The following is a 115,343-nucleotide window of genomic DNA, read 5'->3' as shown; positions in this document are numbered from 1 at the left end:
AACGATGCAATTTCAATAAGACCAGCAACGCCTAGCGATATTTCACAAATTCGCCAGTTCATCCTGGAACTAGCCATTTATGAAAAAGCTGAGCATGAAGTAGAGGCATCTGAAGAGGCGCTTCTAAAGACGCTATTTGGCGAAGGTGCCACTGCTCATTGCGTTATTTGCGAGACTAACAGTGCTCCTATTGGCTTTGCCGTGTACTTCTTTAATTATTCAACCTGGCAAGGTCGCAACGGGCTTTATCTTGAAGACCTTTATGTTTCGCCGAAATCTCGTGGCCTAGGTGCGGGTAAAGCGCTGCTGCAACATTTAGCGAAAACAGCAGTAGACAATGACTGCGGCCGTTTTGAGTGGAGTGTTTTAGATTGGAATAAGCCTGCTATCGATTTTTATGAGTCCCTTGGCGCTAAACCAAAGAGTGAATGGCTAGGCTATCGCATGGATGGACAGACACTTATCGACTTCGCAAAACAGGCTTAACGCTGACTTGCTGACTTGCTGACTTGCTGACTTGCTGACTTGCTGACTTGCTGACTTAGACAGTATGAAGGTAAAACAGTGTTAGCTGCAAATACGCTAATAACACCAACGCAGCTTGGAAAAATTTTTCTGCAAAATAAAAAAGCCATTCGCTTTCACGAATGGCTTTCAAATTCTATGGGTAATCTTTCAGTTTTTCTTAGAAAGAACCAATCAGAGATAAACGCGCGTTGATTGGTGCGCCAACTGTAACCTGATGCGTAGAATGTGCATTAGGGAAGTAAAGCGTATCAGTTAGGTTTTCAACGTTTAACTGAAGACGTGTCTTGTCGCTAAGTGTGTAGTACGCTGATGCATCAACACGGGTATAGCTTGGCAGTACAGGTGACGTAGCACTTGTCGATACCTTGCTTTCGTCTTGGTATGTTGCGCCAATGCCGAAGCCAAATACTTCATTTACTTCATAAGTTGTCCATACTGACATGGTATTTTCAGGTAGCTCACGTAGCTCCACGCCACTTGCATTCTCGCCGTCTAGGTTGCTGTAGTTAGCAGTAACGTACCACTTATCAGTGATATAACCTTGAAGCTGAAGCTCAAAACCAGATACATCTGAGTCTACTTCCACGAAGCTTTCTGCATCGTTAGGGTCGTTATCAAGTGATGTTTGCTCATTTTCAAAAATAGCAGCTGTAAAGCTCATGCTGTCATTGAAGTCCCACTTAATACCAATTTCTTGGTTAGTAAAGGTATCTGGGTCAAGCGCGTCTGCATCACCGTTGATATTCGCATACTGCTCGCCACTGCGTGGTAGAAACGACTCGCTGTAGCTCGCATAAATTGAGATATTCTCTTGCGGCTTGTAAACAAGGCCCGCTCGCGGCGATACTTCTTCGTCTTTTCTGCTGCGCGTTTCTGCTGCAACAACGTTAAACACTTCAATATCGAAGCTATCAAAACGTGCGCCTAAAACTAGGTCGAAGTTTTCTGATAGTGCAATTTCGTCTTGCACGTAGAAAGAGTAAACGTCCAAGTCTACATGGGTGTCATCGTTTAATGTGCTATCCACGCCATTGTAGAATGTAGCAGTAACTGCATTACCGGCACTGTTCACACCGCTCAGTCCTCTAAAATTAAGAGGACGAGAAACACTAAACATCTCCTGATCGTTTCGCAGTGTACCTTCAGGATCATTTGCACCTACACGAGAATCGAATTCTGGGTTATAGCGGTCTTGATTCGACTTGGTATTAATAACCTCACCACCAAAAATAACCGTATGCTCAATGCTACCCGTTGCAAACTCGCCTACTAAGTTAGAAGACAAGATAAGGTTTTCACGCTGCGTGGTATCTACATAACCGTCAAGGGTTACTACTTCAGCGTCGGCGTCGTATGCCGCTGCGTAAAAATTTGAATAAACTTTATCATAGTCACCGTAAAAGGCGTTGAAGTTACCTTTTAGGTTGTCAGAGAAGCTGTGTTCAACGTTTGCACGAAATACGTCGGCACCAAGAGTTTGATAGTTATTTTCTGGATCGCCAAATACGATTTCTTCAAATGCTTCTACTGGTTCGCCGTTTGCCGTTGGCACACCACGGTCGATGAAGCGCTCGTGATCGATGTATTCGTATGACACATCAACAATAGTATCGTCGCTTACTTCAAAGCGTGCCGTTGGGTTAAAGCCATAGCGGTCGCCGTAGTAGAAGTCACGATGGTTATCTAAGCTTTCGTACATCGCGTTGATACGAAGTGCAGACTTGTCGCCTGTATCAACGTTTGTGTCTAATTGAAGATTGTAAGCACCAAAGGTGTTAGCTGAAACGTTATAATTTACGAATTTTTCGCCCGTTTTCGCCTTTTTAGATACACGATTTAAAATACCGCCTGTACCGCCTCGGCCGAATAGCAATGCATTCGGTCCACGAAGAATTTCTACCTGCTCAACATTATAAAGTGCACGGTAGTATTGAACGTCATCGCGATTACCATCTAAGTAGAAGTCGGCTGTTGAACGTACACCACGAAATACCACTGCATCGCGGTGACCTTCACCTTGAGAAGTATTAACACCTGGCGTGTAATCAATAATTTGACCAACACTAGTGATACCGCGAGCCGTAATTTCTTCAGCGGTAATGATCGACAAGCTTTGCGGAACATCAATGATAGGTGTAGGGCTCTTGATAGAGTTCGACTGATTAACAGAAAGGTACTTACCTTCCACTGTGAGTCTCTCAATATCTTCCATATCGGCAGCAAATACAGCAGGGCTTAACATGATCGCAGTAGCAATGCTCGTAAGTTTGAATTTCAAAATTGCTCTCCAAGTGTTCTTCAAAGTGTTGTGTGTTTGTTGGCAACCAAGAACCTTATTATTCGGCAATACTTTTTTGAGTCGCTAGCATTTCCAAACCGCTTAACTTTTCATTCGTTTTGCAATTGCAAATAATAATAGTTGCTATTTGTGGTCTGGATAATATAGAAAAAATGTCAAGATGACGAGAGCAAATACATCAAAATTTAAAAACTCTTTATAAATTTTCTTAATCCTTAGTTCAAAAAAACGTCTGCCAGTACACTTTTCGAACACAAGAACTAAAAATTATCGTTTTTTTTCTCAAAATGTTTAAGAAAAAGTTATTTAGGAGAAATGTTAAAAGCCCGCTTCGTGTAGTTTACGGTTCGGCATTTTTAGCTGCTATTTGAGCTTCACTACCTTCCAGTATTTAAATCTAAGAGCAGCTGCTGTGTTACAAAAACAGGTTGTCCTTCTAACGCTTATTCAAAGTTGTTTATCTAGCCAACTAAATGACTGACATAAAATCTCTCGAGCCTGATGTACTGATGACGCCATTTAAAGGGGGCGTTGAAATAATGGAATACTGCGCACGTATAAGGATAGTGATATGACGCTTTTGAGGTACGGTCTGATTGAGTATTACGCTGTAACGGAAGTCAGTTTTACAGATATTAAAATGTGCAGGTAATAGATTGGAGACACATTCGGGTAATGTATTAAGTTCGTATTCAGAGCCCGAGCTAATTTTACTTAGTTTATAATAGAAACTAGCCGCTATGCCGTAGCATAACGGCTTAGGATTAGCGCGACTGTATTCTTCGCTACATTTTTTTTGTCATTACCGCTCAGGGTATCTTCAATTTTAAAAAGCTGTGGCCAAAAGCACTGACCTTTTACAAGGCTCTCAATTTCATCGACAACTCGACTTAGATCATCAAACTCAATTTTATTATCTGCTTTCGCGGCTTTTAACCAGCGATGCAAAGCTGTCTCTTGCGCTTTTAATTGAGCAACTTCGTCTTTCAGCTTGTCAGGATCGTAAAAAAAGTGCCCTATTGCGACCCTAGCAATATCTAAATGTTCTTCAGTAACGGTAAATTCAATGTCTTGAAGAATTAACTCACATAGCTGTTCGGATAAATCACGAGACGAGTCGTATTCCACCGTTATACTTAGTTTGGCGTCTTCAAATTGCTTGGTAACCAAGTGCATCACCAGCTCTTCCTTGGTAGAAAAGTGGTTATACACTGTGCGCTTTGACACATTCGCCAATTCAGCCAGCTTATCCATACTGGTGCCGTTTACGCCAAACTCTTGGAACGCCTGTGTAGCCGCCTGAATGATGGCTTCGCGTTTTATATCACTACGCGTTCTTGTATTGCCTACCATGTTGAAAGTCTCAAAATAAATCCCCTATGCTTTGCCCGTCATTTCGCGAACTCGCTTGGTTTCCATTTTACACCGAACAGTTTACTTTTCAATGCGACCGCACTAAAATGCACTCACCAGTTTACTTTAGGTAATAACTGCTTATTCGCTCTTGTGCTGAAGCATTATTACTTAACGTTCTCACGTCTATACTTTATTTACCCTGACAATGGATTACACACACCTATGTCCATAATGCGATTTTCTCACATTCTATTTTTAAGCGTTTTATCGGTTTCAACCCTGACTGCATGTTCTCAAGAAGAGCCCGCTGAACAACAATCTAGCGCAACTCCTCGCTACGTGAAGCTTGCTACGGTAAGCAACATTCCAGATTTTGACGAGTTTACCTTCCCCGCCGTTGTTTCGGCGGTTAAGACTGTGGATTTAAGCTTTGAAGTTTCAGGTCGACTTACTCAAACCGACTTAGTGACAGGTAGCGATATAGAAAAAGGAAAGTTGCTGGCCACTATCGACCGTAAACCATTTGAGCGTCGTGTTGAAGAATCGAAGACACGCCTAGACCAAGCAAAACGCGAACTAGATAGAATTGAGAAGATGTTCGCCCAAAAGTTAGTCGCACAAAGCTCGCTTGATAGTGCAAAAACATCTTACGAATTAGCGGTTATTGACTTAAAGAATGCCGAGCAGGATTTAAGTTACACTCAGCTCTATGCCCCGTTCGACGCAAAGGTGTCACAACGCCTTGTTGAAAACAACAGCTTTGTTGCTGCGGGCATTCCTATTGCTCGCCTTCAAGATGTTTCTAAGATTTACTTCAACATTAACGTACCCGAGCGTTTGCTTACCGCCAATATTGGCCGTGGTATCAAACAGGCAAGCGCCACGTTAGCCACTAATCGCAGTCAGTGGTATCCAGTGAATTACGTAGAGCACTCCACACAACCCGACCCGGTTTCGCAAACCTATGAAGTGGTATTTGCTATGGAGCCTCGTGAAGAACTCCCGCTTACACCCGGTGCCCGCGCTGTGGTTAAAGTAAGCTTACAAGGAAGCATGTATCCTGAAGGCTTTGTTGTGCCAGTAAAATCCCTTGTTGGTAACAAAAGCTCAGGGTTTGCGGTATGGGTATATAACGACGAAACGAGTTCGGTGACAAAAACACCTGTTGACGTAAAGCATATTGAAAACGAGCTAGCAATTATCGAGAGTAATAGCCAAAGCGAAATCACACTTGGCCAGCAAGTAGTTGCTGCTGGAGCAACACAAATGCGTGCAGACATGAAAGTGCTTCCTTACGAAGGAGAGAAGTAATTTATGGATATCGCACGCTATTCAATTGATAAGCCCGTCAACATTTGGCTAATGGTAGTCATCCTGCTTTTAGGCGGCATGTTGGCTATGAGCAAAATTGGTCGCTTGGAAGACCCTGCGTTTACTATTAAACAGGTTAAGGTATACACAAACTATCCTGGAGCTAGCGCTGAAAAAGTGGAGCGTGAAGTTACCGAGCGCTTGGAAATTGCTATTCAGCAAATGCCACAATTAAAAAAAGTAACGTCAGTTTCATCGCCGGGATTGTCTGAAATTACGGTTGAAGTGAAAAGCACGTACGATAGTAACCTGCTGCCACAAATTTGGGATGAATTAAGAAAGCGCCTTCGGGACACTGCCAGTTCACTGCCCACCGGCGCACAAGACCCCATCGTGTTCGACGATTTTGGCGATGTATACGGTCTTTACTATGCGCTAAGCGCACCGGACTTTGATACACGAGAACTTCGCGAGTTTGCCCGCATTATACGCCGCGACCTGCTTACGACAGAGGGCGTAGCAAAAGTAAACGTCACTGGCGTTCAAAAAGAACAAATTGTGGCGTATATCAACCCCTACCAACTAGCAGGCTTAGGCATTTCCTTTCCTGATCTCGCCGCCCTTTTTGAAGATAACTTAAGGCCCTTTAACGGTGGCCGTATTAAAGTAGACGAAAAGAATGTGCGTCTAATTGTAGAGCGTGCACCAGATAGGCTTGAAGAAATCTCAAACCTTTCTGTGGTAGTGCCGGGCACTAACCGTTCACTTAGAGTAGCCGATATTGCCACATTGAAATTAGAGCCCGCTGACATACAGCCAGTTCATGTGCGCTACAATGGCGAAGAAGCGTTAACACTTTCTGTCTCAGCCCTCACTGACGTAAATATTGTTGACGTAGGCGAGCGCGTTAACGCAAAAGTGGAGAAGCTACTCCAAGAGTTGCCTGTTGGTATTACGCTTACGCCCATATACGACCAAGCTTCGGTGGTTGATGAGTCGGTAACAGGTTTTATTAATAACCTAGTCATGTCAGTCGCCGTGGTTACTTTAACTCTGTGTTTGTTCATGGGATGGCGCTCAGGTGTAGTCGTTGGCTCAGTGCTTCTTGTTACCGTGCTAGGTACTATTCTTGTTATGTGGCTCATGGATATTCAGCTTCAGCGAATTTCGCTAGGTGCTATGGTTATCGCCATGGGTATGCTAGTAGATAACGCTATTGTGGTTGCTGAAGGTATGATGCTTCGCATGGCCACTGGCTCAACCGCTAAAGAGTCTGCCAGCTTTATTGTTAAGCGCACACAGTGGCCGCTACTTGGCGCAACCGTTATTGGAATTGCGGCGTTTTCAGGCATAGGCCTTTCAAACGATGCCACCGGCGAGTTTCTTTACTCGTTATTTGCCGTAGTCTTGGTTTCACTAATGATCAGCTGGGTATTAGCAGTAACGTTAGTGCCTGTTCTCGGCGCTTATTTCTACCGCAAAGGTATGGGTCAGACTGCAGGCAACGAACTCTCAGCATCGCAGCGCTGGTTCAAGCGCACGTTGTTAGGCGCACTTAAACTCCGTTGGGTAACTATTGGTGCATTGTTTGTTATTACTATCGTGGCTTATGGAAGCTTTGGTATGGTAAAGCAAGGTTTCTTCCCACCATCAAATGCCCCGCTATTCTTTGTGCACTATTGGGGCCCGCAAGACAGAGATATTCGTGCAACTGAAATCGTTGCAAAAGAAGCTGAATCGCGCATTTTAGCAATGGAAAACGTGACGGCTGTAACTACTTTTATTGGCCAAGGTGCAGATCGCTTTACCCTTACTTATGCACCTAAAAGCGCTAACGAAAACTATGCTTTTTTCATGGTTCGGGCGAATGAACTGGATAACATCCCTGCTATTCAAGAGGAGCTTAGAAGTAAGCTCACGGACTTAGATTTCGACGCCAATTTCTACATGGAACGTATGCAGTTTGGACCCGGTTCTGGCGCAAAGCTGGAAGCAAGGTTTTCTGGCCCAGATACTGAAGTGCTTCGTGAATTAGCGGAAAAAGCTAAGGCTTTGCTCTTTGCTGACGGAAAAGTAAAAGACGTGCGCCATAATTGGCGTGAAAAAGGCTTTGCCATCAACACGCAGTTTGATAACTACAACGCAGGTATTGCTGGCGTGTCACACAATGATTTTAGCCAAACCATACAATATGCAAGTAGTGGCGTTCAGCTGGGTACAGTGCAAGATGGCGACTATGCCTACAACATTGTTGCGAAAATGGGCAAAGCAGAAGATACCGAGCTGCAGTCGATACGCGAATCGCAGGTATGGTCTACGCAGCAGCGACAGTACGTGCCTTTCACACAGGTATCGCAAGGCTTAGAGCTAATGACCGAAGAAATGCGTATTCACCGTCGCGACCGTGTGCGCACCATTACGGTAGAAGCAGAGCCGGGTGACCACGAAACTGCGGCCAAAGCTTTGGCTAGAATTCGCCCTCTTATTGAAGACATTGAGCTTCCAGCTGGATATTCATTAGAATGGGGCGGCGAATTTGAAAGCTCTAGCGATGCACAAAAAGCTTTAGGCGCAGGCTTACCTGCAGGCTTTTTAGTCATGTTTATTATTTCAGTATTGCTATTTGGTCATGCACGCCAGCCACTAATCATTTGGCTTGTGGTACCTATGGCCGTGGTCGGTGTTGTTACAGGCCTTCTTAGTACTGATATGCCTTTTGGATTTATGTCACTACTCGGCTTCTTAAGCTTGTTTGGAATGCTTATTAAGAATGCCATAGTGCTTATTGAAGAAATTGACCTTCAGATAGAAGAAGGGTTGGCCATTCGACAAGCTATAGTCGATGCCACAATAAGCCGTGTACGTCCTGTGTCATTGGCGGCAGTTACTACCATACTAGGTATGGCACCGCTGCTATTCGACGCCTTCTTTGCTGACATGGCTGTGACGATTATGGGCGGATTGGCGTTCGCCACAGTGCTTACGCTTATCGCTGTGCCCGTGCTTTATAGCTTGCTGTTTAAAGTTAGCTATCGCAAAAGCTAACAAATCATCGTTGGCCTTTCTACCGAAAAGCGTTTCTTGCTCTGGTGGAAGGGCCTCTATGCCTAAAGGTTGCAGGGCATCGTTAAATTAATACAACTAACCCAAGTAAAACAATTAGTACAAAGTAGAGCTAAATAGAGCCGAGCTAGCGCTTAGCCTCCACCCTACTTTGCATAAACTTCATCACATCGCGCCACGACACCATGCCAACTGGCTGCGTATCTTTATCGATAATGGGGATACAGGAAATCTTATGTGTATTGAAAAGCTCAATGGCCGCGAATACTGAGTCAGTAGGATTCAGCGTTATCACTTCACGGGTCATAATTTGATGGGCACGTTTATCCAGCGTTGCGCGATCTAGCATACGCTCGCTTAACGTGTCGACGAAAGGGCTAACCGATTTCATTAAGTCTCTATCAGATATAATGCCCTGAAGTTTATTGTCGTGAACCACAACCAAATGATGAAACCCCGTTGCCGCAAATAGCTCTCTTAATGACTGCAAGCTGTCGTCCATATGCACACTGACTACACGAGTAGACATAATTTTAGCAATGCTCATCAATACTCCTTATTCACTTAACATCTTTCACTTTAACCGCTATATCGCCGTATTAGCGGCACTACAATTATAGACGTTCCCTAAGATCAAGGCATAAGTACTACCCATAAGGATTCTCTCCCATCGCAACGGCTACGCAGAATAACCGCAAGTCTAGCTCAAGCTGATGGTAATCCGGCTCCATGTAGCAACAAAGTTTATAGAAAGCTTTGTTGTGGTCTTTTTCTTTAAAGTGCGCCAACTCATGTACTACTAAGGCCTTTAATAAAGGCTCAGGTGCACGCAGCAAATCACTATTAATGGCTAAGTCGTGTTTGCGCGTTTTACCTTGCATACGGTAGGTATGCGTACCTAACGCATTGGTAACCATATCTCCCTGTTTCTTAAACGCGGCGCGCCCAAATGGGGGCGCATTTTTTAAGTACTGCTTTTTAAAATCCGTCGCGTACTGGTAAAGCAGCTTATCTGTAGTTATATCATGGGCTTTAGGATATTTTTTCAACAAGTAGCTTTTTAGCCGATTGTCTGAAATTAGCTGTAGGGCTTGTTCTACAATAGTTGAAGGGTAGCCATTAAAATACCGAGCATATTCGTTCACGTATGTTTCTCCTTTTCAGGAAGAATTATAAAGCATTTAAACTATGTAGATAGCACTGACCTTTGCCAAACGGCGCTTTTAGATAAAAGATAAAAATAAAAAAGCCGCAGGAAAGATTACTGCGGCGAAGGGTGTGCTAAGGGAAGCACTACGGGAAGTTTGTTTACCTAAACTTCAAAGGAAAAAACGAGTCTACGGTAACGACAACTTTGCCTACTGCTTTACCGCTTGCCAAACGATCGTGAGCCTGTGCGATTTGCTCGAATGTATAGTCTTCGGCATCAATAATCGGTTTTAGTGCGCCTGCATCTACAATACTCGCCAACTGTTTAAGTATTTCGCCATGCGCTTCGCGGCCCACGTTGTGGATCATAGGCAATAACATAAACACGACGTTCAGGCTTAGTCCTCTAAAGTGAACAGGCGACAAGTCGGTTTCTAGTAAAGATAAAGTAGTCGAAACCTGACCGTTTAATTTTGCAGCAGCGAATGAATTTTGAAGGTTATTACCGCCAACCGTATCGAAAATCACGTCAAAGCCGTTACCATCAGTGTATTTACTTACGTAGTCTTCAACTGATTCACTACGGAAATCGATGTAGGTTGCACCTAAAGATTCAATAATCTCTTTTTGCTCATCAGAGCCACCCGTCGCAAATACGGTAGCCTTCATATGCTTGGCAAGTTGTACTGCTATATGCCCTACTCCACCAGCACCTCCGTGAATTAGTACGTTTTGGCCTTCACTGGTGAGTGCGCGAGTAAGCCCCTCAAACGCGGTAATACCTACAAGAGGAATGGCTGCCGCTTCTTTCATAGAAAGAGACGAAGGTTTGTGAGCGATAAGGCGAACATCGGCCAGCATTTTTTCTGCAAGTGAGCCTTGTAAATCGCCAAGACCACCGGCACAGCCGTAAACTTCATCACCTACTTTATAGTCTGTAACGCCTTCACCAACAGCTTCCACAGTGCCTGCGAAGTCCATACCTAACACGCCTGGTAGTTGTGGAGCAAAGGGTAAGTCGGCACCCGATTCGCGAATCATCATGTCGATTGTGTTAACGCTGCTTGCTGCAATGCGCACAACAACATGCCCGGCCTTTGCGGTTGGCTCTGGAATATCGTTTTGTGTAAATTGTTCAGAACCGCCAAATTCGTTTATTACCATCGCTTTCATGATTAAGCTCCTTTAAAGCCTGTTGTTTGGGTACGGGACTAATCATAAGTACTAGAACTTCTGATGATAATTAGTGTATAAAGACAAACAGTTTTTAGATTTTATTGATAATTCAAATGAACATAGAACACCTCAAGCTTTTTGTGCGTATTGCGAGCACAGCAAATATCAGCTTAGCGGGGCGTGAACTTAACATTTCACCTGCCGTGGCGAGCGCGCATATTGGTAAACTGGAAGAAGCATTAGGTGTTCGGCTTATTCATCGAACCACCCGAAAAGTGTCGCTTACCGATGATGGAAAGCTTTTTTTGCCCCATGCGCAAGAAGTGTTAGACAGTATTGAAACTGCGCAAGCAGCCGTGGGTAGCGGTGCGCAGACTCCACAAGGTACATTGCGCGTCACCGCCCCTGCTTCATTTGGTCGAATGCATTTAGTCCCAGCGATCCCTGACTTTTTAGAACAATACCCACAGCTAAATATCGATTTCAGGTTCAGCGACAGTATTTTAGATGTAGTAGAAGGTGGGTTCGATGTCGCCATTCGCGACGCAGAATTAAAAGACAGTAATTTACACGCGAAAAAACTCGCTGATGACAAACGTATTATTGTGGCGTCAAAAAACTATATTGAAAAATACGGTAAGCCAGATACGCCAGCAGATCTCAAAAATCACAAAATAGTTAACCTTACCGGCTTAGAAGTGTGGGACTTTAAAGCCAGCCAAGGTGTCACTTCAATTAAAACGCCTAATCACTTACGTATGGACAATGGCGAAGCGGTGCGCGACGCCTGTATTCAAGGCTGTGGTATTACCCTTACTGCTACGTGGTGCAGCTACACTTATTTAGAAAGTAGCGAGTTAGTTCAAATACTGCAGGATTACCCTCTCGCTAACGATTGTGCACTATGGGCAGTTTATCCTAGTAACCGTTTATTAGCGCCCAAGGTCCGCGCGTTCATTGATTTCTTAGCTGAACGCTTTAGCGGCACCCCGTATTGGGACGAAAAGCTAAACGGCATAGTTACTTAGGTCTATCTCATTTTAAGAGAACTGTTTTTTGTCACTTTGTTAGTCTTCAAAACAAAACACCAACTTTTCAGTAGCTTCGTGGTTTCTCTACTATGCTTGTACTAAAGTAAAATTTTCAAAACAATGCTTTTTCGGCAACATTTAACGTAGATTTCAAATTGGGTAATACAATGATAAAAAAGCCGTACTTGTTCTTCACGGCCATCTTAAGCCTGCTGCTAGCTAACGTAGCGGCAGCAGAACAGAGCAAACTTAACATTAGCGGTTTTGGTACGCTTGCAACGGCCACTGCAGATACACGCACTTACCAATTCCGCACCGACCGTTCACAAGCAGAATCTGCAAAAAAGGATGGCTTTGCGTTTAAACCTTTAAGCCTTATTGGCGTGCAGCTTGATTACAGCCTGTCAAACAATCTCGACTTCGTAGGGCAATTTGTTTATAGAGAGCAAGATGAGCAGGACATAGACTCAATAACGCAAATGGCTTTTTTGCGCTATAACCTAACGCCTTCGTGGCAGGTTAGAGCCGGAAGACTTGCAGCCGATATATTCCATTTTAGTGATACGAGGGATGTATCTATTGCCTACCCTTGGGTGAAAGTGCCTACAGAAGTTTACGGCATTGTCCCGGCTAGAAGCCTTGATGGCGCTGATATCAGTTACTTGAAACGTTATGAAAAGTTTAACCTATCGGTAAAAGGGTTTTGGGGTAAAGGAGAAAGCGACTTTTCAAGTAGGGATTTCGAACCTATCACCTTTGAAAATTTACGCACGCTGGGCATTGAATTAACCGCTTTTGATTGGAGCGTAGCGTTAAAACACACACGCACCGAAGCTGATAACGATAATTTCGATATAGCACAAGTCACCTCCGCAGTAGAGTTATTACAACCTTTTTGGAGCGGCGCGGCTGACTTTTCGGATTCACTGCGACTACGCGACGCGACTATTCAATATACTTCTCTTTATGCCAACCGTTATTTAGGCGACTGGGAAGTATCCGGTGAACTTTCGCATATTGATTCAGAATCTGTTGCATTGAGGCCCTCTTTTAACGGTTTTCTAAATATTAGTTACCTTTATGGTGCGCATACCTTTTACGGTCTATTTTCTTTTGCAGAAACCGATACCTACTTTCTTAGCGAAGAGCAGCCTGAATTTCCCATCATTCCTGCTACAGCTGAACTCGCTGTGTATGTAGAAGAGGTGGCCAGCACACTGGCTCACCGGCAGAAGACATTCTCTGTGGGCTGGCGCTGGGACCTACGAGAAAACCTAGCGTTTAAGGCACAAGTTGAACGAACCAACGTTAAAGCAAGAGGTACCGGCCTTCGTGCCCGCGATGGTTTAGTCGTTGACGATGAAGGTGGTATAGCACACACCCTATTCCTCGCCTTAAGTTTTAGCTTTTAAGGGGGGAGTATGTATTTATTAAAACCCACCCCCTTGATAACTGTTATAACACTACTAATGCTAAGCATGTTTTCTATGGCGCAAGCGCAAGAAAAAATTGTCGTTGTCACTAACTTTAATAACGATGTACAGGTATTGGATAAAAAAGGCCTAATCGATTTATTTATGGGTAAATACTCGGCATTCCCAAATGGAAAAGAAGCAACGCCTATTGATGTAGAACTAGATTCCGAATTGAAAAGTCAGTTTTACAAGTCTTTAGTGGGTCTTCCTCTTGCAAGGGTTAATGCCTATTGGTCGCGACTAAAATTCTCAGGTCGCGTTAAACCTCCTGCGGTAGAGCAAACCCTCGAAGACATCAAGCAACGGCTTGAAGAAGACGAATCGGCACTGGCCTATGTTTATGAGTCGACGGTCACCAGCAACATGAAGGTAGTTTATCGTTTTGATTAACGTACAAGGTCTAGGTTTTCGTTTTTCACTGTTTTTAGTCGCAGCGGCAATGTTAGTGGTACTTACTACCGCTGAATTCTTTTATCGCGTGACTTATGAAAACGAAATAAACGAAGCTAACAGGGATATCGAAGAGCTTTATCAAACCGTTGGTGCAACGGCATCCATCGCAGCTTTTTTAGAAGATGAAGACTTAGCAAAAGAAGCCATTAATGGTTTGGTAAAAACTGACAAAATCCTAGCGGCCTCTATAAAAAGCGAGGCCCTTTACTACCAGACAAATGTAACTGAAGCTATCAATAAAAGCATTGAACCTCGAGTGTTTGTGGTTAGGCACCCTTTTATGCCAGAAGAATCGCTTGCTGAGGTGAATGTCTACCCCAATTTCGAATACATTATTCACCAAGCAGAAAAAACCAGTATCGACAACAGCTACTCACTGTACGCTGAAGCCTTGGTAGTTGGTATAGTGGCGTTGATAATTACCTACTACATTATTATTTCCCCGATGTTACGAGTAGGCCGCTCTTTACACCAAATCACGCCTGGAACATCTCAAAGGATCCCAACGCCTAAATATCACTCGCGCAGTGAAATAGGCAAACTCGTTTACGACACTAACCAACTGCTGAACAAAGTCGAAGAGCAATTTACCCAAGAACGACAATTAAGGGAAGAAATCGAGTTTCTTGAAAAACGCTTCAGGATGTTGTTTGAAAACGCCAAAACAGCAACCGTGTTAATGGCTGAAAACGGCATTATAGAGCTTCGTAATAAAGCGTTTAATGACTTAGTGGAAAAGACCGGGCTTGGAATAAAGCAAGACTATGGTGAATTGTTGGATGAGCTATTCGACACCCCTGAGGCAATGAAGTCAGCACTTCAAGAAGCCTTTGCCAGAAACGAGTTTGCGACAGGTGAATACAAATTAAAAAGCAGTGCCGATGAAAGCGCCATTTGGGTTCAACTTATTGCTAGCCCATTATTGACAGAAGAAGGTGAACGTTACTACCAGCTTACGTTAAATGACATTTCGAGTCGTAGACAAGAGTTACAAAAGCTTGCGCTACAAGCAGATTTTGACGCTTTAACGGGTATCTACAATCGAAATGGCGGTGAAAAGCTTATAGCCAAACTCATGAGAAAGGAACACCAGTTCGCGTTGGCACTGATTGACCTTAACGGTTTTAAAGCGGTAAATGATATTTACGGTCACGATGCGGGTGACGAGGTTCTCATTTTTGTTGCTGAGCAATTGAAAGAAAAAATACGCAAAAACGATGTCGCGATACGATGGGGCGGCGATGAATTTATGTTGTTACTGCAAGCGGATGATGAAGCGTCGGTTCAGAAAGTAGTAGATAAAGTGAATGCTGGCGTTAAACAACCTTTTTATTTTAACAACGATAGTAAGCCAACGGTGGTTTCTATGAGCGTCGGCGTTGCCTTTTATCCTCAAACAAGTCGTAATTTGCATGCACTGATTAAGCTGGCCGATATTGCTATGTATAAAGCGAAACAAAATAAAGTATCGGCGCCAGACGACTACCTTATCTTTGCTAACCAGTGCAGGCTAGATGATGAAGATATGAGTTAGCGCTCTTCACGCCATCCTAATATTTTACCAGCATCCTACTTTCAATACTCTTACGCGTTGTACTGTTAGTGTCTTCTTCGCTCATGTCTAATGCACTGTGCGCTAAGTGGGGGATCCCACTGTTATCGTAAATATTAAAAATAATACCTTCATCCACGCGCATTTTAGATTTATAGAACCAGCGATGTTGAGGGTTAGGTGCTACGCCTAAAATCTCCCCTTTGCGGTCTGGATACCAAAGCTCAATGCTTATCCAGTCTTCGACATCCATGGAGTCAGGGCAGATAAAACCTAAGGGAGAAGACATGATGGTGTTTTCAACGGGTCTCCACAGGTTTACGAAACCAAAGTGCCCTTTGTGATATTCAGCGGCTTTTTGTTCTCCAACTAAATCAATAAGACGCGTTTGAATGCCTTTTTCACTGTAATCATTGTGCACGTTTCTCGCAGGTCTGCGCGACGCATTTTCATCATCGATACGTACAGTATGATCAAATACCAAGACTTCTTCCGCACCAATTTGTGATTGAAGCAGTTCCACTATTTTACGATTATATAGTGCTTCCTCATCTTCATTGAATGGGTAAGGAACCGCCTTTAGCCCTTCTAAAAAAGTAATTCCATGGGTTTTGAAACCAATATTCACGTCGCTATTTCGTATGTCGAAGACATTAACATTGGTCATTAAAAGTTCGGGCGATATCAAGTTGCCATCAATACCATCTACATCAAACTCAAATGCCTGTGTAAAAGGCTTTCTTACGTGGTAATTAACTGAAGCATTCATTTTATCTCCCCCCATTAAAAAGTTGCACGCTATTCGTTTTTTAAGACGAAGCGTTAAATAGGTCGAGAACTATACCTACAGCAATTTGAATGAAAAACCCCATAAGTACTGAATCAGTATTTAGTTTTTATTGATAATTTAGTGGCACACTTCAATTTTCAACAAAATCTATATTCTGACTCTATAAATAACGCATTTTTAAATTTTAAAAAGTGCAATATTCTTTTGCCATCGACGCACTGTCATCAATGCAAACGAGTAACCTGCGCCGATACAGTGTATTTAAACGGAGAATATTTATGACCCTTTCAAAAACGCAAACAGCAACTATAGATAACATTGAAGCAACAAACGGGGCCTTGCAACAAGCACGCTCGCTAGTCCTTCCTAGTCGCGATGAAATGTTAAAACGAGCGCCGTCTGTTCAGCGCTTTTGGGACAGCAGCCGCTTATTACTAGAGAGCGCATGGCAGGAATGGGATGAGCAAAACGAACAATTAGCTGAATGGGTAACAGAAAACTTGATAAGCGAACCGCTTCGCAATGCTGTTACGCTAACATGGGAAGACCCAGCTAAAGAACAAGCTGTAGCAAATTTATGGGAAGAGGTTCTGCCAGGTGTATATCAAGCACAGCTATTTGATGTTGAAAAACTTCATCTTCTGCGCGCTTATTTAGACGGTGTAGCCGATGCCGGCATACCCCTTCGCCCTCCTTACGGTATTGCGCTAAATCGCAACGGCGGTATGTTGGATGCACGTTCTGAAGGTTACTTGGCCGCACCTACGTTCCAAACGTTTTATAACCTAATCATGGACAAGTACATGCGCCCTATTTCGCGTTTGCTATTTCCTGAAGTAATGGGATTCGATAGCCAGACGTTTGGGTTTTCAATTCAATATCAGGAAGGCATGGACACATCGCTTAGACCGCACACTGACGCGTCTGCTGCGACAATGAATATCAACCTAAATGTGCCAGGGGAAACCTTTAAAGGGTCGGAAGTTGACTTCTTTAATCAGGCAACGGGTAAAGTAACACGTACAGTGTTTGCACCTGGTGTTGCTATGCTTCACAGAGGCAGTGTACCTCACGCCGCGCAGCCAATTACGGGTGGCAGCAGAACTAACATGGTGCTATGGCTATATGGCGATAGCATGCAAATTCCTCGGGGCGTTTTACCACCGTCAAAAGCTGATGCCAAATCGAGATGGACAGTTCCCAACGCGCCAAAAGATAGTTTTGCGCCTTTCTAATATACAAAAGCCGAGTTATTAGATAACTCGGCTTTCTTTTTCATCTTCGTGCTATTACTCACTCAATGGTACATCTAGATAGATGTATTTAAGTGCTTCACACTTTATTCACTAATTGTTTTACCCAGCATGCGCTTTAACGTACCGTCCTTATCAATGATGTGATGCTTAAGCGCGCCAGCAATGTGTAGCGATAAAGCGACAATTACGGTGTATCCTAAATAGAAGTGAATCGCTCCACCCAGCTTAGACAGCTCGTAATTGATAGGCAGTGTTTTTTCTGGGTCTTCTACACTAAAGTTTTGGGCAAATACTTCCAACCCGAAAACGGATAGGCCGTGCCCTCCAAGTACCGAGGCCATTAAACCTGATATAGGCATCATTAATGTTGCAATAATCAGAACCCAGTGCACCACTGTGGCTAACTTGTGTTCAATGGGTTTGTAGTTAGCAGCTGCACTGGGCCAGCCGTTCTTCATACGCCATATCACGCGGGCTAACGCGACAAATAAGATGATAAAACCAATGGCCTTGTGCCATGGATAAAGCGCATAAACACCATTTTCTGACATGTAAATGCCGGTAGCGAGTAACCCGATAATGGTTAACCCCACCAGCCAGTGTAAAAATACGGTTGTCGTAGCAAATTTGTTGTGGCTATCGTACTGCATGCTTTCCTCACTTTTTGTCCATGTTAAGAACTACATTATTCGTCTAACGTATCTCAACATTTTATAATCCCTCACACATTGTGAGGGATTACTAATAAGGTTTAAAGCAATTTGTAGGCCTATTTTTCACTAGCAAGGTGTTTGAAGTCTTGCCTAGTTAATCTTAGCGTAAAATAGAGAAGCTAATTTTACAGCGCATCAAAAACGTTAATGCGCCGCGATGATGGCGTCCAATTCGGCAATTAACATTTTAATATGAGAAGGATCATTAGCAAACGGATGTGGTGCTGCAAAGGTATTGTGGTCATTATCAAAGTAATCTCCTGCAACATCGGCAAAACGGTCAGAGAAAGCGGCATCCATAAAAATTTGTGCGCCAAGCTTCAGGTCGCCCCCAGCAATACCGTAAGCGCTTTTCACCATTTTACTGCCCAAAAGCGACTTCGGATTTACCGATACCATTTTAGGGCCATTATTTTTGTATTTACTGCCCAAGTTCATGGTCCACATGGTAATCGCCAGTTTGCTTTGCGCGTAGGCAGCACCATCTGACAGCTGAATTTCACCGCGTAACGCGCTCCAATTAATAGGAGCCTGTGCAGCCGATGACACATTTATCACCCTACTTTGTGCATCCATTACATCGATTAACCCTAAAGTGAGCATATAAGGCGCTATGGTGTTCACCATAAATCTGGCATCTAGGCCTGCGTTTGTAACAGGGTTTTCCATCGTAAATACACCGGCATTGTTTATTAATACATCTAGATGTTTGTTTTTGGCTTTTACTGCAATTGCGAGTTGCCTTACATCATCGAACGAAGATAAATCGGCTTGAACAGTATCAAACGTACTTCCTGGAAATTGAGCCTCTAGCGCACCTTTTATATTCTCCAGTTTCGCGTTATTTCTACCGTGTAAAATTACGTTGTGACCTTCTTTGCCCAACATTTTTACCGTCTCTAGACCAATGCCGTCAGTGGCACCTGTAATCAATACTGTTTTCATTATTGCTCTCTACCCGTTAGTTTTCTTAAAAATTTTGGCTCAATCTTTCTTTTAATTAATTGCCTAACATTAAGTTATCAATAATGCCTAAACTCGATAAGCGCAGGTTTCGTTAAAGCAGTTTCAAGGTAATCTATATAATAAACAGCTTACATTTTCATCGTGTTTAAAATGCTTATATCAGCGATAGATTATTTATAAAAACCATCTAGCCAGCGCGCCAAATAACACTTAGACTGCGAGGATAAAAATAAAAACGACAGGTATTGCGCCAGTGCGCTAGGCACGCGGCGTTCGACATCACTTTTATGTTTTTCCAATACACGCCAATTTATAAAAAGGCTAGGGTATTGGCCAATCGCTACAAACATAAGTGATGAAGTACTTTTCATTTTAGTAACAAGGGTTCTCAGTTTAATGTCACAACAAAAAGTAGGTTTAGTGGGCTGGCGCGGTATGGTTGGCTCAGTTTTAATGCAGCGAATGCAAGAAGAGCAAGATTTCGCGCACATTGAGCCCACCTTTTTTACCACCTCTCAAAAGGGTATTGCAGCGCCAAACTTTGCTGGCAAAGATGCAGGTGTTTTAGAAGATGCGCACGACATCGAGGCGCTATCAAAACAAGATATTATTATTACCTGTCAGGGCGGTGACTATACGAAAGCCGTTTATGATGACCTTCGTGCAACAGGCTGGAACGGCTATTGGATTGACGCAGCGTCAGCCCTTCGCATGAAAGATGATGCGGTCATTGTACTAGACCCAGTAAACCGTAAAGAAATTGATAATGGTATTGAAAAAGGCATTCGCACTTACGTTGGCGGGAACTGCACAGTGTCACTTATGCTGCTTGCGCTAGGAGGTCTATTTGAAAAAGACCTTGTTGAGTGGGCATCACCAATGACGTACCAAGCGGCTTCAGGCTCAGGCGCTAAGCATATGCGTGAACTTATTAGCCAAATGGGCGCTATTCACAGCAATGTTAAAGATAAAGTAGCAGATCCTGCTACCGCAATTTTAGATATCGATCAACAAGTGTCTGAGTTTATTCGAAGCGCAGACTACCCAAGTGAGCAATTCGGCGTTCCTCTTGCTGGAAGCCTGATCCCGTATATCGACTCACAGCTACCTTCAGGTCAAAGCCGTGAAGAGTGGAAAGCCCAAGCCGAAGCAAACAAAATTCTAGGCATAAAAGGCAGCGAAGTACCTATCGACGGTATTTGCGTACGGGTAGGTGCCATGCGCTGTCACAGCCAAGCGATTACGCTTAAATTGAAGAAAGATCTGCCGGTTAGCGAGATTGAAGAAATCTTAGCGAAACACAATGACTGGGTAAAAGTCGTGCCTGATGATCGTGAAGTGACTATGCAGGAACTCACGCCAGCCAAGGTAACCGGTACGCTATCTATTCCAGTAGGTCGTATCCGCAAGCTTAACATGGGCCCTGAGTATATCTCAGCGTTCACCGTTGGCGATCAGCTATTGTGGGGCGCTGCAGAGCCGCTTCGCAGAATGCTGCGTATTGTGCTTGAGCAAAACTAAAACTTAATTTTACTCAGTAAAACCTAAAACGCCTTACCATTAACTGGTAAGGCGTTTTTTATTTCTAGTATTCCTCGTAATGTACGTAAAGTATTAGAAAAGAGTATGATACTAGTTAGCCGACTCAGACCAAACAGCAAGCTCATTACCGCCAGGCTCTACAAAATGAAAACGGCACCCACCGGGAAAATCAAATAACGGTTTGGTAATTGTTCCGCCCGCGCTTTCTACATTAAGTTGTGCTTTAGCAATGTTACTAGCATAAAGTACTAACAAGGGCGCCCCGCTCTCTGCTTTTGAAACCCGTTCCGCTGCGAATATCCCACCATCCAAACCGGCATTGCTAAACGCGCTGTATTCATTACCGTAGTCAGTAAAGCACCAGCCTAACGCAGACTCAAAAAACGTTTTAGATGCATTTAAATTTAATGACCCAAACTCAACGTAATTGAGTTTAATGCTTTCATTCATTTCCGCTTCACCTCGAAATGTTGTCTTATCTTCGAACAGTTTAGACTTATTGACTAAGTTATAAACTGCCTTAATCGTTTAATATAGAAGTGCACCGGCATGGGAGGCTCCTGACTTTGACCCGTTTTTTTTGTTCCACAATATTATGCGTGTTTGTAATAAGTTTTTCTGCGTTTCATGTCCACGCGTCGATAGCTGACCGGGTCAACGAAATCAGTCTGCAAGTAGAAACAGACTCGCCCACGCCAATAGGCGCTGCAATTGATGAATTAGAAACGTTTTTGCTATCGGATACTGTGAAAGTAGACGATAAAAGAGCGGTCGCCGCCTTATACACGCGCTACCAATTGTTAATTCATCAGCGACCGAATGACAATATTCTACGCAAATTACAAGAGTTAGAAGGTAAGACCAGAGATGGTTTCATTATCGCAGTAGGAATAGCGAGAATGTATGGCATAAGTGCAGACTACACTGAAGCGTACAAACGTTTCGACGCTTTAATTGCTACCCCTTCCCTTCCTGCTGATGTCAAAGCCTATGCCCTAATCTACCAAATTCTTACTTACAGTGAGGGGCAGGTTTTTGCTCCTAATGCAGAGCTTATTAATACGGTTAATGATTTGCTTGTCACTCATGATCTTTCTTACCTCAGGCCTCTCTACGATTCTATCGTGGCAGATTACTATCAGTCGGTAAGTGCTTACGAGCTTGCCTTGCGCTATTACGAGAAGTCACTAGCTGGCGCGCAAGCGGCCAATCAACGAATTTTAGAAAGCGACAACCTTTATGCCATTGGTATTTTATACCGAAATTTAGGTGATTATGATAACGCTATTGGCTACTTCGAACGCGCCGTTGAGCACGATAAAAATATTGATATTAACTATTCAGAATTTTTAGCAACATACGGGATAGCAACCACTTACTATCGTGCTGGAAAATTAAAAGCTGCAATAGCGCTATCTGAAAAAGTAATAGCCCATCCCCTTTCTTCATCTTTTTACAATAGTGAAATTTATCGTTTGAAAGCAGAAGCACATCTTACTTTAGGTGAGTTAGATGAGGCCTATCAATCGTTAGCACTTGCACGCGAACTTTATGATGAAAATCGGGAGGATGAACAAACGACATGGCGTGCGCAGCTAGACAAAACTGCGGCTTATATCACCGCAGCAAAAGGTGATTATAAATTAGCGTTCGAACAGTTTGAGGTGTTTCACGAAGCATATTTACAAGCGAAAAAGTACGAAGATTTAGAACTAATTGAAAGCGCTAACTTGGTTCAACAAATTACCCAAGAAAAAGAGAGAGCGAACTTACTTGAGAATGAGAACAAAGCTTTTGAAGAAGCGTTAAAGTTGAAAAACGAAGCGCAACAGACACAAGAGTTATTCTCAATGCTACTTTCTGTGTTGGTCGCATTAACGATGGTTACCATTGTAATCATTTTAATTCTGCTAAAAAAATCAAAACAGGCGAATGCACTGTACTCGACTGCAAAAGACAAAGCCGAACTACACAGCCGCATCAAGTCAGAATTTATATCAAATATTAGCCATGAGATCCGCACGCCCTTGAATGCCATAATTGGCTTTGGTCAAACCGTAGCTAAACGTTCATCTGATTTAGAAACGAAAGATTTAACAAAGAAAATCGTCACTGCATCGGAAATGCTTCTACAGCTTATTAATGACCTATTGGACTTTTCGAAAATAGAAGCCGGCAAACTAACGTTAGCGATAGGACCGCATCACGTAAAATCGAGTATTAGTGCATTAATTGACATTTTTTCTGACCAAGCGCAGCGCAAAGCTCTGAACCTAGTGCTAAATGTTGATGAAAACCTCAAAAATGAGCTGATGTTCGATGAACTCAGATTTAAGCAAATTATGGCTAATTTGCTCAGTAACGCCATCAAGTTTTCTAAAGATGGCATCGTCGAGATAGGTGTTCGCGTTACTGAGGTTTGCGATAGTCATTGCACCCTTCATTGCTGGGTCAAGGACAACGGTATTGGTATATCTAAAGAAAACCAGGCAAAGCTGTTTACGCCTTTTACGCAAGCGGAAAGTTCTATCGCACGAAAATACGGCGGTACAGGATTGGGGCTTAATATTACCAACAACCTGCTTAAATTAATGGGCTCTTCTTTAACCGTAGAAAGCGAACTTGGCAAGGGAACCACATTTTCATTTGACGTAAACTTTGCTTTAGCCGCAGACGAAGACTGTATGCCTCCTGCAGCTAATGAGGAGGATTCTCACTGTTTATTGGCTGGAAAGCGGGTGTTATTAGCCGAGGACAATGATATTAATGTAGAGGTAATGAAGGCGTTATTGGAAGAGTTTAAATTGGATCTGCATTATGCATCTAACGGACAAGAGGCCATTGATGCAATGGCAAAACAAGAATTCGACTTAGTTCTTATGGATGTCCAGATGCCGCAGGTGGACGGCATAAGCGCGACACGACACATCCGCCAAACCCTTAAGAAAAATACGCCGATCGTGGCGTTGACTGCAAATGCAATGCAGCAAGATATCGACGAATGCCTAGCCGCAGGCATGAATGCTCACGTTGGTAAACCGGTTGATAAAGTGCACTTGGTGAATACACTTCAAAAATTCCTTTTACACAATTAATCGCTATTAATTTTGCTGCGCAAAAATAAATAGCTAATCAGTTTTTGCAGACAGTAAGTTTTACTGATGCTTTTCAGTAGGTAGCAAAGCGCCTGCCGACAGACACGGGCTTCCTTTTTGTTTTTGCTCATTCTGTTTAACTAGTTCAACAATATGGCTATTTACTGGTGTAGCAATATGATGTTTATTGCCTAACCTAACTATCTCACCGTTTAAGTAATCTATTTCAGTACGCCTTCCTAGTACCAAATCTTCATACATGGAGGAGCGTGCTTCGGGGTCGATTTTAAGCGTTGATGCAGCAACCGCCTTGAACAAAAAGTTAGGTAGTTTCATAATTTTTGGCATCAGCTTGGGAATGACCTTACCGGTTCTTGCTGGAGTAATTCCTTCCGCTTCTAATACCCTCAATGCTTCAGACAATACTTTAGCCATAACCAACCTGTATTGCCTATCCCCTAGTTGAGATTTAAGCGGTATACCAGACAATGCATTGACCGCGTTATTCAAGTTCATAATGAGCTTGCCATACTGCACCGCTGCCATATCTCTATAAACCGTCACCGGCAAGGAAGCGTTTTCAAGCGCCTTCACCAACTCGGCACACTGATTATTGGGGTCTTCTATGGCGATGTTGCCTTCTGTACCACAATGGAAGTGTCCTTTTCCTTTGTAAAAAACGTTGAATGGCACCATGCCCGCAATAATGACCTGTGTTAAATGTTGTCGTAATAAGTCAGCGTTACCCACACCGTTTTGCAGACTAATAACAAGCGCGTTAGGCTTTGCACACTGGTTAATGATGCTGGCAGCACTCTTGGTATCTTGGCTTTTAACACAAAGTAGAATGATCTCTGCATTAGCTAAGCTATCGTTATTTAATGAAAAATTGACGTGGTGAGCGTCGGTCATTTGATTGCGGCCCTGCCAGTCAGTCACTTTCAAGCCATTTGCTACGATGTCGTTGTGTAATCGCTGGCGCCCAACAAGCGTAAGCGTATTTGAACTGTTGAATGCACGGCCGGACGCCAACAAACAACCTGCAACATAACAACCAATACTACCCGCGCCTAACACCACGATATTCATTGATGCTTTTCCTATCATGTCTAACTTTCTGCTATTTGTTCAGACTGCTTCGTAATGATCGAAATGTAAACATAAAAATCACACAGTAATAACAAAAAACGTTTTGTATCAGTTATTTCCTATTAATGTGATTCAATCTTTCAATTTTCCCCTAATACGTGATCTCCTTACAATTAGACCAAGTAGTCAACTTATATATGGTCAAATAGAGGGTCATCATGTTCGCTCAACAACTTGCGTCAACTAATGCTCGTAACGCTGAAAATTCTGCCAATAGCAAAGTTGCTTTGGTTGCAGAAGGTGGCGGTCAGCGCGGTATTTTCACAGCAGGTGTACTTGATACATGGTTAGATGCTGGGCATGACCCCTTCGATATCCTTATTGGCACATCGGCAGGCTCGCAAAACTTAACAAGCTTTGTTGCACGTCAAAAAGGCTATGCAAAACGTCTTATTCGAGGTTTAACACGACACAAGCGTTTCTTTCAGATGGGCCGCGGTTTGATGGGCAAGCATATTGTCGATTTAGATTGGTATTTCGACAAAACCCAAGAAGCGAACCGTTTATTAGATTTAGATACGGCTAAAAGCAATGTGACAGATAGAGAAATACTGTTTACAGCCACGAACTCTAGAGACAGAAAAGCATATTTTCTAAACCCAATGAAAAGCCAAAACAACTGGGTTGAATTGATTAAAGCATCGAGCGCACTGCCTTTGTTATACAAACAAGGTGTTCCGCTTCATACTGAAATAGAAACCCAAAAGGCCGCAAATACTGATTTTTATTTAGATGGAGGATTAGCTGCGCCATTACCCGTAACCGAAGCTTATAACCGTGGCGCTACAAAAATAGTAGTGATAAGAACCGTAGATAAAGGTTTTCAGGCACAGTCACCTTGGCTACAAAAACTAAGCGCAGTGATGTGCGCAACAGGCACCTGCCCAAAAACCATCGACTATTTACTGCAACACGAACACGCGTATCAAAAAGAATTAGCGTTTATTGAAAATCCACCTGACGGTGTTGAAATTATTGAAATATTTGCGTCAGATAAGCTACAAAGTAAGCTTTTAGGTAGCACCGACGCGCAGCTACGTCATGACTACAAACTGGGAATAATGGCGGGGTCTTCATTTTTGAAAAAGATTGAAATACCTTCAATCGCTTATGACAGAAACATGCGCTTTACATCGCCAGCGGTTCAACGTCCAGCGCAACCCAAGCCTGCTAGACCAGTTGCCGCATCACAGTGTCTAAGTGCCTAAAAAAACGGGTACAAAGGTTATCAACACGATTAAAGCAGTAAAATAATAAAAAGCCAGCTACTTTCTGGCCATAGCTGGCTTTGCGTTGTGAAATTACGAGTTACTAGTCAAACATGTAAGATACTGTTGCGCCAAAAGTTCTTGGCTGACTTGGGTAAGCATTGAAGCTGCCAGCCTGTATGGGCGGTGGAAATGCTGACAAATAGTATTCATCATTGTTTAAATTCCTCACCCATAGTTGAACACTTATTCCGTTAGTAAAGGTTAATCCTGCACTGGCATTTAGCATATTAACTTCACGAGTGAGTTCAGGTGGAACATTCTCTACAAGTTGTGTCTCACTCTCATGTAGATAATCACTTCGAATAAAGCCAGTAGTGCCATTTTCGAATTCTAAGTGATAAGTGAGGCCTGCAACGAAGCTTCGTTCATGTATGCCTGCGGGCTGCGTACCTGAAAGATCGATTGGCCCATTCACGCCATTTGCACCAACAAAAGAGTCGTAAACTGGGTCTAAAATTGTCCCAGCAAAGCTAAATACTAAATTCTCTGTTACATCTAGAGTTGAATCAAATTCAAGACCCTGCGTTGACTGTTTCCCGGCGTTCGCCAACACGTACCCCGTACCTACAAATGTACTCGATTGAAAGCCTTCGATTGTTTGGTCGAACAGCGTGACGTTAAATGCTCCCCGTTTGAACCTTGCTTTTACCCCCAATTCATAAACCGTTGACTCTTCCGGCCCAGCATAGCGGGTTCCATACGTCTGATTAACACGCGCCAAATTGCCAGATTCCAGTGCCGATTGGTCAGAAGCAAACGGCCGTGTGTCGCGGGAAAGGTTCCATGAAGAGGCTTTGAAGCCTGTAGCAGCAGTAGCGAATACATTAAAGTTTTGATTAATCTCGTATGCGATACGCGCACTCCATGTCACTTTATCATCGTTAGTATTACCGTCTTCTACAGTATTAGGAAAAACGAGTTGCGGAGGCAAAAACTGAACGCCTTGAAGCGTGGGAATAAAACCAGCTAAAGCCGGTACCGCTGTTGATAACGGCACACCGAAAACTGTGGGATCATTTATGATGTCGATAGAGGACAACACTTCGTTATTGTTTTGTTCTACTGATACGTCTTTCTCGTCTTCTGTGTAACTGACGCCCACTGTTGTAGTGAGCCTATCTGAAATATGATAATCAAGATTAAAGAACACAGATAATGCATCATTTTTTTGTAGAAACTCGCTGTTCACGAACTGGTTTTCATTAAAAAAAGTGCCCGCCGGCTGACCATACAAAGGTTCAAACGCGCCAAGAAATCCATCTGGGAAAACTGCATCAAATGGCAACGGTGTGGGTAACGAAGCGAGTGCTTGTGCAACCCCCGAATTCAACAGAACATCAAAATATGGCCGAATGTTTTGTCCGTAGAATAAGGTATCACCTGTATCTACCTCTTCTGAGAAGTAGAACATCCCGAACATCCAATCTAATGTATTGTCACCAAGGGAAGTAAGGCGAAGTTCCTGAGTGAAGGTATCTATCTCTGTGTGCCCTTCCTCTGACAAAATATCGAGTGTTGTATAATCTACATCCGCGAAATAGTCAGATTTATTGTTTCTGTAAGCGGTGATAGAGGTTAACGCGAATGTATCAAAATCAACGTCGATTTGCAGAGAAACCCCGCCATCCTCTACAGTGTTACTGGGATTAAAATTCAGCGCAGATTTAAAAGCAAAGGGATCATCAGTCTCTAACACGGTACCGCCTAATGCACGTACGACAGCTGTTGTAGGTCCATTAATAACGTCCGCGACAGTGCAACAGCGTTCGTCTATCTCACTATAGTCAGCAATAAATCTAAACTTAACGTCAGTGCTAGGTTCGTATAAAGCCTGCCCTCTGATATTCCACCTATCACGATTATTTAGCGTATCTACACCATCAACAACGCTTTCAGTATAACCATCACGTTTGTTCACTCCACCAGACAAACTAAATGCAAGCTCATCGGTTATACCATTTGTATAGTACCCTTTTAGCAATCGCTGATCATAATTGCCTACTCCTAGCGTCAATTTACCCTCTTCGGTAAAAGAGGGCCCTTGCGTTCGTACACTTATTACCCCAGCCGATGCGTTTTTCCCAAAGAGTGTGCTTTGCGGGCCACTTAATACTTCAACCTGCTGGACGCGCGGTAAGTCACCAATTTGTGCGGCGGCTCTTGAACGGTATACACCGTCAATAAAAACCCCAACAGAAGGTTCAATTCCCGTGTTGTTCGCACCATTGCCAAAACCGCGAATCGAGAAATTGGTATTTGCTGAACGTTGTAAAGGGTTCACTCTTAATGTTGGCACTAACGCCTGTAAATCCTGAATATCTAGTACTTGAGTTTGCTCGATAGCTTCTCCGCTAGTAACAGACACAGCGATAGGCGTTTCCTGAAGCCCCGTACTTCGCTTAGAAGCGGTGATTAGTATTTGTTCATACAACTCGTCTTCAGCCTGTTCGTTAATTTCCTGCGACATAGCGGCGTGGCAATGCAAGCCTAAGCACAACGCAATTAATTTAGTAGTGCGGTTTAAGTTAAAGCGGGCGGGTAAGCGTTTACTCATCTTTTACGATTCTCTTGCTAATTATTGTTGTAAAGAGCCTTTGCTTGCGCGGCGAATTCAACATGGCTCAAAATTTAGTCGTAATTACAATAACTACGCATCATTCGAAATGTAAACAGAATGTATATAACATGATAATAAGAGTGATGACGGGTAAAACGATTACAATTTAGTCTAAAGCAAGAAAACAGAGGGATGTAGAGGAACCAAGTAGGAATTAAAAGGTGATATTTAATATTTTAATATATTGAAATCATTGAAATCGATTAGGTAACGCCGATTTCGTTAAAGAAAGTGAATATTGCTAAATGTTTACCTTCGTTTTGCGGCTTACCAATATCAACAATAAAAATACAAACACTTGATTATAAAATACTTTTTATCAACTAACTTGACAGAAGATATTAAAAAAATTATAAAGCGCGTTTTTAGTATAAAGCGAAGTCAAACATGTCAGAATTATCAACACCTGTAAAACAAACTGAAGCACACAAACTTATTGAAGGTTTATTGAAATCTAGCGATCCAACTGCCGAGCTAGATAAAATTTCTGAAGAGTACAATATCGCAAATTGGGGCCAAACTAATGCTGTTTCTGCCGACCTTTACGATGCCGTACGCGACTTACTTGGCAAAGGTGTAGTGACAGGTAACGACCTTGTTGCAGGAAAAGACACCATGGATCCAATTGTACATAAAGTACAGGAAGAAACAGAAAAGCTTATCGCCAATCCAAGCGAAGCAGACGCTGACCGTGTACAAACCTTTGTACTTGGCTTCCTACGCACTTTCGTGAGCCAACTACTTCACCCGGGTACAAAGAAAGCGATTTACGCGAAAAAGCTTCCTGACCTAATAAAAGTTTACCAGCAGGTTGCTAAGTAATCAGCGCTAATTTATACGCACAAAAAAACCGGCCTAAAGCCGGTTTTTTGTATTTGGCGGAGAGAGAGGGATTCGAACCCTCGATACGCTATAAACGTATACACACTTTCCAGGCGTGCGCCTTCAGCCACTCAGCCATCTCTCCAAATTTTGTATCAAGAAGATTTCAACTACGAAAACCTTTGAGCGCGCGTATAGTAGGTAAAGCCGCGCGCTTAATCAAGAACTTGCTGGAAAATATTCAACAAGTGCTTATAAAACGTGCGCTTATAGCCCGCCTTTCGCTTTTAACTCGGCTGAGAAGTTAAGCATGCGATCAAGTGGAATAAGTGCACCTTTACGCAATTCATCATCAACAAAGATTTCGTGCCCATCAGTTTCGCCTGTTAAAGAGGCCTTAATCGCTTCTAAGCCGTTCATTGCCATCCAAGGGCAGTGAGCACAGCTTTTACAAGTAGCGCCGTTACCGCCCGTTGGAGCCTCTATAAACGTCTTCTCTGGCGTAAGCTGTTGCATCTTGTAAAAGATGCCTTTGTCAGTGGCAACAATGAAGGTGTCGTTACCCATGGTTTGCGATGCTTTTATCAATTGACTGGTTGAGCCAACTGCATCCGCCATCTCTACCACGCTGGCTGGTGATTCAGGGTGAACCAGTACTGCAGCGTTAGGGTATAGCGCCTTCATGTCTGCAAGCTTCTGCGCAGAGAACTCATCGTGAACAATACACTCGCCCTGCCACATTAGCATGTCGGCACCGGTTTGCTTGGCAATGTAAGAGCCTAAGTGTCTGTCAGGGCCCCAAATGATCTTTTTGCCCTGGCTGTCTAAGTGCTCAACGATTTCAAGCGCGATGCTTGAGGTCACTACCCAATCAGCGCGCGCTTTCACAGCGGCCGAAGTATTAGCGTAAACCACAACGGTGTGGTCAGGGTGCTGATCACAAAACTCGCTGAACTCTTTTACCGGGCAACCAATATCAAGCGAACAGGTCGCTTCAAGGGTAGGCATTAGTACGGTTTTTTCAGGGCTAAGAATTTTTGCCGTTTCACCCATGAAGCGAACGCCAGCAACAATTAATGTTTGCTCTTCTACATCTCTACCAAATCGCGCCATTTCTAAAGAGTCAGCTACACAACCGCCAGTTTCTTCAGCAAGCGCCTGAATTTCATGGTCGGTGTAATAGTGTGCGACAAGCACAGCGTTGCGAGCCTTTAGTAAGGCTTTGATCTCTGCCTTTAACTCAGCTTTACGTGCTTCTGATAATGGCTGTGGTTTTGCTGGGAACGGGTACTCTACCTGATCCACTCGAAATGCTACTGACATTAACCTACATCTCTGTTGCGACAAGGGTGCGGATTATACCCAACTGTCATAAAAATTACATACTACCTATTCAACATAAGCGTAATTAAATAGTCGTATTTGTACTTACCTTTCTACTACATGGGGTTAAGTTAACCAGATCAAAGTAAAAATGAGATAAGTGACAGTGCAAAAAGAAATATAAGTTGGATTTCAGAAAGTGTGATTTGAGTAGCGTTGTTTGAACATTAAGAAGACTTGATGGTGGGTCGTGCTGGATTCGAACCAGCGACCAATTGATTAAAAGTCAACTGCTCTACCAACTGAGCTAACGACCCATCAAGTGACACAAAGATAAGTTTAGCAATTCAAATGATGGTGGGTCGTGCTGGATTCGAACCAGCGACCAATTGATTAAAAGTCAACTGCTCTACCAACTGAGCTAACGACCCATCATTTGATGCTAGGAGAGAAAGTGGTGGGTCGTGCTGGATTCGAACCAGCGACCAATTGATTAAAAGTCAACTGCTCTACCAACTGAGCTAACGACCCTTTCTTTCCTGTTGTTACCTGTGTCTCGGCAACGGCGGCATATAATACTCAGATTTTTATTCGACGCAACCCATAACGTCCTTTTATTTTCATTTTTCTGTCAAATTACGACTAAACGGTCAAAATGAAAACAAATCGCTGAGTATTTATACCAGTACTAAATGAGTTTAGTCAGGTTTCTACGAAATACAGTGAAATTTAGTGCAGAAGTTTTATGCACTCTAAATGGAATTTTTTGAAACAAACTTTTCTCTAACTCATAAAAAAGCCTCTTTAAAAGAGGCTTTGTTCATTACAAGTTATTTAACCGAGATTCAGCGAGGCGCTTTGCTGAAGAATCTGGATATTCATTTACAACTTGTTGAAATAGCTGGCGAGCTGTTGAACTGTCTCCCGTTCGCTCAGCAATGACACCTAGTTTTAATAAGGCGTCAGGACGCTTAGCAGAATCGGTAAAGCGATTAGCTACAATATTAAATTGCTCACTTGCTTCGCTCCACTGCTGCTTATTAAACAACAGTTGCCCTAACCAATAGTGCGCATTTGGCGCGTAACCACTGTTGGGAAAGCGTGAAATGAACGATTGAAACGCAGGAATCGCTTTATCGTACTCACGAGACTTAAGGATCAAATTCACCGCATTCTCGTAGGCTTCATCTTCACCTGCTTGCGGTGCTTGCGTTGGTGTAGGTGCTGTAGGAGAGCTTACAGAGCCCGAATCAACACCGGCACTAGGCATGGCACTACCTTGTAGCGCGCCACTTTGCTTAAGTGCTTCTACGCGTTTATCTATTTCAAGGTAAAGCTCACGCTGACGCTCAAGTACTTTTTGCAGTTCATTGGTATTAACCTCAACCGCACCACGCAGCTGGTCGACCTCCATTTGCATGTTATCTAACTGCGTTTGCAACCTGTGCTGCATTTCAGTTCGACTCTTAACAATACGCTCAAGCACTACAATACGCTGCTCTAATTCACTGCCGCCATTGGCGTCTACCACAGGCGCTTGCGCAAATGCGGTAGAAACAGCAAGGGCGGCACATAAAGTGACGCCCATTTTTAATGTCTTATTCGTAAGAATAGTCATTAGCGGTAAACAACCACTCCGCGACGGTTTTGAGCAAATGCATACTCAGTAGAACCCATCACTGCTGGTTTTTCTTCGCCGTATGAAACTACTGTTACTTGGCTGCTGCTTACGCCAGCATTAAGTAGGTAAGTTTCAACAGACTGTGCACGACGTTCGCCTAGCGCAATGTTGTACTCTGGCGTACCACGGCTGTCAGTGTGACCTTCAATAGTCACTTTAGTGCTTGGGTTTTTCACCAAGAACGCCGCGTGCTTGTCTAGAATACGCTGAAACTCTGGCTTAATGCTTGAGCGGTCAAAGTCAAAGTAAACGGTTTGTTCGTTCTTCAGCGCTTCCATTTCTTGCTGAACCATTTCTTCCTGACGCTTCATACGCTGTGCAGCTTCTGCTTTAACGCGCTGTGCTTCTGCTTCACGTGCTTCCGCTTCCGCAGCCGCTTGTTCTTGAGCAAGACGGTTACGCTCTGCTGCCAATTCTTCTTCGCTAGGGCCTGAAGAACATGCCATCATTGTCACTACTGGCAATGCGATAATGAAGCTCTTCATCACTTTATTCATTTGCATCCTACTAATCCTTAAATTTTATTGTTTAGTCGTTAAATTGTTAGAACAAAAATGGTGACCAACTTGGCGATTTAACTTGCCCATTGGCTGCTGGTAACCTAGCTTTAAAACGCCCATCTAAAGAAACCAGTGACAACACTTGGGTCCCCTCGTGAAGGGTGCTGTATATAATCATGCTTCCGTTCGGCGCTACGCTTGGTGATTCATCTAAGTACGTCCGTGTCAGTACTTGAGGTGATCCACCATCCAAAGACTGCTTCGCAATGTGATAGTTCCCATTAGTTTGGTTAACCATGATCATTTGCTTGCCGTCAGGGGTTAGCGTACCGCCAAGGTTCTGTTCACCTACAAAGGTAACGCGCCTTACTTTCCCAGAATTTAAATTTACGCTATATATCTGGGGTTTACCACCCCGTTCCGAGCTAAATATTAAACCGCTGCCATCGGGTAGCCATGCAGGCTCCGTATCAATCGCTCTATTGCGTGTAACTCGGCGAAGATTTTTTGTCGCTAAGTCCATCACATAGAGTTCAGGGTTTCCATCTTTCGACAAAACCATAGCAAGTTGCTTGCCATCTGGTGAAAACGTAGGACTACTGTTTATTCCTGGAAAATCAGTAATACGTGTACGTTCACTGGTGTAAATATCTTGAATGAATATTTGCGGTCTACGGTTTTCAAAGCTTACATAGGCTAGCTTCTCACCGTCAGGTGACCATACTGGCGACATAAGTGGCTCAGGAGACGACAGCAGACGGGTTTCGTTCTCGCCATCATAATCTGCAATCACTAATTGATAAGGCTTATCCACGGTGTCGCGGTCGCGAACAATGACATAAGCAATTTTCGTTAAAAATGCACCGCGAACACCGGTTAATTTTTCATAGACAATGTCGCTAATTCGATGCGCATACTGGCGAAAATCTCGGCCGTTGATCACTGCCTGACGGGCAGCTAGTACGTGATCATTACTCGATACCAAATTGCCGTCTTTGAGTACTTTAGCTTGCCCATTGTCAACTTGCCCTTTAAGTACATCAATCAACTCATAGGATACAAGGTAACGGTCGCCTCCTTGTGGCTCAATACTTCCCACTAATACAGTATCGACTCCAAGTGTCGCCCATGCTGTGTAAGACACTTGCTCAGCGGTTTCTGGGTACTGTGGCATTTTATCGACAGATACCGGATTAAACTTACCACTACGCATTAAGTCGGCCATCACCACTTTAGAAATATCGCCAGGCATACTGCCCTGACCTTTCCATTTAAATGGCACAACCCCGATTGGACGTGCACTATCTACGCCCTCGGTTATCACAATTTCTAAGGATGCAAATACTTTGACACTAAAGGCCATCGTAATAAGCGCTATCCATAAACCTAGTTTTTTCATACCACTATAATTCCACTTTTAAAGTAATGTCTTTTAACTGCTCGTAAACGTCTGGCGCTTCAGATACCGGTAACTTTTCAGCCCTGCGAACCGCGCTTTCAGCCGCTCTACACAGCGCGTCATTGCCGCCGAGTACGCGAATACTGGTCACAAACCCTGTCGTTGCTAACCGAATATTCAATCGACAGGTTTTACCTTGATAGCTGTCGTCTGAATACAAGTTGCGTTTAATAGTTTGCTGAATAAGTGCGGTATAACGCTCTACTTCAGTAAGTACCTGTTTTCGCCTACGTTCTTGCTGAGCGGCTTGTTCTTGCGCTAACTGCTCTTGCATGATCCTTTCCATTTCAGCGCGTTCAGCCGCTTCTTTTTTCTTCCGCTCAGCCTCAGCTTTCGCTTTTGCTTCGCGTTCCTTACGCTCTTGTTCCTTCTGCGCCGCTAAGCGCTCCAAGTCTTTTTGACGTTTCGCTTCAGCAGCTTCTGCTTCACGCTTCTCTTTCGCACGCTTGGCTGCTAGCTGTTGCTGACGCTTTTTCTCTGCTGCCGCCTGTGCTTTTCTTTGCTTTTCTTGCTCTTCGGCTCTTGCTTGAGCTTCAGCTTGTGCCTGCTCCCTTTTTTGATCCGCAATCGCTTGCGCATCAATAAAGGTTGCTTCTATTACAGGCGCATTTGACGGCATACTCGGCAGAGGTTCAGGAGAAAAACTGACGCTAATTAGCAACAGTGCAGCAATAAAAAGATGCAAACCTATAGATTTGTAAAGCCCGATTTGTTCTAGGCTTATCCCACTGGCTTGCTTGGCACTTTTGCCGTTCTTTTTATCGCCACTTACACCGTTACTCGCGTTGTTTGAGTGGATAGCGGTTGACGTGCTTTTCGACACTTCAGGTTTCGACATATCTATATTACTCAACCGGATCCGTCATTAACCCCACTGAAGGCACACCCGCTTGCTGTAATAACACCATTAGCTGTATCACTTCGTTATACGCTACTTGTCCATCGCCTTTAACCACTACGGGCGTGTTGGGCTCTTTGGTCAATTGTGCTTTTACAATAGCGCCAAGCTCATCTTCGCTAATTGGCGATTCCTGGTCTTCTCCTACATTAAGGAAGTAGCGACCTTTAACATCCACTGACGCAATAATAGGTGGTGTATCTTCCTGCTCTATCGGGTTGGCACTGGCTTTAGGCAAATCTACCTTTACCCCTTGAGAAATAAGCGGCGCCGTTACCATAAAGATAATAAGCAATACCAACATCACGTCGATGTAAGGCACTACGTTTATCTCTGATACGGGCCTGCGGCGTTTTCTTACATACATAACAAGTCCTCCGTTTGGAATGTAAACGCTTAGGCTTGTTGTTGTGCTTGCGCAGCAACGGCTTGGCGGTGAAGAATTGCAGAGAACTCTTCCATAAAGTTGCCGTAGCTATTTTCTAGCTTCTCAACTTGGTGGCTGAAACGGTTGTATGCGATTACAGCTGGGATAGCTGCGAATAGACCAATAGCGGTTGCAATAAGCGCTTCTGCAATACCAGGTGCAACCATTGCAAGGGTAGCTTGCTGCACTTCACCTAGTGCGATGAAGGCATTCATGATCCCCCACACAGTGCCGAATAGACCGATGTAAGGGCTAATTGAGCCCGCCGTGGCTAAAAAGGGTAAACGACTTTCTAATTCTTCGACTTGGCGAGACATAGAAACACGCATGGCACGATATGTACCGTCAACAATGCCGTTGGTGGCAGTGTTAGATTTGCGTAGGCGAACAAACTCTTTAAAGCCTGAGCAAAAGATGCTGCCCATGCCTGTTAGGTTAGTTCTGGCGGAAAGTTCTTGATAAAGACGATTCAGGTCAGCACCCGACCAAAACTTGTCTTCAAACTGACGCATTTCATTACGTGCAGCTGAAAGCGCCTTGCTTCGTTGAAATATAAATGTCCAAGACGCGACTGAAACGCTTAATAGTAGAAGCATAACAAGTTGAACAATAAAGCTTGCTTGTAAGAACAAGCCAATAAAAGTGAGATCAGATGACACGCGAAATTTCCCCTAACAAAGTACGTGGTAATCTTTTTGGCTTCATTACAGCCAAATCGACGCAGGCAACCTTAATATTTCCAGATACTAAGGTAACGCCTTGTTCATTTTTAATATTTTGTTGAAACGTCATACTAGCGCCTTTTAATTCTACAACGCGAGTTTCAATACTCAACAGTTGATTGAACCGTGCAGGCGCATAGTTATGCATTTCAACGTGTTTGACGACGAAAGCGATGGATTGTTCCATTAGCGTGTCTTGTTCAAAACCTAGCTCGCGAAGCCACTCTGTACGGGCTCGTTCCATAAACTTTAGGTAATTCGCATAATAGACGATACCGCCTGCGTCGGTATCTTCGTAATACACTCTTACCTGATGTAAATGCATAACTATTCCTTCACCAAAAAATATAATAATCCAAACCAAAGTTAAACTAACGAATTAGCACGATAAGATGCAGAACAAAACCACGCCACAGAGCCCATAAAAGCTAACATTTAATCAAAATTAAACCAACCCGAAACACCTAGTTAACACATTAGTTTTTCTAATCCAAACTAACAATTTTACTCAATTGTAGTTTTCTCTGCTCTACCTATAATGCACAGCATCAGTCGTACAGAGCGTGATGGTGCTTAGCACGGTCATGCAAGAGTTATTCTCCTGTTAGACATGAGTTCCCTGGATTTATTTCCTTCAACACTTGTTGTTTTAGCCCGCTCAATGAGCGGGCTTTTTTTTGCCTGTAATTTAGCATCTGTACAAAACAAAATATTAGCGGCTCATGCTTAACTTGCACTACGCAATAATTCGCTATCAACTTTCAATGCTCTGAACTGACGGCTTCCCCCATACGAGCATTTTCTTGTAGCGTTTGAAACGGCTTCTGTATTTTCTGTGTTGCCAAAAAAAGCCCAGCAATCCTGCTAGGCCTTTAAAACGAATCTGAACCTTCTTACAAAGGGACGGTAAATTATTCAGACGGAGCGAAGCCAAAGTGAAGATAGGCTCGCTGAGACACAATACGGCCTCGAGGCGTGCGCTGTAAAAAGCCCTGTTGAATAAGGAAGGGTTCAATCACGTCTTCTATGGTTTCTTTCTCTTCACCAATGGCCGCAGCCAAATTGTCTAAGCCTACTGGCCCACCATCAAACTTTTCGATAATAGCTGTAAGCAATTTGCGGTCCATGTAATCGAAACCTTCTTTATCAACGTCAAGCATATCCAGTGCCTTCGCTGCCGTATCGGCTCCCACCGTGCCGTCTGCTTTAATTTCTGCGTAGTCTCGAACACGGCGTAACAAACGATTAGCAATACGCGGCGTGCCACGCGAGCGACGTGCAACTTCTTGCGCACCTTCATCGTTCATGTCTAAATTCAGATAGCTCGCACTTCTTGCCACAATACTGGTAAGGTCTTTTACGTTGTAAAACTCAAGGCGTTGAACAATGCCGAAACGGTCGCGTAATGGCGACGTTAGCGAGCCTGCGCGGGTGGTAGCGCCTACCAGCGTAAAAGGAGGAAGGTCTAGCTTAATCGAACGGGCGGCAGGCCCCTCGCCTATCATAATATCAAGCTGGTAGTCTTCCATGGCAGGATAAAGAATTTCTTCTACCACTGGACTTAAGCGATGTATTTCGTCTATGAACAAAACATCATTGCGCTCAAGATTGGTAAGCAGTGCAGCCAAGTCGCCAGCTTTCTCAAGCACAGGGCCTGACGTGGTTTTAATGTTCACGCCCATTTCATTTGCGACAATATTGGCAAGCGTGGTTTTGCCCAGTCCTGGCGGACCAAAAATAAGTAGATGGTCTAGCGCATCGTCGCGATTACGCGCAGCTTGAATAAAAATTTCCATTTGCTCACATACGTGAGGCTGCCCCGTATAATCTTCCAGCATTTTAGGGCGAATGGCGCGGTCGATGACCTCGTCTTCGGTTCTTGCTTCAGGCGTAATCAGTCTGTCGGCTTCAATCATGATAGTTCTACTTTAAACGGTGACGTGAAGACAGGCAGACTAATAACCGCTGTCTTCGTTGAGCGCCATTATATGGCCGCTTTTAATGATTCGCGAATAAGGGCTTCGCTTTCCATGCCCTCTTTATATACGCTGTCGACTAACTTGCTCGCTTGAGCAGGTTTATAGCCCAGTGCAATAAGCGCGCTTTGTGCTTCTTCCCGAGCGTCGTTTACAGCAACAATAGTGTTGGTGGATAGCAAGTCGCCACTTGGAGGTGGTACAGCAATACTCTGCGCCTTACCAAATTTTGCTAAGCGGTCTTTAAGCTCTACCACTAAACGCTCTGCGGTTTTCTTACCTATACCCGGTAAGCTGACGAGCGCAGAAACGTCTTCATTTTGTACGCTCGCCAAGAACTGGCTTGCCGACATTCCAGATAAAATAGCGAGGCCTAACTTCGGGCCTACACCATTGGCTTTGATCAATTCTCTAAAAAGCCCTCTTTCCATTTTATCAGCAAAACCAAACAGTAACTGGGCGTCTTCACGAACCACAAAGTGTGTGTACACCACCACTTCTTCACCCACCGCGGGAAGCTGGTAGAAACTGGTCATAGGCATGTGAATTTCGTAGCCAACGCCGGCTACATCTACAAGAATTTCTGGAGGCTGTTTCTCAGCCAACGTACCGCGAATTCGTCCAATCATGAATTATCTCTGTAAAAGCGTGAGCTTCGAGCAGTGTTAGCGCAAACGACCACGAACGGTTTTTCGGGCTTGCCCTGCCATGTTTATCAGGCTCTGTTCGGTGTGTGCATGACACAAGGCAACGGCTAATGCATCGGCAGCATCGGCCTGTGGCGTGCCGCTTAAATTCAGCAGGTGTTTTACCATGTGCTGAACTTGCGTTTTATCTGCACCACCTTTTCCAACTACCGACTGCTTAATTTGCCTTGCGCTGTATTCAGCAACAGGAAGTTGCGCTTGAGTGGCTGCAACGATAGCTGCACCTCTCGCTTGACCAAGCTTTAACGCTGAATCAGGGTTTTTCGCCATGAATACTTGCTCAATAGCAAACTGTTCAGGTTTATATTGGCGAATAATATCGCCAACCCCGGTAAAAATGTTAGCAAGACGTGAAGGCAAATCGGTTGTACCAACGCGAATACATCCGCTTGCTACATACACTAGCTTACCTTGCTTTCGCGCTATTATGCCGTAGCCTGTAATCCGAGAACCTGGATCTATACCCAGTATAACCATTAAGGCACACTCGGTACAAACAAAGATACCGCTTCTTTATTAGAGGGAGACCATAAACGCGTTAACGCTTCATCTTTTGACACCCATTCGTACTGCAAATGCTCTGTCAAAACAATAGGTAAATCGCTGTTTATTTGGAGGGAAAATACGTGCTCTGTATTGTGCACAGTACCTGGGGGATAACGGTGTAGCCAGCGGCTACGAATTTCATATTGGTTTTGCTTATCGTGGTCGTTAACCACAAAGCCGTGTGCTTTGGCATCGATGCCAATTTCTTCACACACTTCACGATATGCCGTTTCTAAGGGTAACTCCCCCTCTTCTAGCGCGCCGGTTACCGACTGCCAAAAGGTGGGGTCGTCTTGTCGTTGCAAAAGCAGCACTCGGTAGTGTTGGTCATACAACACTACCAGTGCAGATTCAGGCTTCTTATACGCCATAAATTACGATTGCTTTTTCACCGTTGCAATAGCTAACTCTTCAAGCTGCTGTGGGTTTGCAGGGCTAGGCGCCGATGTTAACGGACATGCCGCTGTGGTCGTTTTCGGGAATGCCATTACATCGCGAATCGAGGTTGCGCCCGTCATTAGCATTACTAAACGGTCTAGACCAAACGCAAGACCTGCATGCGGTGGCGCACCAAAGCGAAGTGCATCAAGCAAGAAGCCAAACTTGTTCTTCGCTTCTTCATCGTCAATGCCAAGAATGTTGAATACCGTAGACTGCATGTCTTCATTGTGAATACGTACAGAACCACCGCCTAATTCAACGCCGTTCAATACCATATCGTAAGCGTCAGATAAGGCTTCAGCTGGGTTAGCTTTAAGTTCTTCTGGCGTTAGACCACGTGGTGCAGTAAACGGGTGATGGATAGCGTGAAGCTGACCGTCAAATTCTTCGAACATTGGGAAGTCAACAACCCAAAGTGGTTTCCACTCGCCTTCAAGAAGCTCAAAGTCTTCACCAAGCTTAAGACGAAGTGCGCCCATCGCTTCGGTAACCACAGTGTAGCTGTCTGCACCGAACAATAGAATATCGCCACTTTGTGCGCCAGTGCGCTCTAGCATGGCGTTAGTGATGTCTTCAGTTAGGAATTTAAGGATTGGCGACTGTAGGCCTTCAAGACCAGCGCCAGCATCGTTAACTTTAATCCATGCTAGGCCTTTCGCGCCGTAAATACCTACGAACTTGGTGTATTCGTCAATTTGCTTGCGCGAAAGTGACGCACCGCCAGGTACACGGATAGCCGCGACGCGACCTTTAGGGTCGTTTGCTGGGCCGCTGAATACTTTAAAGTCAACGTTAGCAAGCAAGTCTGCAACGTCTGTTAACTCTAGCGGGTTACGTAGGTCTGGCTTGTCGCTACCAAAGCGCTTCATGGCTTCTGCGTAAGTCATACGCGGGAAGTCGCCAAGGTCAACATCTAGCATTTTGTTGAACAAGTCGCGGATCATACGTTCTGTGATAGACATTACGCCATCGGCATCTAAGAACGTGGTCTCAATATCGATTTGGGTAAATTCTGGCTGACGGTCGGCACGTAAGTCTTCGTCGCGGAAGCACTTAACAATTTGATAGTAACGGTCCATGCCCGACATCATCAGAAGCTGTTTGAAAAGCTGAGGCGATTGGGGAAGTGCGAAGAATTCACCTTTGTGCGTGCGGCTTGGCACTAGGTAGTCACGTGCACCTTCTGGCGTTGCCTTAGTAAGAATAGGCGTTTCAATATCAAGGAAACCTTCTTCTTCTAGGAAGCGACGTACAGCACCGGTTACTTTTGCACGGAACTGTAAACGCTGGCTCATTACAGGACGGCGAAGGTCTAGATAACGATAACGAAGGCGCTGTTCTTCTGAGTTTTCTTGGTTCCAGTCCAGTGGAAGTACGTCAGACTTGTTGATCACTTCAAGGCCTGTGCCTAGGATCTCAATCTCACCTGTGCGCATGTCTTTATTAACTTGACCTTCAGGGCGCGCACGTACTTTACCCGTTAGCTTTACGCAGAATTCACTACGTAGGGTATTAGCTACCGATAGCACGTCTGGTAAATCTGGGTCGAACACCACTTGTACGATACCTTCGCGGTCGCGTAAGTCGATGAAAATTACACCGCCTAAATCGCGACGCTTATTAACCCACCCGCAAAGGGTAACTTCTTGTCCAATGTATGATGAATCGATATTCCCACAGTAATCTGTGCGCATGGTCCTTGACCCCTGATGTTTTTTCTTGCTTCGCATGCAGTGAATTGGCGTTCAAAACCGCTTATTTTTGGGCTTAAGACTTTGCCAAAAATCGCGTAAACTTGCTGGCCAATTAGCTGGCCCGCCCACAACATGCATAATGTAATGATTTAAAGGCCGCATAGTATAAACAAATGCTTGATAAAGCCCAATGACAAATATGCACAAATCAGCCATATCACAAGGAAATCTCTATATTGGATTGCCAATGTGGCAACACAGCCATTGGCCAAGCACGTGGTTCGCTAATTATCCCAAGTCTGATAATGGATTGTCGCTGTATGCCAAGGAGTGTAATACGGTTGAAGGGAATACCACATTTTACTCTCTTCCCCACCAAGACGCTGTAGCGAGATGGTGCGATTCAGTACCCGACCACTTCAGGTTTACTTTCAAGTTTCACCAAAACATTACGCATGTACATCAATTACAGCATTGTGATGAAGAGGTTGCCCAGCAGCTTTCTTTGTTAAGCCCGCTAAAAGAAAAACTAGGAGTAATGATGCTGCAACTGCCTGCTTCTTTCGGGCCAGAAAAGCTGCCCGTTCTGGATACTTTTTTAGCGAGGTTACCCCAAGAATTAAACGTAGCGGTTGAAGTGCGCCACTTGGCATTTTTTGCAAAGGGGGATGAGGAAAAGGCGCTTAACCAACTTTTGATCCGCCACGGTGCGAATAGAATCATTATGGACACCCGAGCGCTTTTCACTGGCTCTTTAGACGCAGGGGGAAACAATAGACGAGCGATGCTGAAGGAAGTGCGAGAGAAAAAGCCCCGTGTACCGGTAAACGTTATCGCTACAGGCCATACTCCCATTGTGCGTTTTGTAGGCAATGATGTTGATGATGATAACATGCGCTGTTTGTTACCTTGGGTGAAAAAAGTGAGGATTTGGCAAAGAGAAGGAAAGGACGTGTACTTTTTTTGTCACCGCCCAGACAACAAAGATGCTCCCTGGTTAGCGCAGCAGTTTATCGATTTGTATAACAACACTACTCCATCACTCGCGCTAAATAACCTGTCTATTAAAACCCAACCAGAGCAGAATTCACTGTTTTGATGACGAGCAACTGACATTGAGCCTATCAATATTTTTTAATAGATAGCGTTTTTCTAATTCAACGGTAAACTACTGCTCTTATCTATTTTGGTACTACACCATTATTTACCGTGAAATAACCGCAATGAACCATGAATATGAGAAAGCGCGTATTGCTGCGCTTGAATCGCTAGATATATTAGATACTTCCCCAAGTGAACAACTTGACGAACTTACCAAAACTGTACAAGAAGAATTTAGTGCAAAAACTTGCTTGGTAAGCCTTGTTGCAGAAGATCGCCAATGGTTTAAGTCTCGCCAGTGTATGGATGCTACCGAAACACCGCGTAATATCTCGTTTTGCACCTACGCGATAGCCGAAGAAGAGTACTTAATTGTTCCCGACGCAAAAGCCGATAAGCTATTTGCTAATAACCCGCTAGTCACTGGAAACCCTTTTATTAGAGCGTATGCAGGTGTCATTTTGCGCAATAAAGACGGATATGAGTTGGGAACGTTATGCCTTCTGTTTGATGAACCACGTAACTTTACGGTACCTGAGATAGAAAGCTTAAAAAACCACGCCCGCACAGTTGAAGCCATTATTTTTTCAGAGCTCCTTCCGACATAACCACAGATTAACGTTTACCGTATAGCAAAACAAAAACGCATCACTTTTTAGTGATGCGTTTAATACCTCTCTAAACTCGACTATGTCTATCTGAAATCAGCCGCGTCTAGCTCGTGCTTTTTCATAAGTTTATGCATGTCTGTACGGTTTCTTCCTGCAAGCTCTGCCGCCCGCGTTACGTTGCCGTCGGTCATTTTAAGCAGCTTGTGCAAGTATTGCTGTTCAAACGCGTCTCTAGCCTCTGTAAGCGTTGGCCAGCTTTGTTTAGTAGCAGACAAGGCCTGTTCTACTAGGTGGAGCGGAATCACAGGCGTTTGCGTTAACGCAACACACTGCTCGACCACATTCACAAGCTGACGTACGTTACCTGGCCAAGATGAGGTTACTAGCTGTTGCATAGCGTCATCAGAAAATTGGCTTACATTCACGCCATGACGCTGCGCGCTTTGCTGGAGCAGCGAGCGAGCCAAAAGTGGAATATCTTCACTTCGCGATTTCAGCGACGGAAGTTTTAGATTCACCACGTTTAGACGGTAATATAAATCTTCGCGGAAGGTGCCTTCTTCCATTTCTTTGTGCAAGTCTTTATGCGTTGCAGAAATGATACGCACATCGATGTCTACGTGCTTGCTGCTACCTACTGGACGAATTTGGCGCTCTTGTAATGCACGCAACAGTTTTACCTGTAGCGTCATCGGCATATCGCCAATCTCATCCAAGAACAAGGTACCGCCGTCGGCTTCTCTAAACAGACCTGGGTGAGCAGCTACAGCACCGGTAAACGCACCTTTAGCATGCCCAAATAGCTCCGACTCAAGTAAGTTTTCTGGCAATGCTCCGCAGTTAATCGCTACAAATGGCTTGTCGCTACGGTTACTGGCCTTATGAATTGCATTAGCGAGCAACTCTTTACCGGTTCCGCTTGCGCCGCTAATAAGTACCGATACTTCTCTCTGCGCAATACGAAACGCTTGGTCTAGTACGTTTAGCATTTCCGGTGAGCGAGTAATGATGTCTTTCGCCCAATCCCCCGGCTGTGCAGCCTGAGATTGACTTAACGCTTTTTGCAAGAGCGCACGCAGCTCATCGTGATCCACTGGTTTCGGTAAGAAACCAAATACCCCGCGCTGCGTGGCCGCTACTGCATCAGCAATGGTTCCGTGGGCCGTCATTAAAATTACAGGAATGTCTTTTCTGATCCCCATTATTTCTTCGAACAAGCTTAAGCCATCTAGACCCGGCATGCGCAGGTCACTTAAAACAACGTCATAATTGTCGTTTTGAAGCTTTCTTAACGCCGATTGACCGTCTTCCACTGCGGTCACCTCATAACCTTCGCCTTCCAGACGAATGGTTAATAAGCGCAATAAGCTTTTATCATCATCAACCAACAATAAGTTAGGGTTACTACTCGCCTTCTCGCTCACTGTTGTGTACTCCTGTTTTTGTCCATCAATGTTGCTTCTATTTGCAACAGTTCTTCTAATTTTTTACGCAGATTAACGGCTTCTTGCTCTAGTGCCTTAACTTTCTCTCCACGAGATGTATTTTCTTGTTCCAACACAACCATTGCAGACTCAAGCTCCATTATCTGGTTGTTTTGCGAAGCTGCAATAACATTAACTACTTCTTGGGCTTCTACCGTGAATGCGCCCGCGATATCATTTAATGCTAGTTGTGCGCGCAACCTATCTTGATAAGGGGTGTCAGTGGGCAGTGTTAAAATATAAGCATGGATGGTATCAAACGCTGAATCCCCTAATGCTTTTAAAGCCTGCTTACGCTCCATCCAAGGTTGGTTGGCTGCAGCAATCCACGTATTAAGCCAATAAGCCGCATCACAATTGTGTTCGAAAACAGGGGGCGGCTCGTTAAACAAACAGATACCACGTTCTATTTTTGTTACAGGTGTCACTTCTTCTGGCTCACCCGTGTTGCTGCTGTTTCTGGTTAAACTCTGACATCCTGTCAGTACCAGTAAGGCAACAATTAAACCACTTATTCTCATTTTATTTTTCCTGTTGCGGAATGGTCACTCTAAAGCAAACATCGGCATAGTCTACATCTACCACTTTTACATCACCATGCATTAGTCGAGCGCAATCGGCAACAATTGATAATCCTAACCCCGTTCCGATAACATTGTCGTTTCTTGGCTCGGTCCCGCGGATAAAAGGTTCAAACAGCGTGTGTACTGATTCCGGCGCTATGCGTTTTCCTCTGTTGGCGACGTCCAGTACAAGATTATCACTTTCAGTATAAAGGCTAATATTTATCGGCCGTCCAACTGCTCCATGTGCTACAGCATTGGACACTAGGTTATCAAGTATTCTTCTAAATAATTCCTCGTCTACATTTATTGAAGATGAGGAGATATTCACGTCTACCTCTCTATCTTGAATGGCAAGTGCGTAATCCTCTAAACAGGCTTCAACTAATTTATTTGCATTACTTTCAACAATTTTAGGCTGCGCTTGTTGTAGTAGCAGATTGTAGTCGAGTAGTTTCTCAACCAGAGTATTAAGACGCTGGGTACTTGCAGTAAGTAATGACAGTACCTCTCGTTGAGCGTTATTTAATTCGCCTACCACGTTTTCTGATAACAAACTGCACCCTTCTTTAATGCTTGCTAGGGGTGTTTTTAGTTCGTGTGCGGCATGCCTTAATAGTGCGGTTCTGATGTGTTCTAACTGCTGTAGGCGATCATAAAGCCAATGTAAATCCTTCTCGACATCAATAAGCTCTCTCGGTGCCTGCTTAGACAACGGAGGAAGCTCACCATCGCTGCGCGCCATAATCCGAATAATCTTTTTGAGGTTATTAACGGGGTTTACAATCAGCTGGCTTCCCAGCAAGATAAGAAGAAATGACACACTAACCAGCATTGCAGTAGACCATGCTTGTTTTGCCTGCATGGCATTGAGGTCGTCCTGTTGGACCTTTACCCGCTCTGTAATAGCCGATTCTACATCGTCCCGTAACTGTTCAACACTATCTCCCACCGAAGCTAAATACGCATTGAGCAGAAGTTGATCTTCAATGGCGCGATATTCAGCGAGTTGATTGAGTTGCTCGGATAGGCGAGAACAAGTTGCAGGCACGGTAAGCGTTTGGCATAAGTTATCTGCCGCAACAGCAAACTGGTCTATTGCATTGTCAGAAAGTTGAGCAACCCTATCATTACGTAAAACGGCAAACTGCCTAATGCTGCGCTCCACATCAACTACAGCATTGTCTAGGCGCTGCATGTCACTTACAACATCAACCACAAAGCGCGTTTCGAGGGTGGTCATTTGACCTACTTTGGCTAAGTCACTTTGACTCTGCCAAAGAAGCGCAATAAGAGGAATAAGGGCCAGTACAAAACTACCTAGCGTCAACTGCCTTAGTGAACCAAGTTGTACCAAGCGTTCACCAAACGAAACCTTGTTTATCAGAACCTTACCCTCTTAAATATATTATTTTATCTACTCACTTGTGGTGAGATTTTCATTTCCTGGCGTCAGCTTGCTTTTTGCCATCTCTGTTTCAGAAAGCTTGCCGTCTTCGTTGTCGTCAATCAGCCCAAAGTTACGCAGTAGCCCTGTATGTCTAACTGCTTCTTTAAGTGAAATTAGACCATCTTTATCTACGTCTAATTTATGTATAAGCGAACGCGCTGGTGTAGCATGCGCATCGGCTACTGAAATAGCCTGTACGGCTGCAACAGCACAAAGTGCTAAGAAAACTTTTTCGAGACGTTTCATCATGAATCCTCCGCTAAACGCTTTTTAAATTCCTTCTCAATTCGACAATCGCTAATCTCCGTTGGTTACCAGCAATCAGTCATATGGATGTTACCATTAGTCTTCAATTAACCACTATATTTAATGAACTCAAACTTGTTATGCGATTTTCAGACCAAAATAAAAACCAACAATAAAAACAGAAGGTTAAAAGCATACATATTAGATTCTAGTCTGTAATCAAAAGACAGGTGTTGCAATAAAGAAACACTGAGCGTGAACATATGTCGGCATCAATCCGCCATCTTATTGCTAGCTTCAATAGAATTGCTCAGCCTTGTATTGGCAAGGGGAAGCGATGAGATCATTGATAGGAATAGGTTTGCTGAACATGAACCCCTGAACATTGTCACAACCGTGTTCAATCAAATAGCGCCATTGTTCAAGATTTTCTATCCCTTCCGCACAAACAGAAAGTGATAGGCGTTTTGCTAAGTCAATGATAGCACCTGTCACCAGTCGACTGCGCTCTGAAGATTGGATTTCCGTTACAAACTGTCTGTCGACTTTAAGGGTATCTATATTAATTTGAGTAAGATAACTCAAAGAGGAATAGCCCGTACCAAAGTCATCAAGCGCAATCGCACATCCCATATTGCTTATGCGTCTGAAAAACTTATTGGAGAGCGAAAAGTTTTCAAGGTACGCACTTTCGGTAACTTCAAATTCGATATTCTCTGGGTTTACGTCATAAAGCATAAAGGTATTGTAGATATGATCAAACAGTTGATTACTTCTCAAATCATGGCCGGATAAATTAATAGAAGCCCTGAAAGCGCCTGTAGCCCAGCGTTTAAGATCGGGCATATCCATACACACACGATTGATGACCCATCGTGTTATGCCAGTAATCTTTCCGCCTTGTTCCGCGATTGGGATAAACTCATTAGGCATTACAAGGCCAAACTCAGGGTGCTGCCAACGAATCAATGCTTCAGCGCCAATTACATCGCCGTTGTTGTTTACTTTAACTTGGTAATAAACGACAAACTCATCGTTCGTTATGCCTTGTTCTATACCATTAGCTAGGTGCAGTTTACGCTTGTGAGATTCCACCATATCTGGCGTGAATAGCGTGTAGCTCCCCCTTCCCTTTGCTTTTGAACGATACATGGCAAGATCAGCGTTGCTCATAAGTTCGCTTAAATCATAACCGGCATCTGAAGCTGTAGCCACACCTACACTCAAGCCCACAGTAAGCGAAAGTCCTCTGAGCTCAAAGGGCTCGTCGAAGGATGTGATTAATCGCGTAGCTAAACTCTTTGCTTGATCTGCTGTCGCATCTCTATCTGGGAGTACTAGAAACTCATCGCCCCCTAAACGAGCAAACAAGTCACCGTCTCTGAGTAAGCATTGCACCCTATCTGCAACTTCTATCAAAATAAGGTCGCCGGTCTCATGTCCTAGTGAATCATTTATTCCTTTAAAGCCATCAAGGTCGAAAAACAGCAGTAATAAATCTTCGTCGTTTCTCTTTGCTCTGGCTAATTCCAACCTAAGATTATCAAGAACAAACTGCCTATTAGGTAACCCTGTCAAACTATCAAAATTTGCAAGCCGAGACATTGTCTCTTGCTGATCGACCAAGGTTTGCCTTTGTTCAAAATTCACCAGTAATTCAACTTCAATAGCATCTAGTAGGCTATTAATATTGGTGGCAATTCTGCCAATTTCATTGGATGAATCTAGCGAGCTTCTAAGCGCGTAATCTTTGGTTTCAAATACATCTTGTGTGAACCGACCTAGAGAGGCTAGAGGCGAGATTAACCTGTACAAAACAAAGATACATACGCCAGTACACAATAGCCACAATGCGAGAAACACAGGTAACTGCTCAAGGAGCTGTCGAGCGCTATTCATTGTTTGAACGCGGCTAGCGTCGATATAAATAACAATGTGCCCCATAGGATAAAGGCTGCTACCAACAATTTGGTGGGCGACGATAACATCTTCGTAATGCGTTATGCCAAAGGGAATACTGATTGGCGACTTAGGTACTAGAGCGTTGCTTATTTCAAGCAACCTCTCGGGCTGAACGGTAGAAATAACGTTATAATTATTGTCGTAAAGAGTCGCTGATAAAAGGTACTCGTGTTCTTTTATTGGCTGAAAAAGCGCAGAAAGTAAAGTGACGTTACCAGGGTTTCTTTCCATCATCACAGATAGCTGTAGCGCAAGGGAATTACTTAAATCGGCGGTGTTGTTTTTCACTACCTCTATTACATACTCGCTGTTATCTAATCTATTAATAATAGCGATAGATATGATTAAGACAGCCGAAGATAAGGCAACGGCAAATCCAATGGGGACTTTCAATGTTTTAAACACAAGTGTGTCCTTGCTTACTACCTTGATTCAAGCGATACATGCAAGGTTGACGATTCCCTTAGCACAGCCACTTTTTTTATTATTTTGACTGCAATAGTATGTCACGGACTACAAAATTAAAAATGGATTTTTAAAGGTACTCATTTAATTGGAGCCAATGTTGATTATTTGGTACCTTCAACGACTTCAAGTTTCGTTTTAATGAACTGGCTGTGAGGAACATACAACAAATCTGCGATTTGTCTAATTGTACTTTCTTCCAGTGGCGCTAGCGACTTATCTGCGTATGCTATAACCCAAAGACTTTTAATGACGCTCACTTTTTCCTCTGCGGAGTAATGTTTATTAAGAACTTGAGTAAAGTGAACGAGGTCGACTGCATCATCCGCCGTTTGCTGCCCTCGTTTTAATAAAAGCACCATTGCCTCATCTTCGACATTAACCAGATGTTTAAGCTGCTTTTCATATTCTTCTTTTTCAGTTTCGGTCACCTGATTATCTGCGTTAACCAGTTCGCTAAGCAGTGCAGCGGTGGCGAGTTCTATAGAATAAGCAGGTTCCGCTTTTTTGTGGGACTCTTCAAAGAGTTTTAGAAAAGATTTCAGCATACGTCCTCGGGTCTAACGTTATAGTAATACAGTTTTCAACTAAGGAAACTGAGTATTCAGATAATTCTTACTGAGAGGAAGGAGATTTCGATTAGCTGTCGTAATAATTGGATAACTATGGGTAATAAAGCTAAAACATACTGACTGGCTAATGGCTAACTTCGGGTGTTTAACAGACAGGTGACTTTACTTCCGTTCTTATCAAACCACACTCGCTCACATAGTGTATTAACAAGGGGTATACCGCGACCGTAACACTCATCATTAGATGAGCGAGCCCCAGCTAAATGGGTTTTATTGTCCCACTTAAATCCTTGCCCGCTATCTTCAACCGAGAGTAACACTTCATTTTGTTCAGGCAACGATTCTACTCTTATGATGATTCGGCCATGGTTTAATTGTTCTAATGACGCTTCTCGCATCTCATAATATTGCTGGAACCCCATGCTGTCTTGTTTTAGCCTGGACTCGAGTTTCAAGAGACCGTGCTCAAGTGCGTTGTTAAAAAGCTCTGACAACACGGTATATAAGATCGAACGGATATTTTGTATACCCTCACACTGCCCTACTAACTGAAGAACGCGTTGAAGAACATCGGGCTCCTTCAGGTGGGGTGCATCGAGAACAATTTCATGCACCGATGGAAATGCTTTTGCTGCTTGGCTATTCAAGGCCATTTCAATCGGTTTTGAAGTAAATATAACTACGGTCACATCATCGTAGAATGCCGAAGTTTCACAGCACTCTTTCGCCCTTTTAAACAAAGACTTAGCATTAATAGCACTACTCTTTGTCATTTGCTCTTTTATTATGTCGACTAACCCATCCTCCAGCAACATATCACCATCGTCATTGGCAATCTCTATCAGCCCGTCGCTGCATACAATTAATTGTTCATTATGGCCCAAATGAATCGTGTCAGTATCCGTGTTTAGCTCATGTTCTTGCAAAATACCCAAAGCCATATGACGAGAGATGAATTTACGCAACCCCGCATTCGATGCAGCAGGAACAATGACCGCAGGCATGCCCCCTTGCCATAAAGTTATGCGATTTCCTCCCGCATTAATCTCACCAACAACAGCTGCCATAAACATATCACCAGGCAAAAACTTAATGAGGATTTGATTTAGTTCACTAACAATCTCAGATATTGATACGCCCTGTTGACTTAGCTCTTGAAACACACGAGTAACGGGTAACGCACCAATAGCCGAAGCAAGACCGTGTCCAGTAAAGTCCCCCACAATGAAATAAATGCCCCCACTAGGGCTTGCTTCGCACAAGAATAAATCGCCGTTAAAGGTTTCGGCAGGTTGAAGAAAGCAATCGAAATGCGCCTGCACTTCCGGGTGGTTAACTATGGCATGACTGAAAATATGCTCAACAATGGCGTGTTCCCGTGCCACCCTTTGATTAAAAAGCCGCAGGCTCTTGTTCTGTTGTTCTACGTGCTCACTTAACACACGTATTTTTAGGTGCGCCCGGATTTTTGCAATTAAGATATGACGGTCAAAAGGTTTTGTAGCAAAATCGTTCCCCCCTACTTCTAAACAGCGCACTAAACTGTCTTTGTCCTCTAGGGCAGTGATAAACAAAATAGGAAGATAAGGTCCTTTTGCAAGTTTACGGATTTTTGGAGCAACATCAAAACCAGACAATCCAGGCATAACAACATCTAGCAAAACCAAATCTGGCTGCTCTTCAATAAATGTTTCAATCGCCTCTTTACCATCCACTGCTTCAACACATTCTGTATAGCCGGCGTTATACAGCATGTTGGTCAAAAGAGTACGGTTGATAGCCTCGTCATCAACAATGAGGATTTTCAACAGAAAAAGTCCTATTCAGGCTACTTAATTTCGAACTTTTTATCGAACCGGGATATTTTGAGAATTTTTGCCACCTGAGGTCTGGCGTTCTCAATACTGTAGGAGAGTTCTTTGTCTGCCAATGTTTTCTGCATATTCAATAGCATGCCTAGTGCTGAGCTATCCATATACTCGGTACGAGACAAGTCTACAGCGATATGAGTTGCACCGTCATTTAGTTCGCTGTATGCGTTTCTAAAATCTTCAACTTTACTGAAGTCAAATTTTGTTCCTACATCGATTACCAATACTTTCCCTTGATTCTGGTAGCTTGACGTTATTTCCATATGCTTTCCTTAAAATGTCAGCAGAAATGCTTCAATACATGCTTTTAACTTTGCTATCCTTATCTTAGTTGAACTTTATTACATCGCCATTAAGAAGTGCTTAAACTTTCGTATGATGAAGTTTTAACAAGCATAATAAGGGTGGTTTTACGGATTTTATTGAGGTATCTATGCAAGATTGGCAAGACGCTCTTTTGGTCTACAGTACAGAGAGCGGCAAAATAAAGCCTGAGCAAAAATCAGAGCAACGTTCAGTTTCTTCAGACGGCGTAGTTCGTATTCACAGAGAAACGAAAGGTCGCAAAGGAAAAGGCGTGTCGTTAATTAAGGGGCTAGACCTTCCTTCTGACGAACTAAAGAAACTTGGCTCAGAATTAAAAAAGAAATGTGGTTGCGGCGGAGCAGTAAAAGACGGCGTCATTGAAGTACAAACTGATGACAGAGAAAAACTGCGCTCGCTGCTAACTGACAAAGGGTACAAAGTTAAGCTTGCGGGTGGTTAGTGATTGAAGACCACTTGTACGCTCTCACTTTTTCATAAACATATAACAAAAAGAGTCTGAAATGGAAAAGCTGTCAATTTCTGATTTACACATTATTTTGGTTGAACCATCTGACACACAACGAAAAATTATCACTACGTTGCTGTTGAAAGAAAACGTTAAGGAAATTGACCCAGTCAGTACCCTTTCCGAAGCCCGTTCAGCGGTTAAAGCCCATGGCGCCGACTTAATAGTTAGTGCTATGTATTATGAAGATGGAACTGCGCTGGAACTTCTAAAATTTATCAAAGAGGATGACGCATTTAAAAGCATTCCATTTATGCTCGTCTCTAGTGAAAATCGATTGAGTAAATTGGAAGAATTCAAACAGGCGGGTGTCGCAGCAATTCTTCCTAAACCTTTCGAGCCTCTTCATTTATCACGTGCCTTAAATGCGAGTCTCGACCTTATCAACCACGATGAGTTAGAACTTGAATTGTTTGATGTGCAAGACGTTCGCGTTCTGCTTGTTGATGACAGTAAACTTGCTCGGAATCATATTAGACGAGTACTCGAAGGAATGGGACTACAGCGAATCCAAGAAGCTGAAAATGGCGCAGCTGCGCTTACTTTGATAAAAGACCAAGCTTTCGACCTAGTGGTTACCGACTACAACATGCCTGAAATGGACGGTCGAGAACTGTCTGAATTCATTCGCTTTAATCCAGAGACCACACATATCCCTATTATTATGGTGACATCTGAATCGGCAGACAGTGCCCATATGGCCAACATTCAGCAAACCGGTGTAAATGCATTGTGTGACAAGCCTTTTGAGCCAAATGAAGTACGCCAAATGCTGTCAGCGCTGTTAGGTAATTAGCCTTCACAGCATGCTTATTTAAATGAATGCTACATATCGTGAAACTGCGCGATGTGTAGCAAACTCATTTTTAGTTCTTTTTCAAGATCCTCATATCAAAAACAACTATACATTTTGTAAAAATGGGTTGACACACATAGGGGTTCGACATACATTCAGATTCATGAAACAGATAATAAAGCACGTAGTATTTTTCTTTTTTGCGTTTACATCCTTTTATTAGGGAGGCGCAGCTACATGCATGAAAACCTCCCACTTGGGAGGTTTTTTTTTAGCAACATTTATTTATAAGATACGCACGGGAATGATATGTCAGACAATGCATTAGATACTGTTAGAGAGCGCATTACCGCTCTTGACAGTGAATTACTTACACTACTCTCAGAACGCAGAAAGTTAACCAACGAAGTGGCTGAGACGAAAATAAAGCACCACATTCCTGTAAGAGATCAAAAGCGTGAAGAACAGCTATTAGTGCGGTTAATAAAAGAAGGGCAAAGCATTGGTTTAGATCCTCATTACGTAACACAGATTTTTCACGTTATTATTGAAGATTCAGTTTTGAACCAGCAGGCCATGCTTGCCGAGCGCGCAAACCCTGGCAGCACACTACCGTTAAACCGAGTAGCGTTCCTAGGCGACAAAGGCTCTTACTCATACCTTGCTACACAGAAATATTTTTCACGTAGACCTGGAGAGCTGTTAGAAATTGGCTGCCAAAGCTTCGCTGAAATTATTCATAAAGTAGAGAGTACAGAAGCCGATTACGCGGTGCTGCCCATTGAAAATACAACCTCTGGCAGTATCAATGAAGTGTACGACCAACTTCAGCACACACAGCTAAGCATTATTGGTGAGCTTACCCACCCTATCCGCCATACTTTATTAGTGGGAACCAATACCAGCATCGATAAAATTAAGACGCTATATGCACACCCTCAGGTGTTTACCCAATGCAGCCATTTCTTAGCCGAGCTAGGTAACGTTGAAGTAAAGACTATGGACAGCACAAGCTCTGCCATGTTGACGGTTAGCGAACTTCAGCGCGACGACGTAGCGGCGATTGGAAGTGAAGCAGGCGGTAATCTTTACGGACTAATGGCGATTAAGAGTAACTTAGCTAATCAGAAAGAAAATCACAGCCGCTTTATTGTTGTTGCTCGTAATCCAGTGGTGGTTCCGCTTCAAGTACCAGCTAAAACAACCCTTGTTATGTCAACCATTCAGAAGCCAGGTGCACTTGTTGAAGCGCTACTTGTGCTTAGAGAAAACAGCATTAATATGACTAAGCTTGAATCGCGGCCAATACCCGGTAATCCTTGGGAAGAAATGTTCTATATTGATGTGGAAGGCAACGTAGAAGACGGCCCCGTACAAAACGCCCTTGATTCATTGCGCGGTATTACGCGCTACATCAAAGTGCTGGGATGTTACCCAAGTGAGGAAATTAGCCCAACTAAAGTAGCGGCGGCAAGTGCATTGACTGAATAATACAAGAAAGGCGAGCTCTGAAGTGGCCTTATAAAGTTGGACTCACTAGCTCGCCTTTTTACTCATTCATTGAGTTTACTTATCCCTTAAGAGCTGACCGTCATCTGCTTTTAACAACATCTGTTTGCTGTCTACTAAGCACTTCTTCGCATAGTCCCCGAACCACGCGCCGACTTTCATAAACTGTTCTACAAACTCTTTTTTATCGCCATTTTCAAGTAATGATAATGCAATTCCGAAGCGTTCATAAAAGCGGCGTAGCAACGCAAAGTTATCAGGGTTATTGAAGATAATATCGGCATACAGTTGTGGCGATTGGGCAAACAGTCTTCCAACCATTGCCAGCTCTAAACGATATATTGGAGAGCTAAACATGGTAAGAGATTCAAGATTAGGATCTTCACCTTTTAGGTGTTGTCCGTACACAAAGGTGTTGAAGTGGCGCATAACCTGAATGTATGCCATGGCTTGGTCGTGTTCTTGCGCGCTGGAGTCGTGAATTGTGGCTCCCCAAATTCGCATTTGCTCGACCAGCCAGCTGTATTTTTCGCTATGGCGTCCGTTACACACTACTACGACTTGTTTAATCATTCCTGGCGCATCAGGGCCAAACATAGGGTGCAACCCAACAACAGGGCCGCTATGCACGGCAAGCATCGCTTCTAAAGGTTTAGCCTTGATACTGGTTATATCTGCAAGCACGCAATCTTTTGGCAGCATAGTTAATTTGCTAATCACGGCTTCTGTTAGATTAATAGGTACTGCAACAACAACCAGCGAAGCACAACTTAATAAAGATGTTGCTCTGCCATTTCCCCAATCGTCTTTTTCAACGACCGAAACCTTGTAATTACTTCGTTCAAACAAGCTAACAAACACGCGGCCAAGCGCCCCTGCTCCACCAATAACAACAACGTTGTCGATGTCAGGTTTTACACAGCGGTATTTGTTGTTTTGCGTGTGATAAGACTCTCGCATTACGCGGCGTAAAAGGTCTTCAGTAAGTTCGGGAGAAACCCCTAGCGCTTCAGCCTGAGCTCGACGTGACGCGATCAACGCTTTCTCGCGTTCTGGCACGTAAACAGGCATGCCTGCTTCAGCCTTGATCTGGCCTACTTGGGTTGTGATTTGATTGCGTTTTGCGAGTAATTCGACAAGCTGGGTATCCAGCTCGTCGATACCTTCACGCAGCGTATCTAACTGTTTTAAGTGCTGCGATAAATCGGCCATTCTGTCTTATCCTTGAATCAAATGGCACGGGCTTGTGGCCAAGATTACATGGCCACATTTGGCGTTACTTGGATTTACGCCACCGTGCGCTTATTTTGGCGTAAGGGTAACACAGTTATTAACTTATCTCTGGTTTGAGATATTAAGTTCTCTGTTGTTTCCCAATCGATACATCCGTCTGTAATTGAAACACCGTACTCAAGCTCTTCAGGTTTCTTGCCTTCTGCTTTTTGATTACCAGGTTTCAAATGACTTTCCAGCATAACGCCAATAATAGACTGGTTGCCTTCTAATATTTGATTGACCACGTTCTGAGCAACCAACGGCTGACGGCGATAATCTTTCGAGGAGTTTGCATGGCTGCAATCAACTACCAAACCTGCTGTCAAACCCGCACCCTGTAGCTCAATTTCACATTCTGATACGCATACAGAGTCATAATTTGGCTGTTTTCCACCGCGAAGAATGATATGACCGTCTGGATTACCGCTGGTACCGATAATACTTACCTGGCCTTGCTTGTTAATTCCCATAAAACGGTGGCCCGACGCTGCAGATTTAAGCGCGTTAATAGCAATATCCAAGCTTCCATCTGTGCCGTTTTTAAAACCTACCGGCATAGAAAGGCCGCTGGCCATCTCACGGTGAGTTTGCGATTCAGAGGTACGCGCACCAATAGCCGCCCAGCTAAATAGCTCAGCAAGGTATTGCGGACTAATAGGATCTAACGCTTCCGTCGCAACGGGTAACTCAAGTTCAGCTAACCAAATTAAAAGCTCTCTTGCTTTGCGAAGACCTGTTTCAATATCAAACGTACCGTCGATATGAGGGTCGTTGATTAAACCTTTCCAACCAGTCGTGGTACGCGGCTTTTCGAAGTAGACGCGCATTACGATAAATAATGTGTCTTTGCATGACTCGTGAAGTTCTTTGAGCTTAAGCGCATATTCTTTAGCTGCTTCAATGTCATGTATCGAGCATGGTCCACACACTACGAGTAGTCGATGGTCTCGGCGATGAATGATGTCAGATACGATTTTTCTAGACTCAGAAATAGCCTCTAACGCTTTGTCTGAAACAGGCAGTTCAGCACTAAGCGCTTCTGGGGTAATAAGTACGTCTTCTGTACTTACGTGAACATTATTAACGGTGTCCTTGATCATGGGAGCTCTCTTACTCTCTTAACTACAAATAAAAACGGAAAATTAAACGCCAAAAGAGTATGCAATCTGCATGTAAACTTTATTGTACAACCAGCTTTTTCTATATTTCTTTAACGTCATTGACTTTTTAACAATTTAAGAATAATAGCGCAAGCAATAACGAATAATACTTTAATCTAGGGTAGATTCGAAGTGAATGAACATGACTGAATGGCAATAGCGCGCACTGCTAGCCCACTTTTTAACCAGCAGTGAGGTTTATTCAACATAACCTCTTTGGCCAAGCACTTTGTATCTGTAATGTATGTTTGAGCGTCCGATCCCCCCGAAGATTTAATGAGATAATTGACCAACATAAATAAGCTAAATTTCTCATCTATCGACAGACTTCGGTATCATAGCGTCATTAGAATAAAAACGAGAAAACGATGCAAAATTTAGCCCTCACGTACACTGGTAATGTCGCTATTCTAACCATGAAAAATGGTGAAAACCGTCATAATCCTCTCTTTGCAAAAGAGATGCTTTCAGCGTTAGAAACCATCGAGCAAAATGAGAGCTGTAAAGCGCTAGTGCTCACGTCAAACGATGAGAAATGCTTTAGCCTAGGTATAGACACAGACTGGCTTATGCCGGCAATGAAAACGGGCCGTACTGAAGAAATAAAGCAGTTCATGCATGACATGGACGAGGTATTCAAAACGCTGTTACTTTACCCCCTCCCTGTTATAGCGGCTATCAATGGTCACGCTTTTGGCAATGGTGCGATTTTGGCGTGCGCTTGCGACTTCAGGTTTATGCGTTCAGATAAAGGGTTTTTCTGTTTTCCAGAAGTCGACTTATCTATTCCCTTTTTACCCGGAATGATTGAGTTTGTTAAAAAGGCGATGCCTTATTATAGGTTTAACGAAATGAAGCTTTCAGGAAGACGGGTTTCCGGTAAAGAATTAGAGCAAGATCATGTGGTAGAGAAAGCATACGATAGCCAAGAAAGTTTGCTAGAAGGGGCACTTAATTACGCTAAAACCTTCGATAAAAAGCGAAGCATATTTGGCGAACACAAAAAACGTCTGCACAGACATATTATCGATACTATCGACAGCGAAAATAAGCCTTTAATAGAAGCACTTTCACTTATGGCGTAGTTATTTATGCGGGACTGGTATTAATTTTTATAAGGCTGTGTATACCGAGAAGTAAACGCAGTCTTACGAAGTAAAATTTATACACGAACTTGCATATTACTATTTTTTCTCAATGCTTTGGCGTCCGTTTTCTGAACAAATCCACATTCACTCCCCAATGAAGTGACGCTATCCGCAATAAAACGGTTACGCCAACAGAGCCCAAAATGCACCAGATATAAGGAATATCTACTGCAAATAGCGCAGCATATGTTAGCCCTCCAGCAAAGCATGCACTCGCATAGACATCACCACGCATAACATAAGGCATTTCTCGGCACACCACGTCCCTCATCAAACCACCGAAGATGCCTGTGGTCATTCCCATAGTTAGTGCGACAATCATCCCAGTGCCGCTGATCAAGGCTTTTTCAATGCCTATGACATTAAATATGGCAAGCCCTATTGTATCAATTAGAATGAAGTAAAGGTTTGAAGGGGATGGGAAGTGACGTATTAATATCACTGTGACGAAGATCGCACTGTAAGTCGCTAGAAGGTATTCGGAGGATTCTACCCAGAATATAGGTTTCCCCAAAAGTAAATCTCTTAGCGTGCCGCCGCCGAGCGCCGTCATAACCCCCACAACTACTATTCCAAAACCATTAATATTCTTTTCGTGTCCTAGCAGTGCCCCGGAAATAGCAAAGAAGGCAACACCAATAATGCCTAGCACAATAAAATAATCTGAGCTCATTCTTTACTCTATTAAGAAACGTTAATGTTTGTATTGAGCAATGAAGAAAAAAGATCGAATTTCACGCACAAAAAAGCCCGCTTAACGCGGGCTTTTTCGAAGTTAACAATAACGCAAGGATTAGTAATCTTAGTTAAGCTTCTCTTTGATACGTGCAGATTTACCTGAACGCTCACGTAGATAGTAAAGCTTAGCACGACGAACCGCACCGCGACGTTTCACTTCAATTGAAGAAACTGCCGGGCTGTGTGTTTGGAACACACGCTCAACGCCTTCGCCGCTAGAAATTTTACGCACGGTAAAAGACGAGTGCAGACCACGGTTACGTTTAGCGATAACAACACCTTCATAAGCCTGAAGACGCTCTTTGTCACCTTCGGTAACGCGAACTTTAACAACTACTGTGTCACCTGGACCAAACGCAGGAACATCAGTCTTTAGCTGTGCTTCTTCGATTTTTTTGATGATATCTTGACTGACTTTGCTCATCATATCCTCTCGTCCTAGTTAACTGTCATCTTGCTGCAGTTGCGCTTGGAATAATTCAAGCAAACGCTGCTGCTCCTCAGTCAGAGCTAGGTGATTTAACAATTCAGGGCGACGCTGCCAGGTTCTACCTAATGATTGCATCAATCGCCACTGCCTAATTTTTTCATGGTCCCCACTTAACAACACGTCAGGTACCTTTTGACCATCGAGTATTTCGGGCCGCGTATAGTGCGGGCAATCCAAAAGACCGTCAGTGAAAGAATCTTCAACTGCTGAAGCTTTATGCCCCAACACGCCAGGAACTAATCGAGCAACCGCGTCCATAAGGACCATTGCTGGTAGCTCACCGCCGCTTAGCACGTAATCACCAATAGAGACTTCTTCATCTACATGGCTTTCAATTACTCGCTCGTCGATACCTTCATATCGGCCGCAAATTAAAATTGTGCGGTCAATGTTAGCAAGGCGCTGTACGCCTGCTTGGTCAAGGGGTTTCCCTTGTGGTGATAAGTAGATCACCTTACTTTTTTCGCCGCCAACTTTCTTGGCAGCTTGTATTGCGTCGGTTAGCGGTTTTACCATCATCAGCATACCGGGTCCGCCTCCGTAGGGGCGATCGTCTACTGTACGATGGCGATCATGTGTAAAGTCACGGGGGTTGAAGGTGTCAACCGATAACGTTCCAGACTTAACTGCTCGACCTATCACACCCTGTTGGGTAAAAGGGGCAAACATATCTGGAAACAGGCTAACAACGCCGAACCACTTTTCCGGTGTCACTTAAAACCCCGGGTCCCAGTCAACTTTAATGACCTTCGCTTCCTTATCCACCTCTTGTACGACTTCGTCGAACACAAAAGGCAATAGTCTTTCTTTTTGACCAAAAGCGTCGCCTACATTTGCTTTAACGTGAATCACGTCGTTAGCACCTGTATTAAACACTTCTTTCACCACACCCAAGTCGTAACCTTGCGTTGTTACTACTTTCATGCCGGTGAGCTCACGCCAATAAACCCCTTCGTCGCCTAAATCAGGCAGCTGTGAAGCATTTATGTTGATATCCAAGTTTTTGATGCGCTCTGCATCATCTCGACTATCAACGCCCATAATTTTTGCAACGAGGCTTTTACCGTGCGGTCGCCACTGGTCAATTTGGTACTCTTTTTCTTCGCCAAGAAACCAAGGCGTGTACTCAAAAATACCTTCTGGCGTTTCTGTATAGCTGTTGATTTTGACCCAACCTTTAACACCGTACGGTGCGCCAATTTTGCCAACAATCACTTTGTCAGACGCTAGACTCATCTATACCACCAGTTAATAACAGCTTACGCTGCAGATTTTTTCGCTTCTTTTACCAAGCTAGAAACGCGATCTGATAAGCTCGCGCCTACGCCAACCCAGTATTCAACACGCTCTAGATCTACGCGAAGACGTTCCGCTTGACCTTGTGCAGTTGGGTTGAAGAAACCGATGTTTTCAATGAAACGACCGTTTCTTGCACGACGGCTATCAGCCACCACTAGTTGATAAAATGGACGCTTTTTCGCGCCACCACGCTGTAAACGAATAGTAACCATAAATGCCTCAAACTCGTTGTAGCGTTACCGTTAACTTAAGCCTTCAAACTACGACTAAAAATTAGACGCCAATTAGAAGGCCGCCGAATTATACGGATATCGCCACCCAATGCAAGTAAAAACCTGACTTTTCCTGTGTTTAGTTAGGCTTTTATTTATAAGAGCATTACTGACGCCGAAATGAGTTTATAACTAACCTATTTCTCGTAAATTTCTGTTAAACATACGATTCTGGTGTATGGTTAATAGTGCACAGGTTTGTTGTGCTAATTGAACAGCCACATGCAGTTTTAAGGATGGCTGCTTAAGATAAGGTTAATTTTAACTAAAGCTTTTGTCTGTCGTAGACATCAGTTTTGGTTTCACGGAGAAGGATTATTCAAATGAAATTGCCATCGCTCTTACTCGCTACTGCCATTGCTCCTCTTTTCGCTTGTACATCTGTATCGGATGTCATTGACCAACAAGCTAACGTTCAACCCAATGAAGCACGTATAGATTTTTTCGCGAATCGCGGCGAAGCTTTTGACAACAAGCGAGAGTACGTAAAACTAATGTGCTTTAATCAGCGTCCAACAAATGCATCAGCGCTGCGGGACGTTGAAGAAGGAGAACATGTTCTATTTGTTCGCGCTATTGTTGTAAATACTGATCTTACTGAAGGTAACACGCGAGAGGCTATTGTTCGACTCGATGCAAATCTAGAGGGCGGTAAGCGATACTCCCTTAACCAGACCCGCGACAACCGCGATATGAAAATATGGCTCCAAGAGACGGATACTGGCGTTCCTGTTAGTGAAATTGTAACAACCCGAGTTGAATACCCAAAATCGGTGGGAGATTTACGCCTTGAACAATGCAAGGAAGGCACAGTTTAAAGAAGAGACTTCTCGCTAGCGCCCGCCTTCTATCATACTAGTCACGCCAAATGACGCAGGGTTGCGCTTGCGTCTTTACCTACCCCAAACAAGTAAATTTTTCTCTCAACTAAACGCTTCGCGTATTTTATTCACTACTTCTTTTGTTCATTTGATTCTCATCCCAGCGTAAATACTGTCGCTGTAGTCGCATTGGTTACGTCCAATGTACACGCTTTACCGTATAATCCAATCATCAAAGTCAAATAGCGCTATAGAGACAGCGCTATAAAGAAGTAACGCACGCAACGAGGTAATTTTGACGACACCGCTACCAACCGTATCAACGAAGCAAGTCTTACAGTGGATTGGCTCACATTTACTTCAATATAAAACGCGAGTTGTAGGCGCTGTCTTTGCCCTTTTTACCGCAGCTATCGCATGGCTTCTGCTTGGACAAGGCATTAAATACGCGATAGATAGCGGCTTTATCGAAAATGCTGCTGATACCTTAAACAAAGCGACGGTTATGGTGCTTGCTATAACTATCATCGCCTGCCTCGCGACCTATGCGCGCTTCTACTTAATGACCTGGCTTGGCGAGAGGGTTAGCGCTGACATTAGAAACCAAGTATATGCGCACCTTCTCTCACTGCCTCCATCATTTTTCGCGGAGCTTCGAACAGGTGAGGTAATTTCTCGATTTACCAGCGACACTACAATCATTCAAACCGTAGTGGGAATGAGTTTATCGATGACCCTACGCTCGGTTGTGACTTTTGTCGGCGCACTCGCGCTTATGACGTTTTCTAGCCCCCTACTCACATTTTGTGTGATCGTCGCCGTACCTGCGGTACTAGTTCCAATTAAGGTACTCGCCCCCCAGGTCCGTCGCTATGCAAAAGAAAGCCAAGACAAAGTGGCAGACCTAGGCGCGCGAATCGATGAAAGTCTCCATGAAATTATGACCGTACAGGCCTATACCGCTGAAAATTCCGAACGACTGCATTTCTCCAAAAAAGTAGAGCTTGCCATGGACGTAGCTAAAAAGCGTATTCACTATCGCTCACTACTTATTGGCTGCATCATGTGCATTAGTATGACGGCAATCATCTTTATTGCTTGGGTAGGCGCAAGGCAGGTACTCGACGGAACCATGACAGTAGGCGAGCTTTCTGCCTTTCTTTTCTATGCCGTTATGGCTGGCGGCAGTGTGGCTACTATTAGTGAAGTCATAGGCGAAGTACAGCGTGGTGTGGGGGCTAGCGAACGTTTATACGAACTATTTACTGAGTCAGCTATCAAACCCGTATCAGATAAGGTGAAGAAAATTACCGAGTCTGAGCGCGCAGAAGAATCTAACCCCAGAGAGGTTGAAAATAAAGTTTCAATTTCCAAGGCTGCCCCAAGAATTCAGTTGGATAAGGTCAGCTTCGCATATCCAAATAGTAAACCTCTGTTTAATAACTTAAACATTGATATACAAGCCGGTGAACGCCTTGCTTTAGTTGGCGCGAGTGGCGCAGGTAAAACCACCCTCTTTCAATTGCTAATGCGTTTTTACGACCTAAGTAGCGGGCAAATTCTGTTTAACGGGATGCCTATTAACAAAATGCCCGTTAATGTACTGAGGCAGCATATTGCGATTGTCACTCAAGAGCCCGTAGTATTTGCAGATACCGTAATGGAGAACATTCGTTATGGCAGCCCTGATGCAACCGACGAGGCCGTTGTGAATGCAGCAAAACAAGCCTTTGCACACGAGTTTATCGATAACCTTGATGAACGCTACAACACTCAGCTAGGAGAACGCGGTGTAAAGCTTTCTGGTGGACAAAAACAGCGTATCGCTATAGCACGTGCAATTTTAGCCGACCGACCAATCTTACTTCTCGATGAAGCAACCAGTGCCCTTGATGCTATGAGTGAGCGTATGGTTCAGCAAGCCATAGATAGATTAATGATAGGCAAAACAAGCATTGTCATTGCCCATCGTCTGGCCACAGTGCAGCATGCTGATCGCATTCTTGTCATGGATAAAGGTCAGGTGGTGGGAAGCGGCGACCACGCCTCTTTGATGAAAAGCGATACCCTGTACAGGGAATACGCTGAACTGCAATTGCTTAGCTGAACCGCCTGTGGTGCTATACGGTACAAATAATACGGTTATCCAATCGGCTATAAATCAACCGGTTTGGTAATACAAAAAATAAAGGGTTTACCGCTCTCCAACAGCGACGAGCAGAGTAAACTTAACTAACGCTACGGGTTTAAAATGAAAAATTCATTCTATGGTGCAATAAAGACATGGACTCGTCTTTGTGCTCTTTTCTTAATAATCTTGCCAAATGCGAACGCGCAGTTTATGGGAGATAGACAAGCGAAGCTTGTTGTGACCAAGCCCATTCAATTTATGAACGAAACACGAAAAGTTGAAGCGGTTGGCAGTGCAGAAGCCGTACGCTCTATCGTGTTATACCCTGCCGTTTCTGATGAAGTAACAGAAATTAACTTCGTACCGGGCCAATCGGTGGAGAAAGGCAAGGTATTGGTTCGCCTTGACGATAGACGGCAACAAACTGCATTAAAGCGCGCTAAGCTTACTCTAGAAGATGCCCAGCGCACGGTAGAGCGCTTGGCCTCAAGCTATAAGCAAGGTGCAGTGCCCGTTAGCGAACTAGACCTAGCACGCACTCAGCGTGATCTTGCTGAGGTCGCATTAGAAGAAGCGAAAGCAGATTTAGAAGACAGACATATTGTCGCGCCTTTTGACGGCATTGTTGGAATTACTGACGTAGAGGTAGGCGATCGGATTAACGAACAAACGGTTATCACCACGCTCGATAATAGAAGCAAGCTTTTTATCAATTTTAAAGCCCCTGAAGCCGCTCTTCCTGTTTTGCTCAATGCGCCGAACGTCACACTTGAACCTTGGAGCGATAAAGAACAACTGGTGAAAGCCGAAATAGCGCAAGTCGATTCTCGTATTAATGAAGCTGACCGCACCCTTCGTGCACGCGCACTATTAGATAACTCATCTGATAAATTCCGCCCGGGTATGAGTTTTAGGGTTAATTTGAGCATTGAAGGTGATCGCTACGCTGCCGTGCCTGAAGCCGCATTGCTATGGGGAGCAACCGGTGCGTATATTTGGCTTGCCGAAGACGGGAAAGCCAAGCGTGTGGATGTAAGTGTCCACCAGCGTTTAAGAGGAACGATCTTAGTATCCGGTGATATCGAAGAAGGTGATGCGTTAATTTCAGAAGGTGTTCAGCGCTTGCGTACAGGTCAAGAAATTACCACTGAATTGGCCGGAGGGCCTCAAGGTGAGTGATCCAAACCTATCGTCTTCAGTCAGTGACCTTCCCTCACTCTCGATACGACGCCCAGTTTTAATTGTTGTTCTCAATCTGCTTATTGCCATTGCAGGCCTTGCCGCTTTAAGCGGGCTTGAGGTTCGAGAACTCCCCGATGTTGATACCCCTCGCGTTACGGTTACAGCGCAATTTCCCGGCGCTTCCCCTGAAACCGTGGATGCGGAAGTTACTGGCCGACTGGAAGGTGCAGTTGCCCGCGTAAGCGGTGTCAAAAATATATACGCGCAAAGCGAAGAGAACTCTGCCCGCGTACGTGTAGAGTTTCGCCCTGGCGTCAACTTAGAAGATGCCGCCAATGAAGTGCGTGAATCTGTAAGTCGCGTACAGCGTCAACTTCCTGAGGACGTAGAGCAAGTGGCAATCATTCGCGCAGACAGCGATGCTCAAGCGGTAGTTAGCCTTGCTATCTCTAGTGATACCCTAGATATGGAAACACTCACCGAGCGCGTCGATACAGACGTAGCGCCTTTGTTTCTAAGCATTCCCGGTGTTGCGGATGTTACCCTAAACGGCGATAGAGAACGTGTCTTGCGCGTATCCGTTGACCCGCTTCGCCTTACCAGCTTTAGTCTTTCCATGAGTGATATAGCCGACGCCCTATCGCTCGCGCCTTTTGATGTTCCCGCAGGCAGTATACAGTCGGCAGAACAGGCGCTTATTGTGCGAGCTGATGCAACGTCAGTCTCGGCAGAAGATGTTGGCAATATTGTTGTAAGTGGTGATATTCGCATTAATGATGTCGCCAGTGTTTACTTTGGCCCCGCCGATACCACCAGCGTGGTTCGCTTAGACGGCACACCAGTAATCGGTGTGGGTGTCATTCGACAAGCTAGCTCTAATACCATAGAAATTTCTGATGAAGTGCTAGCCATGGTCAAAGACCTAGACAAGCGCTTCACCGACATGCACATCACGGTAACGGCTGACGACGCGGAGTTTATTAGAGATTCTGTGAAAGAAGTTGTGATATCGCTTAGCCTTACCGTCGCTTTAGTGGTGGTGACGTTACTGGTATTTATTGGTTCATGGCGCGCTACAATTGTTCCGGCGCTTTCTATTCCTGTATCGCTAGCAGGTGCCTTGGCAATTATTTGGGGCATGGGGTTTTCAATTAATATCCTTACCCTGCTCGCCCTTGTTTTAGCCACGGGTATGATTGTGGACGATGCGATTGTTGTTTCTGAAAATATTCAGCGCCGCAGAAGTATGGGGTTAGGTGCTCGTGCTGCAGCCGTAATCGGCACACGTGAAGTATTTTTTGCCGTAGTGGCAACCACCGCAGTACTTGCCTCTGTATTTATTCCCATTGCATTCCTTCCTTCAACCGCTGGGCGTTTGTTTAGAGAGTTTGGAGGGGTATTAGCAGGCGCTGTCGTTATCTCTTCTTTTGTTGCACTTTCCTTGGTACCTGCGCTTACCGCACGCCTAAAAGTAAAAGAAACAAAAAGCGATGGCTTGTTTAGTAAAACCTTTGGACGCTTTGGTAATGCGTGCCTTGGTGTATATCAAGCTTCACTGCTAAAAGCCCTTAAGTATGGCTGGGTAGTCGGCATACTTAGCCTAGCCGCTGGCGGTGGCGCTTATATATTGTCACAAAATATCGATAATGAGCTTTTGCCAAGCGAAGATAGAGGCACAATTCGGATATTTGCCCGCGGCCCTGATGGCGCTGGTTTGAACTTTATGGATAGACAAGCTGAAAAGATGGAAGAGCTGCTGCTACCTTATGTTGAAAACGGCACCATAGATTCAATTTATACGGTGGTTGGCTCATGGGATCCGAACATTGTATTTATTACCGCACCGCTAAAGCATTGGGATGAACGCGATAAATCACTTCAAGATGTCGTAAACGAAATTCGCCCTAAACTACAGCAAATACCCGGTGCGCCTGGTAACGCCTTTGGTGGCAATAGCCTTAATTTGCGCGGTCAAGGTGGCGGATTGGAGATTGCGCTCACCGGTGATACCTATGAAAACATTTTTCTAGCAGCGCAAAACTTTTCCCGTCAGCTTGAAGAAAAGCTGCCTGAGCTTGGCAGACCCAGAATTAGCTACGACCCTACCCAACCACAAATGCGCGTAAATATAGACCGCCGTCGTGCAGAGGAGTTAGGCGTGCCCCTTACCGACATCGCCAGTACGCTGCGCGCAGCCGTTAATGGCGATGATATCGCCGATTTAAACGTTGGCGACCAAGCTATTCCTATCATGTTGCAAACTAATAACCGCAGTACGCTTGACCCTTCCGAGCTTACCAGCCTGTATGTAAAAAGCGTTGACGGGAATCTAGTACCGCTTTCTAGTGTGGCATTTATTAGCGAAGAAGGCGTTGCTGCTGAACTAGAACGTCAAGCCCAGCGACGGGCGATAAAACTGGAAATGGAACTGCCAGAAGATGTGGCACTTAGTGAGGTGGTAGATCAAATACGTACGCTAGCACTTGATACTTTGCCCGATGGCATCGGATTGGTCTTTTTAGGTGAAGCACAAACCTTTGAAGAAACGTCCAAACAGGTCGCGCTTACCTATATTTTAGCGTTTGTCATCGTTTTGCTTGTGCTAGCGGCACAGTTTGAAAGTGTGAATAGCGCCGTTGTTGTTATGCTTACCGTGCCCTTTGGTATTGCAGCTGCGGTCTACGCGCTGTTTTTAACCGGCACTAGTATTAACATATACTCGCAAATCGGACTAGTTATGTTAATTGGCCTACTTGCCAAAAATGCTATTCTATTGATTGAGTTTGCCGATCAGCTTCGCGATAAAGGTTTTGATATATATGATGCTATTGTGGAAGCAGGCAAAGTGCGTTTACGCCCCATTATGATGACCTTAGTTTCTACAATTCTAGGTGGTCTACCGTTGATACTATCAACAGGAGCAGGTGCTGAAGCACGCAATGCGATTGGCTGGGTTGTGTTTGGAGGGCTGGGTATCGCGGTGGTATTTACTCTTTACCTCACGCCTGTGCTTTACCTAGCGCTGGCACGCTTCACCAAACCTCGTGCAGATGAAAGCGCTAAGCTTGAAAAAGAGATGGAAGAAGCTAACGCTCAGCACTCTTAGAAGGTTCCCGCTTAGGTAGGCGCTGTGCCTATCTAAGCGGTGCTTAATGTTTGCGTCATGTTGACATGCTAAAGCTGTGCTTAAACCCTTTTTAAACCGAGAATAGATAGTCGCTTTGCCAGTCAGAGAGCGTTAGGAAATAAAAGAGACGCCTAAGCCACAGGCGTAGTAACAAACACAATTGTTACTACGCATTGGCTTAGGCGTTTTTAGTTGAAATGCTGCAGAAATACGAAAGACAAATAAATCGCGTTATGAGGACTAAACTTCTTACTAGGTCTTACAAAAAGCTTTAACTTTAGTCTTGCCTGTAAAGGCCAGCAGCTGATCTACCATCCTCTCGAAGTAAGGGTTATACGTGAGCCTTGCATACACTCTTTCTTCTTTATCACTGCTAAGCTTGTTGTTTTCGACCTCTGGTTCAAATCCCCAAGGTCCATACCATACTTCTTCCCCTGCTTTGCAGCGCGCTTCAGCATCACTTCCTTGGCCGTTGTCACAAATGCGAAACCTACTTTCCGTTCCATACAAGGAGTTATGCTTAGAAAAAAGTGTACTCATATGAGAAGCCGCACTAATTCGCTGCTCGGGTAAGTTCATGGTTTGCATAGTGAGTGTATTATCAGGCACTTCAGGTTTCTCCTCTCCCTGCCACAATAGACACTTACGCGGATGAATGAAATTATCTCTAAATTGTTCAGCAATATTTTTGGTATCAACCACGCTGTCTTTTTCGGCCACCACCATTAGCACAGGAAGGTTCAAAGTTCGCTTTCCTTCTGATTGAGAAAACAACTCTTGAAGCACGTTTACGCTTTCCTGATAGGCAGCGAAACCAGGCATAGCGGTGGAATTATAGCGACTTGGATTGTCTTCTTCTTCGACATTAGGCCAAGGAAATAATGAGTCGATATAAGGCGCTAAACGGGACACAAAGAAGCGTGACTTAAAGGCTGGTGAAAAATGCATTAGCCCTTTTATATCAAGTTCTTCAGCCATCGAAAAACTTGCTATTGTGGTCAAATTAGCCCCCGTCGAAAAGCCACCAATGTAGAGATTGTCTACTTCTTCGGAAAAAAGCCGTATGTGATGATTCGTTTCTGACTGCCACTGCTCGTAGCTTACGGATAGCATGTCTCCGGGTTTTGAGCCGTGTCCTGGCAACAGGATGGTTCTAACGTGAAGGCCTTCATTGCACATGGCGTTCGCAACATCACGAAAAAAGTAAGGTGAATCGCCCAATCCATGAACTAGCAAAACGCCAAAATCACTGTATTGCGTGCCGCATTCAAACGGCATGTTCATAAACATTTCTTGTGCTTTGTCGTCAGAAATAAACGCCCTATGTTCAAGCAGGTAGCGTTCTACTTCAATTAAGTAGTTATCAAAAGGTTTTACGCCGACTGGAAAGGCCTGTGCACTGGCGCTGAATTGAGAATTTTGTGACGAGTGGCATCCGCTTAATAAGAACAGCGCTAAACAAGCAGCATATGCGTATGCTGCTTTAGTAGTTAAGTTTGGCATGTTTACCGTGTAGGTCTATTACAATAAAACGATTATTGTAGTGTATCTTTACCCGAAACTAATGCCTTGGCGAGTAGTTTATGGGTAAGTAATGATAGAAGCTCGGTTTCTTCCTCGCTACGCTCGCCATCCACACCGGTAATCGCCATAGCAACTTCTAGTGTTTTTTCTGCGTTAAACGATAAGTCGTTTTTAAGACTTTTTAAGAAAGTAACAGTGTCGCCTGTGTCGATGGCCTTTCGAGCTTGATAAATCGTGTCGTTTAGAAAAGCTTCGCGGCAGATCGGGCTTTGCCAGTCTAAAGACTCAACCATTGCATTCAGGTAGTCTTGTTCTGTCAACGTGACCATTCCATCAACCTGATAGAGTAACACTGAAAGTTTGATTAGGGCTTGGTTAAAACTTTGTTGTTCTGATAATTGCATAACACTCTTCCTCTTCGTACTGTACGCGGCAGTACCACAACATGCTCTGCATCCTAGCAGTAGCGATAAATTTCAGTGTCTACATTGCGCTATTAAACATCGAAAACACTTTAGCCGCTGATTAACTGCAATAGGACCTGTAAACCTTTACTTTGGTTCTAAGGCTTAACAGGACCAACAATGTAGACCGCAGAATTGACGGTAGCATTACGCAGCGATGAAGCTTTTAGTTCACAATGTTAAATAAGTGTAAACACCTATTGCATTATAGGTGTTTTTTGACAGGTTCCAAGTGTCATACATCTCAAAATCTAGTGTGACTACGATGTAAACATGGATTAAAAAAGGCAGTAATTTTTTGTTTAGAGTTGAACAACTGGCATTGTAAGAAAGCCTGGCCCCCTATCAAACGTGGGCCAGACTTACCTTGATAAGCAATGGGTAAGATTAAGAAGTTACGTTAACGCAAGCCCAAGGTGATATCATTTATATAAAAATTCCCCGTATAGACTTTATCGTTATTACCGTGAGATTCTAATGCAAAAAACTGCTTATCTTCATCGTTTAGGGCTTGATAGCCCCCAATCACCTGATAGATCCACACTTCAGGATCAAAATCTAAGGCATGTTCTTCAAAATAATCCAGTGCTGTTTTAGGCTGGCCAGAATCAATGACTTCGCAGAAATATGCTTCTACCGCTTGCTGCAATGGATCTTTTTCAAGTGACAAGGTCGATTGCTCCGTCACATCAATATCGACCGGCTTCGTGTCTTCGTGCTTAGTCTGACGTTTGTGTACGTGGGTTAACGACGCCACTATATTTTGATAATCGGCTTCATGCTCAACGTTATTAACATCAGGCGCTGCATTGGTAATAATCGAATCTGATTGATTAAACAATACTGGCACATTGGTCAGGTTGGCGTAGTTACCCGGCGCAAAATCAGGCTGCTGCTCCATGTGTAGCAAAAACCCTTTAAGCAAACGTGTGCGACCTTGGAACTCTCTGAACCGGCCCAACAAGTCTAATAAGCGTGCTTGTACTACCGATAGCTCCTGCGCGGCTTTGGCAAAGCGCTGCTGGAGTGATACTACCAATAAATGGCGTAGCTCGCGGTTAGACCCAGCCAGTTCACTTAACTCATCGAAGCGGAAACACTCAAGCTGAGCGAGCAAATCCGTTACCTGCCCCTGCGCTAGCTCGTTTTCGCGAATTTTAGCATCAACCGACGACACGTAGCCAAACTCATTGTTAATACGGCCAAACATGACACGCACGCTATTACTCAATGATTCTGAAAGTTGATAGACATGCTCGGTCAAATCGCCCATGTGGGCTGCCGCTTCATTGTACTTGTTGTAGTGAAGGGCTTCTTTATAGTGCTCGGTTAGGGTTTTAAGGCTTGCCAGCGACGCACCAATATTCGCATTAATTGTTCGGTTACGTTCGTCTTGCAAGCTTCCTTCTAAAAGCGTTCTTACCGCACTTTTTAAGCGCAATTCACTTTGCGCTTCGGGGCGCCATAAGACTCCCAATTGAACGAGCTGCTCCAATACCTTTGGGCTATGGTCGCGCTCTTTCACCGAACCATTAACATACGCCTGCATAATAAGGTCGCTGTGACGCCCCAGTGCATTAAGTAGTTTGGTCCCCGCCTGAATCAAAACCTGGCTCATATTAAGCTACCTTGCGAAATAGCGGCCTCCGCCTGCTCAGATAAACTCAGCGCTTCGGTTTCGTCGATAAAGCGCAGCATTTCGTAAAGGTGCTCTATCTTGCCTGTGCCTAAATATATTTGTTTATCCGGGTTAGGTTTAATTAGGTAACCCATTTCTGTTAAGCGTTTAAAGACCTGCTTTAGCTGACCATCTAAGTTCACGCTGGTAGAGCCAAACATACGATAGCGAGAAATTTTCTCTAGCTGCTCTGCATAAGCGGGCGTGTCTTCAATGGTCGTTTGCAGCTCGTTTAAACGAATAGCGCTACCCATGGTTATTGGCATGTCAGATTCATTGGCTTGTTGAACTAGTAACAACCACTCAACCAGAGGTACCAAATTAGAAGTGGTATCTTGGAACTGTTGGGTTAGTACTTTGCGTTCGTTCTCACCAATGGTAAGAAAGCTAGCAAAGAAAACATCACCTTCTGCGGTAGTTGAGAGTGTGCGGTTCAGCAATGCTAAGTGAGGCTCTAGCTGTGCAGCGTTATCTCTTGATTTAAGAAAACGCCACGCCTCTTCATCGGTCACCTGACAAATAAACGCGCCTTGTAAAAGTGCACTTAGTACACGGCCTTGTTCTGTCATCATGCTGAAGTCTCCTTGCCTGCTACTTCACTGTTCTTTTCAGCTTCTTTTTTTAGTTTTATGCGTGCGCCTATCGAACTTGCTTTCGGTTGAACTACCTGCAATTGGCGAGTTACTTTATCTATCAAGTAGCGGTTTTCGAATAGCGTCAATACTTCCGATTCAGGGTTCGGGAATGCACCGACTACACTAATGTTATTGTTTTGACACGCTTCAAAGATTTTCTTCACGTTGTTTTGGTGAAGTGTACCTAGTTCATCGATCGGCCAATGCACGGTGGCGTCGGCATCGCCGCGCAGCAGACGGGTGAAAGCGAGTAAGAATTTACACAGAATAAGGTAGGCCATACCGTGGCTTGATGATTCATTAAGCTGGCGGTCGGTACGGATAACAAGGTCGCTGTTCCCCTCACGTAGATGAAGCTCGATATCAAGTAGCTTACTGATGCCGCCCGTAAGCGCTGCACGGCCAAGAATATCAAGAACCCGGCGCATACTTTGACCGTACTCTTCCTCTGGTAACTCGTTAGCCCCCTCTTCCATCCAGTGCTCATAGAGCTTTCTGAATTGCTCAAGTTCGGGCCAGAATTCAAGTTCACTAATACGTGAGCGAATTTTAACAGCCGAGTCTGATACACCATCAAGAGAAAGGTCGCCGTCGACCTCTTGGGTAATACGGCGGCTTTGCGACACAATGCGTTTGTCGATATCGGCAAGTACAAAGTAGTATTGCGAAAGATCGGCACCAAAGATACGGCCTTGCTCACGCAAGCCCTGTAGCTTCTGCGGAACAATCACGTTTAGAAGCTGTGCTAAATGCGACACCATGCGGCGGTGATCAAAGCTCTTCACGCCGTGGGCGTTCAGCGTTGCACACTCTTCACGGGCGCGCTCCCACGTATCCGACAAACCTGTACCTGCTTGCGCTGCTATAAGCTGATCGAATCGTTCTACATAAGCTCGTACATCGCTCAATAAGTTTTCACGTTCCTGAAGCTGGCTTTGCACTTCTGAAATACGCTGACCAATACTGACATCATCGTGCTTAATTTCAGCCGTTTCATCACCTGCTTGAAGGGTAAGCTTGGCAAGAGATTTACTTAAGGTTTTAACCTGTTCTAGGTGCTCACTGGCAGTTTTAAGCGTAGTTTCAAGCTGCCCGTGCTGCTCTTGAAGCTTTTCGCGGTTAGCTTTATAGGTAGCTTGTTTGCTGGCTAAATTACGCTCAGATTCGCCCAATAACTTGCGCGACTTAGACAAACCTTCTTGCCATACCACTTTTTGCTTGGTAAACACGTTAGTGTACCAACGTTCATAGTCGGCTACTTTATGACGGTGGGTTTCAGTGCGCGTAATGTCTTCTTTAAGCTTATTGATTTGCTTTTTAAGCTGACCTATTTCATCAACATCCACACCGCGATTGCTCAATTCGCTTTCCAGCCAATCCTGCATATCTTTTCGGTCTTGAGCAGCGCTGTCCTTCGCTTTTCGCATATCGCTATCAAGCTGAGAAATCCGCGCTTCACTATCAGCGATGAGCTGCTGCCAATGGAACTTGTGCTCAGTTTCGGCTTCACGCTGCTGATCTTTAATTTCGTCTCGGCTAAGCTCAAACTGAGCTTTTGCTTGCTTTTGCGACTGCTGATTCGCTTCTAGCTTAGTTTTGGCTTTTTGCTTACGTGCAGAAAGCGCCTGCTGATATTCGCTAAGTACCGTATCGCGGTCTTGCTGTGCACGTTTACGGCTAGCTTCCGCACTTTTAACGGCATTGTCTTTTTGGGTAACCACAAGCTCGGCATTACGCACGTCTTCGTTGGCTTTCGCTAGGCGCTGCTCACATTCGTTTTGGGCGGCTAGAGCAGCGGCCTGACGAATTTCAGCTTCTTGCAATTGCTGCTTAAGGGCTTGCTCGGTAAAGGCATAGTCTGGGGTGTCAAGTTCAGTAAGTGCTAACTTAACGCCCATAAAGGTATCGCTGTCGTCTTGTGCATCCTTTGCCATAGCAGGCGCTAAATCAGTGCGCTCTAGTAGCTCAGGGCGAACAACTTTACCTAAGGATAACTCCCAGTTATCGACGTTGGCGCGCAAGAACTCAAGTAGCGAGCCTTCGCCAGGGTAAAGAAGCGCATTAATTTTGTTAACCGCTTTTTCTTCTTGTTGAAAGGCGTTGCGTGCTTTATCTAACGCATTTGAACATTCTTTACGAAACTCAACTGATTTACTGTGCGCCTGCTGCGCTTGTCGCAGTTCACCGCGCGCTGCATCTTCATTGATAGATGCTTCTTTAATGGCCGCATCAAGAATATCGAGTTGAGATTGTTCAAACTCGTTGTAGCCTGCGTTACTCAATGAAGCTTTCAGTTCAGCTTCCGCGACTTTTAGCTCATTTAAACTATTTTGGTAGTCGTTCTGAAGCGCACTTAGCTGACTATTGTAGTCGCTCTGAATGCGGCTTAACGCCTCACGCTCGCTCTGCTGCTGCTCAGCTTTATTCTCTGCGGCTTCTTGGCGTGCGGCTGACATTTCTTCTAGAGTAATTGACAGCTTTTCACCTAGCTCAGCCAAGCGCTTGTTGAAGGCCGATTCAATATCCTGGTGTTTTTCAGTAAGCAGTACATAGCGACTATCGGCCATGGCCTTTTCATTTTGCCACTGCGACAAATTTGCGACGTCTTCTTTAAGCTGCTCAATATTTTCGTCTTGCCACTTATCGAATTCACGCTCTACCGTATCAAGTTCACTGGTGAACTTCTCAACATCAGCGCGAGCAGATGAAATTACCTGGTTTAGGTGATCACGGGTATCACCCCACTCGCTGTCCGTTTGTTTGCGCTGGAAGCTATTCTCATCCAATTCATTCTTTGTTGTTTCAACGCGCGCAGCCAAGTAGGTCTTATCAAGCTCGAAGCTATGCTTAAGGTTAGCAAGCACTTGCTCTGTTGTGGTTAGCGCCATGTCAGCTTGTTCGAGTTTAGAAAATTCAGGGCGAATTTTGTCGAACTGTTTAATTAAGTGACATTCTTTAATCCAGTCATCGACGCGGTGGCGGCTTAGGCCTGAAGTAGGTGGCGTAACGCCATCCTCTTCTAAAATGGCGGCAATCATGGCTTTAATGGTTTCCATCTTGCCTTCTTTAGAGTGAACCGCTTTAGCCAGTTTCTCGATGTGGCGCATGTGTTTCGACGGTTCGCAAAGGCTAAAGATTTTAGCGTAGCCTAATAGCTCACGGGCATTGTTACTCTGGTTAAGCACACCGTGATCGTTTTGAATGATGGCGCGGAAGTCTTTGGTATTAAGTAAGCTGGTTACCAATATGTTGTTGCGCTTCATGGCGCGTGCAAGCTCGGCGCTGCTTACACTGGCGTGTTTGCCGTTCTTTTGTTCTATTAAATAATCACTGATTTCAAACGGCTTGCCAATTAAACGGTAATTTAAACCGGTTCCGTTTGAGCTTAATACAGCTTGGCATAGGTCGCCTTCCGCGCGTGTATATTCATAGATAATAAAGCTAGATAAACGCGGTAAGTACCAGCGTTCAAAGCTGTCACGGGTTGCTGGTACCACACGACTAGGGTATTCGCCGTAAAACACGGGAATAAGTCGCTGAAGCGTGGTTTTACCCGACGCATTGGTACCACAAATATTGGTGTGTCCATCAAGCTTTAGCTCGACCACGCCTGGTAAATGCGTGTCGATAAGAATAATACGTTTTAAGCCTGCCATAGTGTTCCTGTATCAATAACTCTGCTGTGTGAATCCTCACACAGCACAAAATTGTGCCTGCTTTGATATACAAAAAAGCGGTATATCGAATAGAAGCCGCGCACATGCGCACGATGTAGCCCGTCAGTGTATTATGAATTCACGAATTTGCACAGATGCGCAATGATTTGTTGGTTACAAAGCACGCTATGGCGCCAGAATCATTTGATGTTTCTCTTTATCGAGGTTTGCGCCGCTTCGAATCAAAAATAAAATTTCAATAATTTTTCTTACTAGATTAACTTTTACACTTGCTGGTTAACCAATTTTAAAACATCTTATTAACCAATAAGAAACATTTGGTAAAAACCGTGTCTACAAACAACAAAAACGAAAACGCCCTACAAGAAACCCTAAAAGTACTTTTCTACTTCTTTTTAATTGCATTGGTGATAACAGCGGTATCGGCCTGTGGAAGTAGCTCTATGAGTGATACAACTTCTCAATCTGTGGCTGTACCTGATTCTCAAGGTGGTGGAGAAACGCCCACTGAAGAGCAAGCAGAGTTTACCCTAAAGTCTGAAGTCATGTTGAGCGCCACGGGCGCTGCCAGCGCTAGCGAAACCTACGCATCGATAGAAAGCGTGTTTGGAGAAGGCAGCATAGAAGCCCCCGACTTATTCGCTGGTGACCATACTTCTACGCCGCATATTTTAGAGGAATCCGATAGCGTTGTAGGCCCCCACTTTGTGTTTTTAGCCCACCGAGATGAGGATTTCAACAAAGGTGTTCAGTCGGACCGTCAGCGCAACGAAATAAAAACCTATGACAAAAGCGATGTCGAAGTACTCGGGTTTGAAGGAGAAACCATGCAGTTTGAATGGTATTTCTATGTCGACAGCGATATGTCTTTAACGAGCAGGTTTAGCCACTTCTTCCAGCTTAAAGCGCGAAATGACAGTGAAGACAACAGTAACGGTAACGACGATCAACCCGTCATTACCCTTTCTGCTGTTGAAAAAGACAGCTCAGGCAAAGAACTACAAGTAAGACACAGTGTAGGGTTTAACTCTGACGGTTCTCGCACCAGTGATGTTTATTTAGTTCGAGCAAACTGGAGCGATATCGCCGATGAGTGGGTTAAGGTATTTGTGCAAGCAACCTTTGCCGAAGAAGGCGACTTCATCTTGCAAATAACCCGCGTTCGTGACGACGCGACTATAGTCGACATTAACGAAACAGATATCGATATGTGGCGAGGTGTATCTGACGAGGACTTTATCCGCCCTAAGTGGGGTATCTACCGCTCTACCGCTGAAATAGATAAATTACGCCAGCAAGAAGAACGAGTGAAGTTTGCTGACTTCGTTATTAGAAAAGGTACGCTTTGATTTGTAATTGAAGCTACTCAATCGATGTTTTCACTTTAAGGGAATTTGGGAGTAGTCGAAAGACGTTTTTAAAGGTTCTTTTAAAAAAGGCGGTAAGCAATACTCAGATTTACTTACCGCACTCATTTAGCTTTGACAGTGTGTTTTTAAACTATCACGTTGGAAAGCGCTATTATGCGCCTTCCAACCACTACCTTACCTATTTAACAGCTAGTACATTCACAGACTCAGGCGCGGGATACATCATGCTGAAAGTCGGCGCAACGTCTCCCGAGGCTGAATTTAAAATGTTATCGAAGCGAAGGATCATACCGTTTGATTTTTCCGCTACATAAACATGACCATTGCTGAGCATTAGATCTACTGGGTTACCCAACATCGAACTAGGACCCGCAATATTAACCGATACATCGGTTAAACCATCTGCGTTGCCAGCACCAGGAATAACGTAAATTTTGCCGTCTGTTGCATCTGCAGCGCTACCAACGTCAGAAATAACAAGGCTATCGCTTTGGCTATCGTAGTCTATACCATGGATGTTCGTTGGCGCCTCAAATGCAGCACCGTCGCTTGCGGGTACGATTAATCTATCCTCACCGGTAATAACGGCCTCACCGCTTTGCAGTCTGCGCATTACTTCTTCAAACACGGCAACCGAACCGTTGGTTAATGCTAAATAAGCGCTGTCAGTCGATGGGTCGTAATCCACATCCCAAGGGCGAGCCCCGTTAGCAGCTTCAAGTGTTAATAGAGGCGCGACATTACCCGATGCGCATGGCGAAAAAACTCTTACAGCAGGCGTGTTTTCATTAACATCAGCCACAAATACCACACCGGCTTCAGAAGCAATGTCTAACCCCTTCGGTGCAATCAGTCCGGTTTCGCTACCCATAATCATGTGGTCGTAGCTATCGCTGTACGTCATCCCATCGCGCATAGTTTTCAAGCGATTGATGACTAGTAAGCCGCCTGTTGATGTATCCACATCATCAAAAGTGATAACACCGTCACCACTTGCCGTAAACGCGGCACTTTCAATGCTCGTACCTGCGTTAAAAGAACTCAGGTCACTAGATAATGTAGCGCTGTATTGGGCAACCTCACCTGTTGTCGCCCCTTCTGTTGAAGGGTTACTTGATACCGAGAGCCCTATAATAGGCATAGTCGTTATCCCGTCGTCAGAAGCGTCTTTCATTTCATCTAATTCTTTAAACTCAGCCAAAGACTCCGGCTTTACCGATGGCGTTGATAACGTCGGTGCAATATCACCGCTCTCTCCGTTGAAAATATTTGAGAAAACCAGAATGGCGTCGTTTGATTTTTCCGCCACGCGAAGGTCAGACCCGGTTAGGATAATGTCTACTGGGTTACCAAGCTGAGTCGACGCTCCACCGATGACTCTTGTTGGTACGACAGCCCCGTCAGCCGACGAGATATTTTCTAATACAAAAACTTGACCATCGTCTGCAACTGCTGCATCACCCACATCAGAAACTACCATGCGGTTAGACATAGGCTCATATACAATACCATGAAGGTTAACTGATATTTGATTGCCATCTGCATCAGAAGGCACCACCGAGCGCATTACTGTGGGCGCAAAGCCCGAACCAGCTACGTTGTCGTATACCGCTAACGTACCATCGGTTAGAGCCACAAATAATCTATCGTTTTGTTCGTCGTATGCCAGGTCCCATGGTTTTGCGGAAACCATAATCTCAGCTACAGGCGCAACGTCTCCCGACGCTTGCCCTCCAAAAACGCTTACCTTTTGACCGTTAAAATCAGCTACCATGACTAGGCCAGCATCTTCAGCAAACGCGATACCTTTGGGGTTAACCAGACCTGTTGCTGTACCGGTTATTTCGTTACCCGTATTCATCATGTAGTTGGTTTGGGTATCGAATTTACACAATGTCCTCAGTAAGGGTAAATCACTGTCACCAGCTTGCACCAAGGCACCGCTTCCAGTGAAAACAATGCCTTCATTAGCTCCTGTAGTAACCGTGCTGAGTGCATTGGCATTTTGATCTACTACAGTTACCGTATTGCGATTAGCATCGCCATTATTCGCAACCAAAAAAGTACCCGCAGCGAAGCCCGGAGCTCCATCTTGTCCTGGCGCGCCGTCAACACCGTCTGTACCGTCAGCTCCATTTAAACCATCTGCGCCGTCATCACCATCACAGGCACTAAGTGCGAACACCATGGCTGTAGCTAATAGTGACAGTTTTAATTTTTGTTGTGATGTTTTATTGAATTCCATCTTCATCTCCGAACTTGTTGTTTAGTGAAGTGACGCCGCTTAACCGCGCGATGCGATCAGTACTACCCACGTCCTGTTCAACAAGCCAAACGATTGATGAATGATACTGGATGCAAAAAAAATTAAAAAAACCTCAACGCATTGCTGCTATTGAGGTTTTTGGTAGTTTTTGAACTATAGCGAATTAGCGTGGGGGAAAGCCGCCGCCTCCGCCGAAGCCGCCCCCGCCAAATCCACCTGGACCGCCCGGACCACCCGGACCACCCGGGCCTCCAAAGCCGCCACCACCCGGTGGCATCATGCCTTTCATCTGGCGCATCATTTTCTTCATCCCGCCGCCAGACATCTTCTTCATCATTTTTTGCATTTGCGTAAACTGCTTAAGCAAACGGTTTACGTCTTGAATTTGCGTACCTGAGCCTGCCGCAATGCGACGCTTTCGTGAACCTTTGATCATGTCAGGGCGCGCACGCTCAGCTGGTGTCATTGAGTTGATGATGGCTTCCATTTGATTGAACTGCTTGTCGTTCGCCTGATCTTTAATTTTATCAGACATACCGCCCATGCCAGGCAGCTTATCAAGCATCCCCATCATGCCGCCCATATTCTTCATCTGCTCGAGCTGATCTTTAAAGTCTTGCAGATCAAAGCCTTTACCTTTCTGTACCTTTTTGGCTAGCTTTTCGGCTTTTGATTTATCTACTTTACGCTCAACCTCTTCGATAAGGCTAAGTACGTCACCCATTCCCAAGATACGAGAAGCGACACGCTCAGGGTGGAAAGGCTCAAGTGCATCAACCTTCTCCCCCATACCAATAAACTTGATGGGTTTACCGGTAATGTGACGAACCGACAGCGCAGCACCACCTCGTGCATCACCATCTGCTTTGGTCAGTATTACACCGGTTAGCGGTAGCGCGTCGTTAAACGCCTTTGCGGTATTCGCAGCGTCTTGACCTGTCATGGCATCAACCACGAACAGAGTTTCAATTGGCTTAACAGCAGCGTGAAGCTCTTTGATTTCGTCCATCATGTCGTTGTCGACATGCAAACGACCTGCTGTATCCACTAGTAGTACATCGAAGAAATTCTTCTTCGCTTCAACAATGGCATCGTTAACGATATCAATGGGCTTTTGTAAAATCGTTGACGGGTGAAAAGCTACATTCACTTCACCGGCAAGGGTTTCAAGCTGCTTGATAGCGGCCGGACGATAGACGTCGGCACTCACTACCATCACTTTCTTTTTCTCGCGCTCAGTTAGGTATTTCGCAAGCTTACCTACAGAGGTGGTTTTACCCGCACCTTGTAGGCCCGCCATAAGAACGACAGCCGGAGGTTGAGTTGCTAGGTTAAGCTTTTCGTTCGCCTCCCCCATCACAGACTCTAGTTCAGACTGAACGATTTTAATAAATACTTGGCCAGGCTTGAGGCTTTTGGTTACTTCGGTACCAACTGCACGCTCTTTTACCTGTGTAACAAACGCTTTTACCACGGGTAGCGCAACGTCGGCTTCAAGTAGCGCCATACGCACTTCGCGTAGCGTTTCTTTAATATTGTCTTCAGTAAGACGCCCTTTACCGCTGACATTTCGTAATGTCTGGCCTAAGCGTTCTGATAAATTCTCAAACATAGTATGAAACTTCTTTTTATTTCAGACGTAATGCCCGCATTGTAACGTAAAAGCGAACGGTAACGTACCCACAATTGCGGTTAAATTTTTAAACTTTTGCGTTAAAGGTTGTCGAAATTAGATGTACGAATTTCGAAGTAGATATGGAATACAAATTGCCTTTCCATGCTCCTATACCCACATTAAAAGTGGGTGTGAAACAAACAAAATCAAGGAGATGGTTGAATTTACTTGCAAGTTGCAGTATCAATACCGACTCAATCGGTGAAGACATCACCTACCTATTACAGGACGCATCATGAACACCCTTTTCGCCATTTCTGCTGCTTTACTCTACGCATTAGCTGCGGCAGTACTTATTGGCAAATTCGTACATCAAGACGGCCCGAATAAGCGATTAGGACTATCCATCGCTAGTGTTGGAGCAATTGCACATATCGCTTTTCTAACCAACGTAATTATTGTCGCGCCTGGGCAAGACATGAGTGTTACCAACGTGCTTTCATTAGTGTCGTGGATAATCACCGTTTCCATGCTTATATTTGCCCGCGCTATTCCTAATCTTATTTTACTTCCGGTTGTGTTCGGCTTTGCAAGTCTCACGGTACTCGCCTCACAATTTATTCCCGTGTCGTACATCATGCATATTGAACTGCAGCCGGGCTTAGTGATTCATATTAGCCTATCCTTGTTTGCATACTGTACTTTGGTCATTGCGTTTTTGTATGCACTTCAAATGTCTTACATCACCTATAGGCTAAAACAGAAAGGTGCCGCGCTGCTCCATTCATCGCTGCCCCCTCTGATGCTGGTAGAGAATATCTTGTTTAAGCTATTACTTGCGGGCACCTGCCTATTAACGGTATCGCTTATCAGCGGATTTGTTTTTTTAGAGGATATGTTTAACAAAACCTATGCGCACAAAACGGTGCTTTCCGCTGCTGCGCTTGTGGTTTTTCTTATTCTTCTGATAGGCCAAAAACTAAGAGGTTGGCGAGGACGCCAAGTCATTGTTATGACGGTATTGGGTGTCACGCTGTTATCTCTTGCCTATTTTGGTAGCAAGTTAGTGCGCGAGTTCCTTCTTTAAATAAACATATTTGTAGCCGCCGAATCTATCTACCACATTGCTAGGCGGCTCACTCTTTACACTAAACTTTCTAAGTATTTAGGTTGATATCAACAATTTCCCCTTGAAACTCCCCCCTCAAATCAATACATTTGAAGCCTTAGTTTGTACAGGAAAACCTTAATTGGACGACATATCAACGAGTACGCTGTTTATCGCGCTCGGCGTACTCATATTACTATCTGCGTATTTCTCTAGTTCAGAAACAGGCATGATGTCGATAAACCGCTATCGACTTAAGCACTTGCAGGGAGAAGGCAACCGCTCAGCTATGCGTGTTGCTAAGCTTCTAGAACGACCAGACCGCCTAATCGGCCTTATCCTCATCGGTAACAACCTTGTTAACATTGCGGCTTCTTCACTTGCCACCATACTCTGTATTCGCCTATTTGGTGACTATTGGGGGCTGTTCGCCGCAACCTTTGGCCTAACGTTAGTTCTACTCATTTTTGCAGAAGTCACCCCTAAGACCTTGGCAGCACTTTATCCTGAAAAGATAGCCTTTCCTAGTTCTATTATTCTGCTTCCATTACTCACCCTACTTTACCCTTTTGTCGCAGCTATCAACGGTATAACTAACGGCATTCTTGCACTGCTAAAAATTAGCCCGGCAAATGGCAATGATGATTCATTGAGTAGAGAAGAATTAAGAACCGTAGTGTTTGAAGCTGGTGCTATGATCCCTAAGCGTCACCAAGACATGTTGGTTAGCATTCTGGACCTAGAAAGCGTAACTGCCGAAGATATCATGGTGCCCCGCGCTGAGATTTTTGCCATCGATATTAATGATGACTGGAAGAAAATTCAAAAAGCCTTGACCCATGCTCAGCACACCCGAGTGTTGTTATACCGCGATAGTGTCGATGATGCGGTAGGTTTTGTGCACGTACGTGATGCCCTGCGACTTTTATCGAAAGATCAGTTTACCAAGTCAAGCCTGCTTCGCGCAGTGCGGGAAATTTACTACACCCCCGAATCTACGCCACTGCATACGCTTATGTATAAGTTTCAAGCGGAGAAAGAGCGCATTGCACTAGTGGTCGATGAATATGGCGATATTATGGGATTAGTCACCCTAGAGGATATTTTAGAGGAAATTATCGGTGACTTTACTACCAGTATGGTTCCCGATCACAGTAAAGAAGCCCATATACAGCAAGATGGTTCGGTACTGGTCGACGGAAGCGCTAACGTGCGTGAATTAAACCGAGAAATGGACTGGAAATTACCAACCGAAGGACCGAAAACCCTCAACGGTTTATTGCTTGAGTATCTTGAAGATATCCCTGAAAACAAAGTCAGTGTTCGTTTGGCGGGCTACCCACTTGAAATAGTCGATATATCAGAAAGCATGATAAAAACTGTCAGAGTCATGCCGGAATACTATGTTGCACCTAAAGAGTCGAACAGCGACCACTAAGCAATGTAGTGCTTATTGTACTTTCGGCTCTATCAACTAGCCTTTTACTTCATCAGCGAGACGCTGCGCCCGATTCGCCAGCGCTCTCGCTTTCGCGGCAGCGACTTTATCTGACAGTTCAGATAACTTGGCAATAATATCCTGCGTCTCCTCATCTTCACGTAAATCAGCCTCCGCCATATGCGATTGCAATGAACGCTTAAGGAGCTCAGGAATAGATTTGCTGTCCATTTCCCAACCCTTCATTAGAATAAACTTTGACACTCTCAAAGAGGCTATCGACCGGATGGAAATATACTTAACAATTATTTGTTCAATTGCTGTTTAATTTAAGGGCGATTTTAGAAACCTTGGTAATGCTCAACTAAGGTGCCCTTATGTTCGTGCAGTGAGTACTTTACAACGGCTATTGACGCTGTCGAAAATAGGCTGGTGGTATAAGACTGGCAGAGCTCGTCAACCAAATAGCTAACAAGTGGCATATGGCTAACGACAAGTAGCTTTTTAATAGGCTTTTTAGAATTTGCGGCTGCGTGAAGCAGGCCGTCAATATAGTCATTTACCAAACGCGGCGAGCCCTCTGGTACTATATCTTCATTACTTTCGATTTTACCCGCTTCAACGTCTAGCGACACCATATCAAAGGTTTGTTTTGCTCTGCGATAGGGGCTTACTAGCGCTAAATCAACAATACCCTCGGTGCAATATTGCTCTTTTAACCACAGTGCTGCAGAGTTAGCCTGTTCTCGGCCAACTGACGTTAGCTGTCTACTTTTGTCATCGAGTCGAGGTGCTTCTGCTTCACCGTGACGCATGATGAAAAGATAAATGTCGTCGTTGCTACTTTGACCTGACATAACATTGCGCATAGTATTAATGAAAGTACGCTAACGATATCAGAGAGCTGAATCTACGCCTAGCGCTAAACCGTGAATAATGAGAATTTTCGACTATTATTTAATGTTTTTTGAAGGTTATATTAATAGATGCTCCAGCAGTAAGGTGCCTTTGACAATATATGAGAAAATGTGAATAACTCTATCAATTTAGAAAACGCGCACCACATAACTTTGCCAAATGGCCTTCGTGTTATGCTGTGTCATACGCCTGAGGCAAATGAGTCGTTTGTTTCTATTGCGGTACGGGCAGGACATTTCTACGACCCCAACGATTGCCAGGGGTTAGCCCATCTTTTAGAACACATGCTTTTCATGGGGAGCCGTCACTTACCCAAACCCAATGCAATAAATGGCTTCATTGAACAGCATGGGGGCGCAATAAACGCTTGGACTGGGACCGAATACGCCAACTATCATTATAATTGTAGTAGTGACGCGATTGCGCAGACCTTGCCTGCGTTTGCAGATATGCTCAGACAACCTTTATTTGAGGAAGAAGCACTCACCAACGAGATCAAGAACATTCATGCGGAATTTGAGTTCAAGAAGAAAGATGACCTTCGTCGCCTTTATCAAATTCACAAAGAAACCTGTAATCCAAAGCATCCTTTCGCTAAGTTCTCAGTAGGTAACAGTGATACCTTTTCTCAACATGGATGCACTGCGTTAAAGCAACAACTCAAAGCACTTCATCAAACTTATTATTGTGCAAAAAACATGTGCCTATGCATTGCTAGCACTATGCCTTTACCTCAGCTTGAGGCATTAGCGCATCAATGTTTTGGCACCATGCCATCAGGACAGTTAGCGTCAGGTGACTGGCCAGCACTTTACACCGAAAATGAGTTGGGCATACAAATAAACATACACCCGCTACAGTCAGCAAAGCGGATGATAGTGACCTTTGCCCTACCCGCTTTACAAAATGACTATGAAACCAAACCGTTGAATTATATTAGTCATTTAATTGGGGATGAGGGCGAAGGTAGTTTGCTTGCCTATCTTAAAGAAAAAGACTGGGCGCTAAACCTTATTGCCGGCTCGGGCATTGAGGGAGACAGGTTTAAAGACTTTAATGTTAGTTTCCAGCTGACTCAAACCGGGCTGGATAACAAAGCCCGCGTATTGGAAGCACTATTTAGTTACATCTCAATAATCCGTGAGGCCTCTCACGAAGATTGGCGCTTTCACGAAAAATCAAAGTTAAATACGCTAGCACTTGAGTACGAAGAAAATATCAAGCCACTTAGCGTGGTAATAGAATACGCACAGCACCAGTTCATTTTCGGCCAAGACGAATTAGGTAAACTCCGTTCGACCATAGGCAGCTATGATAAATACGTCATTGAAGATGCCTTATCCTACTTTACTCCGGACAACATTCGTCTGAAAGTTATTTCGAAAGACGTAAAAACGACAAAAGTGTGTGCGTTCTACGAGGCCGAATACAGTGTAGAGAAAATTGATCCGGCGCTTTTGCAAAAGCTTGCTTCACCAAAGACTATTAGTGAATTACAGCTTCCACCACCCAACCCTTATTTAGCAAACGAATACAGCCTTATATTGCCTGAGACGGGCTTCAATATTCCTAATAAGTTGGTGGACAATGGCGGTTATCGGTTTTGGTTTGCCCAAGACCAGCAGTTCCATAGCCCAAAAGGCGATATTTATATCTCTTTTGACGTAGCGGAATTTTCTGACTCTTTACTGGCTGTTGCTGCAAAACGTATTTGGCTGGGCGCCTTAAATGATTACCTGCAGGCGAAATATTACAGGGCCGAGATAGCAGGCCTGCATTATCGTATATACGGACATCAGGCTGGGTTTACGCTTCACACACGAGGCTTCACTAATCAACAAACTTTATTAGCCAACCAGCTTCTTGCTGCCGTGCTTGATTTCATACCTGATGAAAAAGCCTTTGAACATCACAAAGCGCTGCAAATTCAGAGCCTACACAATTCGCTGTTAAATAAACCCACTAACCGCTTGTTTTCGAGGTTAAGTGTACTTATCCAACGCAACACTCAGGCACCAATAGAGCTATTAGATGTAATAGACAGTATCACCTTTGAGCAAATGCTAAATTGCAGAAGTCGCGCTTTGGGGCACTATTTTAGTGAAGCATTTATGCACGGGAACTGGACTAGCGAAGAGGCAAAAGCCTTTTCAAAGAATCTTCAAGAGCAGTGCACAAATGCCCGCGGCGGCCCGCTTTCACGAGCGGTATCTAAACTTCCCGTGGGCGGCACGCTCTACCATGAAGTGCTTTGTAAGCACGATGACTCAGCGGTAGTGCTCTATCTTCAAGCTCCCTCCCCGGGCTTAACCGACACGGCGCTTTGTATGGTACTCGAGCAAATGCTGGCCGCGCCGTTTTTCAATTCATTAAGAACAGAACAGCAATTAGGTTATATTGTTGGAACTGGCTATGTGCCGCACAACCAGCATCCCGGCATGGCGTTCTATATTCAAAGCCCGCAATGTAGCCCAAAACATTTACTAGATGCTATGACAGAATTCTTGTTTCAGCAGCTAAATGAAATTGAGTTTTATCGCTTCTACTGGCCGACTATTCAGCAAAACCTCATTAAGCAGCTGGAAGAGCGAGACCTTACGCTGTCGATGAAGTCTCAGCGATTATGGGTGAGTTTAGGTACCCAAGACTTAGGGTTTAACAGAAACGTTAAACTAGCAGAACGAGTGAAAGCGTTGAGTTTTGAAGAAATTCAAGATTTTGCACACCAACTCGCTAAGCGCGAACGCTGTGGAGAACTTGTTCTTTTTTCGAAAGGAAAGTTCGAGGCTATTCCTACTCAAGAGAAGCGTACAATAAACAGTATTTCCCATTTCAAACAAGAAATACCGTATTACTGATTATAGCGCTTTACTCTCACGCTGTTACTCGCGCCCAGCGCCGCTCGTTTTTCTCTTCACTGGCTGTTTAGTACATTGTTTAGGCGGTAATTTTACCGTCTTTTAAAAATAGTCAACTTCAATTTTTATTAGAATAATATCTTTTCTGTCAACACCTTACATATCTAAAATTCAAATCTAACATTTAGTGATAAGATAAACGTCAAGTTTTTGACTTCGATGTCGATAAATAGACACCGGATTTATTTAGTTTTGCTTAATAAGTAATCCATCATCCCTGCTATCTCTAAAAAGTCCTTGTAGAGACTCGGTTAATTCGGCATATTTATTCTTCTGGTTGTTAGGGATGCTGCCGGTAAAATTAAAAAGATAATAAATGGCGTATGCCAAAGGTGTATAGGTGCGCTCAACCCTAATCTATTCAATGCTGCTTTTTTCGTTGGCTTTGTCAGGAATCTTCTTTAATCCTGCGAAGGCGATCGAAGTCTCTGATCTTCACTTCACAGAATTAAATAAGCAACACGGCCTTTCAGACACTGCTGTTTTAGATATTGTCGAAGATCATATGGGCTTTATTTGGCTAGCCACGTCAAACGGCCTTAACCGCTATTCAGGTTATAACGTAAAGCAATACCACCCATCAGATGTCGATCCTAATTCCTTACCTTCTGGTTTCATTAAAACACTATTTGTCGATTCTGAAGGTGAATTATGGGTTGGTACCCATTCAGGGCTGGCGCTTTACCTGCCAAAGTCAGACAGTTTTAAAGTGTTCGACAAGGAAAACTCTGTAATAAAAACAGATTTGATAACCGCGATTTCAGAGGCTAAGAACGGTGATATCCTTTTCTCAGATAAGAAATTTCTTTACCGATATTCGAAGCAGACTTCACAAATCAGCGTGCTCACTCAAGTCTTTAAAGACGAAAGCTTTATCAAAGTAATTTATGAAGAGGCAAACCGCATATGGGTGGGGTCTAATGAGTTTGGCGCTGCCTTAATAGACACTGAAACGCTGGAGGTGCACAACGCAAGCAAGGTCAACCCTTGGGGTATCTCTTTAGATATTCGTGCACTGCACGATATCACAATAATTAACGGCAATTATTGGTTGGCGACAAATGAAGGTCTTATTGTTTTAGCGTCTAATGGTCGTATTTTAAAACGAATTCAGGGTGATGATTTGGGCGTAACCGAAGAGGTTAATTCTTTTTCAATCTCTGTCGTAGATAAAGATATTTGGGTGGGCACTTATATTGGACTGTTTATACTGTCAGGCGCTGCTGAAAGCTCTATATCGGCTGATTATCGACCTGATTATTTGCATTTGAATTCAGATATTTATAGTTCTACTGGCATTCCATCGGCAATCGTATTTCGAGTAATTGAGGACCGTACGGGCGTGGTCTGGGCCGCAACCTTTCACCGCGGTGCTTTTAAGTATCACCCCGAATATGCCAGTGTACATTTTCAACCTGTTTACAACTCCGAGCGCCACAGCGACGATAATTATTCTACCTTGTGGGGCTTTGCCGAAAGCAACGATAAAACACTCTACCTAATTTCTCAGCAAAAAGGGCTAGGTAAAATATCCCGAGAAACAGGCAAGGTATCCTTTTTCAAGTTTTTCGAAGAAATGGACCCCGCCATACATTACTGGGACATTGAAATTGATGAACAAGATAATATCTGGATTGCTTCGTCTGTTGGCTTACTTGTAGTCAGAGATTCTGGAGACAGTTTGGAATTAGTGCGTGAGTATTTCAAAGGTTCATTTATCGATTATATCTTTAAAAGTGACTCAGCCATTTGGGTTCAGGTAGCGGTTGGTCAAATACATTCAATAAGCACTATTTCAGGCAAGGCTCAATACACTGAAGAGTTAAATACAGCTCTGACAGAGAAACAGGGGGATATGTTAGCCATTTATGAAGATGGTCACAATAACATTTGGTTTAGGGCCGGTGAGAAACTTGTTATTTACTCGGTTAATAAGGGTGAAATAATTCGAGTGCTGGGCTCATCAAACGGCCTAAATTCAATGGTCTATGGCGTACATGAAACCCCTTCCGGTTTATGGTTGACTACACGTTCTGATGGGGTGATTCAGTTAGATAAAGATAGCTTCGCCCTAATTAATAAACAAAAAAGAGACAACCAAAGTGGTTTTATAACTTCAACAGTAGCTGTAGAAAACAGCATTTGGTATTCCGATGCAATGGGCGTGCATAAGGTTCACCTACCTTCGCTCAGAGAGGCTGATAGTATTCCCAACGCCCAGTTGGAATTTAACTCACTTGGTGAAGGCGCCGTCATTGCCATTTCTGATAAGACAATTTATTTTGGTGGTAATAAAGGCTTTGTTAAAATTTCAAAGCAAGCAATAAACGTTAATGATCAAGTAGAGAAAACCCTCCCTCCGCAACTGTATCAAGTGAGTGTGTTTGGTTCAGTTGAAAAAACTAGATATACACAAGACAAAAGTGAAGACTCTTCAAGTTATCAGTCTTTAAAAGAAAATATCACTTACGAAGAACAGTTAGCGCTAAAGCATGATGAAACCCGCTTCAGTATTTCCTTTGGTCTGGTTAACCCGGTTTATCCAGACCAAGTAACCTATCGTTACAAGCTTACCGGTTTTGAGAGTGACTGGGTTTACGTCGATAAAGAACGTACTGCTCAGTTTAACAATATTTCCTTCGGAAACTATGTATTTTCAGTGCAAGCGAAAGAGCCCGGCAAAGCCTGGTCTGAAAGTAGAAGTTTAAAAATAACCATAGAGCGCCCCCCTTGGCTTCATACCGTTGCCCTTGTTTTCTACGGTTTAATTGCATTGGCTCTTTTTGCCTTTATTTTGCGCCAATACCAAATACGAAAGGCAAATCAACTTGCGATTAAAGAATCAGAAGAACGTTTAAAACTCACGCTATGGAGCTCGGGCGATGAGCTATGGGACTGGGATGTATACAGAGGTCAGGTGTACCGTGCAAACACCTGGGGCACGCTAGACTTTCCTCAAGACGACATTCGTACCACCAGCGCCTACGATTCCAATATCCACCCTAACGACATTATCCGAGTCAAATCTGCGCTCAGAGAGCACTTAGAGGGTAATAGTGATTTTTACGAATTGGCCTACCGTGCCAAGACGTTTAAAAATCAGTGGATATGGATCCTCGATCGCGGAAAAGTGGTAGAGCGGGACCATAACGAACAACCAGTGCGAATGACGGGTACGTTAAAGAACATCCACCACTTAAAAGAAGCTGAAGAGCAGCTTAACCTGTTCAAGCGCTCGATAGAGAATATTTCCGAAGGGGTATTTATTACCAATACCCAATTTAAGTTTATCAGCGTTAATAATGCATACTGCAGCTATACCGGTGAAACTCGCGACCAGGCCCTTGCCAGCTATATGCATTTTCATTTATACCCCGATGCCTTTACCGAAGAAATTAAAAAAACCCTAAAATCTAAAGGCAACTGGTCGGGTGAAGTGGAGAGCGTGCGGGTAAACGGTGAACGCTACGAAATGGAGCTTAATATTGATGCCGTGCACGATGAAGACGGCAAAATTAGTCATTTCGTGGGTGTTTTCAGCGATATCACCTCTCGTAAGAGTACTGAAAAAGAGCTTTTAAAACTTGCCAATGTGGACCCACTAACCGAGCTACCTAACCGTTCGTTTTTCCAAGCAAGTCATCAAAACTTGGTGCGAAAGTCCAGCGCTCACTCTCTTCTGTGCTTGGATATGGATAACTTTAAAAAGATAAACGACTCGCTGGGCCACCAAACTGGCGATATTCTAATTAAGCAAATTGCTAAACGGCTACAGCGTATTACAGGCAAAAGTGCCACTTGTTATCGACTAGGCGGCGATGAGTTCAGTATTTTAATGGAAGATAACGCCGATATTCATACAGTGACCCATTATGCACAAAGCTTGTTAGATACCTTATCACGCCCCTTTATTATCAATAAACAAGAGTTTGTGCTGGGCGCGAGTATTGGTATTGCCTTTTACCCTGATGACGGTGAGTCACCCCAAGAAATGCTTAAAAACGCGGATACAGCCATGTATTTTGCGAAAAATAACGGCGGCAACAGCTATCAGTTCTTTAGTGGTGAGATGAATCAAAACGCGGTTAGGCAGCTGCAAATTGAAAACTTGATCCGTCAAGGCATTAAGGACGACCTGTTCACTGTATACTACCAGCCTAAAGTCGATATAGCCTCTGGTAAGTTAGTCAGTATGGAAGCCTTGGTGCGTTTTGAACACCCGCAGAAAGGCATAGTAAGCCCAGGGCAGTTTATTCCGTTAGCAGAGCAGACAGGTCAAATTATTGAGATTGGCGAGCAGGTGCTTCGCAAGGCCTGTGCCGATACTAAACGCTGGGTGAAGCAAGGTTTGTTTAGCGGCCGTGTTGCCGTGAATATTTCTGCTAAACAGTTTGAACTGCCTGATTTAGACGACAGGATAAATAAAATATTAAGCGATGTTGGTCTGTCACCACTGCATCTTGAGTGTGAAATTACCGAAGGCACGCTAATGGAAAGCCCTGAAAACGGCCTTCAAATGATGACTCGACTACGCGAGCGCGGTATTCACCTGGCGCTGGACGATTTTGGCACCGGCTATTCGTCGCTGGCGTATTTAAAACGTTTCCCGCTTAACACCTTAAAGATAGACAAGGCCTTTATTGATGACATTGCTAAGAGCAGTGTAGACAGACATATGGCTGCGGCCATTATTAATATTGCCCACAATTTAGGTCTTAAAGTGGTAGCCGAAGGTGTAGAAGAAGAATCTCAACTAGACATACTGCGTCGTTACGACTGCGAGATGTTACAGGGCTTCCTATACAGTCGCCCATTGAACGCAGAACGCTTTGAGAAACTGCTTACCGAAAATCAAAAGTTGCACACACTTATAGGTAACGGGCAATTTTAAAACTGCGCCCTATCTTTAAGGGGGCATGTTCTTTCCCCAAAAACACCTCTTTAACGGCAAACTAAGGCAATATACTTCCACTACAACCTTCGTATATTAGACTTTAGTGTCATTATAATGACACCAATGCTTCTAGACTTTATTGCCACCCCTCCCAAAAATCATATGGTATTGATTTTGTTGAATATAATAACCATTTCTCCATATTGGCACGTAACTAGCAAAGTCTAAGATGCCGATAACAAATATAAAAATCGGCTTTGTTTGTTCGTTCAAAAAATCAGAGGAAATTAACATGTTAAAAGAGTACGCAGTTGCACTAGTACTTTCTACCGCTACCCCAGTTGCTGCCGACAAGCAAGAAGGCGCTCAACAGGCTCCTGAGTCACAAAAAGAGACCACTTCTCAGCCAGAGTACATCAGACCTAAGACAGGTGGTAGTAATGGTGGCGTAGGCTTATAATTTGAAGCTAAAACGATTTTCAAAAAAAGAGAGTGGATACTCTCTTTTTTTATATCTGGAGATAATAGGATAGGTCTATTAAGCGTAATCGCTAACCCTACGCAGAAATATAAAGGTTATTGAACCCAACTGCATTTCGCCAATGTATATGGCGAGAGATAGAAAACATGGGTAGTAAGATTGGGCCTAACACAAAACCCGCTATCGCCCACTTTTTAGCGCTCATTCCCCATTTAAACGCTTCTACATAAAAGTACAGAGAAAAGATAACGCTTAGTACTACGAGTGAAACCATACTGCCCCCAGCTGTTTAACCTAATTATGCGAAGTTTCTTGTTTCCTTCAATTATCCAAGTTAACCCATTGATAATTGACGCCAACAATTTGACACGCTTATTTTTTAAGCACGCGAATTTTACCCAAAATAGAACAATAAACCAGCAAAAATAAACGTTAGACATAAAAAAACCGGGCAAAGCCCGGTTTCTTAACATTATATAAACTTAGCTATAAAACTTTTGATCGTTTTCTGCCATTTTCACTAACACATCGGCAGGTGCGAACTTATCACCCACCGCGGTAGCGTAATGATTTAAACGAGCAACTAGGTGCTTAATACCTAATGTATCCATATAGCGGAATGGGCCGCCTAAGAATGGAGGGAAACCAATACCGAAGATAGCGCCAATGTCGCCGTCGCGGGCATTACGGATAACGCCTTCGTCTAAACAGCGCGCTGCTTCATTAAGCATCATTAATACACAGCGTTCAGCAACTTCTTTTTCGCTTAGTTTGGCTGAAGGCGATAGCCCAAGTAATTCGTAGATTGATTCATCCACTTCTTTACCTGGTTTTTTGCCTTCATAAGAATAAAACCCTTTTTGGTTTTTCTTACCCTTTCTGCCGTCTGCAAGTACTTTATCGAAAGCACTTGGCGCAGTGAAGCGCTCGCCGAATGCCTCTACAAGAAATGGGATGATCTTGGTGCCAACGTCAATGCCCACTTCATCAAGTAGTTTCACAGGACCTACAGGGAAACCGAACTTAACTAATGATTTATCGATGTGCTCAATAGGCTCACCGTCAAGAATAAGGTTTGCCGCTTCATTCATGTAAGGTGCCAAAATACGGTTTACGTAGAAACCCGCACCGTCTTTAACAACAACCGGTGTTTTGCCTTGCTTTTTAGCAAATTCAACCGTAGATGAAATGACTTGGTCAGACGTTCTATCGTGAGCAATTACTTCGGCCAAAGGCATTTTGTCTACTGGAGAGAAGTAATGCAGACCAATCACGTTTTCAGGACGTGCCGCTTTCGCTGCAATTTGTGTAATTGGAATAGACGAAGTATTAGATGCGAAGATCGTGCTTTCTTTACAGTTCTCTTCAATATCCGCCACCATTTTTTGCTTAAGGTCTAGATCTTCGAAAACCGCTTCAACCACGATATCAGCATCTTGGTAGCCGCTGTAATCAAGCGTACCGGTAAGAAGCGCTAACTGCTTCTGCATTTCGCTGTTACGCATGAAACGCTTCTTCACCTTTTTGTTTAAGATGTCATAGCTATATTTCATTGCATTGGCTATGCCTTCAGCACGCACGTCTTTAATACGCACTGGTACACCGGCTTTGGTCGACGTTACATAGGCGATACCACCACCCATTAAGCCACCGCCAAGTACGCCAACTTTCTTCATCTTTTCAGGTTTAACACCTTCAACGCCATTTTCTTTCTTCATTTCTGTGGTAGCAAAGAAAATCTGACGTAATTGGAAAGATTCAGGCGTCATTACAAGCTTACCAAAAGCCTCAGCTTCGGCTTTAAGGCCGGCTTTCATTCCTTCGTTCATGCCCGTTTCAATTACATCAATAATGTAACCCGGCGCTGGATAATTACCTTTGGTTTTGGCAAACGTCGCTTCACGCGCTTTTTTAAACATCATGTTACGGCCTGGGCCTGTTTTTTCTAACACTTTGTCCATCGCGCTTTTTTGCGGTGCTTCACGTTCAGGCTTGCGTTTAAGGGCAAACTGCTCTGCCACTTTCAAAAGCACGCTATGCGGCACGACTTCATCTACAATGCCGTATTTTTTGGCTTGCTTGGCGCGTGCAGGTGAGCCAGTAAGCATCATTTTCATGGCTTGCTGAATACCAATTAGGCGAGGAAGACGCTGCGTACCGCCGCTGCCCGGTAATAAGCCAAGCTGCACTTCCGGTAGACCTACCTGAGTGCTAGGTGAATCGGTACATACACGGTAGTGACACGCTAATGCTAGCTCTAAACCACCGCCTAACGCTGGGCCGTGAATAGCCGCTACAAAGGTAGCCTTCATGTTCTCGATTCTATCGAAAATAGCTTGGCCGCCAGCCGCAATCGTTGTGGCGTCTTCAGCGGTTTTACACGCCGCTAGCATGGTGATATCGGCACCTGCTACGAATGAGCTTGGCTTGCCGCTTGTTAACACCACACCTTTGATGCTGCTGTCGCGTTCAATATCGTCGAGCATGGCAGATATCTCATCGCCAAACTCAGCTTTAAGCGTGTTCATGCTCTCGCCAGGTACGTCCATGCTAAGAATAGCAACGCCATTATCTTGCTTGGTTAACGTAAATGCGCCTGATGTTGGCTGAACTTCATTTGTCATTTCTTGTTCCTGACTCATATTATTCTGTCTCCACGATCATTGCGGCACCAAGACCACCCGCAGCACATGCGGTCAATAGGCCTGTACCACCTCCACGGCGATTTAGTTCGTTAAGCATTTGCGTAATCATACGAGTACCGGTTGCGGCAAACGGGTGACCATAAGCAATTGAACTACCCATCACGTTGAACTTGTCCATGTCAATTTCGCCGGTCGCTTTGTCGCGGCCGAGTTTCTCTTTGGCGAACTTGTCACTTGCAAACATTTTAACGTTTGCCAAGGTTTGCGCTGCGAACGCTTCGTGCATTTCAATTAGCGTTAAGTCGTTTAGGGTCATGCCTGCGCGGTCTAGCGCAATAGGTGTCGCGTACGACGGTCCCATTAACATGTCTTCCCAAACATCAATTGCCGAAAACGCGTAGCTCTTGATATAGCCCAACGGCGTGTAGCCTAGCTCTTTCGCTCGGCTTTCCGTCATCATAATTACTGCAGACGCACCATCTGTTAGCGGTGTTGCGTTCGCGGCCGTAACAGAGCCGTACTTTTTATCAAATACAGGGCGTAGTTTCGCGTAGCCTTCAAGCTTTGAATCGAAACGCACGTTGTTGTCGCGCTCAAGAGCGCCTTTGTACGGTTCTGCGTAAGCAGTCATTACTTCGCTAGACAGTTTACCTGCTTCCCAGCTCTCAGCGGCTAGGCTGTGCGAGCGATGTGCAAGCTTGTCTTGCTCTTCACGAGAAATTTGATGTGTTTTCGCCATTTGCTCTGCCGTTTGTCCCATCGACAGACCTGTTGAGTACTCTGCTACCGCAGGAGGAACAGGCGCTAGGTCTTTTAAGCTTAAACGCTTGAAGATGTTTAGCTTTTGGCCAAGGGTCTTGGTTTTCTGTAAATCAACCAGCGCACGCGCAAGATTCTTAGAAACCCCAATAGGTGATACCGACGTTGAATCAGCACCACCAGCAATGCCTACCTGGACCGTACCAGCCATCATGCTTTCAGCGATGTTAACCGTTGACTGGAAGCTTGTGGCACATGCACGAGATACGCTGTAAGCGTCGGTATGAATATTCATGCCCGTGCCAAGCACGATTTCGCGCGCAATGTTTGGCGCTTCAGGCATTTGTACTACTTGACCGTAGACAACCTGGTCAACCCATTCTTTTTGAACACCATGGCGAACGAGAAGTTCGTTTACGACCATTTTACCTAGATCAACAGCCGGAACACCGTGGAAATATGTAGCCATTTTCGCAAACGGAGTACGCAACCCCGCGACAATGGCGATGCGATCACCCTCTCGGGTAGTAACTGATTGTTTTGTTGCCATAATGCACCTAAATTAATGACCGACTTCCGTTTGAGCTTATTGCCCCAAAGTGGTCTGACCTGTAATAAACCCGATTTTTACAAACAATGAACAAAATAGCAAATAATGCAGGGTTAAGGGCAACATAAATGAAACTAAAGTTTACCCTGGTTATAAATTTTGACCGTTTTATGCTATCGAAATTTATAAAGCTTGCTTTGCATCCAACCACATATCGCATTTTTATTACTGTTTGACGACTTGAAGAAAGATAGAATGAACCTTATATGGAAATGAAAGTCTGTTTTGTGTCATTGTGACGGGCTAAAGCTATCTAATTAATATGTAATTTACTTTTTAGCTAAGCGATCACTTTATAAGAGATTTATAAATCTATCGTTCCGATGACACTTCCTGATAACGAGAACTCAAACGGAAATTTTGCATTATGGCAGCAGCGCAATTTCAACAGTTACACGCTTATTTAGACCAACAGATTATTGGTCAGCATGCGTTAACCAAAAGCCTTCTTATCGCTCTTTTGGCCGACGGCCACCTTCTGGTAGAAGGTCCTCCAGGGCTTGCAAAAACACGCGCAATCAATGCACTTGCTAATGGTATTGACGGAGACTTCCATCGCGTGCAATTTACCCCTGATCTTTTGCCTGCCGACTTAACTGGTACAGACATATACCGCCCAGAAACCGGTGAGTTTGTTTTTCAAAAAGGGCCGCTTTTTCATAACTTAGTGTTAGCCGACGAAATCAACCGTGCACCTGCAAAAGTGCAGTCGGCCCTGCTCGAAGCCATGGCCGAACGTCAAATTACGGTAGGCAGTAAAACCTACCCTCTTCCTCCGCTATTTTTAGTAATGGCAACGCAAAACCCGCTAGAACAGGAAGGAACTTATCCACTACCTGAAGCACAGCTAGACCGATTCTTAATGCACGTGGACATCGATTATCCTGGCGCCGAGACAGAATTAGAGATATTGCGTTTAACGCGAGGTGAAGCCCTCTCAGAACCGCCTGTTACGCCACCAACGCTAACTCAAGACGATATTTTTACGTCGCGTAAAGAAGCCTTGTCTTTGTATATGGCGCCTGAGTTAGAACAGTATTTAGTTCAATTGATTATGGCCACACGTCAGCCTGCAAATTTTGACGCGGAATTAGGCCAGTGGATAGCGATGGGAACAAGCCCTCGAGCAACCATCAGTCTAGATCGCTGTGCACGCGCTCACGCATGGCTTAGCGGCAGAGACTTTGTTGGTCCTGATGATATTCAAGCTGTGGTTCACAACGTGCTTCGCCACCGTATTATTCTGTCATATCAAGCCGAGGCTGAAGGCGTAACGATTAACGACGTACTTGATAAGATTGTTGCAACTGTCGCAGTCCCTTAAGCTATGGTGAATGTACAAGCGCAGCTAGACAAGCTGCAAAGTAACGGGGTGTCTCTGTCTACCGCGGAGCTACTTCGCTATCAACAGTTGGCTAAGCTGTTTAGCTTAGCGCCTAAACGTATGCCACAAGCTAAACTTGCTGGGAGTTATCTCACCAAGCACAAAGGCCGAGGCATGGAGTTTGATGAGGCCCGGCATTATCAGCCCGGTGATGATATTCGCGCTATCGATTGGCGCGTTACTGCGCGCACGGGTAAAACTCACACTAAAGTGTATCGGGAAGAGCGAGAGCGCCCGGTTTTTCTATTCTGTGACTACCTACCTTCAATGGCATTTGGCACGCAGCTGCTTACTAAAGCGGTGCAAGCCGCGCATGTATCTTCATTAATAAGCTGGTCTGCTGCCGCTCGTGGCGATAAAGTTGGTGCACTGGTATTTAATCAGCAACAGCACAAAGAAATTAAACCACTAACTCGCAAAAAAGCCGTGTTGCACGTGTGCCATGAACTTATGGCATTGCACGAACAGAGCGCGCAATCTAAGCCGGACAAAGTCAAAGACGAACAAGCGTTTGCTGATGCGTGCGCTAGGGCAAGACGATTAGCAAGACCTGGGAGCTTGGTTTATCTGGTATCAGACTTTCAGCATTTAAGTAGCCAAGCTATTCAACACTTGAGTCACTTAACACGACACTGTGAAGTGAGAGCCATCGTAATTAACGATCCAATAGAACACGCTTTGCCACATACCAGTTCATTACAAACCGTCAGCGTTTCTGATGGTCGAAGCCGACAGCGTTGGGTGTTAGGCGACAATACCGAGCAACAGCACTATCAAAAATGGCGCAACGAACACAACAGCGCGATTTATAGCACCTTGCGCAAAAACAATATCGCTCGATTCAGTGTTTCAGCGGGTCTTCCCCTAGACGAACAGCTTCAAAGTATGCAACAAGAACAAAGGTTGGAGCTTAATTAATGCAAAGCAGTATTTTTTCAACCCATTTTTTATCAAACTTTTTATCTAGTTACACAAGATCAGCTGCTCAATCGATGCCGCCGGCAAATCAAATACCAGTGCCCCCTCAGCAGCAAGACCCACTAGCTCAACTGCGCGATATACATGTACCTACAGAGGTCAACATTTGGCCATTAGATTGGGGGTGGTGGGTCGCTATCGCAGTACTTTTACTTGCCCTATTTTGCTTATATAAAGCTATCACTGCTCACATACGTCACAACAAGGCGCGCAAGCAAGCTTTAGCCTTACTTGAATCGATTTCGGCACAACAAAACAATTGGCCCGTGACGTTAAACTCAATTCTAAAACGAACGGCGATGAGTTATTACCCAACTCAGCAAGTAGCTGGGTTATACGGTAAACAGTGGCAAGCGTTCTTAACCTCTGCATTGAAAGTTAGTGATAGCAAACTTGAAAGTGATTTAGGTTTGTTAGTAAGCAATGTTTATCAAGCCCCCCCCAACCCTAGTGATTTTGAAACCTGCAAGGGGGCAGTAAAACACTGGCTTTCAAAAGCCAAACTGCCAAAAAACAAGGGGGCTTACGGCGGTGTGAATGATGGCGGTCTAAACGATGGCAGCCCTCATGATAAACAAGCCAAGGAGCCGCATCATGCTTAATTTTGCTTGGTGGTGGGTCTTTTTTGTACTCCCTTTACCTATTATCGTTCGCCTGCTTTCTAAGAAGGCACAAGACATACCCATGGCTGCACTGCGGGTTCCTAATTTGCGACCTGGTGATGTGTCAGAGCAAACCCAATTGAAACAAACCAAAATTCCGCTAGTGGTAAGTAGCTTGATATGGCTGCTGCTAGTAATGGCTGCCGCGCGCCCTCAATGGTTAGGAGAGCCTGTCAGCATCCCGAACGAAGGTCGAGAAATGATGTTAGCGGTGGATTTGTCTGGCAGTATGAAGATAGATGACATGCAGCTAAATGGCCGACAAGTTAACCGTTTAACCATGACTAAGTCGGTGGTTTATGACTTTATTCAGCGTCGCGTTGGCGACAGAATTGGCCTTATCTTATTTGCCGATACAGCGTACGTTCAAGCGCCGCTTACGTATGACAGAGACACCGTTTCTACACTTCTGAGTGAAGCTGTCATTGGGTTGGTTGGCGAACAGACGGCCATTGGCGATGCGATAGGTTTAGCGGTGAAGCGCTTTGACGAACGGGAAGAGTCTAATAACGTATTAATTCTTCTTACCGATGGGCAAAATACTGCAGGGAATATTACACCCGAGCAGGCGAAAGAGTTGGCAATTAGTAAGGGTGTGAAGGTTTACACTATTGGTGTGGGCGCAGATAAAATGCTGATCCAAAGCTTTTTTGGTAGTCGACAAATAAACCCGTCGCAAGAACTTGATGAAGGCATGTTGACAGACATTGCGACTAGCACTGGCGGCCAATATTTTAGGGCTCGAAATGCCCAGGAACTTCAGGCTATTTATCAACAACTTGACGCGCTTGAGCCTATTGAAGGTGAAACGCGCAAGATGCGTCCATTGAGCGCACTGTTTTACTACCCCCTTGGTGCGGCGATATTACTGTCAGCACTATGGGCATTCTTGACGGTGCTTTTATCAACATTTCGTTGGTTCGCACAAAGACGAATTAACTCGTCCCAGCAACACCCGAATTCAGTTGATTCAATACGAGCAGCACAAACAAATAGGGAGACGAAGTAATGGAATTCGACTTCTTAAACCAATTTCATTTTTTACGCCCCGAATGGTTTATCGCGCTCGCTCCCTTGATGCTGCTTGTGTTTTTAATTAGAAAAAACACGGCTAAGCAATCTGGCTGGCAATCTGTGATCCCTTCTCATCTATATCAATACATGGTGATTGGAAAAAACGAAATGGGCGCAAAACCCCCAATGTGGATGCTTGCTTTTGTGTGGATTATAAGTGTGATAGCACTTGCTGGCCCAACCTGGGAGCGCCTGCCGCAGCCGGTTTACCAGTTGAAAATGGGACACGTTATAGTCATAGATATGTCGCTTTCAATGCGTGCTACCGATATGACGCCAGACAGGCTAACTCGCGCTAAATATAAAGCGATAGACCTAGTCAACGCTATTGGTGAAGGTGAAATGGGCTTGGTTGCTTACGCTGGCGATGCGTTTGTCATTAGCCCTTTAACCGAAGACGCAGGAAATATCACAACCCTAATCCCTAGCCTGTCACCGGAAATTATGCCCGTGCCAGGCAGCGATCCTCTCCTAGGTATAGAGAGTGCGTCAGAGCTTCTCACGAATGCCGGATATAACTCAGGCATGATCTACTGGATTACTGATGGTATAGAGTTAGAACAACAACAAGAACTTCAAGAATATGTAGCCTCTATTCCTTTTACGGTAAATGCACTTACCGTTGGAACGTCTGAAGGCGCGCCTATTCGTCAGCAAAGTGGCGAGCTCTTAAAAGACTTCACCGGCAGCATCGTTATACCCAAGCTAAATGAAAGCGCGGTGGAAGGTGTAGTGAAAACAAGTGGTGGTCGCTTTGAATCCTTTACTTCTAACGACAGTGACATTGATGCTCTCGCTGCGGTATCGCTGCTAGATAAAGGCGACAGCGAAGAGAACGAAGAAGAGAGTAATTTACAAGGAGACCAGTGGAAAGAAGTTGGCCCTTACTTGCTGCTTATACTTCTTCCATTTGCCGCCTTTGCATTCAAGCGCGGCTTAGTATTCATTGTATTAGTTGGCCTACTAAGCCCTTCAATAGTAAAAGACGCCCATGCAGCGCAAAGTATTAGCTCACCTCAAGGCGTTCAATCTATTCCAAGCACGAAAATAGCGAAAGAGTCTGCGCCACCAACGGAAAATATACCTGAACCGCTTGCATGGTGGCAAAAACCATTTATGAATGATGATCAGGAAGCTTTGAATAAATATCAAAGAGGTAAATACAAAGACGCCGTTAGCCAGTTCAATAGCGAAGCGTGGAAAGCATCATCCCTTTTTAAATCAGGTGACTATGAAGGTGCTTTAAATGCTTATAAATATATTCCGGGCGCTGAAAGCCTTTACAATCAGGGCAATGCATTGGCCAAACTCGGAAAGCTTGAAGAAGCGATCGAGAAATACGAGCAGGCTTTAAACGAATCACCTGATTTTGAAGATGCGAAAACCAATAAAAAGGTTGTTGAGGATTTACTGAAACAGCAGCAACAACAAGACCAGGGCCAAAACCAGGGCGAAAATGGTAACGATGGCGAACAAAGTGACTCGCAAGATAGTGACCAGCAGCAATCAGGAGAGCAGAACAATCAGGAGGGTTCGAATGATCAGAATGGCCAGCAAAACAATACTGAAGGACAACAGTCTGACCAAAACCAAGAGCAGCGCTCTGATGACGAACAACAAAATGGCGGAGATAACTCGGCGCAGCCTGATGATACTGAGATGAATAATCAAAACGAGTCATCAGACTCTCAGCAGCAAAATGCGGAACAAGAACAGTCTGAGCAAGGTAATAAAGCACAGCAAGAAAACACTCAGCAAGCTAGTGCGCAAGCGCGAGAAAACGAACAAGAAGCACAGCGGGAAGCGCAGGCAATGCAAGGTCAAGAAGCCGAGCTTACCGATGCAGAAAAAGAAGAACTACAGCGAATGGAAGGTTTAATGCGTCGCGTGCCAGACGACCCAGCATTCTTACTAAAACGAAAAATGCAATTAGAAGCACAAAAACGTCAGCGTCAACGTATGCCTTCAAACCGGAGTGATTGGTAGATGAGAGCCTTATTACAATCTACAGGAATAATTTTTTTACTAACCCTACTTATTAGCGCGGCTGCTCATGCCGATGTAAATTCAGTTGAAGCAACCATTGACCGCAATCCGGTTATGCTAGATGAAGCTATTCGTTTAACCATTACGGCAGATGGAAGCGCCGACAGAGATGCATTTGACAGTTCTCCCCTATTGAAAGATTTTGTAGTGGGCAGGACATCGGTAAGTAGCCAAACGTCTATCGTCAATTTTGACACCAAACGCACTACAGTTTGGACCACCACGTTATTCCCTCGTAAAGAAGGTACGTTCACAATTCCTTCATTAGCTATTGAAGGGAAATCAACAAAGCCTATTCAAGTTGAAGTTATTCCTGTTCAAGAACAAAGCAATGTGGCCCGCGACTATTTTGTTACTACAGATATCGACGTGAACGAGGCCTATTTAAACCAACAACTGCTGTACACTGTTAAGCTTTTTCTCTCTAGCAATATTGAGCGGGGCAGCTTGCAAGCACCAGAAATGCAAAATGCGGAAATTACTCAGCTAGGTGAAGATAAACAGTATACCGATATAGTAAACGGCAGACGGTATCAGATTATTGAGCGTCAATTTGCTGTTGTCCCTCAAGCTTCAGGAGAGTTCACACTAAGGGGCCCCATCTTTACCGGTGAAGTTATGGCGGCTAATACTAACCAGCGTTTTGGCTTCTTTAATCGTACCCAGCAAATTAATCGTGTTGGTCCTGACATTACGGTAAACATTAAGCCTATCCCTCAAGGAATTGACTATCCTTGGCTGCCTTCTGAAATGGTTCGCGTTGACGAAGAGTGGCCGCAAGGGGATAACTTTGTCGCGGGCGAACCGGTAACACGCATAGTTACGCTAACCGCATTGGGCGTAGTAGAAGAACAGCTTCCTGATATTCCTGAGTTTTATCCGCCGAACTTTAAGTTATATCCTGATCAATCAAATACAACGACTGTTGAAAAAGACCAGAGCTTGATTTCACAGCGCCAAACGTCTTTGGCAATTATTCCAACACAGCCAGGCGACTTTGTTTTACCTGAAATTACTATTCCTTGGTTTAATACGCTTACTCAAAAGACTGAGTATGCCACAATTCCTGCTCGCTCAATTACGGTAGTACCGGCGACTGGCAGCAACAACCAGAAAAACGCCAGTGCCACATCGACAAGTACTGCGGCGGTAAACGACGCACAAAGTGATTTACCGTCAGCAACAATTAAGCCCGACGTCGATTCGGGTAAGGAAAGCAAACCGTCTAATAGCAATGCCGATAACGCTAGTACTAGTGAAAAAACGCAGTTTGATTGGATTGTGAGCAGTGTACTACTTGCACTTTTGCTGGTCGCGCTTACCGGGTGGCTATTTACCTATAGAAAACTTAAACAAGCTCAGTTCATCGGAAATGCTCATGGCCCTAAACAGCGCCTAATTCCTACAGCGGAATTTGATGAGAAAGCCCAATATCAAAAACTGATGGCAGTGATAAAAGCAAAAGATACCAGCTCAGTTACACTTGCTCTTAAGCAATGGATAAACGCACTAACTGCCGGGAAAGCGCAACTTTCACAGTTTGAAGGAGTTAACACCGCTGTGAATGAGCTTTACGCACTGCGCTTCTCGGCTAGTCAAACTGATAAACGTGCTCAATCGGAACAAGTATCTAAGACGTTAGAAAAACTTACCGAGGAAATAAAGCGCGCTCGCAGCGAATGGAAACAAACAGGTGCAAAGAATAGCCACACGCTATCTAACTTGTATCCTGCTTCATAAAACGCATTTCATTTGCTAATACATGGAAACCTGCGTAATTAAAGCCCTTGCATAGAGCTGAACGACAGCCGCAAGGGTCTTGAAAGCATTATCTGTAGTTAATATTCAGCACAAGTCTCGGTCTTTAATGCCCTTTGAGAGGCTCAAAAATCCGAACCGCTTGTAGCCTATAAAAATAATTAATTAAACGCGACGGGGAATAGAATGAAGAAAACACTACTAAAGCTAACGCCAATTGCGTTGGCAGTTACCACATTAACGGCTTGCTCGCCCGCAAGTGAAACCGCGCAAACAGCGCCAGAACCGATTAAAACCGAACAGCCTGCTGGACAGTCTGAGTCTGAACGCCTTAATGCGTTTTTTGAGCGTACTTTCGAAGAAGATCTTAAGCGCTCTCCCCTATTCCAGAGTTACCTCGGTAAAAAGTGGGATTACGACAAGTGGGACGACATCAGTGATGAGGAAGCCGATGCCCGTGTTGCTATCGCCAAAAACCGTTTAGAGAAGCTTAATAGTTTCGACACCAGCAAGTTAAGCGAGCAAGAAAAGTTAAGCTTGCGCCTGTATAAGCTTGGCATTGAACGTGACTTGGCTAACGACGAATTTAGACACCACCGCTACATTGTGCATCAGTTCCGCGCTGCGCATACACAGGTACCTAGCTTTCTTATTAATATTCACAGCGTGAAAAGCAAAGAAGATGCCCAGGCATATATTGGTCGTTTAGACAATGTACGCACCTACTTTGACCAAGTCATCGAACAGATGAAAGTTCGTGAAAAAGCCGGCGTATTCCCACCGGCATGGGCTTATGACCAAATGATTGATGCGTCGAAAAACGTGATTACCGGCGCACCATTTGATTCAAGCGAAACACCGTCGACGATCTGGGAAGACTTTCAAAACAAGGTAAACAACCTTGATATTACCGAAGCTGAAAAAACCACGCTGCTAGGTGAAGCAAAGGCCGCTTTGGTGACATCGGTCATGCCATCGTACGAAAAGTTTATTGAGGAACTCGCCCACCAGCGTGAAGTAACCCCTGAAGGCGATGGTGTATGGCGCTTACCTAACGGCGACAAGTGGTATCAAAATCGCCTTAACTGGTTTACTACTACGGACCTTACCGCTGAAGAAGTCCATCAAATTGGCCTAGACAATGTAGAGCGCATACACAACGCCATGCGCGACATTATGAAACAGGTGAAATTTGAGGGTACGCTACAAGAGTTTTTTGTTTTCATGCGTGAAGACGAACAATTCTATTTACCTTCAACAGATGAAGGCAGACAGCAATACCTTGATATGGCGAAAACCGCCATAGATGACATGCGAGAAGCTATCCCTGAATATTTTGGAATTCTTCCAGAAGCGCCAATGATCGTTAAACGCGTCGAAGCATTCCGAGAACAGTCTGCAGGCAAAGCGTTCTATCAAAGTCCAGCGCAAGACGGCAGCCGCCCAGGTATTTACTATGCAAACCTTTATGATATGAAAGCGATGCCGACGTATCAGCTAGAGGCGCTGGCATATCACGAAGGCATTCCAGGTCACCACATGCAGCGTGCCATTGCGCAAGAGCTTGATGGTGTACCACAATTCCAAAAGTTCTTGAGCTTTACTGCGTACACAGAAGGCTGGGGTCTATATACCGAAGAACTTGCCAAAGACATGGGCTTTTATGAAGACCCTTATTCTGATTTCGGCCGTCTAGCCATGGAACTATGGCGCGCATGTCGTCTTGTTGTGGATACGGGTATTCATGCGAAGAAGTGGACCCGTGAAGAGGCTGTAGATTACCTCATTGAAAATACGCCAAACCCTGAGTATGACGCGCAAAAAGCCATTGAGCGCTACATAGCTATGCCAGGTCAGGCTACCGCCTATATGATTGGCAAACTAAAAATCATGGAGCTTAGAGCGCATGCTCAAGCTGAACTTGGTGACAAGTTTGACTGGAAAGGCTTCCATGACGAGGTGCTAAAATACGGTCCAGTACCACTTTCTATACTAGAAGAAAACATCAACGCTTGGATAGCCACTCAAAAAGGTGCTTAGCATTCCTTAATAGGTGCTCTGATCACTGGAATTAAAATAAAAACGCGCCTTTCGGCTAACGAAATGGCGCGTTTTTTGTGCCATAGTGAAAATTCTTTAAGTTTTTGGATTTTTTTATGTTTGGGCGAAATAAATCCGACAGTGGTCAGGTCTTATCGGGTATGAAAGCAAAACACCAAAGATATGAAGCACTGGTAAAGGCATTCCACGCCGACATTTACCGCTATGCATTCTGGCTTATTAAAGACCAGAGCATTGCTGAAGATGTTGTACAGGAAACGTTTCTACGTGCGTGGCGATCGTTAGACGCCCTAAATGATGAAAAGGCGGCAAAGTCATGGTTAATAACCATTCTTCGTCGTGAGAATGCCCGCAGGTTCGAGCGCAAGCAATTCGACACGGTAGATATTGACGATTGTCATATACAAGATGACACCCAACATGCAGACGGCGACCTGAAAGACAGAGAGCTTCAGCGACTGTTAGGTGGGCTTAGTGTGGAATACCGCGAACCGTTAATCCTTCAATTGATTTTCGGGTTCAGTGGTGAAGAGATTGCCAACCAGTTAGGGCTTAATAAAAACACAGTAATGACGCGTTTATTTAGAGCGAGAAACCAGCTGAAAGAGGCATTAGAGAAACAAAATGAACAGAGAGGTCGTATAAATGGATGAGTTAGAATTTAGGCGTCGAATCTACGCCGATCCAGAAACGACTGACAGTGATGTTGTAGAAGCAGCGAAAGCGGATGAAAGCAAACGCAATTTCTGGAATGAACAAAAGCAGTTAGATAAGCAATTAAAGCAAGCTTTAAAAGTCGATGTGCCAGAAGACCTTGCTAGCAAGCTCATTTGGCAACAGTCGACTGACGAGTTCAATCGCTACAAACGCAGAAGTCGTTGGTATTTGGCGATGGCCGCATCTGTTGCTTTCACTATAGGTATCGGACTTACCATGTGGTACCACCAACCGCTTAGTATTGGTGGTCAAGCGCTAGCGCATATGCAGTATGCCGAAATGGAAACTGCGCATTCGCTACTTCCAGCTGATTTGAATATGGTAAATGCAAAACTAGCCAGCTTTGGCGGTAGCTTTAGTGAGATGCTTGATGGTGTTGAAGTGGTGAACTATTGTCACTTAAGTACAGTGAGAAGCCTGCACCTTATCCTTGATACGCCACAAGGGAAAATGTCGGTATTTGTTGTGCCTGAACGCGGTGACATCACCGTACCTAGCGAATTTTCTGACGACCAATACCACGGCGAAAGCATCAAAATGAGACACGCCAATGTCATGATTGTGGGCGACAAAGACGCTGACTTAAGTGAAATGAAAAAAGCAGTCTCTGAAAGGATTCAATTTTCGGCCTAGAAAAAAGCTTGCTCATTGTTCCAAAAAAGTGCTGAATTTATGCACTTCCCTTCATCGGCCCACTGTGGCCGATTTTTTTTACCTAAATTTAAGGTGAAAATACGTTCAATAAAACTTATACTTTAGGATTAAAACAACCGTTTTAATTTTCAGCAAACATTTCAGCTTATCCGCAGTATAGAGGTAGCAAATTCAATGGCCGCTTGGTGTCGTTTTACAAGGGGGAAGTTTTGTCTACTTTTCATCATTTTCTTCAGTCACTCGCTTCATGCACAGTTAGACAACAATTCTGAAAAGTTAAGGCTTAAAAAGCTAGATGCTTATAGTCGGTTAGCAGCAGTAACTATCTATAACTGGAATTATCAATCTGATATTGATAATGACCAGATAGAAGCCAAAATCGAAGACTTACAAATTCAATCTGATGATAGTAGTGAAGGCATCATCTTTAGACATTTATTGGCTACGGGGACAGCTAACGAAACGGAAGGCCCTCGAGTTCCAATATACGTTAAGTCACCTTTGCTTGAGAACCATTGGAACGAGCTAAAGTCGCTCAATACAGATTTGTACGCTGCCGCAAGGGCGTATTATATCTATGCCAGAGCAGTTAACGACTTTGACCGTTCGTCACTGCGAATCAATGTTACAGTGCCTTCGCTTAAACGCTTAAAGCGTGAAGTTTTGGAAACAGGTAGCAAATCAGCAACCGCAATAGCTAGTGTGTGGCTGTCAATGGAACTTACGCTAGCTAACCCCATTCAGGCAATCAATGAATTAGAGTACGCACTCCCCCATCTACCCGCCCGCTCGTCTACGCTTACTTTGGAAAATGCATTAGATAGCGATACTGCCCATGAATGGCTTCGCATCGCTTTTACTGAGTTATCCGTACCAAGTCGAGCTTATTTTCACTCTATGAAGATAGTAAAAGAGAGCACTCAACGTGACGATATTGTAGCGTGGGCATATTATACAGCGATTGATGCCTTGCTACTTCAAGCTAAATACGAGGAAGCTTTATTCATCTCGGAAAAAGCTATTGAGTTTGTAGAAAACAGAAATTCAAAAGCCGACATGTTTGCAATTCTGTATCAAAAATTAAGAGTACTCATTATGGGATTTCGGGTAACTCATGATAGTCAAATACGCTCTATTGTAAGTGAGATAGATGCTATAAGCGCCCTTCGGTTTGAAACTGATTTAAAAGAACTTGTTTCCCTTTATCAGTCTTATAAAGCCATTGTTGAAAATAACGAAAAGCAACTCGCTTTGGCAGTTAAGAATTACGAAAATTCGGTACTTGAAAACGTATCTTCAACCGAATTTAAGAGCAGGTTTCTTTTACGTAAAGAACTCGAACTTACAAGAATCTATGATACTGCAGGCAATTACGAAAAAGCCTACGAGCATTCAAAAGCGTACAACCAACTTCTCTTCGAAAAGAACACTGAGCAATTTCAGTTTTCTTCGTCTAATTTTTCAAACAGTATCGCTAAGGACATCGAGCTAGCTCATTATCGCCAAAAAGAAATTAACGCCCTGCGAGACGAAAAGGAAGGGCTATCCACCGATAAAGAGGCAATGAAAACCACCATTTTTGCGCTTATTGTCACTATTCTTCTCATACTCGCTTTGTGGCTTTGGATTTCTAAACGGCAAAGTGATTTACTCGCAGAGCGAGACTCACTCACCGGTGCCCTCACCCGTCGCGCGATGTTGAATAGCCTTAAGAAGTCACTTAAAGGCGACAATACATCATGCATAGCCCTGCTTGATGTTGATAACTTTAAAAAAATTAACGATAGATATGGTCACACAGTAGGCGACGAAGTGTTAACTACGCTCACCCGAATCATCCAAAATAGAATTAGAAAATCAGATAAGCTTTGCCGATATGGTGGAGAAGAATTTTTGATCTACTTTTCTGACTCCGATGAACAATCGGCCAAGCGCATACTCGATGAGTTAAATGTGGCGCTTTCTCACCAAAAACACTGGGCTCATACCAATAAGAACTTTTCAGTTAGCTTTTCTTCGGGGCTGCTGAATGTCCGAGGAGAAACCAATTTGGATACTATGATTAAAGCCTGTGATGAGCTTCTCTACAAAGCAAAAAGATCCGGGCGCGCGCGAGTAGAATCTTTCGCGTATTAAAAAATTTGCCAAACTTTATTTACCTGTAGTCGTATATAAAACAAGCAAGGTCGCCGACTGACGTAGAGACTCTAAGTCATAGGTGTTAGCATGAAATAAAAAACATAGGGAATTTATATGGCTACTGGCACGATAATCTCGTTGGGTTTGTATTTTATTGTAATGTTGGGAATAGGCCTATTTGCCTATCGGCAAACAGACACCAACGTAGAAGGCTATATGCTTGGCGGCCGCCAATTAGGCCCCGCTGTAACCGCACTTTCAGCAGGCGCATCAGATATGAGTGGCTGGATGCTCATGGGTTTACCTGGTGCCATGTACGTATCGGGCTTATCTGCAGGCTGGATTGCCGTTGGATTGGTTCTAGGTGCGCTCGCAAATTATATGTTGGTCGCTCCGCGCCTTCGCGTTTACACCGAAGTGGCTAACAACTCCATTACCCTCCCCGACTATTTTGAGAACCGTTTTGCCGATAACTCGCGTTTATTGCGCGTTATAGCTTCTGTGGTTATCGTTGTCTTCTTCACGCTGTATACCTCTTCTGGTGTTGTCGCTGGTGGAAAGCTTTTTGAAACATCCTTTGGCTTAACTTATGAGACCGGCTTATACGTTACTGCCGGTGTTGTCGTTGCCTACACCCTCGTAGGTGGATTTATGGCAGTGAGCATGACCGATTTCGTTCAAGGCTGCATAATGTTCGTATCACTCATTATGGTACCTGCTGTGGTCATCAGTGAGCTTGGCGGCATTGGGGCTTCAATTGACGCACTAGATACCATTAATCCTGCTTTATTTGATGCATTTATGGACGCCTCTACTAATGAAGCACTAAGCGTAATTGGTATTGTTTCATTAATGTCATGGGGTTTAGGCTACTTTGGCCAACCACATATTATCGTTCGTTTCATGGCTATCCGTTCGGTAAAAGATATTCCTACCGCTAGAAACATCGGCATGAGTTGGATGATTGTTTCTATCATCGGCGCGCTAATGACGGGTTTATTTGGGTTGGCTTATATTACCGGTAACGGCAATGACATTGACCCAGAAACAGTATTTATCTACCTTTCTCAAATTTTATTCCATCCGCTTATTGGAGGCTTCTTACTCGCTGCGATCCTAGCGGCTATCATGAGTACCATTTCGTCTCAGCTACTAGTAACGTCTAGTTCACTTACCAGCGACTTTTATCAAGCCTTCCTTCGCAGAGATGCATCTGATGGTGAGTTAGTAATAGCGGGTCGTGTAAGCGTTGTAGCCGTCGCACTCGTGGCTATCTACCTGGCTTATGATAGAGACAGCACGATATTGACCTTAGTGAGTAACGCATGGGCTGGCTTTGGTGCAGCATTTGGCCCGCTAGTACTGTTTAGCTTATTTAAACGTGAAATGACCCGCCGCGCGGCATTGGGAGGCATGATAGTTGGTGCTGTGACTGTACTTCTATGGATTTATCTTCCGATAGAAATCGGAGGCCAAAAGCTTGGTGCGTGGATGTACGAAATTGTACCCGGGTTCATTTTGTCGAGCTTAACCATAATGATTTTGAGTAAATCAGGTACACCAAGAGAAGGCGTGGTCGATACGTTCGATGCTTTCCAAACCAAGCTTAATGAAAAGTAATAAAAAATAAATCGTCAATAAGACTAAAAGTAAGGCCCTGCTTAGTTTTCTAAACAGGGCTTTTTTCTTTTCATAGCCCTTGAAAAAAGTAGCTTATGCTTCAATTGCATGACAGTTTTATTTATTGGAATAAGATAGCTATTTTAAATAGCAAAATCGCATACTACTTTTAAATTTAAATATGTTATCGTTCTATGCAGAAAAATAACCCACATATAACTTTTTTGTATATAACATAAAATTCGGACTTCAAAATGACTGCTAGTATCCCGTCTGTAACGCATTTGAAACAACTCGAAGCCGAGAGTATTCAAATTTTCCGTGAGGTCGCTGCTGAGTTTGAAAACCCAGTAATGCTTTACTCTGTAGGAAAAGACTCTTCAGTGCTGCTTCACCTTGCCCGTAAAGCGTTCGCGCCAGGCAAAATTCCTTTTCCACTTCTACACGTAGACACCACGTGGAAGTTTGGCGAAATGATTAAGTTCCGTGACGAACAAGCTAAGAAGCACGGTTTTGATTTACTTGTTCACATTAATGAAGAAGGTGTTGAAGCTGGCGTTGGCCCATTTAGCCACGGTTCAGCAAAACATACTGACATCATGAAGACCCAAGCGCTTAAGCAAGCGCTGAACAAATATAAGTTTGACGCAGCGTTTGGTGGCGCTCGACGCGACGAGGAAAAATCACGTGCCAAAGAACGTGTTTATTCATTCCGCGACAGCAACCACCGCTGGGACCCTAAGAACCAGCGCCCAGAACTTTGGAATATCTACAACTCACAAGTTAACAAAGGCGAAAGCATCCGCGTTTTCCCAATGTCTAACTGGACTGAGCTAGATATCTGGCAATACATTTACCTAGAAAATATCGATATCCCTCAACTGTACCTTTCTAAGCCTCGCCCTGTGGTAGAGCGTGATGGCGTGCTTATCATGGTTGATGACGACCGTATGCCGCTTGAAGAAGGTGAAGTTCCAGAAATGCGCTCTGTACGTTTCCGTACCCTTGGCTGTTACCCATTGACCGGTGCGGTAGAGTCAGAAGCTGCGACCTTACCTGAAGTTATTCAGGAAATGCTGCTGACCAAAACGTCTGAACGCCAGGGCCGAGTTATCGACCACGACAGCGCAGGCTCTATGGAGAAGAAGAAAATGGAAGGGTACTTCTAATGGCCACAGACAACGTTGTTTGGCATAAACACGAAGTCAACAAAACCACTCGCTCTGAGAAGCTAGGTCAAACGCCCCGTGTATTTTGGCTTACGGGTTTAAGCGGCTCTGGTAAATCAACATTAGCCAACTTGCTTGAGAAAAAGCTTCACGAGCAAAACAAGCACACGTACTTGCTTGATGGCGACAACGTACGTCACGGCTTATGCGGCGACTTAGGCTTTAGCGACAAAGATCGCGTTGAAAATATTCGCCGCATCAGTGAAGTTGCGAAGCTATTCGTCGACGCAGGTACTCTTGTGCTTACCGCTTTCATCTCTCCGTTTAAGGCAGACCGCGATTACTGCCGTAGCCTAATGGAAGACGATGAATTTGTAGAAGTGTTTGTCGATACACCCCTTGAAGTGTGTGAAAAACGCGACCCGAAAGGGCTATACAAGAAAGCACGTAGCGGTGAAATTAAGGATTTCACAGGTATTGATTCAGCCTATGAAGCACCTGAAGCGCCAGAAGTACACTTAACCTATCAGGATGAACCAGCAGAGCAAACCGCTGAGCGATTGTATGCTTTGCTACAAGAAAAGGGATTGGTGTAATGACACAGCCTTTAAATACCCTTGCACAAAAAGTGCTAGCTATCGCCAAAGAAGCCGGCGATAAGATAATGGCCATTTACGAGAAAGACTTCGCCATTTATGAAAAGCAGGATACCAGCCCGCTAACAGAAGCTGACCTTGCCGCCCATAACGTAATCGTTAAAGCCCTTGAAGCTGAATCTGACCTGCCGATTCTTTCTGAAGAGTCAGCAGATATTTCATGGGAAGAGCGCAAAACGTGGTCGTCATACTGGCTGGTAGACCCGCTAGACGGCACTAAAGAGTTTATTAAGAAAAACGGTGAGTTTACGGTAAATATTGCACTTATCGAAAACGGTAAACCGACCATGGGTGTGGTTTACGCGCCAGCACTAAACAAAAGCTACGTAGGT

The 115,343-nt window shown here is 44.3% G+C and carries 93 protein-coding genes and 4 tRNA genes (2 of these 97 cut by a window edge); 42 read left to right on the top strand and 55 right to left on the bottom strand.

All coding sequences use genetic code 11. From position 1 onward, the window contains the following. A protein-coding gene (locus ACXAFM_RS15585; RefSeq protein ID WP_474835150.1) for an N-acetyltransferase family protein crosses the window boundary here: on the top strand, positions 1-486 show its 3' portion. The gene continues 3 nt to the left of window position 1, outside the view; the window shows 486 of its 489 coding nt (coding positions 4-489); its start codon lies off the left edge, out of view; its stop codon occupies positions 484-486. A 199-nt stretch (positions 487-685) separates the two neighbouring features. Here ACXAFM_RS15585 and ACXAFM_RS15580 read toward each other — a convergent pair whose 3' ends face one another. Both ACXAFM_RS15580 and ACXAFM_RS15575 read right to left on the bottom strand, forming a co-directional pair. After that, on the bottom strand, positions 686-2,806 hold the full coding sequence (locus ACXAFM_RS15580) for a TonB-dependent receptor (protein ID WP_474835148.1): 2,121 nt from the start codon (positions 2,804-2,806) through the stop codon (positions 686-688). Positions 2,807-3,565: 759 nt separating this feature from the next. Next, a complete protein-coding gene (locus ACXAFM_RS15575; protein ID WP_474835146.1) occupies positions 3,566-4,180 on the bottom strand; it encodes a TetR/AcrR family transcriptional regulator in 615 nt (204 codons plus the stop codon). A gap of 225 nt (positions 4,181-4,405) precedes the next feature. On the opposite strand from ACXAFM_RS15575, the gene ACXAFM_RS15570 reads away from it, so the two are divergent. Both ACXAFM_RS15570 and ACXAFM_RS15565 read left to right on the top strand, forming a co-directional pair. Next, positions 4,406-5,494, top strand: a complete 1,089-nt coding sequence (locus tag ACXAFM_RS15570; RefSeq protein ID WP_474835145.1) for an efflux RND transporter periplasmic adaptor subunit — start codon at positions 4,406-4,408, stop codon at positions 5,492-5,494. A gap of 3 nt (positions 5,495-5,497) precedes the next feature. Then, a complete protein-coding gene (locus ACXAFM_RS15565) occupies positions 5,498-8,539 on the top strand; it encodes an efflux RND transporter permease subunit (protein WP_474835143.1) in 3,042 nt (1,013 codons plus the stop codon). 145 nt (positions 8,540-8,684) lie between these two features. Here ACXAFM_RS15565 and ACXAFM_RS15560 read toward each other — a convergent pair whose 3' ends face one another. From ACXAFM_RS15560 to ACXAFM_RS15550, 3 genes are all read right to left on the bottom strand, one after another. Then, positions 8,685-9,104, bottom strand: a complete 420-nt coding sequence (locus ACXAFM_RS15560; protein ID WP_474835141.1) for a CBS domain-containing protein — start codon at positions 9,102-9,104, stop codon at positions 8,685-8,687. Positions 9,105-9,204: 100 nt separating this feature from the next. After that, positions 9,205-9,702 (bottom strand): M48 metallopeptidase family protein, encoded by a 498-nt coding sequence (locus tag ACXAFM_RS15555; RefSeq protein ID WP_474835139.1) that lies wholly within the window; start codon positions 9,700-9,702, stop codon positions 9,205-9,207. Positions 9,703-9,865: 163 nt separating this feature from the next. Beyond that, complete coding sequence (locus ACXAFM_RS15550) at positions 9,866-10,879, bottom strand: zinc-dependent alcohol dehydrogenase family protein (protein WP_474835137.1); 1,014 nt, start codon at positions 10,877-10,879, stop codon at positions 9,866-9,868. Between the two features lie 116 nt (positions 10,880-10,995). Here ACXAFM_RS15550 and ACXAFM_RS15545 point away from each other — a divergent pair, with 116 nt between their 5' ends. The 4 genes from ACXAFM_RS15545 to ACXAFM_RS15530 all read left to right on the top strand — a co-directional run bounded on the left by ACXAFM_RS15545 (position 10,996) and on the right by ACXAFM_RS15530 (position 15,375). Beyond that, positions 10,996-11,910: a LysR family transcriptional regulator gene (locus ACXAFM_RS15545; protein ID WP_474835136.1), complete on the top strand. Its 915-nt coding sequence runs from the start codon at positions 10,996-10,998 to the stop codon at positions 11,908-11,910. Positions 11,911-12,080: 170 nt separating this feature from the next. Then, positions 12,081-13,325, top strand: a complete 1,245-nt coding sequence (locus ACXAFM_RS15540; RefSeq protein ID WP_474835134.1) for a hypothetical protein — start codon at positions 12,081-12,083, stop codon at positions 13,323-13,325. Positions 13,326-13,334: 9 nt separating this feature from the next. Continuing rightward, a complete protein-coding gene (locus tag ACXAFM_RS15535) occupies positions 13,335-13,778 on the top strand; it encodes a hypothetical protein (RefSeq protein ID WP_474835132.1) in 444 nt (147 codons plus the stop codon). Beyond that, positions 13,771-15,375, top strand: a complete 1,605-nt coding sequence (locus tag ACXAFM_RS15530) for a sensor domain-containing diguanylate cyclase (protein WP_474835130.1) — start codon at positions 13,771-13,773, stop codon at positions 15,373-15,375. The genes ACXAFM_RS15535 and ACXAFM_RS15530 overlap by 8 nt, the downstream gene beginning before the upstream one ends. A 16-nt stretch (positions 15,376-15,391) precedes the next feature. On the opposite strand, the gene ACXAFM_RS15525 is transcribed toward ACXAFM_RS15530, so the two are convergent. Further along, on the bottom strand, positions 15,392-16,162 hold the full coding sequence (locus tag ACXAFM_RS15525; protein ID WP_474835128.1) for a CmcJ/NvfI family oxidoreductase: 771 nt from the start codon (positions 16,160-16,162) through the stop codon (positions 15,392-15,394). Positions 16,163-16,461: 299 nt separating this feature from the next. On the opposite strand from ACXAFM_RS15525, the gene ACXAFM_RS15520 reads away from it, so the two are divergent. Continuing rightward, positions 16,462-17,418, top strand: coding sequence for a 2OG-Fe(II) oxygenase family protein (locus ACXAFM_RS15520; RefSeq protein ID WP_474835126.1), 957 nt, complete (start codon positions 16,462-16,464; stop codon positions 17,416-17,418). Positions 17,419-17,522: 104 nt separating this feature from the next. Here the strand turns inward: ACXAFM_RS15520 and ACXAFM_RS15515 are convergent, their stop codons facing one another. After that, positions 17,523-18,089: a cytochrome b gene (locus ACXAFM_RS15515; RefSeq protein ID WP_474835124.1), complete on the bottom strand. Its 567-nt coding sequence runs from the start codon at positions 18,087-18,089 to the stop codon at positions 17,523-17,525. Between the two features lie 207 nt (positions 18,090-18,296). Next, the gene (locus tag ACXAFM_RS15510; protein WP_474835561.1) at positions 18,297-19,100 is read right to left on the bottom strand and encodes an SDR family NAD(P)-dependent oxidoreductase; all 804 of its coding nucleotides are present in this window, start codon (positions 19,098-19,100) and stop codon (positions 18,297-18,299) included. A 414-nt stretch (positions 19,101-19,514) separates the two neighbouring features. Here ACXAFM_RS15510 and asd point away from each other — a divergent pair, with 414 nt between their 5' ends. After that, positions 19,515-20,639, top strand: a complete 1,125-nt coding sequence (asd, locus tag ACXAFM_RS15505) for an aspartate-semialdehyde dehydrogenase (RefSeq protein WP_474835122.1) — start codon at positions 19,515-19,517, stop codon at positions 20,637-20,639. A 111-nt stretch (positions 20,640-20,750) separates the two neighbouring features. Here the strand turns inward: asd and ACXAFM_RS15500 are convergent, their stop codons facing one another. Further along, entirely contained in the window at positions 20,751-21,110 is a 360-nt protein-coding gene (locus ACXAFM_RS15500) for a VOC family protein (protein WP_474835120.1), read from the bottom strand. A 149-nt stretch (positions 21,111-21,259) separates the two neighbouring features. Here ACXAFM_RS15500 and ACXAFM_RS15495 point away from each other — a divergent pair, with 149 nt between their 5' ends. Then, on the top strand, positions 21,260-23,755 hold the full coding sequence (locus tag ACXAFM_RS15495) for an ATP-binding protein (RefSeq protein ID WP_474835118.1): 2,496 nt from the start codon (positions 21,260-21,262) through the stop codon (positions 23,753-23,755). 60 nt (positions 23,756-23,815) lie between these two features. On the opposite strand, the gene ACXAFM_RS15490 is transcribed toward ACXAFM_RS15495, so the two are convergent. Beyond that, positions 23,816-24,844, bottom strand: coding sequence for a 2-dehydropantoate 2-reductase (locus ACXAFM_RS15490; RefSeq protein ID WP_474835116.1), 1,029 nt, complete (start codon positions 24,842-24,844; stop codon positions 23,816-23,818). Positions 24,845-25,062: 218 nt separating this feature from the next. On the opposite strand from ACXAFM_RS15490, the gene ACXAFM_RS15485 reads away from it, so the two are divergent. Next, positions 25,063-26,112, top strand: coding sequence for a patatin-like phospholipase family protein (locus ACXAFM_RS15485; RefSeq protein WP_474835114.1), 1,050 nt, complete (start codon positions 25,063-25,065; stop codon positions 26,110-26,112). A 103-nt stretch (positions 26,113-26,215) separates the two neighbouring features. On the opposite strand, the gene ACXAFM_RS15480 is transcribed toward ACXAFM_RS15485, so the two are convergent. Next, positions 26,216-28,729, bottom strand: coding sequence for a TonB-dependent receptor (locus tag ACXAFM_RS15480; protein WP_474835112.1), 2,514 nt, complete (start codon positions 28,727-28,729; stop codon positions 26,216-26,218). A gap of 450 nt (positions 28,730-29,179) precedes the next feature. On the opposite strand from ACXAFM_RS15480, the gene ACXAFM_RS15475 reads away from it, so the two are divergent. Next, complete coding sequence (locus ACXAFM_RS15475; RefSeq protein ID WP_474830645.1) at positions 29,180-29,614, top strand: hypothetical protein; 435 nt, start codon at positions 29,180-29,182, stop codon at positions 29,612-29,614. Positions 29,615-29,668: 54 nt separating this feature from the next. On the opposite strand, the gene ACXAFM_RS15470 is transcribed toward ACXAFM_RS15475, so the two are convergent. The 17 genes from ACXAFM_RS15470 to aspS all read right to left on the bottom strand — a co-directional run bounded on the left by ACXAFM_RS15470 (position 29,669) and on the right by aspS (position 41,988). Then, positions 29,669-29,759: transfer RNA gene (locus tag ACXAFM_RS15470), tRNA-Ser, on the bottom strand. A gap of 122 nt (positions 29,760-29,881) precedes the next feature. Next, positions 29,882-30,937 (bottom strand): quinolinate synthase NadA, encoded by a 1,056-nt coding sequence (gene nadA / locus ACXAFM_RS15465; RefSeq protein WP_474830643.1) that lies wholly within the window; start codon positions 30,935-30,937, stop codon positions 29,882-29,884. Positions 30,938-31,178: 241 nt separating this feature from the next. Next, positions 31,179-31,254: transfer RNA gene (locus tag ACXAFM_RS15460), tRNA-Lys, on the bottom strand. A gap of 38 nt (positions 31,255-31,292) precedes the next feature. Beyond that, positions 31,293-31,368, bottom strand: a tRNA-Lys gene (locus tag ACXAFM_RS15455). A gap of 24 nt (positions 31,369-31,392) precedes the next feature. Beyond that, a tRNA-Lys gene (locus ACXAFM_RS15450) sits at positions 31,393-31,468 on the bottom strand. A gap of 292 nt (positions 31,469-31,760) precedes the next feature. Continuing rightward, positions 31,761-32,555, bottom strand: coding sequence for a tol-pal system protein YbgF (gene ybgF, locus ACXAFM_RS15445; RefSeq protein ID WP_474835110.1), 795 nt, complete (start codon positions 32,553-32,555; stop codon positions 31,761-31,763). Next, positions 32,555-33,121: a peptidoglycan-associated lipoprotein Pal gene (gene pal, locus ACXAFM_RS15440; RefSeq protein WP_014948870.1), complete on the bottom strand. Its 567-nt coding sequence runs from the start codon at positions 33,119-33,121 to the stop codon at positions 32,555-32,557. Before pal ends, ybgF begins: the two co-directional genes overlap by 1 nt. A 40-nt stretch (positions 33,122-33,161) precedes the next feature. Continuing rightward, positions 33,162-34,517: a Tol-Pal system beta propeller repeat protein TolB gene (tolB, locus tag ACXAFM_RS15435; protein WP_168463684.1), complete on the bottom strand. Its 1,356-nt coding sequence runs from the start codon at positions 34,515-34,517 to the stop codon at positions 33,162-33,164. 4 nt (positions 34,518-34,521) lie between these two features. After that, on the bottom strand, positions 34,522-35,415 hold the full coding sequence (tolA, locus tag ACXAFM_RS15430) for a cell envelope integrity protein TolA (protein WP_474835108.1): 894 nt from the start codon (positions 35,413-35,415) through the stop codon (positions 34,522-34,524). 7 nt (positions 35,416-35,422) lie between these two features. Next, positions 35,423-35,842 carry a protein TolR gene (gene tolR / locus ACXAFM_RS15425; protein WP_061485248.1) on the bottom strand — a complete coding sequence of 140 codons (420 nt, stop codon included), beginning with the start codon at positions 35,840-35,842 and terminating at the stop codon, positions 35,423-35,425. Positions 35,843-35,871: 29 nt separating this feature from the next. Further along, positions 35,872-36,561, bottom strand: a complete 690-nt coding sequence (gene tolQ / locus ACXAFM_RS15420; RefSeq protein WP_025254600.1) for a protein TolQ — start codon at positions 36,559-36,561, stop codon at positions 35,872-35,874. Beyond that, the gene (ybgC, locus tag ACXAFM_RS15415) at positions 36,551-36,949 is read right to left on the bottom strand and encodes a tol-pal system-associated acyl-CoA thioesterase (RefSeq protein WP_024015995.1); all 399 of its coding nucleotides are present in this window, start codon (positions 36,947-36,949) and stop codon (positions 36,551-36,553) included. The genes tolQ and ybgC overlap by 11 nt, the downstream gene beginning before the upstream one ends. Positions 36,950-37,535: 586 nt before the next feature. After that, complete coding sequence (ruvB, locus tag ACXAFM_RS15410; protein ID WP_474835106.1) at positions 37,536-38,540, bottom strand: Holliday junction branch migration DNA helicase RuvB; 1,005 nt, start codon at positions 38,538-38,540, stop codon at positions 37,536-37,538. 68 nt (positions 38,541-38,608) lie between these two features. Then, a complete protein-coding gene (gene ruvA, locus ACXAFM_RS15405; RefSeq protein WP_014948863.1) occupies positions 38,609-39,229 on the bottom strand; it encodes a Holliday junction branch migration protein RuvA in 621 nt (206 codons plus the stop codon). Between the two features lie 36 nt (positions 39,230-39,265). Beyond that, positions 39,266-39,784, bottom strand: coding sequence for a crossover junction endodeoxyribonuclease RuvC (gene ruvC, locus ACXAFM_RS15400; RefSeq protein WP_025254596.1), 519 nt, complete (start codon positions 39,782-39,784; stop codon positions 39,266-39,268). Then, complete coding sequence (gene nudB, locus ACXAFM_RS15395; protein ID WP_474835104.1) at positions 39,784-40,224, bottom strand: dihydroneopterin triphosphate diphosphatase; 441 nt, start codon at positions 40,222-40,224, stop codon at positions 39,784-39,786. The genes ruvC and nudB overlap by 1 nt, the downstream gene beginning before the upstream one ends. Positions 40,225-40,227: 3 nt before the next feature. Then, entirely contained in the window at positions 40,228-41,988 is a 1,761-nt protein-coding gene (gene aspS / locus ACXAFM_RS15390) for an aspartate--tRNA ligase (protein WP_474835102.1), read from the bottom strand. Positions 41,989-42,235: 247 nt separating this feature from the next. On the opposite strand from aspS, the gene ACXAFM_RS15385 reads away from it, so the two are divergent. After that, positions 42,236-43,087 carry a DUF72 domain-containing protein gene (locus ACXAFM_RS15385; RefSeq protein ID WP_474835100.1) on the top strand — a complete coding sequence of 284 codons (852 nt, stop codon included), beginning with the start codon at positions 42,236-42,238 and terminating at the stop codon, positions 43,085-43,087. Positions 43,088-43,211: 124 nt separating this feature from the next. After that, on the top strand, positions 43,212-43,697 hold the full coding sequence (locus ACXAFM_RS15380) for a GAF domain-containing protein (RefSeq protein ID WP_474835098.1): 486 nt from the start codon (positions 43,212-43,214) through the stop codon (positions 43,695-43,697). Between the two features lie 86 nt (positions 43,698-43,783). Here ACXAFM_RS15380 and ACXAFM_RS15375 read toward each other — a convergent pair whose 3' ends face one another. From ACXAFM_RS15375 to ACXAFM_RS15340, 8 genes are all read right to left on the bottom strand, one after another. Then, positions 43,784-45,124, bottom strand: a complete 1,341-nt coding sequence (locus ACXAFM_RS15375; RefSeq protein WP_014948857.1) for a sigma 54-interacting transcriptional regulator — start codon at positions 45,122-45,124, stop codon at positions 43,784-43,786. Next, positions 45,121-45,705, bottom strand: a complete 585-nt coding sequence (locus ACXAFM_RS15370; RefSeq protein WP_474832189.1) for a hypothetical protein — start codon at positions 45,703-45,705, stop codon at positions 45,121-45,123. The genes ACXAFM_RS15375 and ACXAFM_RS15370 overlap by 4 nt, the downstream gene beginning before the upstream one ends. A 1-nt stretch (position 45,706) precedes the next feature. Then, positions 45,707-47,104 (bottom strand): sensor histidine kinase, encoded by a 1,398-nt coding sequence (locus ACXAFM_RS15365; protein WP_474835096.1) that lies wholly within the window; start codon positions 47,102-47,104, stop codon positions 45,707-45,709. A 60-nt stretch (positions 47,105-47,164) separates the two neighbouring features. Beyond that, entirely contained in the window at positions 47,165-47,446 is a 282-nt protein-coding gene (locus ACXAFM_RS15360) for an EF-hand domain-containing protein (protein WP_474832184.1), read from the bottom strand. A 294-nt stretch (positions 47,447-47,740) separates the two neighbouring features. Further along, positions 47,741-49,810, bottom strand: coding sequence for a putative bifunctional diguanylate cyclase/phosphodiesterase (locus tag ACXAFM_RS15355; RefSeq protein ID WP_474835094.1), 2,070 nt, complete (start codon positions 49,808-49,810; stop codon positions 47,741-47,743). 164 nt (positions 49,811-49,974) lie between these two features. Continuing rightward, on the bottom strand, positions 49,975-50,418 hold the full coding sequence (locus ACXAFM_RS15350; RefSeq protein WP_474835092.1) for a tellurite resistance TerB family protein: 444 nt from the start codon (positions 50,416-50,418) through the stop codon (positions 49,975-49,977). A gap of 155 nt (positions 50,419-50,573) precedes the next feature. After that, positions 50,574-52,250 (bottom strand): SpoIIE family protein phosphatase, encoded by a 1,677-nt coding sequence (locus ACXAFM_RS15345; protein ID WP_474835090.1) that lies wholly within the window; start codon positions 52,248-52,250, stop codon positions 50,574-50,576. A gap of 20 nt (positions 52,251-52,270) precedes the next feature. Continuing rightward, positions 52,271-52,576 carry an STAS domain-containing protein gene (locus ACXAFM_RS15340; RefSeq protein WP_474832172.1) on the bottom strand — a complete coding sequence of 102 codons (306 nt, stop codon included), beginning with the start codon at positions 52,574-52,576 and terminating at the stop codon, positions 52,271-52,273. A gap of 170 nt (positions 52,577-52,746) precedes the next feature. Here ACXAFM_RS15340 and yciH point away from each other — a divergent pair, with 170 nt between their 5' ends. From yciH to pheA, 3 genes are all read left to right on the top strand, one after another. After that, positions 52,747-53,079 carry a stress response translation initiation inhibitor YciH gene (gene yciH, locus ACXAFM_RS15335; protein WP_474832170.1) on the top strand — a complete coding sequence of 111 codons (333 nt, stop codon included), beginning with the start codon at positions 52,747-52,749 and terminating at the stop codon, positions 53,077-53,079. 61 nt (positions 53,080-53,140) lie between these two features. Further along, a complete protein-coding gene (locus ACXAFM_RS15330) occupies positions 53,141-53,941 on the top strand; it encodes a response regulator (RefSeq protein ID WP_474832167.1) in 801 nt (266 codons plus the stop codon). Between the two features lie 309 nt (positions 53,942-54,250). Next, positions 54,251-55,432, top strand: a complete 1,182-nt coding sequence (gene pheA / locus ACXAFM_RS15325) for a prephenate dehydratase (protein ID WP_474835088.1) — start codon at positions 54,251-54,253, stop codon at positions 55,430-55,432. 75 nt (positions 55,433-55,507) lie between these two features. Here the strand turns inward: pheA and tyrA are convergent, their stop codons facing one another. Continuing rightward, complete coding sequence (gene tyrA / locus ACXAFM_RS15320) at positions 55,508-56,662, bottom strand: bifunctional chorismate mutase/prephenate dehydrogenase (protein ID WP_474835086.1); 1,155 nt, start codon at positions 56,660-56,662, stop codon at positions 55,508-55,510. 74 nt (positions 56,663-56,736) lie between these two features. Further along, positions 56,737-57,825, bottom strand: a complete 1,089-nt coding sequence (locus ACXAFM_RS15315; RefSeq protein WP_474832160.1) for a 3-deoxy-7-phosphoheptulonate synthase — start codon at positions 57,823-57,825, stop codon at positions 56,737-56,739. 428 nt (positions 57,826-58,253) lie between these two features. Here ACXAFM_RS15315 and ACXAFM_RS15310 point away from each other — a divergent pair, with 428 nt between their 5' ends. Next, positions 58,254-58,970 (top strand): enoyl-CoA hydratase/isomerase family protein, encoded by a 717-nt coding sequence (locus ACXAFM_RS15310; protein WP_474835084.1) that lies wholly within the window; start codon positions 58,254-58,256, stop codon positions 58,968-58,970. A gap of 109 nt (positions 58,971-59,079) precedes the next feature. On the opposite strand, the gene ACXAFM_RS15305 is transcribed toward ACXAFM_RS15310, so the two are convergent. The 5 genes from ACXAFM_RS15305 to rpsP all read right to left on the bottom strand — a co-directional run bounded on the left by ACXAFM_RS15305 (position 59,080) and on the right by rpsP (position 61,772). Further along, the gene (locus ACXAFM_RS15305; protein WP_474832155.1) at positions 59,080-59,706 is read right to left on the bottom strand and encodes a trimeric intracellular cation channel family protein; all 627 of its coding nucleotides are present in this window, start codon (positions 59,704-59,706) and stop codon (positions 59,080-59,082) included. Between the two features lie 129 nt (positions 59,707-59,835). Next, positions 59,836-60,195 carry a 50S ribosomal protein L19 gene (gene rplS / locus ACXAFM_RS15300; RefSeq protein WP_024015986.1) on the bottom strand — a complete coding sequence of 120 codons (360 nt, stop codon included), beginning with the start codon at positions 60,193-60,195 and terminating at the stop codon, positions 59,836-59,838. A gap of 18 nt (positions 60,196-60,213) precedes the next feature. Further along, entirely contained in the window at positions 60,214-60,975 is a 762-nt protein-coding gene (trmD, locus tag ACXAFM_RS15295; protein ID WP_014948834.1) for a tRNA (guanosine(37)-N1)-methyltransferase TrmD, read from the bottom strand. Then, positions 60,976-61,497: a ribosome maturation factor RimM gene (rimM, locus tag ACXAFM_RS15290; RefSeq protein ID WP_474832153.1), complete on the bottom strand. Its 522-nt coding sequence runs from the start codon at positions 61,495-61,497 to the stop codon at positions 60,976-60,978. Between the two features lie 23 nt (positions 61,498-61,520). Further along, the gene (gene rpsP, locus ACXAFM_RS15285) at positions 61,521-61,772 is read right to left on the bottom strand and encodes a 30S ribosomal protein S16 (protein ID WP_014948832.1); all 252 of its coding nucleotides are present in this window, start codon (positions 61,770-61,772) and stop codon (positions 61,521-61,523) included. Positions 61,773-62,155: 383 nt separating this feature from the next. Here rpsP and ACXAFM_RS15280 point away from each other — a divergent pair, with 383 nt between their 5' ends. From ACXAFM_RS15280 to ACXAFM_RS15265, 4 genes are all read left to right on the top strand, one after another. After that, on the top strand, positions 62,156-62,650 hold the full coding sequence (locus ACXAFM_RS15280) for a hypothetical protein (protein ID WP_474832150.1): 495 nt from the start codon (positions 62,156-62,158) through the stop codon (positions 62,648-62,650). A 298-nt stretch (positions 62,651-62,948) separates the two neighbouring features. Then, entirely contained in the window at positions 62,949-64,760 is a 1,812-nt protein-coding gene (locus tag ACXAFM_RS15275; protein ID WP_474832148.1) for an ABC transporter transmembrane domain-containing protein, read from the top strand. Positions 64,761-64,904: 144 nt separating this feature from the next. Beyond that, positions 64,905-65,963, top strand: a complete 1,059-nt coding sequence (locus ACXAFM_RS15270) for an efflux RND transporter periplasmic adaptor subunit (RefSeq protein WP_474832145.1) — start codon at positions 64,905-64,907, stop codon at positions 65,961-65,963. Next, complete coding sequence (locus ACXAFM_RS15265) at positions 65,956-69,072, top strand: efflux RND transporter permease subunit (protein WP_474832143.1); 3,117 nt, start codon at positions 65,956-65,958, stop codon at positions 69,070-69,072. The genes ACXAFM_RS15270 and ACXAFM_RS15265 overlap by 8 nt, the downstream gene beginning before the upstream one ends. A 273-nt stretch (positions 69,073-69,345) precedes the next feature. Here the strand turns inward: ACXAFM_RS15265 and ACXAFM_RS15260 are convergent, their stop codons facing one another. The 5 genes from ACXAFM_RS15260 to ACXAFM_RS15240 all read right to left on the bottom strand — a co-directional run bounded on the left by ACXAFM_RS15260 (position 69,346) and on the right by ACXAFM_RS15240 (position 77,050). Further along, a complete protein-coding gene (locus ACXAFM_RS15260) occupies positions 69,346-70,596 on the bottom strand; it encodes an alpha/beta hydrolase (RefSeq protein ID WP_474835082.1) in 1,251 nt (416 codons plus the stop codon). A gap of 32 nt (positions 70,597-70,628) precedes the next feature. Beyond that, a complete protein-coding gene (locus ACXAFM_RS15255) occupies positions 70,629-71,021 on the bottom strand; it encodes a TerB family tellurite resistance protein (protein ID WP_118489827.1) in 393 nt (130 codons plus the stop codon). A gap of 460 nt (positions 71,022-71,481) precedes the next feature. Further along, a complete protein-coding gene (locus ACXAFM_RS15250; protein WP_474832137.1) occupies positions 71,482-72,699 on the bottom strand; it encodes a phosphoenolpyruvate carboxylase in 1,218 nt (405 codons plus the stop codon). Continuing rightward, complete coding sequence (locus ACXAFM_RS15245; RefSeq protein ID WP_474832135.1) at positions 72,696-73,331, bottom strand: condensin complex protein MksE; 636 nt, start codon at positions 73,329-73,331, stop codon at positions 72,696-72,698. Before ACXAFM_RS15245 ends, ACXAFM_RS15250 begins: the two co-directional genes overlap by 4 nt. Continuing rightward, the gene (locus tag ACXAFM_RS15240) at positions 73,328-77,050 is read right to left on the bottom strand and encodes an ATP-binding protein (protein WP_474835080.1); all 3,723 of its coding nucleotides are present in this window, start codon (positions 77,048-77,050) and stop codon (positions 73,328-73,330) included. The genes ACXAFM_RS15245 and ACXAFM_RS15240 overlap by 4 nt, the downstream gene beginning before the upstream one ends. Positions 77,051-77,400: 350 nt before the next feature. Here ACXAFM_RS15240 and ACXAFM_RS15235 point away from each other — a divergent pair, with 350 nt between their 5' ends. Next, complete coding sequence (locus tag ACXAFM_RS15235) at positions 77,401-78,420, top strand: heparin lyase I family protein (RefSeq protein WP_474835078.1); 1,020 nt, start codon at positions 77,401-77,403, stop codon at positions 78,418-78,420. Between the two features lie 199 nt (positions 78,421-78,619). Here ACXAFM_RS15235 and ACXAFM_RS15230 read toward each other — a convergent pair whose 3' ends face one another. Both ACXAFM_RS15230 and ffh read right to left on the bottom strand, forming a co-directional pair. After that, positions 78,620-80,686, bottom strand: a complete 2,067-nt coding sequence (locus ACXAFM_RS15230) for a hypothetical protein (RefSeq protein ID WP_474835077.1) — start codon at positions 80,684-80,686, stop codon at positions 78,620-78,622. A 184-nt stretch (positions 80,687-80,870) separates the two neighbouring features. Beyond that, positions 80,871-82,319 (bottom strand): signal recognition particle protein, encoded by a 1,449-nt coding sequence (ffh, locus tag ACXAFM_RS15225; protein WP_474832125.1) that lies wholly within the window; start codon positions 82,317-82,319, stop codon positions 80,871-80,873. 298 nt (positions 82,320-82,617) lie between these two features. On the opposite strand from ffh, the gene ACXAFM_RS15220 reads away from it, so the two are divergent. Next, positions 82,618-83,409 (top strand): cytochrome C assembly family protein, encoded by a 792-nt coding sequence (locus ACXAFM_RS15220; RefSeq protein ID WP_014948818.1) that lies wholly within the window; start codon positions 82,618-82,620, stop codon positions 83,407-83,409. 163 nt (positions 83,410-83,572) lie between these two features. Next, complete coding sequence (locus tag ACXAFM_RS15215) at positions 83,573-84,868, top strand: HlyC/CorC family transporter (RefSeq protein ID WP_474832122.1); 1,296 nt, start codon at positions 83,573-83,575, stop codon at positions 84,866-84,868. A 36-nt stretch (positions 84,869-84,904) separates the two neighbouring features. Here ACXAFM_RS15215 and ACXAFM_RS15210 read toward each other — a convergent pair whose 3' ends face one another. Both ACXAFM_RS15210 and sixA read right to left on the bottom strand, forming a co-directional pair. After that, positions 84,905-85,099, bottom strand: a complete 195-nt coding sequence (locus ACXAFM_RS15210) for a hypothetical protein (RefSeq protein WP_474832220.1) — start codon at positions 85,097-85,099, stop codon at positions 84,905-84,907. 110 nt (positions 85,100-85,209) lie between these two features. Beyond that, a complete protein-coding gene (gene sixA, locus ACXAFM_RS15205) occupies positions 85,210-85,725 on the bottom strand; it encodes a phosphohistidine phosphatase SixA (protein WP_474832119.1) in 516 nt (171 codons plus the stop codon). Positions 85,726-85,896: 171 nt separating this feature from the next. Here sixA and ACXAFM_RS15200 point away from each other — a divergent pair, with 171 nt between their 5' ends. The 3 genes from ACXAFM_RS15200 to ACXAFM_RS15190 all read left to right on the top strand — a co-directional run bounded on the left by ACXAFM_RS15200 (position 85,897) and on the right by ACXAFM_RS15190 (position 94,058). After that, positions 85,897-88,644 (top strand): insulinase family protein, encoded by a 2,748-nt coding sequence (locus ACXAFM_RS15200; protein ID WP_474832116.1) that lies wholly within the window; start codon positions 85,897-85,899, stop codon positions 88,642-88,644. Positions 88,645-89,044: 400 nt separating this feature from the next. Next, positions 89,045-93,595: an EAL domain-containing protein gene (locus tag ACXAFM_RS15195; protein WP_474835075.1), complete on the top strand. Its 4,551-nt coding sequence runs from the start codon at positions 89,045-89,047 to the stop codon at positions 93,593-93,595. Positions 93,596-93,890: 295 nt separating this feature from the next. Next, complete coding sequence (locus ACXAFM_RS15190; protein ID WP_474831290.1) at positions 93,891-94,058, top strand: hypothetical protein; 168 nt, start codon at positions 93,891-93,893, stop codon at positions 94,056-94,058. 97 nt (positions 94,059-94,155) lie between these two features. On the opposite strand, the gene ACXAFM_RS15185 is transcribed toward ACXAFM_RS15190, so the two are convergent. The 3 genes from ACXAFM_RS15185 to fadI all read right to left on the bottom strand — a co-directional run bounded on the left by ACXAFM_RS15185 (position 94,156) and on the right by fadI (position 98,033). Further along, positions 94,156-94,353 (bottom strand): hypothetical protein, encoded by a 198-nt coding sequence (locus ACXAFM_RS15185; RefSeq protein ID WP_474835073.1) that lies wholly within the window; start codon positions 94,351-94,353, stop codon positions 94,156-94,158. A gap of 208 nt (positions 94,354-94,561) precedes the next feature. Further along, on the bottom strand, positions 94,562-96,703 hold the full coding sequence (fadJ, locus tag ACXAFM_RS15180) for a fatty acid oxidation complex subunit alpha FadJ (RefSeq protein WP_474831291.1): 2,142 nt from the start codon (positions 96,701-96,703) through the stop codon (positions 94,562-94,564). A gap of 19 nt (positions 96,704-96,722) precedes the next feature. After that, complete coding sequence (gene fadI / locus ACXAFM_RS15175; RefSeq protein ID WP_474831292.1) at positions 96,723-98,033, bottom strand: acetyl-CoA C-acyltransferase FadI; 1,311 nt, start codon at positions 98,031-98,033, stop codon at positions 96,723-96,725. A gap of 427 nt (positions 98,034-98,460) precedes the next feature. Between fadI and ACXAFM_RS15170 the strand changes: the two genes are divergently transcribed. From ACXAFM_RS15170 to cysQ, 14 genes are all read left to right on the top strand, one after another. Further along, positions 98,461-99,417: an AAA family ATPase gene (locus tag ACXAFM_RS15170; protein WP_014948808.1), complete on the top strand. Its 957-nt coding sequence runs from the start codon at positions 98,461-98,463 to the stop codon at positions 99,415-99,417. Between the two features lie 3 nt (positions 99,418-99,420). Then, positions 99,421-100,395, top strand: a complete 975-nt coding sequence (locus tag ACXAFM_RS15165) for a DUF58 domain-containing protein (protein WP_474831293.1) — start codon at positions 99,421-99,423, stop codon at positions 100,393-100,395. Then, entirely contained in the window at positions 100,395-101,057 is a 663-nt protein-coding gene (locus ACXAFM_RS15160; protein ID WP_474831294.1) for a DUF4381 domain-containing protein, read from the top strand. The genes ACXAFM_RS15165 and ACXAFM_RS15160 overlap by 1 nt, the downstream gene beginning before the upstream one ends. Continuing rightward, positions 101,050-102,126, top strand: coding sequence for a vWA domain-containing protein (locus ACXAFM_RS15155; protein ID WP_474831295.1), 1,077 nt, complete (start codon positions 101,050-101,052; stop codon positions 102,124-102,126). Before ACXAFM_RS15160 ends, ACXAFM_RS15155 begins: the two co-directional genes overlap by 8 nt. After that, complete coding sequence (locus ACXAFM_RS15150; protein WP_474831296.1) at positions 102,126-104,177, top strand: vWA domain-containing protein; 2,052 nt, start codon at positions 102,126-102,128, stop codon at positions 104,175-104,177. The genes ACXAFM_RS15155 and ACXAFM_RS15150 overlap by 1 nt, the downstream gene beginning before the upstream one ends. Next, a complete protein-coding gene (locus ACXAFM_RS15145) occupies positions 104,178-105,977 on the top strand; it encodes a BatD family protein (protein ID WP_474831297.1) in 1,800 nt (599 codons plus the stop codon). It abuts the gene before it with no gap. A 204-nt stretch (positions 105,978-106,181) separates the two neighbouring features. Further along, on the top strand, positions 106,182-108,035 hold the full coding sequence (locus tag ACXAFM_RS15140) for a DUF885 domain-containing protein (protein ID WP_474831298.1): 1,854 nt from the start codon (positions 106,182-106,184) through the stop codon (positions 108,033-108,035). A 116-nt stretch (positions 108,036-108,151) separates the two neighbouring features. Beyond that, positions 108,152-108,709, top strand: coding sequence for a sigma-70 family RNA polymerase sigma factor (locus tag ACXAFM_RS15135; RefSeq protein WP_118489846.1), 558 nt, complete (start codon positions 108,152-108,154; stop codon positions 108,707-108,709). Continuing rightward, positions 108,702-109,406 (top strand): DUF3379 family protein, encoded by a 705-nt coding sequence (locus tag ACXAFM_RS15130; RefSeq protein ID WP_474831299.1) that lies wholly within the window; start codon positions 108,702-108,704, stop codon positions 109,404-109,406. Before ACXAFM_RS15135 ends, ACXAFM_RS15130 begins: the two co-directional genes overlap by 8 nt. Before the next feature lie 195 nt (positions 109,407-109,601). Beyond that, on the top strand, positions 109,602-111,563 hold the full coding sequence (locus tag ACXAFM_RS15125; RefSeq protein WP_474835071.1) for a GGDEF domain-containing protein: 1,962 nt from the start codon (positions 109,602-109,604) through the stop codon (positions 111,561-111,563). Positions 111,564-111,680: 117 nt separating this feature from the next. Continuing rightward, a complete protein-coding gene (gene putP / locus ACXAFM_RS15120; RefSeq protein WP_474831301.1) occupies positions 111,681-113,186 on the top strand; it encodes a sodium/proline symporter PutP in 1,506 nt (501 codons plus the stop codon). Between the two features lie 254 nt (positions 113,187-113,440). Beyond that, positions 113,441-114,355, top strand: coding sequence for a sulfate adenylyltransferase subunit CysD (gene cysD, locus ACXAFM_RS15115; protein ID WP_014948797.1), 915 nt, complete (start codon positions 113,441-113,443; stop codon positions 114,353-114,355). Beyond that, positions 114,355-114,951 (top strand): adenylyl-sulfate kinase, encoded by a 597-nt coding sequence (gene cysC, locus ACXAFM_RS15110; RefSeq protein WP_474831302.1) that lies wholly within the window; start codon positions 114,355-114,357, stop codon positions 114,949-114,951. Before cysD ends, cysC begins: the two co-directional genes overlap by 1 nt. After that, positions 114,951-115,343 carry the 5' portion of a 3'(2'),5'-bisphosphate nucleotidase CysQ gene (cysQ, locus tag ACXAFM_RS15105; protein ID WP_474831303.1) on the top strand. Its footprint extends 399 nt past the window's final position, so the window shows 393 of its 792 coding nt (coding positions 1-393); the start codon lies at positions 114,951-114,953; the stop codon falls past the right edge of the window. The genes cysC and cysQ overlap by 1 nt, the downstream gene beginning before the upstream one ends.

The sequence above is a fragment of the Alteromonas sp. ABD4_190 genome, from assembly GCF_056160105.1.
Note: the sequence above shows the minus strand (reverse complement) of the source record. Positions and strands in the feature narration are given on the sequence as shown.

Excerpts from the sequence above, each read along its gene's own strand:
- ACXAFM_RS15550 (WP_474835137.1), bottom strand. The coding sequence starts at position 10,879 with ATGAAAGCGATGGTAATAAACGAATTTGGCGGTTCTGAACAATTTACA.
- ACXAFM_RS15380 (WP_474835098.1), top strand. The coding sequence starts at position 43,212 with ATGAACCATGAATATGAGAAAGCGCGTATTGCTGCGCTTGAATCGCTA.
- ACXAFM_RS15385 (WP_474835100.1), top strand. The coding sequence starts at position 42,236 with ATGTGGCAACACAGCCATTGGCCAAGCACGTGGTTCGCTAATTATCCC.
- ACXAFM_RS15475 (WP_474830645.1), top strand. The coding sequence starts at position 29,180 with ATGTCAGAATTATCAACACCTGTAAAACAAACTGAAGCACACAAACTT.
- ACXAFM_RS15570 (WP_474835145.1), top strand. The coding sequence starts at position 4,406 with ATGTCCATAATGCGATTTTCTCACATTCTATTTTTAAGCGTTTTATCG.
- ffh (WP_474832125.1), bottom strand. The coding sequence starts at position 82,319 with ATGTTTGAGAATTTATCAGAACGCTTAGGCCAGACATTACGAAATGTC.
- ACXAFM_RS15545 (WP_474835136.1), top strand. The coding sequence starts at position 10,996 with ATGAACATAGAACACCTCAAGCTTTTTGTGCGTATTGCGAGCACAGCA.
- ybgC (WP_024015995.1), bottom strand. The coding sequence starts at position 36,949 with ATGCATTTACATCAGGTAAGAGTGTATTACGAAGATACCGACGCAGGC.
- tolA (WP_474835108.1), bottom strand. The coding sequence starts at position 35,415 with ATGTCGAAACCTGAAGTGTCGAAAAGCACGTCAACCGCTATCCACTCA.
- ACXAFM_RS15500 (WP_474835120.1), bottom strand. The coding sequence starts at position 21,110 with ATGAATGAAAGCATTAAACTCAATTACGTTGAGTTTGGGTCATTAAAT.
- ACXAFM_RS15250 (WP_474832137.1), bottom strand. The coding sequence starts at position 72,699 with ATGAGCCAGGTTTTGATTCAGGCGGGGACCAAACTACTTAATGCACTG.
- ACXAFM_RS15525 (WP_474835128.1), bottom strand. The coding sequence starts at position 16,162 with ATGAATGCTTCAGTTAATTACCACGTAAGAAAGCCTTTTACACAGGCA.
- ACXAFM_RS15310 (WP_474835084.1), top strand. The coding sequence starts at position 58,254 with ATGCAAAATTTAGCCCTCACGTACACTGGTAATGTCGCTATTCTAACC.
- ACXAFM_RS15565 (WP_474835143.1), top strand. The coding sequence starts at position 5,498 with ATGGATATCGCACGCTATTCAATTGATAAGCCCGTCAACATTTGGCTA.
- ACXAFM_RS15190 (WP_474831290.1), top strand. The coding sequence starts at position 93,891 with ATGTTAAAAGAGTACGCAGTTGCACTAGTACTTTCTACCGCTACCCCA.
- tolR (WP_061485248.1), bottom strand. The coding sequence starts at position 35,842 with ATGTATGTAAGAAAACGCCGCAGGCCCGTATCAGAGATAAACGTAGTG.
- pheA (WP_474835088.1), top strand. The coding sequence starts at position 54,251 with ATGTCAGACAATGCATTAGATACTGTTAGAGAGCGCATTACCGCTCTT.
- asd (WP_474835122.1), top strand. The coding sequence starts at position 19,515 with ATGTCACAACAAAAAGTAGGTTTAGTGGGCTGGCGCGGTATGGTTGGC.
- ruvA (WP_014948863.1), bottom strand. The coding sequence starts at position 39,229 with ATGATTGGACGAATTCGCGGTACGTTGGCTGAGAAACAGCCTCCAGAA.
- ACXAFM_RS15360 (WP_474832184.1), bottom strand. The coding sequence starts at position 47,446 with ATGATGAAACGTCTCGAAAAAGTTTTCTTAGCACTTTGTGCTGTTGCA.
- ACXAFM_RS15150 (WP_474831296.1), top strand. The coding sequence starts at position 102,126 with ATGGAATTCGACTTCTTAAACCAATTTCATTTTTTACGCCCCGAATGG.
- ACXAFM_RS15305 (WP_474832155.1), bottom strand. The coding sequence starts at position 59,706 with ATGAGCTCAGATTATTTTATTGTGCTAGGCATTATTGGTGTTGCCTTC.
- cysC (WP_474831302.1), top strand. The coding sequence starts at position 114,355 with ATGGCCACAGACAACGTTGTTTGGCATAAACACGAAGTCAACAAAACC.
- fadI (WP_474831292.1), bottom strand. The coding sequence starts at position 98,033 with ATGGCAACAAAACAATCAGTTACTACCCGAGAGGGTGATCGCATCGCC.
- ACXAFM_RS15330 (WP_474832167.1), top strand. The coding sequence starts at position 53,141 with ATGGAAAAGCTGTCAATTTCTGATTTACACATTATTTTGGTTGAACCA.
- fadJ (WP_474831291.1), bottom strand. The coding sequence starts at position 96,703 with ATGACAAATGAAGTTCAGCCAACATCAGGCGCATTTACGTTAACCAAG.
- ACXAFM_RS15125 (WP_474835071.1), top strand. The coding sequence starts at position 109,602 with ATGGCCGCTTGGTGTCGTTTTACAAGGGGGAAGTTTTGTCTACTTTTC.
- ACXAFM_RS15160 (WP_474831294.1), top strand. The coding sequence starts at position 100,395 with ATGCAAAGCAGTATTTTTTCAACCCATTTTTTATCAAACTTTTTATCT.
- ACXAFM_RS15520 (WP_474835126.1), top strand. The coding sequence starts at position 16,462 with ATGACCCTTTCAAAAACGCAAACAGCAACTATAGATAACATTGAAGCA.
- tyrA (WP_474835086.1), bottom strand. The coding sequence starts at position 56,662 with ATGGCCGATTTATCGCAGCACTTAAAACAGTTAGATACGCTGCGTGAA.
- ACXAFM_RS15270 (WP_474832145.1), top strand. The coding sequence starts at position 64,905 with ATGAAAAATTCATTCTATGGTGCAATAAAGACATGGACTCGTCTTTGT.
- tolB (WP_168463684.1), bottom strand. The coding sequence starts at position 34,517 with ATGAAAAAACTAGGTTTATGGATAGCGCTTATTACGATGGCCTTTAGT.
- ACXAFM_RS15165 (WP_474831293.1), top strand. The coding sequence starts at position 99,421 with ATGGTGAATGTACAAGCGCAGCTAGACAAGCTGCAAAGTAACGGGGTG.
- ACXAFM_RS15260 (WP_474835082.1), bottom strand. The coding sequence starts at position 70,596 with ATGCCAAACTTAACTACTAAAGCAGCATACGCATATGCTGCTTGTTTA.
- putP (WP_474831301.1), top strand. The coding sequence starts at position 111,681 with ATGGCTACTGGCACGATAATCTCGTTGGGTTTGTATTTTATTGTAATG.
- ACXAFM_RS15515 (WP_474835124.1), bottom strand. The coding sequence starts at position 18,089 with ATGCAGTACGATAGCCACAACAAATTTGCTACGACAACCGTATTTTTA.
- ACXAFM_RS15315 (WP_474832160.1), bottom strand. The coding sequence starts at position 57,825 with ATGATCAAGGACACCGTTAATAATGTTCACGTAAGTACAGAAGACGTA.
- ybgF (WP_474835110.1), bottom strand. The coding sequence starts at position 32,555 with ATGACTATTCTTACGAATAAGACATTAAAAATGGGCGTCACTTTATGT.
- ACXAFM_RS15490 (WP_474835116.1), bottom strand. The coding sequence starts at position 24,844 with ATGAATATCGTGGTGTTAGGCGCGGGTAGTATTGGTTGTTATGTTGCA.
- rimM (WP_474832153.1), bottom strand. The coding sequence starts at position 61,497 with ATGAGTCTAGCGTCTGACAAAGTGATTGTTGGCAAAATTGGCGCACCG.
- ACXAFM_RS15340 (WP_474832172.1), bottom strand. The coding sequence starts at position 52,576 with ATGGAAATAACGTCAAGCTACCAGAATCAAGGGAAAGTATTGGTAATC.
- rpsP (WP_014948832.1), bottom strand. The coding sequence starts at position 61,772 with ATGGTTACTATTCGTTTACAGCGTGGTGGCGCGAAAAAGCGTCCATTT.
- ACXAFM_RS15210 (WP_474832220.1), bottom strand. The coding sequence starts at position 85,099 with ATGGACAGCAAATCTATTCCTGAGCTCCTTAAGCGTTCATTGCAATCG.
- yciH (WP_474832170.1), top strand. The coding sequence starts at position 52,747 with ATGCAAGATTGGCAAGACGCTCTTTTGGTCTACAGTACAGAGAGCGGC.
- ACXAFM_RS15130 (WP_474831299.1), top strand. The coding sequence starts at position 108,702 with ATGGATGAGTTAGAATTTAGGCGTCGAATCTACGCCGATCCAGAAACG.
- ACXAFM_RS15575 (WP_474835146.1), bottom strand. The coding sequence starts at position 4,180 with ATGGTAGGCAATACAAGAACGCGTAGTGATATAAAACGCGAAGCCATC.
- ACXAFM_RS15480 (WP_474835112.1), bottom strand. The coding sequence starts at position 28,729 with ATGAGTAAACGCTTACCCGCCCGCTTTAACTTAAACCGCACTACTAAA.
- ACXAFM_RS15230 (WP_474835077.1), bottom strand. The coding sequence starts at position 80,686 with ATGGAATTCAATAAAACATCACAACAAAAATTAAAACTGTCACTATTA.
- ACXAFM_RS15155 (WP_474831295.1), top strand. The coding sequence starts at position 101,050 with ATGCTTAATTTTGCTTGGTGGTGGGTCTTTTTTGTACTCCCTTTACCT.
- ACXAFM_RS15350 (WP_474835092.1), bottom strand. The coding sequence starts at position 50,418 with ATGCTGAAATCTTTTCTAAAACTCTTTGAAGAGTCCCACAAAAAAGCG.
- ACXAFM_RS15370 (WP_474832189.1), bottom strand. The coding sequence starts at position 45,705 with ATGAGAATAAGTGGTTTAATTGTTGCCTTACTGGTACTGACAGGATGT.
- ACXAFM_RS15185 (WP_474835073.1), bottom strand. The coding sequence starts at position 94,353 with ATGGTTTCACTCGTAGTACTAAGCGTTATCTTTTCTCTGTACTTTTAT.
- ACXAFM_RS15240 (WP_474835080.1), bottom strand. The coding sequence starts at position 77,050 with ATGGCAGGCTTAAAACGTATTATTCTTATCGACACGCATTTACCAGGC.
- ACXAFM_RS15560 (WP_474835141.1), bottom strand. The coding sequence starts at position 9,104 with ATGAGCATTGCTAAAATTATGTCTACTCGTGTAGTCAGTGTGCATATG.
- ACXAFM_RS15145 (WP_474831297.1), top strand. The coding sequence starts at position 104,178 with ATGAGAGCCTTATTACAATCTACAGGAATAATTTTTTTACTAACCCTA.
- nadA (WP_474830643.1), bottom strand. The coding sequence starts at position 30,937 with ATGTCAGTAGCATTTCGAGTGGATCAGGTAGAGTACCCGTTCCCAGCA.
- ACXAFM_RS15220 (WP_014948818.1), top strand. The coding sequence starts at position 82,618 with ATGAACACCCTTTTCGCCATTTCTGCTGCTTTACTCTACGCATTAGCT.
- aspS (WP_474835102.1), bottom strand. The coding sequence starts at position 41,988 with ATGCGCACAGATTACTGTGGGAATATCGATTCATCATACATTGGACAA.
- ACXAFM_RS15255 (WP_118489827.1), bottom strand. The coding sequence starts at position 71,021 with ATGCAATTATCAGAACAACAAAGTTTTAACCAAGCCCTAATCAAACTT.
- ACXAFM_RS15170 (WP_014948808.1), top strand. The coding sequence starts at position 98,461 with ATGGCAGCAGCGCAATTTCAACAGTTACACGCTTATTTAGACCAACAG.
- nudB (WP_474835104.1), bottom strand. The coding sequence starts at position 40,224 with ATGGCGTATAAGAAGCCTGAATCTGCACTGGTAGTGTTGTATGACCAA.
- ACXAFM_RS15280 (WP_474832150.1), top strand. The coding sequence starts at position 62,156 with ATGAAATTGCCATCGCTCTTACTCGCTACTGCCATTGCTCCTCTTTTC.
- cysD (WP_014948797.1), top strand. The coding sequence starts at position 113,441 with ATGACTGCTAGTATCCCGTCTGTAACGCATTTGAAACAACTCGAAGCC.
- ACXAFM_RS15135 (WP_118489846.1), top strand. The coding sequence starts at position 108,152 with ATGTTTGGGCGAAATAAATCCGACAGTGGTCAGGTCTTATCGGGTATG.
- ruvB (WP_474835106.1), bottom strand. The coding sequence starts at position 38,540 with ATGATTGAAGCCGACAGACTGATTACGCCTGAAGCAAGAACCGAAGAC.
- rplS (WP_024015986.1), bottom strand. The coding sequence starts at position 60,195 with ATGAGCAAAGTCAGTCAAGATATCATCAAAAAAATCGAAGAAGCACAG.
- ACXAFM_RS15485 (WP_474835114.1), top strand. The coding sequence starts at position 25,063 with ATGTTCGCTCAACAACTTGCGTCAACTAATGCTCGTAACGCTGAAAAT.
- ruvC (WP_025254596.1), bottom strand. The coding sequence starts at position 39,784 with ATGGTTATACTGGGTATAGATCCAGGTTCTCGGATTACAGGCTACGGC.
- pal (WP_014948870.1), bottom strand. The coding sequence starts at position 33,121 with ATGCAAATGAATAAAGTGATGAAGAGCTTCATTATCGCATTGCCAGTA.
- ACXAFM_RS15140 (WP_474831298.1), top strand. The coding sequence starts at position 106,182 with ATGAAGAAAACACTACTAAAGCTAACGCCAATTGCGTTGGCAGTTACC.
- sixA (WP_474832119.1), bottom strand. The coding sequence starts at position 85,725 with ATGTCAGGTCAAAGTAGCAACGACGACATTTATCTTTTCATCATGCGT.
- ACXAFM_RS15245 (WP_474832135.1), bottom strand. The coding sequence starts at position 73,331 with ATGATGACAGAACAAGGCCGTGTACTAAGTGCACTTTTACAAGGCGCG.
- ACXAFM_RS15535 (WP_474835132.1), top strand. The coding sequence starts at position 13,335 with ATGTATTTATTAAAACCCACCCCCTTGATAACTGTTATAACACTACTA.
- ACXAFM_RS15540 (WP_474835134.1), top strand. The coding sequence starts at position 12,081 with ATGATAAAAAAGCCGTACTTGTTCTTCACGGCCATCTTAAGCCTGCTG.